Annotated in this window: 107 protein-coding genes and 7 pseudogenes (1 of these 114 cut by a window edge); 55 read left to right on the forward strand and 59 right to left on the reverse strand. The window is 71.2% G+C overall.

Annotated elements, in window-relative coordinates; genetic code table 11:
• Positions 1–18 precede the first annotated feature (18 nt).
• From QUE38_RS05895 to QUE38_RS05910, 4 genes are all read right to left on the reverse strand, one after another.
• A complete protein-coding gene (locus QUE38_RS05895) occupies positions 19–504 on the reverse strand; it encodes a SixA phosphatase family protein (protein WP_286310670.1) in 486 nt (161 codons plus the stop codon).
• 130 nt (positions 505–634) lie between these two features.
• Positions 635–1,651, reverse strand: a complete 1,017-nt coding sequence (locus QUE38_RS05900; protein ID WP_286310672.1) for an arginase family protein — start codon at positions 1,649–1,651, stop codon at positions 635–637.
• The gene (locus QUE38_RS05905; RefSeq protein WP_286310674.1) at positions 1,648–2,622 is read right to left on the reverse strand and encodes a Rossmann-fold NAD(P)-binding domain-containing protein; all 975 of its coding nucleotides are present in this window, start codon (positions 2,620–2,622) and stop codon (positions 1,648–1,650) included. Before QUE38_RS05905 ends, QUE38_RS05900 begins: the two co-directional genes overlap by 4 nt.
• Before the next feature lie 110 nt (positions 2,623–2,732).
• On the reverse strand, positions 2,733–3,209 hold the full coding sequence (locus QUE38_RS05910) for an NUDIX hydrolase (protein ID WP_286310676.1): 477 nt from the start codon (positions 3,207–3,209) through the stop codon (positions 2,733–2,735).
• Between the two features lie 114 nt (positions 3,210–3,323).
• Between QUE38_RS05910 and QUE38_RS05915 the strand changes: the two genes are divergently transcribed.
• Positions 3,324–5,504, forward strand: a complete 2,181-nt coding sequence (locus QUE38_RS05915; protein WP_433996947.1) for a heavy metal translocating P-type ATPase — start codon at positions 3,324–3,326, stop codon at positions 5,502–5,504.
• 131 nt (positions 5,505–5,635) lie between these two features.
• Here the strand turns inward: QUE38_RS05915 and QUE38_RS05920 are convergent, their stop codons facing one another.
• The 5 genes from QUE38_RS05920 to yczR form a co-directional block, all read right to left on the reverse strand.
• A complete protein-coding gene (locus QUE38_RS05920) occupies positions 5,636–6,085 on the reverse strand; it encodes a hypothetical protein (protein ID WP_286310678.1) in 450 nt (149 codons plus the stop codon).
• A 244-nt stretch (positions 6,086–6,329) separates the two neighbouring features.
• The gene (locus tag QUE38_RS05925; protein WP_286310680.1) at positions 6,330–9,647 is read right to left on the reverse strand and encodes an efflux RND transporter permease subunit; all 3,318 of its coding nucleotides are present in this window, start codon (positions 9,645–9,647) and stop codon (positions 6,330–6,332) included.
• Positions 9,648–9,795: 148 nt separating this feature from the next.
• Entirely contained in the window at positions 9,796–12,174 is a 2,379-nt protein-coding gene (locus QUE38_RS05930; protein ID WP_286310681.1) for an esterase-like activity of phytase family protein, read from the reverse strand.
• Positions 12,175–12,325: 151 nt separating this feature from the next.
• On the reverse strand, positions 12,326–12,847 hold the full coding sequence (locus QUE38_RS05935; RefSeq protein WP_286310683.1) for a glutathione peroxidase: 522 nt from the start codon (positions 12,845–12,847) through the stop codon (positions 12,326–12,328).
• Between the two features lie 68 nt (positions 12,848–12,915).
• The gene (gene yczR, locus QUE38_RS05940) at positions 12,916–14,367 is read right to left on the reverse strand and encodes a MocR-like transcription factor YczR (RefSeq protein ID WP_286310686.1); all 1,452 of its coding nucleotides are present in this window, start codon (positions 14,365–14,367) and stop codon (positions 12,916–12,918) included.
• 61 nt (positions 14,368–14,428) lie between these two features.
• On the opposite strand from yczR, the gene yczE reads away from it, so the two are divergent.
• The gene (gene yczE, locus QUE38_RS05945; RefSeq protein WP_286310688.1) at positions 14,429–15,076 is read left to right on the forward strand and encodes a membrane protein YczE; all 648 of its coding nucleotides are present in this window, start codon (positions 14,429–14,431) and stop codon (positions 15,074–15,076) included.
• A 203-nt stretch (positions 15,077–15,279) separates the two neighbouring features.
• Here yczE and QUE38_RS05950 read toward each other — a convergent pair whose 3' ends face one another.
• On the reverse strand, positions 15,280–16,038 hold the full coding sequence (locus QUE38_RS05950; protein ID WP_286310690.1) for a MerR family transcriptional regulator: 759 nt from the start codon (positions 16,036–16,038) through the stop codon (positions 15,280–15,282).
• Between the two features lie 215 nt (positions 16,039–16,253).
• Here QUE38_RS05950 and QUE38_RS05955 point away from each other — a divergent pair, with 215 nt between their 5' ends.
• From QUE38_RS05955 to crcB, 5 genes and pseudogenes are all read left to right on the forward strand, one after another.
• Positions 16,254–17,150: a DUF4097 family beta strand repeat-containing protein gene (locus QUE38_RS05955; protein ID WP_286310692.1), complete on the forward strand. Its 897-nt coding sequence runs from the start codon at positions 16,254–16,256 to the stop codon at positions 17,148–17,150.
• Positions 17,147–17,773 carry a PadR family transcriptional regulator gene (locus QUE38_RS05960; protein ID WP_286310695.1) on the forward strand — a complete coding sequence of 209 codons (627 nt, stop codon included), beginning with the start codon at positions 17,147–17,149 and terminating at the stop codon, positions 17,771–17,773. Before QUE38_RS05955 ends, QUE38_RS05960 begins: the two co-directional genes overlap by 4 nt.
• A gap of 53 nt (positions 17,774–17,826) precedes the next feature.
• On the forward strand, positions 17,827–18,336 hold the full coding sequence (locus QUE38_RS05965) for a universal stress protein (protein WP_286310697.1): 510 nt from the start codon (positions 17,827–17,829) through the stop codon (positions 18,334–18,336).
• A 59-nt stretch (positions 18,337–18,395) separates the two neighbouring features.
• Positions 18,396–18,656, forward strand: a pseudogene (locus tag QUE38_RS05970) (fluoride efflux transporter FluC); the annotation flags it as partial.
• 109 nt (positions 18,657–18,765) lie between these two features.
• Positions 18,766–19,143 carry a fluoride efflux transporter CrcB gene (gene crcB, locus QUE38_RS05975; protein WP_286310699.1) on the forward strand — a complete coding sequence of 126 codons (378 nt, stop codon included), beginning with the start codon at positions 18,766–18,768 and terminating at the stop codon, positions 19,141–19,143.
• Between the two features lie 18 nt (positions 19,144–19,161).
• On the opposite strand, the gene QUE38_RS05980 is transcribed toward crcB, so the two are convergent.
• Complete coding sequence (locus QUE38_RS05980) at positions 19,162–20,334, reverse strand: NAD(P)-binding domain-containing protein (protein ID WP_286310701.1); 1,173 nt, start codon at positions 20,332–20,334, stop codon at positions 19,162–19,164.
• A 174-nt stretch (positions 20,335–20,508) separates the two neighbouring features.
• Here QUE38_RS05980 and QUE38_RS05985 point away from each other — a divergent pair, with 174 nt between their 5' ends.
• Positions 20,509–20,703 carry a DUF3073 domain-containing protein gene (locus QUE38_RS05985; protein WP_281884248.1) on the forward strand — a complete coding sequence of 65 codons (195 nt, stop codon included), beginning with the start codon at positions 20,509–20,511 and terminating at the stop codon, positions 20,701–20,703.
• A gap of 73 nt (positions 20,704–20,776) precedes the next feature.
• On the opposite strand, the gene purM is transcribed toward QUE38_RS05985, so the two are convergent.
• Entirely contained in the window at positions 20,777–21,883 is a 1,107-nt protein-coding gene (purM, locus tag QUE38_RS05990; protein WP_286310706.1) for a phosphoribosylformylglycinamidine cyclo-ligase, read from the reverse strand.
• 77 nt (positions 21,884–21,960) lie between these two features.
• Between purM and QUE38_RS05995 the strand changes: the two genes are divergently transcribed.
• From QUE38_RS05995 to QUE38_RS06020, 6 genes and pseudogenes are all read left to right on the forward strand, one after another.
• Entirely contained in the window at positions 21,961–24,579 is a 2,619-nt protein-coding gene (locus QUE38_RS05995) for a DUF4062 domain-containing protein (protein ID WP_286310707.1), read from the forward strand.
• 84 nt (positions 24,580–24,663) lie between these two features.
• Positions 24,664–25,278, forward strand: a complete 615-nt coding sequence (locus tag QUE38_RS06000; protein ID WP_286310708.1) for a zinc-binding alcohol dehydrogenase — start codon at positions 24,664–24,666, stop codon at positions 25,276–25,278.
• Positions 25,279–25,332: 54 nt separating this feature from the next.
• Positions 25,333–25,773, forward strand: coding sequence for a hotdog fold thioesterase (locus tag QUE38_RS06005; protein ID WP_286310710.1), 441 nt, complete (start codon positions 25,333–25,335; stop codon positions 25,771–25,773).
• A gap of 34 nt (positions 25,774–25,807) precedes the next feature.
• Positions 25,808–26,539: a glutamine amidotransferase gene (locus QUE38_RS06010; protein WP_286310712.1), complete on the forward strand. Its 732-nt coding sequence runs from the start codon at positions 25,808–25,810 to the stop codon at positions 26,537–26,539.
• A 150-nt stretch (positions 26,540–26,689) separates the two neighbouring features.
• Positions 26,690–28,149, forward strand: a pseudogene (purF, locus tag QUE38_RS06015) (amidophosphoribosyltransferase).
• Positions 28,146–28,547: a hypothetical protein gene (locus QUE38_RS06020; RefSeq protein WP_286310714.1), complete on the forward strand. Its 402-nt coding sequence runs from the start codon at positions 28,146–28,148 to the stop codon at positions 28,545–28,547. Before purF ends, QUE38_RS06020 begins: the two are co-directional and overlap by 4 nt.
• On the opposite strand, the gene QUE38_RS06025 is transcribed toward QUE38_RS06020, so the two are convergent.
• Positions 28,481–28,912 (reverse strand): hypothetical protein, encoded by a 432-nt coding sequence (locus QUE38_RS06025; protein ID WP_286310715.1) that lies wholly within the window; start codon positions 28,910–28,912, stop codon positions 28,481–28,483. The two genes, QUE38_RS06020 and QUE38_RS06025, sit on opposite strands and share 67 nt — an antisense overlap.
• A gap of 79 nt (positions 28,913–28,991) precedes the next feature.
• Complete coding sequence (locus QUE38_RS06030) at positions 28,992–29,420, reverse strand: sterol carrier family protein (protein ID WP_286310718.1); 429 nt, start codon at positions 29,418–29,420, stop codon at positions 28,992–28,994.
• A 155-nt stretch (positions 29,421–29,575) separates the two neighbouring features.
• On the opposite strand from QUE38_RS06030, the gene purD reads away from it, so the two are divergent.
• From purD to QUE38_RS06045, 3 genes are all read left to right on the forward strand, one after another.
• On the forward strand, positions 29,576–30,889 hold the full coding sequence (purD, locus tag QUE38_RS06035) for a phosphoribosylamine--glycine ligase (protein WP_286310719.1): 1,314 nt from the start codon (positions 29,576–29,578) through the stop codon (positions 30,887–30,889).
• A gap of 155 nt (positions 30,890–31,044) precedes the next feature.
• Positions 31,045–31,989, forward strand: coding sequence for a phosphoribosylaminoimidazolesuccinocarboxamide synthase (locus tag QUE38_RS06040; protein ID WP_286310720.1), 945 nt, complete (start codon positions 31,045–31,047; stop codon positions 31,987–31,989).
• A 182-nt stretch (positions 31,990–32,171) separates the two neighbouring features.
• Positions 32,172–33,014 carry a VOC family protein gene (locus tag QUE38_RS06045; protein WP_286311674.1) on the forward strand — a complete coding sequence of 281 codons (843 nt, stop codon included), beginning with the start codon at positions 32,172–32,174 and terminating at the stop codon, positions 33,012–33,014.
• A gap of 18 nt (positions 33,015–33,032) precedes the next feature.
• Here QUE38_RS06045 and QUE38_RS06050 read toward each other — a convergent pair whose 3' ends face one another.
• Complete coding sequence (locus QUE38_RS06050) at positions 33,033–33,335, reverse strand: DUF1905 domain-containing protein (RefSeq protein ID WP_286310722.1); 303 nt, start codon at positions 33,333–33,335, stop codon at positions 33,033–33,035.
• A gap of 67 nt (positions 33,336–33,402) precedes the next feature.
• Between QUE38_RS06050 and kynA the strand changes: the two genes are divergently transcribed.
• The 11 genes and pseudogenes from kynA (at position 33,403) to QUE38_RS06105 (ending at position 41,224) form a co-directional block, all read left to right on the forward strand.
• Positions 33,403–34,278 (forward strand): tryptophan 2,3-dioxygenase, encoded by an 876-nt coding sequence (gene kynA / locus QUE38_RS06055; protein ID WP_286310723.1) that lies wholly within the window; start codon positions 33,403–33,405, stop codon positions 34,276–34,278.
• Between the two features lie 187 nt (positions 34,279–34,465).
• Complete coding sequence (locus QUE38_RS06060; protein ID WP_286310725.1) at positions 34,466–35,341, forward strand: amidohydrolase family protein; 876 nt, start codon at positions 34,466–34,468, stop codon at positions 35,339–35,341.
• 304 nt (positions 35,342–35,645) lie between these two features.
• On the forward strand, positions 35,646–36,914 hold the full coding sequence (locus QUE38_RS06065; RefSeq protein WP_433996948.1) for a kynureninase: 1,269 nt from the start codon (positions 35,646–35,648) through the stop codon (positions 36,912–36,914).
• Between the two features lie 265 nt (positions 36,915–37,179).
• Entirely contained in the window at positions 37,180–37,320 is a 141-nt protein-coding gene (locus tag QUE38_RS06070) for a hypothetical protein (RefSeq protein WP_286310728.1), read from the forward strand.
• Positions 37,321–37,376: 56 nt separating this feature from the next.
• Positions 37,377–37,610: pseudogene (purS, locus tag QUE38_RS17475) on the forward strand (phosphoribosylformylglycinamidine synthase subunit PurS); the annotation flags it as partial.
• Positions 37,611–37,773: 163 nt separating this feature from the next.
• Entirely contained in the window at positions 37,774–38,472 is a 699-nt protein-coding gene (gene purQ, locus QUE38_RS06080; protein ID WP_286310729.1) for a phosphoribosylformylglycinamidine synthase subunit PurQ, read from the forward strand.
• A gap of 200 nt (positions 38,473–38,672) precedes the next feature.
• Positions 38,673–39,287, forward strand: a pseudogene (locus QUE38_RS06085) (DUF2254 family protein); the annotation flags it as partial.
• A gap of 47 nt (positions 39,288–39,334) precedes the next feature.
• A complete protein-coding gene (locus QUE38_RS06090; RefSeq protein WP_286310731.1) occupies positions 39,335–39,514 on the forward strand; it encodes a DUF2254 family protein in 180 nt (59 codons plus the stop codon).
• Positions 39,511–39,918: a DUF2254 family protein gene (locus tag QUE38_RS06095; RefSeq protein ID WP_286310733.1), complete on the forward strand. Its 408-nt coding sequence runs from the start codon at positions 39,511–39,513 to the stop codon at positions 39,916–39,918. Before QUE38_RS06090 ends, QUE38_RS06095 begins: the two co-directional genes overlap by 4 nt.
• Positions 39,919–39,929: 11 nt before the next feature.
• A complete protein-coding gene (locus QUE38_RS06100; protein WP_286310735.1) occupies positions 39,930–40,469 on the forward strand; it encodes a YaeQ family protein in 540 nt (179 codons plus the stop codon).
• A gap of 80 nt (positions 40,470–40,549) precedes the next feature.
• The gene (locus QUE38_RS06105; protein ID WP_286310736.1) at positions 40,550–41,224 is read left to right on the forward strand and encodes an SDR family NAD(P)-dependent oxidoreductase; all 675 of its coding nucleotides are present in this window, start codon (positions 40,550–40,552) and stop codon (positions 41,222–41,224) included.
• A gap of 18 nt (positions 41,225–41,242) precedes the next feature.
• Here QUE38_RS06105 and QUE38_RS06110 read toward each other — a convergent pair whose 3' ends face one another.
• Positions 41,243–41,767, reverse strand: coding sequence for an adenine phosphoribosyltransferase (locus tag QUE38_RS06110; RefSeq protein ID WP_286310738.1), 525 nt, complete (start codon positions 41,765–41,767; stop codon positions 41,243–41,245).
• Between the two features lie 137 nt (positions 41,768–41,904).
• Between QUE38_RS06110 and QUE38_RS06115 the strand changes: the two genes are divergently transcribed.
• The 3 genes from QUE38_RS06115 to QUE38_RS06125 all read left to right on the forward strand — a co-directional run bounded on the left by QUE38_RS06115 (position 41,905) and on the right by QUE38_RS06125 (position 43,787).
• Entirely contained in the window at positions 41,905–42,858 is a 954-nt protein-coding gene (locus tag QUE38_RS06115; protein WP_286310739.1) for a DUF389 domain-containing protein, read from the forward strand.
• Between the two features lie 88 nt (positions 42,859–42,946).
• Positions 42,947–43,375, forward strand: a complete 429-nt coding sequence (locus tag QUE38_RS06120) for a DUF6325 family protein (RefSeq protein ID WP_286310740.1) — start codon at positions 42,947–42,949, stop codon at positions 43,373–43,375.
• Positions 43,376–43,412: 37 nt separating this feature from the next.
• On the forward strand, positions 43,413–43,787 hold the full coding sequence (locus tag QUE38_RS06125) for an SHOCT domain-containing protein (protein ID WP_286310741.1): 375 nt from the start codon (positions 43,413–43,415) through the stop codon (positions 43,785–43,787).
• A 21-nt stretch (positions 43,788–43,808) separates the two neighbouring features.
• Here QUE38_RS06125 and QUE38_RS06130 read toward each other — a convergent pair whose 3' ends face one another.
• The gene (locus QUE38_RS06130; RefSeq protein WP_286310742.1) at positions 43,809–45,125 is read right to left on the reverse strand and encodes a mechanosensitive ion channel family protein; all 1,317 of its coding nucleotides are present in this window, start codon (positions 45,123–45,125) and stop codon (positions 43,809–43,811) included.
• A gap of 118 nt (positions 45,126–45,243) precedes the next feature.
• Here QUE38_RS06130 and QUE38_RS06135 point away from each other — a divergent pair, with 118 nt between their 5' ends.
• Positions 45,244–45,705, forward strand: coding sequence for a DUF3817 domain-containing protein (locus QUE38_RS06135; RefSeq protein WP_286310743.1), 462 nt, complete (start codon positions 45,244–45,246; stop codon positions 45,703–45,705).
• A gap of 67 nt (positions 45,706–45,772) precedes the next feature.
• Here QUE38_RS06135 and QUE38_RS06140 read toward each other — a convergent pair whose 3' ends face one another.
• Positions 45,773–47,131 (reverse strand): mechanosensitive ion channel family protein, encoded by a 1,359-nt coding sequence (locus QUE38_RS06140; RefSeq protein ID WP_286310744.1) that lies wholly within the window; start codon positions 47,129–47,131, stop codon positions 45,773–45,775.
• A 305-nt stretch (positions 47,132–47,436) separates the two neighbouring features.
• On the opposite strand from QUE38_RS06140, the gene purL reads away from it, so the two are divergent.
• Positions 47,437–49,752, forward strand: coding sequence for a phosphoribosylformylglycinamidine synthase subunit PurL (gene purL, locus QUE38_RS06145; RefSeq protein WP_286310745.1), 2,316 nt, complete (start codon positions 47,437–47,439; stop codon positions 49,750–49,752).
• Between the two features lie 4 nt (positions 49,753–49,756).
• The gene (locus QUE38_RS06150; RefSeq protein WP_286310746.1) at positions 49,757–50,290 is read left to right on the forward strand and encodes an NUDIX domain-containing protein; all 534 of its coding nucleotides are present in this window, start codon (positions 49,757–49,759) and stop codon (positions 50,288–50,290) included.
• Between the two features lie 202 nt (positions 50,291–50,492).
• On the opposite strand, the gene QUE38_RS06155 is transcribed toward QUE38_RS06150, so the two are convergent.
• On the reverse strand, positions 50,493–51,584 hold the full coding sequence (locus tag QUE38_RS06155) for a fatty acid desaturase family protein (RefSeq protein ID WP_286310747.1): 1,092 nt from the start codon (positions 51,582–51,584) through the stop codon (positions 50,493–50,495).
• Positions 51,585–51,827: 243 nt separating this feature from the next.
• On the opposite strand from QUE38_RS06155, the gene QUE38_RS06160 reads away from it, so the two are divergent.
• Complete coding sequence (locus QUE38_RS06160) at positions 51,828–52,445, forward strand: GIY-YIG nuclease family protein (protein WP_433996949.1); 618 nt, start codon at positions 51,828–51,830, stop codon at positions 52,443–52,445.
• A gap of 12 nt (positions 52,446–52,457) precedes the next feature.
• On the opposite strand, the gene QUE38_RS06165 is transcribed toward QUE38_RS06160, so the two are convergent.
• From QUE38_RS06165 to QUE38_RS06195, 8 genes and pseudogenes are all read right to left on the reverse strand, one after another.
• The gene (locus tag QUE38_RS06165) at positions 52,458–52,985 is read right to left on the reverse strand and encodes a hypothetical protein (protein WP_286310748.1); all 528 of its coding nucleotides are present in this window, start codon (positions 52,983–52,985) and stop codon (positions 52,458–52,460) included.
• Positions 52,986–53,126: 141 nt separating this feature from the next.
• The gene (locus QUE38_RS06170) at positions 53,127–53,546 is read right to left on the reverse strand and encodes a pilus assembly protein CpaE (RefSeq protein WP_286310749.1); all 420 of its coding nucleotides are present in this window, start codon (positions 53,544–53,546) and stop codon (positions 53,127–53,129) included.
• Positions 53,543–53,794, reverse strand: a complete 252-nt coding sequence (locus tag QUE38_RS06175; RefSeq protein ID WP_286310750.1) for a hypothetical protein — start codon at positions 53,792–53,794, stop codon at positions 53,543–53,545. Before QUE38_RS06175 ends, QUE38_RS06170 begins: the two co-directional genes overlap by 4 nt.
• A 5-nt stretch (positions 53,795–53,799) precedes the next feature.
• Positions 53,800–54,726, reverse strand: coding sequence for an SDR family NAD(P)-dependent oxidoreductase (locus QUE38_RS06180; RefSeq protein WP_286310751.1), 927 nt, complete (start codon positions 54,724–54,726; stop codon positions 53,800–53,802).
• Positions 54,723–55,069, reverse strand: a pseudogene (locus QUE38_RS06185) (chorismate mutase). Before QUE38_RS06185 ends, QUE38_RS06180 begins: the two are co-directional and overlap by 4 nt.
• 44 nt (positions 55,070–55,113) lie before the next feature.
• The gene (locus QUE38_RS17480; protein ID WP_350227580.1) at positions 55,114–55,629 is read right to left on the reverse strand and encodes a DMT family transporter; all 516 of its coding nucleotides are present in this window, start codon (positions 55,627–55,629) and stop codon (positions 55,114–55,116) included.
• Positions 55,530–56,150 (reverse strand): DMT family transporter, encoded by a 621-nt coding sequence (locus QUE38_RS17485; RefSeq protein WP_350227582.1) that lies wholly within the window; start codon positions 56,148–56,150, stop codon positions 55,530–55,532. The genes QUE38_RS17480 and QUE38_RS17485 overlap by 100 nt, the downstream gene beginning before the upstream one ends.
• 133 nt (positions 56,151–56,283) lie before the next feature.
• Positions 56,284–56,631 carry a hypothetical protein gene (locus QUE38_RS06195; RefSeq protein WP_286310752.1) on the reverse strand — a complete coding sequence of 116 codons (348 nt, stop codon included), beginning with the start codon at positions 56,629–56,631 and terminating at the stop codon, positions 56,284–56,286.
• A 106-nt stretch (positions 56,632–56,737) separates the two neighbouring features.
• Here QUE38_RS06195 and QUE38_RS06200 point away from each other — a divergent pair.
• The 5 genes and pseudogenes from QUE38_RS06200 to QUE38_RS06220 all read left to right on the forward strand — a co-directional run bounded on the left by QUE38_RS06200 (position 56,738) and on the right by QUE38_RS06220 (position 60,300).
• Positions 56,738–57,848, forward strand: a pseudogene (locus QUE38_RS06200) (alcohol dehydrogenase catalytic domain-containing protein).
• 51 nt (positions 57,849–57,899) lie between these two features.
• A complete protein-coding gene (locus tag QUE38_RS06205; RefSeq protein ID WP_286310753.1) occupies positions 57,900–58,652 on the forward strand; it encodes an SDR family oxidoreductase in 753 nt (250 codons plus the stop codon).
• A complete protein-coding gene (locus QUE38_RS06210) occupies positions 58,649–59,125 on the forward strand; it encodes a MaoC family dehydratase (RefSeq protein WP_433996950.1) in 477 nt (158 codons plus the stop codon). Before QUE38_RS06205 ends, QUE38_RS06210 begins: the two co-directional genes overlap by 4 nt.
• Before the next feature lie 147 nt (positions 59,126–59,272).
• Positions 59,273–59,725, forward strand: a complete 453-nt coding sequence (locus QUE38_RS06215) for a prevent-host-death protein (protein ID WP_286310754.1) — start codon at positions 59,273–59,275, stop codon at positions 59,723–59,725.
• A 71-nt stretch (positions 59,726–59,796) separates the two neighbouring features.
• The gene (locus QUE38_RS06220) at positions 59,797–60,300 is read left to right on the forward strand and encodes an AAA family ATPase (protein ID WP_286310755.1); all 504 of its coding nucleotides are present in this window, start codon (positions 59,797–59,799) and stop codon (positions 60,298–60,300) included.
• Here QUE38_RS06220 and QUE38_RS06225 read toward each other — a convergent pair.
• From QUE38_RS06225 to QUE38_RS06240, 4 genes are all read right to left on the reverse strand, one after another.
• Positions 60,294–60,560, reverse strand: coding sequence for a Txe/YoeB family addiction module toxin (locus QUE38_RS06225; RefSeq protein WP_286310756.1), 267 nt, complete (start codon positions 60,558–60,560; stop codon positions 60,294–60,296). The genes QUE38_RS06220 and QUE38_RS06225 overlap by 7 nt on opposite strands.
• Complete coding sequence (locus tag QUE38_RS06230; protein ID WP_286310757.1) at positions 60,557–60,805, reverse strand: type II toxin-antitoxin system Phd/YefM family antitoxin; 249 nt, start codon at positions 60,803–60,805, stop codon at positions 60,557–60,559. Before QUE38_RS06230 ends, QUE38_RS06225 begins: the two co-directional genes overlap by 4 nt.
• 56 nt (positions 60,806–60,861) lie before the next feature.
• Positions 60,862–62,085 carry an acetyl-CoA C-acetyltransferase gene (locus tag QUE38_RS06235; protein WP_286310759.1) on the reverse strand — a complete coding sequence of 408 codons (1,224 nt, stop codon included), beginning with the start codon at positions 62,083–62,085 and terminating at the stop codon, positions 60,862–60,864.
• Positions 62,086–62,176: 91 nt separating this feature from the next.
• Positions 62,177–63,379, reverse strand: a complete 1,203-nt coding sequence (locus tag QUE38_RS06240) for an acyl-CoA dehydrogenase family protein (RefSeq protein WP_286310762.1) — start codon at positions 63,377–63,379, stop codon at positions 62,177–62,179.
• Between the two features lie 127 nt (positions 63,380–63,506).
• On the opposite strand from QUE38_RS06240, the gene QUE38_RS06245 reads away from it, so the two are divergent.
• The 5 genes from QUE38_RS06245 to QUE38_RS06265 all read left to right on the forward strand — a co-directional run bounded on the left by QUE38_RS06245 (position 63,507) and on the right by QUE38_RS06265 (position 68,807).
• Positions 63,507–64,187, forward strand: coding sequence for a QsdR family transcriptional regulator (locus tag QUE38_RS06245; protein ID WP_286310764.1), 681 nt, complete (start codon positions 63,507–63,509; stop codon positions 64,185–64,187).
• A complete protein-coding gene (locus tag QUE38_RS06250; RefSeq protein ID WP_286310766.1) occupies positions 64,184–64,666 on the forward strand; it encodes an acyl-CoA thioesterase in 483 nt (160 codons plus the stop codon). The genes QUE38_RS06245 and QUE38_RS06250 overlap by 4 nt, the downstream gene beginning before the upstream one ends.
• A 368-nt stretch (positions 64,667–65,034) precedes the next feature.
• Positions 65,035–65,958, forward strand: coding sequence for a phosphotransferase family protein (locus QUE38_RS06255; RefSeq protein WP_286311679.1), 924 nt, complete (start codon positions 65,035–65,037; stop codon positions 65,956–65,958).
• Entirely contained in the window at positions 65,958–67,175 is a 1,218-nt protein-coding gene (locus tag QUE38_RS06260) for an acyl-CoA dehydrogenase family protein (protein WP_286310768.1), read from the forward strand. The genes QUE38_RS06255 and QUE38_RS06260 overlap by 1 nt, the downstream gene beginning before the upstream one ends.
• Before the next feature lie 45 nt (positions 67,176–67,220).
• Positions 67,221–68,807 (forward strand): long-chain-fatty-acid--CoA ligase, encoded by a 1,587-nt coding sequence (locus QUE38_RS06265; protein WP_286310770.1) that lies wholly within the window; start codon positions 67,221–67,223, stop codon positions 68,805–68,807.
• A gap of 107 nt (positions 68,808–68,914) precedes the next feature.
• Here the strand turns inward: QUE38_RS06265 and QUE38_RS06270 are convergent, their stop codons facing one another.
• From QUE38_RS06270 to QUE38_RS06370, 23 genes are all read right to left on the reverse strand, one after another.
• Positions 68,915–71,698, reverse strand: coding sequence for an ATP-dependent helicase (locus QUE38_RS06270; RefSeq protein WP_286310772.1), 2,784 nt, complete (start codon positions 71,696–71,698; stop codon positions 68,915–68,917).
• A 58-nt stretch (positions 71,699–71,756) separates the two neighbouring features.
• The gene (locus tag QUE38_RS06275; protein WP_286310773.1) at positions 71,757–73,214 is read right to left on the reverse strand and encodes a reverse transcriptase domain-containing protein; all 1,458 of its coding nucleotides are present in this window, start codon (positions 73,212–73,214) and stop codon (positions 71,757–71,759) included.
• A gap of 269 nt (positions 73,215–73,483) precedes the next feature.
• Complete coding sequence (locus QUE38_RS06280; protein ID WP_286310774.1) at positions 73,484–74,266, reverse strand: FRG domain-containing protein; 783 nt, start codon at positions 74,264–74,266, stop codon at positions 73,484–73,486.
• Positions 74,267–74,397: 131 nt separating this feature from the next.
• Positions 74,398–76,956, reverse strand: a complete 2,559-nt coding sequence (locus QUE38_RS06285; protein WP_286310776.1) for a site-specific DNA-methyltransferase — start codon at positions 76,954–76,956, stop codon at positions 74,398–74,400.
• A 92-nt stretch (positions 76,957–77,048) separates the two neighbouring features.
• Entirely contained in the window at positions 77,049–80,171 is a 3,123-nt protein-coding gene (locus QUE38_RS06290) for a BPTD_3080 family restriction endonuclease (protein WP_286310778.1), read from the reverse strand.
• Between the two features lie 174 nt (positions 80,172–80,345).
• On the reverse strand, positions 80,346–81,533 hold the full coding sequence (locus tag QUE38_RS17490; RefSeq protein WP_350227584.1) for an RCC1 domain-containing protein: 1,188 nt from the start codon (positions 81,531–81,533) through the stop codon (positions 80,346–80,348).
• Complete coding sequence (locus QUE38_RS17495; protein ID WP_350227585.1) at positions 81,518–82,243, reverse strand: RCC1 domain-containing protein; 726 nt, start codon at positions 82,241–82,243, stop codon at positions 81,518–81,520. Before QUE38_RS17495 ends, QUE38_RS17490 begins: the two co-directional genes overlap by 16 nt.
• Positions 82,244–82,307: 64 nt before the next feature.
• On the reverse strand, positions 82,308–82,745 hold the full coding sequence (gene arfB, locus QUE38_RS06295; protein WP_286310780.1) for an alternative ribosome rescue aminoacyl-tRNA hydrolase ArfB: 438 nt from the start codon (positions 82,743–82,745) through the stop codon (positions 82,308–82,310).
• Positions 82,746–82,788: 43 nt separating this feature from the next.
• A complete protein-coding gene (locus tag QUE38_RS06300; protein WP_286310781.1) occupies positions 82,789–83,934 on the reverse strand; it encodes a class I SAM-dependent methyltransferase in 1,146 nt (381 codons plus the stop codon).
• Between the two features lie 162 nt (positions 83,935–84,096).
• Complete coding sequence (locus QUE38_RS06305) at positions 84,097–84,207, reverse strand: LuxR C-terminal-related transcriptional regulator (RefSeq protein ID WP_286311681.1); 111 nt, start codon at positions 84,205–84,207, stop codon at positions 84,097–84,099.
• A complete protein-coding gene (locus QUE38_RS06310) occupies positions 84,162–85,718 on the reverse strand; it encodes a LuxR family transcriptional regulator (RefSeq protein ID WP_286310783.1) in 1,557 nt (518 codons plus the stop codon). The genes QUE38_RS06305 and QUE38_RS06310 overlap by 46 nt, the downstream gene beginning before the upstream one ends.
• A gap of 207 nt (positions 85,719–85,925) precedes the next feature.
• Entirely contained in the window at positions 85,926–87,197 is a 1,272-nt protein-coding gene (locus tag QUE38_RS06315) for an ABC transporter substrate-binding protein (RefSeq protein ID WP_286310785.1), read from the reverse strand.
• Between the two features lie 49 nt (positions 87,198–87,246).
• Positions 87,247–88,374: a branched-chain amino acid ABC transporter permease gene (locus QUE38_RS06320; RefSeq protein ID WP_286310786.1), complete on the reverse strand. Its 1,128-nt coding sequence runs from the start codon at positions 88,372–88,374 to the stop codon at positions 87,247–87,249.
• Positions 88,371–89,252 (reverse strand): branched-chain amino acid ABC transporter permease, encoded by an 882-nt coding sequence (locus QUE38_RS06325; protein WP_286310788.1) that lies wholly within the window; start codon positions 89,250–89,252, stop codon positions 88,371–88,373. Before QUE38_RS06325 ends, QUE38_RS06320 begins: the two co-directional genes overlap by 4 nt.
• The gene (locus tag QUE38_RS06330) at positions 89,253–90,011 is read right to left on the reverse strand and encodes an ABC transporter ATP-binding protein (RefSeq protein WP_286310790.1); all 759 of its coding nucleotides are present in this window, start codon (positions 90,009–90,011) and stop codon (positions 89,253–89,255) included.
• On the reverse strand, positions 90,008–90,760 hold the full coding sequence (locus QUE38_RS06335) for an ABC transporter ATP-binding protein (RefSeq protein ID WP_286310792.1): 753 nt from the start codon (positions 90,758–90,760) through the stop codon (positions 90,008–90,010). The genes QUE38_RS06330 and QUE38_RS06335 overlap by 4 nt, the downstream gene beginning before the upstream one ends.
• A gap of 640 nt (positions 90,761–91,400) precedes the next feature.
• Positions 91,401–92,135 (reverse strand): glucose 1-dehydrogenase, encoded by a 735-nt coding sequence (locus QUE38_RS06340; RefSeq protein WP_286310794.1) that lies wholly within the window; start codon positions 92,133–92,135, stop codon positions 91,401–91,403.
• 16 nt (positions 92,136–92,151) lie between these two features.
• Entirely contained in the window at positions 92,152–93,231 is a 1,080-nt protein-coding gene (locus QUE38_RS06345; RefSeq protein WP_433996951.1) for an NADPH:quinone oxidoreductase family protein, read from the reverse strand.
• Entirely contained in the window at positions 93,135–93,722 is a 588-nt protein-coding gene (locus tag QUE38_RS06350) for a TetR/AcrR family transcriptional regulator (RefSeq protein WP_286310796.1), read from the reverse strand. The genes QUE38_RS06345 and QUE38_RS06350 overlap by 97 nt, the downstream gene beginning before the upstream one ends.
• Positions 93,723–93,730: 8 nt before the next feature.
• The gene (locus QUE38_RS06355; RefSeq protein WP_286310798.1) at positions 93,731–94,477 is read right to left on the reverse strand and encodes an SDR family oxidoreductase; all 747 of its coding nucleotides are present in this window, start codon (positions 94,475–94,477) and stop codon (positions 93,731–93,733) included.
• Positions 94,478–94,641: 164 nt separating this feature from the next.
• Positions 94,642–94,812, reverse strand: a complete 171-nt coding sequence (locus tag QUE38_RS06360) for a CsbD family protein (protein ID WP_286310800.1) — start codon at positions 94,810–94,812, stop codon at positions 94,642–94,644.
• An 87-nt stretch (positions 94,813–94,899) separates the two neighbouring features.
• Positions 94,900–95,577, reverse strand: a complete 678-nt coding sequence (locus tag QUE38_RS06365) for a GNAT family N-acetyltransferase (protein WP_286310802.1) — start codon at positions 95,575–95,577, stop codon at positions 94,900–94,902.
• Between the two features lie 52 nt (positions 95,578–95,629).
• On the reverse strand, positions 95,630–96,547 hold the full coding sequence (locus QUE38_RS06370; protein ID WP_286310803.1) for a helix-turn-helix transcriptional regulator: 918 nt from the start codon (positions 96,545–96,547) through the stop codon (positions 95,630–95,632).
• A 101-nt stretch (positions 96,548–96,648) separates the two neighbouring features.
• Between QUE38_RS06370 and QUE38_RS06375 the strand changes: the two genes are divergently transcribed.
• The 3 genes from QUE38_RS06375 to QUE38_RS06385 are packed head-to-tail and all read left to right on the forward strand — an operon-like array spanning position 96,649 to position 99,283.
• On the forward strand, positions 96,649–97,164 hold the full coding sequence (locus tag QUE38_RS06375) for a cyclophilin-like fold protein (protein WP_286310805.1): 516 nt from the start codon (positions 96,649–96,651) through the stop codon (positions 97,162–97,164).
• Positions 97,165–97,220: 56 nt separating this feature from the next.
• On the forward strand, positions 97,221–98,036 hold the full coding sequence (locus QUE38_RS06380; RefSeq protein WP_286310806.1) for an LLM class F420-dependent oxidoreductase: 816 nt from the start codon (positions 97,221–97,223) through the stop codon (positions 98,034–98,036).
• On the forward strand, positions 98,033–99,283 hold the full coding sequence (locus tag QUE38_RS06385) for a multidrug effflux MFS transporter (RefSeq protein ID WP_286310808.1): 1,251 nt from the start codon (positions 98,033–98,035) through the stop codon (positions 99,281–99,283). The genes QUE38_RS06380 and QUE38_RS06385 overlap by 4 nt, the downstream gene beginning before the upstream one ends.
• Positions 99,284–99,291: 8 nt before the next feature.
• Here QUE38_RS06385 and QUE38_RS06390 read toward each other — a convergent pair whose 3' ends face one another.
• Entirely contained in the window at positions 99,292–101,166 is a 1,875-nt protein-coding gene (locus QUE38_RS06390; protein ID WP_286310810.1) for an alkyl/aryl-sulfatase, read from the reverse strand.
• A 251-nt stretch (positions 101,167–101,417) separates the two neighbouring features.
• Between QUE38_RS06390 and srmL the strand changes: the two genes are divergently transcribed.
• Complete coding sequence (gene srmL, locus QUE38_RS06395) at positions 101,418–102,596, forward strand: PheS-related mystery ligase SrmL (protein WP_286310813.1); 1,179 nt, start codon at positions 101,418–101,420, stop codon at positions 102,594–102,596.
• A 237-nt stretch (positions 102,597–102,833) separates the two neighbouring features.
• Here the strand turns inward: srmL and QUE38_RS06400 are convergent, their stop codons facing one another.
• The 3 genes and pseudogenes from QUE38_RS06400 to QUE38_RS06410 form a co-directional block, all read right to left on the reverse strand.
• Positions 102,834–104,120: an adenylosuccinate synthase gene (locus QUE38_RS06400; protein ID WP_286311683.1), complete on the reverse strand. Its 1,287-nt coding sequence runs from the start codon at positions 104,118–104,120 to the stop codon at positions 102,834–102,836.
• Between the two features lie 657 nt (positions 104,121–104,777).
• A pseudogene (locus QUE38_RS06405) lies at positions 104,778–105,194 on the reverse strand (DUF3151 family protein); the annotation flags it as partial.
• Positions 105,195–105,305: 111 nt separating this feature from the next.
• Positions 105,306–105,674 (reverse strand): DUF4440 domain-containing protein, encoded by a 369-nt coding sequence (locus QUE38_RS06410; protein ID WP_286310814.1) that lies wholly within the window; start codon positions 105,672–105,674, stop codon positions 105,306–105,308.
• A gap of 147 nt (positions 105,675–105,821) precedes the next feature.
• Between QUE38_RS06410 and argG the strand changes: the two genes are divergently transcribed.
• Entirely contained in the window at positions 105,822–107,261 is a 1,440-nt protein-coding gene (argG, locus tag QUE38_RS06415) for an argininosuccinate synthase (protein WP_286310816.1), read from the forward strand.
• A gap of 265 nt (positions 107,262–107,526) precedes the next feature.
• On the opposite strand, the gene QUE38_RS06420 is transcribed toward argG, so the two are convergent.
• Positions 107,527–108,192: a TrmH family RNA methyltransferase gene (locus QUE38_RS06420; RefSeq protein ID WP_286310818.1), complete on the reverse strand. Its 666-nt coding sequence runs from the start codon at positions 108,190–108,192 to the stop codon at positions 107,527–107,529.
• 112 nt (positions 108,193–108,304) lie between these two features.
• Between QUE38_RS06420 and QUE38_RS06425 the strand changes: the two genes are divergently transcribed.
• The 5 genes from QUE38_RS06425 to QUE38_RS06445 form a co-directional block, all read left to right on the forward strand.
• Positions 108,305–109,258 (forward strand): metal ABC transporter substrate-binding protein, encoded by a 954-nt coding sequence (locus QUE38_RS06425; protein ID WP_286310819.1) that lies wholly within the window; start codon positions 108,305–108,307, stop codon positions 109,256–109,258.
• Positions 109,255–110,025: a metal ABC transporter ATP-binding protein gene (locus QUE38_RS06430; protein ID WP_286310822.1), complete on the forward strand. Its 771-nt coding sequence runs from the start codon at positions 109,255–109,257 to the stop codon at positions 110,023–110,025. Before QUE38_RS06425 ends, QUE38_RS06430 begins: the two co-directional genes overlap by 4 nt.
• A 94-nt stretch (positions 110,026–110,119) precedes the next feature.
• Entirely contained in the window at positions 110,120–111,010 is an 891-nt protein-coding gene (locus QUE38_RS06435; RefSeq protein ID WP_286310824.1) for a metal ABC transporter permease, read from the forward strand.
• Positions 111,011–111,033: 23 nt separating this feature from the next.
• The gene (locus tag QUE38_RS06440) at positions 111,034–111,756 is read left to right on the forward strand and encodes a metal-dependent transcriptional regulator (RefSeq protein WP_286310826.1); all 723 of its coding nucleotides are present in this window, start codon (positions 111,034–111,036) and stop codon (positions 111,754–111,756) included.
• Between the two features lie 216 nt (positions 111,757–111,972).
• Positions 111,973–113,260, forward strand: partial view of a M12 family metallopeptidase gene (locus tag QUE38_RS06445; protein WP_286310828.1) — the 5' portion only. The gene runs 80 nt beyond the window's last position; only the first 1,288 of its 1,368 coding nucleotides appear in the window; its start codon is at positions 111,973–111,975; the stop codon falls past the right edge of the window.

Below are 113,260 nucleotides of genomic sequence, written 5' to 3' on the forward strand. Positions count from 1 at the left end.
ACGCGCCCGGGCCTGGTGTCAGCCCTTCGGGGTGTCGAGGCGCACGTCGACCGGGATCGCCGCGACCGTCTCGGCCCAGTGCGTCACGTCGAAGTCGAACTCGGCGACCGCGCACGTCGGCATGCGGCCGATCGAGCCCGAGAGGGCGTATGCCAGATCCGACATGCCCGGGTCGTGGGCCACGATCATGCCCGTGCCGACCGACTCGTCGAACTCCTCGGCGACGAGGCGAAGGGTTGCGGCGGATGCCCCGTAGAGCCGCTCCTCGAGCACGAGCCGCTCCGCGCCGAGGCCGAGCGCCTCGGCGAGCGCCGCCGCCGTGGTGCGCGCCCGTACCGCGGTGCTCGACCGGATCGCGTCGGGCACGACCCCGCGTTCGGCGAGTCGCCGGCCCATCTCGGGGGCATCCCGCTGACCGCGCTCGTTCAGTGGACGCTCGTGGTCGTCGAGGCGTGCGTCGCCCCAGTCGGACTTCGCGTGCCGCACCAGGATGAGCGTCTTCACGGCCTGCTCCCCTCGCCGAGATCCGCGGCCCGGCGCCGCGGTGGTACGCAGATCCTTTCACGCGCACGGCACGGTCGCGACCGGCGCTGTCGCGACCGGCGCCGTCGCGACCGGCGCCGGCGCGCCGACCTCAGCGGAGCGCGACCCCGGCGAGCCACTCGAGCACGCACAGCGCGGCGAGGCGCACGGTGCGTCCGTCCGGGGCATCCGTCGTCGCGTCGATCTCGACGAGGTCGGCGGTGCGCACCCGGACGTCGGCGCCCGCCGCACGCACGAGCGCCCGCAGCTCCCACGCCTGGAGTCCGCCGGGCACCGACGCCGGGCACGCCGGCGCCACCGATCGGTCGCACGCGTCGACGTCGACATCGAGGTGCACGGGTCCGCCGCCGACCCCCGCGATCGCGACCGCCTCGGCCATGACGTCGGCCGGTCGACGCCCGTGCAGCTCGTCGCGGTGCATCACCGTGATGCCGAGGTCGGCCGCCCGCCGCGCGTACGCAGCCGAGTTCGCGAAGTCGGCGATGCCGATCTGCACGATGCGCGCCGGGTCGAGCCCGGCCTCCACGAGCCGCCTGACGGGTGACCCGTTCGAGACGCCGTCGCGCAGGTCGTAGTGCGCGTCGATCGTGACGAGTCCGGCCCGCCCGAGCTGATCACCCCACGCCCCGAGCGCGGTCGCGTACGTCACCGAGTTGTCGCCGCCGAGCGCCATCAGGGTCGACGATCGTCGCAGGGCCGCCGCGACCGCGGCGACCGTGGCCGCCTCCCCCGCCTCCCCGTCGGGCTCGTCGATGTCGCCGAGGTCGACGCAGCGCATCGCACCCAGGTCGAGCGGGGCGGATGCCTCGGGCCGACGCGCGCCCGCATGCCCGTGCACGTGCACCCCCGAGCGCGTCGCACGGTGCTCGACCTCGGCCGCCGACCCCTCGTGCCGCCGGTCGGGCACGAGCGCCGGGCTGTACCGGCGCAGCGCCTCCCGCACGGCCGCGGGCGTCGTGTCGGCGCGCGTCGGTGACAGCGAGGTGCGGAACGCGGGCACGCCGAGGAGCGCCAGGTCGAACCGGTCGTCGGGACCCGAGGCATCCGCCGCCGGCCAGTCGCCCGCGCGCGGCCAGAGCGGGTCGTGCGACAGCGCGGGCCCGGTCATGCGATGCGCCCCAGCAGCTCGCGCTCGCGCTCGGCGCTCATGCCGGCCCGTCTCTCGGCGTGCAGCCCGTCGGCCTGCTCCCACGCGAGCACGCTCTCGAGCAGTTCGCGAGGTGGCCGCAACCTGAGGCCCGCCGCCTCGGCCGCCGACACCGATCGTGAGAAGAATCCGGCGGTGCCGTCGCCGGGCAGCCAGAACGGCAACTCGAGCGGGCCGACCTCCTGCTCGACGAGCCACTCCGACGAGACCCGCACGACCTCGCCCATGTGCCCGCCGACCTCGCGCGAGTCCTCGACCCAGTGCGCGAACGGCACGATCGGGCTGACGGCGTTGAACGGTCCGGCGATGCCCTGCTCCGCCGCGTCGAGCAGCCACGCGACGAGGTCGCGCACGTCGATCACCTGGGTCGCGGCGGCGGGCGTGTCGGGTACGAGCAGCGGTGCCTCCGGGTCGCGCGCGGCGCGCCGCACCCAGTAGCCGGAACGCCCGGTGTGGTCGCCGGCCCCGCCGATGATGCCCGGGCGCGACAGGTGCAGCCGGTCGCCGACGACCTCGGCCGTCGCCTGCTCGCACGCCTCCTTCGCCGCGCCGTACACCTCGATGTCGGCCGTGTCGCCGTCGTGCGGCGCGAGCAGCTCGGCGCTCTCGCCCTCGCCCGCGAGGTCGTTGCGCGCGTACACGCTGCCCGACGACACGTACGTCCAGTGCCGTGCTCGCGGCCCGATCGCGCGCACCGCGTCCCGCACGAAGCCCGGCTGCCACGACACCTCGAACACCGCGTCCCAGTCGCGCCCGGCGACGGCGTCGTACGCGCCGGGTGCGCTGCGGTCGGATGCCACGAGCTCCGCGCCGTCCGCCACCGCGCCCGCCTCGCCGCGCGCCAGGCAGGTCACCGTGTGCCCGCGCTCCAGCGCCGTCGCCGCGATCGTCTGCCCGAGCCAGGCGGTGCCGCCCAGGATGAGGATCTCCATCCCCCCATCAGAGCAGGTGAGCGGATGCCGCGCCAGCACGGTCTCCGCCGGGCCGACCGACCGGCCGCCCAGGGGCATCCGCTCGACCCTGCCCGCGTCTCGGGCGGTGATCAGGCCTCGAATCGCGCTGCGACCTCGTCGGAGGTCGCAGCGCGCACGCGCGCCTTCTGGTCGTCGGGCATGTCGTCGAGCTCGTCGAGGCGTGCGAGCGGATGCCAGAACACCTCGGATGCCTCGCCGTCGGCCGGGTACGGGTCGCCCGAGACGTAGCGGCAGCGGAACGTGAGGTCGAGGTACGCGGTGCGGTCGCCGTTCGGGTACGTGATCTCGGGGGTCGTGTGCACCCAGGCGAGGCGCTCGACCTCGACCTGCACGTTCGCCTCCTCGAGCGCCTCGCGCACGGCGGTCGTGGCGGGCTCCTCACCGGGCTCGATGATGCCCGAGATCGGTGCGAGCCGGCCGTTGTCGCTGCGACGGCCGAGCAGCACCTCGTCGTCGCGGATGATGACGGCGGTCACGCCCGAGAGCCAGAGCGGAGCGGTGCCGATCGAGCGGCGCAGGTCGACGATGAAGTCGGGGATGGGCATGGTCCGAGCGTAGGGGAGACATCCGGAGCGGATCGCGGGAACATCGGGGGAGGCGTTCGCGTTGGCGTTGACTGATACCCCTAGGGGTATAGGTTGCGAAGCGAGGGAGCGATCATGGCACACGCACACGAGCCGCAGGCCGGCACGGAGCACGACACGCACGAGCACGACATGCACGAGCACGAGGCGCACCAGCACCACGAGCACGCGGCGCACGAAGGCCACGACACGCACTCCGGCCACGGCGGGCACGGTGGCCACGGCGATCACGTCGGCCAGTTCCGTCGCCTGTTCTGGATCATGCTCGTGCTCGCCGTGCCCACGGTCGCGCTGAGCCCGATGTTCGCGATGCTCCTCGGCTACGAGGTGCCGACGACCGGGCTGGTCGCCTGGATCGTGCCCGTGCTCGGCACCGTCATGTACTTCTGGGGCGGCTGGCCGTTCCTCACCGGCGCGGTCGGCGAGCTCCGCGCGAAGTCGCCCGGCATGATGCTCCTCATCGGGCTCGCGATCACGGTCGCCTACGTCGCGTCGCTCGGCGCGAGCCTCGGCCTGCTCGACCACCAACTCGAGTTCTGGTGGGAGCTCGCGCTGCTGATCGTGATCATGCTCCTCGGCCACTGGATCGAGATGCGCTCGATCATGCAGGCGTCGTCGGCCCTCGACGAGCTCGCCGCGCTGCTGCCCGACGAGGCCGAGCGCGTGACCGACGACGGTACCGAGACGGTCTCCACCGCCGACCTCGCGGTGGACGACGTGGTCGTCGTGCGCCCTGGCGGCCGGGTGCCGGCCGACGGCGAGGTCACCGAGGGAACCGCCGAGATGGACGAGTCGATGATCACGGGCGAATCCACCACGGTCTCGCGCGGCCCGGGCAGCACGGTCGTCGCGGGCACCGTCGCGACCGACACCGCGATCCGCGTGCGGGTCACGGCTGTCGGCGACGACACCGCGCTCGCCGGCATCCAGCGACTGGTCTCCGACGCGCAGGCGTCGAGTTCGCGCGCCCAGCGCCTCGCCGATCGCGCCGCGGGCTGGCTGTTCTGGTTCGCCCTCGGCGCCGCCGTCATCACGGCGATCGCCTGGACGCTCGTCGGCAGCCCCGACGACGCCGTGGTGCGCACCATCACCGTGCTCGTGATCGCCTGCCCCCACGCGCTCGGCCTCGCCATCCCGCTCGTCGTCTCGATCGCGACCGAGCGCGCGGCGAAGGGCGGCGTGCTCGTCACCGACCGCATGGCGCTCGAGCAGATGCGCACCATCGACACCGTGCTCTTCGACAAGACGGGCACGCTGACGAAGGGCGAGCCGACGGTGACGGATGCCGCCGCGGCGGACGGCCACGACACCGACCAGGTGCTGGCGATCGCGGCTGCGGCCGAGGCCGACTCGGAGCATCCGCTCGCCCGCGCCATCGTCGCGCACGCCGACGAGCACGGCGTCGACGTGCCGCGCGCGACGGACTTCTCCTCCGCGCCGGCGGTGGGCGTGCGCGCCACGGTCGACGGCCGCACGGTGCGGGTCGGCGGCCCGGCGATGCTCGAGGAGGAGGGCTTGGCGCCGCTCGAGGCATCCGCCGACTGGTCCGCTCGCGGCGCGACCGTGCTGCACGTCGTCGCCGACGGCGAGGTCGTCGGAGCGCTCGCGCTGGCCGATGAGGTGCGCGAGGAGTCGCGTCAGGCGATCGACGCGCTGCACGCGCTCGGCATCGGCGTGGTCATGATCACGGGCGACGCCGAGCCGGTCGCGCAGGCGGTCGCCGACGACCTCGGCATCGACCGGGTGTTCGCGCAGGTGCGTCCGGAGGACAAGGCCGACCGGGTCGCGACGCTGCAGCGCGAGGGCCGGAGCGTGGCGATGGTCGGCGACGGCGTGAACGACGCGCCCGCACTGGCGCAGGCCGACGTCGGGCTCGCGATCGGCGCCGGCACCGATGTGGCGATCGCGTCGGCGGGCGTCGTGCTCGCGTCGTCCGACCCGCGCTCGGTGATCTCGGTGATCGAGCTCTCTCGTGCGTCGTACCGAAAGATGCAGCAGAACCTCTGGTGGGCGGCCGGCTACAACCTGGTCTCCGTGCCGCTCGCGGCGGGCGTACTCGCGCCGATCGGGTTCGTGCTGCCGATGTCGGTCGGGGCGATCCTCATGTCGGCGTCGGCCGTGGTGGTCGCGGTCAACGCGCAGCTGCTGCGCCGCCTCGACCTGCGGCCCGAGGTCTCCACCCGCGCCGTGCTCGACCGCGAGGGCGGCCGGCCTGCGGCGACCCGCGAGGAGCGCGAGCCGGTGACTGCCCGGTAGGGGCGACCCGGCACGTGCCGGGCGACCCGGCCAGTCTGGCGCGAGCGGGCCAGCCTTCCACGGCTGGCCCGCTCGCCGACGACTGGCCCGGGAACCGGGCACGTGCCGCGGCGGGACAGCGGGCGGGAGCGTCAGCGCGCGTCGGGTGTGACCTCGCGCGCGCGACGGATCATCTCGTCGAACGCGTCGAGGTCGAACGCGTCGAGCCGGGTGATGCTCACCGCGGCCGAGCCGACCTTCACGCGCCCGAGCCGCGGCGCAAACGTCTTGACGAGGTACGCGCCGTCGTCGACCGCGTTGACGTAGACGCTGACGTGCTGCTGCTGCGCGGCGAGCCCCACGAGGAACCAGTCCACGTCGGCGCCGCGCGGGCGCGGCTGCGTGATCGCGCCGTACCCGATGATGCGCTGCTCGGTGCCGCCCCAGAACACGCCCTCCCACAGCACGCGCTCGAGCCCCGCGAACTCGCGCGCGATCCGTGCATCGAGCACGCGCATCGCCTCGCCGCGCTCCCCCTCGAGCGACGCCAGGAATGCGTCGACATCCGTCTCGGTGCGCTCCATGGCGACCCCCTTCACCATGATTCTCCCCCACTCCGACGCCGCCCGCTCGACATCCCGCCGCAGCGCGGGTGCGCAAACGGTGGCTACCAGTCCCGTTCACCACGATTTGCGCACCAGCAGCGGCCGTGAAGGATCGGCGTTGGTGCGCGAACTGTGGTCATCCGGGTGGGAGACCACGTTTTGCGCACCAGCGGCGAGGCGCAGGGGGCAGAGCCGAGCGGATGCCCCGGGTCGACGTCACTCGGCGACCCGGGGCGAAGCGCTACTCGGCCGGCGAGCCCGACGCGGCGGCTGCCGCCGCGGCCTCCTCGTCGGCCCGCTTCTGCGCCCGCTTCAGCTCGCGCTTCGCGCGCCGCTTCTCGCGCCCGCCCTCGACGAGGAAGTACAGCACGGGCAGCACGATGAGCGTCAGCACGGTCGACGACAGCAGGCCGCCGATCACGACGATCGCGAGTGGCTGCGAGATGAACCCGCCGGTGCCCGTGATGCCGCTGGCCATCGGGATGAGCGCGAAGATCGTCGCGAGCGCCGTCATGAGGATCGGGCGCAGACGCCGGGACGCACCGTGCAGCAGCGCGTCCTTCACGTCGTACCCGCGATCTCGATACTGGTTCACGAGGTCGATGAGCACGATCGCGTTCGTCACCACGATGCCGACGAGCATGAGCACGCCGATGAGCGACGAGACGCCGAAGGGGATGCCGACCGCGAGCTGCAGCAGGATGGCACCGGTCGCCGCGAACGGCACCGAGACGAGCAGCAGCAGCGGCTGCAGCAGCGAGCGGAACGTCGCCACCATGACGATGTACACGATGAGGATCGCCGCGAGCAGCGCGAGCCCGAGCTGCGTGAACGCCTCCTCCTGGTCGCTCGTGACGCCGCCCACGGTGGCGCTCGTGCCGGCCGGCAGGTCGGCCTCCTCGAGCGCGGCGGTCACGGCGAACGACGCCGCACCCACGTCGGCCTGGTCGGGCGACGCGGTGACGGTCGCGCTGCGCAGGCCCTGCACGGTCGTGATCGACGCGGGGCCGTCGGTCTCGTCGACCTCGGCGAGCTCGTCGAGCTCGACCACGCCGGCCGGGGTCGGCACGGGCAGCTCGCGGAGCTCCTCGACCGTCGCGGGCGGGTCGTCGCTCGCGACGTAGATGGTGAGGAGGTCCTCGTCGATCTGCACGCTGCCCGCGGCCTGCGGCTGCATGGCGGATGCCACGAGCGAGCTCAGCGCGAACTCCGAGTACCCGGCGTCCGCCGCGGCCTCGCGGTCGACGACCACGCCGATGAACGGGCGCGTCTCCGACAGGTTCGAGGTCACCTCGACGATCTCGGGCAGCCCGTCGAGCGCCTCGACCACGGCCTCCGACGCCTCGCGCAGGTCCGCGTCGTTGCCGGCGGTGACGTCGATGAGGATGTCGCTCGAGAACCCGCCCTGCTGCGCCGACAGCACGAGCTCGCCGACGTCGCCGAGCGCGTCGAGCTCGTCGCGCACCTCGGCCTGGAGGGCGTCCTGGTCGGCGTGCTCGTCGGTGGTGATCGAGTACGTGATGGTGCTGCCGGCACCGCCGCCGAGGCCGAGCTGGATGTCGGTGCCGCCGCCGATGGAGGTCAGCACGATCTCGACGCCCTCGGTGTCCCGCAGGGTCTCCTCGACCTCGGTCGAGGCCGCGTCCATCTCCTCGAGGGAGGTGCCCGCGGGCAGCTCCTGCGTGACCTGGAAGGTGTTCTGTCCGGTGGCGCCGATGAAGTTCGTCGGCATGAGCGGGTAGAGCGCGAACGTGCCCACGAGCACGAGCACCGCGGCGACGAGCGTGAGCCAGCCGTGGCGGAGCGTCCAGCCGATGATCGGCAGGTAGCCCTTCTGCAGGCGGCCGGGGTGCTCGAGCTCGTCCTCGCCGGTCTCCTCGGCGAGGGCCTCGGTCGAGGCCGAGCCGTCCTTGCGGGTGAGCTTGGCGGGCTTCAGGAACCAGTACGCGAGCACCGGCACGATCGTGAGCGACACGAAGAGGGATGCCGCGAGGGCGATCGCCACGGTTAGCGCGAAGGGTCGGAAGAGCTCGCCCGTCGGGCCGCCGACGAGCGCGACCGGCAGGAAGACCGCGATGGTCGTGACGGTCGACGCCGTGATCGCGCCGGCCACCTCGCGCACGGCCTTCACGATGGTCGGCACCTTCTCGACGCCCTCGACGAGATGTCGCTTGATGTTCTCGATGACGACGATGGAGTCGTCGACCACGCGTCCGACCGAGATGGTCAGCGCGCCGAGCGTCAGGATGTTCAGGCTGTAGTCGGTCGCCCAGAGCCCGATGAACGTGATGAGCACCGAGGTCGGGATCGAGATCGCCGTGACCAACGTCGCGCGCACCGACAGCAGGAACACGAGGATGACGAGCACCGCCATCACGAGGCCGAGCATGCCCTCGACGGCGAGGGTCTCGATCGACTCCTCGATGAACGGCGACTGGTCGAACACGACGGTGAACTCGGCGCCGGGGAACTGCGAGGCGATGTTCGCCTCGAGGTCGGCCATGGCGTCCTGCACGGCCGTGGACACGTCGACCGTGTTCGCGGCGGGCAGCTTGGTGATCGAGAGCGTGAGCGCGGGCTCGCCGTTCACGCGCGAGATCGAGGTCTCGGGGTTGTCGACGAGCTCGACGGATGCCACGTCGCCGATCGTCGGCGCGGGCGAGACGGGCACCGTGACGGTGCCCGTCGAGGTGCCGAGGCCCGTGCCGGCACCGGCATCCGCCCCCGCTCCGGCCTCGAGCCCGGTGCCCGCACCGGCATCCGCCCCCGGCACCTGACCTGCGCCGGCATCGGGAGTGGGCGCGGCGACCTGCTCGGTCGCGCCGAGCAGCGGGAGGTCGGCGACGTCGTCGACGGAGGTGAGGCGATCACCCGACTGCACGGCGTAGGAGATGCCGTCCTCGGTGATCTCGCCGGCGGGCAGGAGCACGCCGTTCTGCTGGAGCGCGCTCGTGATGGCCTGCGTGGTGAGGCCGAGCGCGGCGAGCTCCTCCTGGTCGGGCACGATCGTGACGCGCTGGCCGATCTCGCCGATGACGCTCGCCTCGCGCACGCCGTCGATCTCGTTGAGCTCGCCGACCGTGGTGCGGTTCAGCGCGTCGGAGAGCGCGGAGGTGTCGTCGGTGCCGCTGACCGCGATGGCGATGACCGGGAAGTCGTCGAAGCTGAACGCGACCACGGCGGGGTCGACGTCGTCGGGCAGCTGCGACGAGATGCGGTTGATCGCAGTCGTCATCTTCTGCTCGGCGGTGGCGAGGTCGGTCTCGTAGTCGAACGTCGCGGTGACGACCGAGATGTTCGTCGAGCTCGTCGAGCTGGTCGATTCGAGGCCCGCGATGCCGCGCAGCGACGTCTCGATCGGCGTGGAGACGTCGTTCTCGACGACCTCCGGCGCGGCGCCCGGGTACGTGGTGACGACCGAGAGCTGCGGGAACGCGATCGAGGGGATGAGCTCCTGCTTGAGCAGCGTCAGCGAGACTCCGCCGAAGATCGCGACCACGATCGTGACGAGCGCGATGAGAGCGCGGTTCTTCAGGCTGGCCTGCGCGAGGAGATGCATTCGTCGATTCTCGCATTGCAGCGAGTGCAAGAAGTAACGGGAACCTGTGAGCGCGGGGCACGGTGCGCACGATGCGCCCCGCGAACGACGAGCGCCGGCCGGGCGGCGTGGTGCGCCACCCGGCCGGCGCCGGTCATGTCCCGCGGGTTCAGCGGAACGCGGGGATCACCTTCTTGGCGTCGCCGAGCCGCAGGAACACGGTCTCGCCGGTGGCGTCGTCGACGCCGTCGTTGTCGGTGACCGCGTAGACCTGGCGGTCGATGCCGATGGTGAAGCCCTCGAGCTTCTCCTGGGTCCAGCCGTTCACGGCCTGGAGTGCGGGCAGCACGTCGATCGCGAGCAACTTCTCGAGGATGGGCAGCTCGCCCTCACCCGGCAGCTCGTCGGGGACCTCGACGGTGATGACGGTCTTCAGCGCGGCATCCGGGCCATTGAGCTTGTCGCGCTCGATGAGGGCCAGGGTGTCGTCGTCGATCGCGGTGATCTCCGACAGGCCGATCCAGTCGCCGGGGGCGTCCGTCTCCTCGAGTTCGATGCCGAAGAACGCCCACGTGCCGCCCGAGACGTCGTAGCGCCCGATGCGCGCCACGTTGCCCTCGTACAGCTCGAGGCTGCCGGCGCCGACCGACGGGTCGACCCACAGCGGGCGCTGGATCGCGACCCAGAGCGCCTCCTCGTCGGTGCCCTCGCCGGTGATCGTCACGCCCTCGAAGCCCCAGTTGCGCACGTGCGCCGCGACCTCGGCCGGCAGCGACACCGTCTCGACGACCTCGCCCGAGGCGTCGATGCGCACCAGCGCGTTCGCCGGCCCGGTCGCGCCCTCGACCGCGAGCCAGAAGCCGCCGCCCTCGAGCGCCTGCAGGCCCTCGACGTCGTACTCGGCCGGCTCGCCGCCGTCGGTCACGACGAGCGAGTCGACGATGACGGCCGGGCCCTGCTTGTCGGAGACGTCGACGGTGAACACCGTGCTCGGGGTGAGCGCGTTGTCGCTCGCCGCGTAGACGACCTTCTTGTCGTTCGGGTCGGCCGAGAGCGCACCGAGCGCCGACCAGCCGATGGGGAGGCCGTCGACGTCGGCCGAGACGATGCTCGGCTGCGACGGCCGACCCTTCTGCACCTCGTAGATGTTCACCGCGGCGCGCACGAGGGCGTCGGAGTCGTCCTCCTCGCTCGACACGATGAGCAGGTCACGGCTCGGCACCGGCAGGATGCCCTCGGGGCCGTTGGTCGCGAAGAGCAGCTGCTGGAACTCCGGCGCGGTCGGGTCGCTCACGTCGTAGACCGCGATGAAGTTCGACCGCTCGGAGGCGACGAACGCGGTCGGCACGCCGTCGAACTCGGCGATCGCGAGGCCCTCGGGCTCGGCGCCCTTGTTGTCGGCGCGGCCGTCGTTGTAGAGGCCGTGGGCGATCGCGAGGTGCTCGAACGTGTCGCCCGCGTCCCAGACGACCTCACCGGTGGCGGCGTCGAAGATCGACCAGCCGCGGCTGCCGCCCTTCCAGTCGCCCTCGTTGGCGGTCGCGACGTACCGGTCGCCGATCCAGCCGATGGCGTCGGGCTCGCGCGGCACCTCGATGGTGTCGGTGAGCTCGATCGCCCCGTCGTCGTCGGTGTCGACGTTCGGGATCACCGGCGAGCCGAGCTCGAACGCTCCCGTCACGGTGCGCGTCGCGAGGTCGATCGTGACGAGGCCGTTGTTCTCCTGGAGCGACACGGCGAGCTGATTGGCGTCGTTGATGTCGACGTACTCGGGCTCGGGGTCGCTCGGGGTGTCGATGCCGGCGGCGGTGAGGATGTCGCCCGCAGCGCCGTCCACCAGCGAGACCGGGTCGAGGCTCCACGTGCCCGGGTCGGCCGGCGTTCCGCCGAACGTGATGACCTGCACGAAGCCGGCGGGCGCCTGGGGCAGGTCGCCCTCCTCGCCGACGCCGCCGTCGGCCGGGAAGTCCTCGTTGCGCTGGTTCTCCATGGCGATGGCCGCGTAGGCGCCGTCGGGGCTGACGGCGATCGAGTCGGGCTGGCCGGCCAGGTCGAACGTGGCGACGACATCGTGGCTGACGGCGTCGACGACCACGAGCTCGCCCGAGCGCGGCTTCGAGGCGAGCGTGTCGGCGTCGTAGTCGGTCGTGTCCACGACCACGAGCACGTAGCCGCCCACGGCGGCGACCGAGGTCGGCGACGCCTCGGAGGCATCCGTGATCTCGTCGAGGGCCAGGGTGCCCGCGCCGACCGGGTTCGACGGGTCGGTCACGTCGACGAAGCCGATGCGCTCGCCCGCGGCATCCGTGTAGATGACGGTGTTGCCGTCGGGGCTGATCGCCGAGATCTCGGCGACCGTCTCGTCGGCCGGGTCGACGCCCTCGGGGGCGTTCAGGTACACGGGGTAGGTCGCCGTGCGGTGGAACGCCGTGGCGGGCGTTCCGTACCTGGGCCCGTTCGGCTGCGCGAGCGCCGGGGCGGCGGCTCCGCAGGCGAGCAGGGCGGTGGTGGCGAGGGCGAGTCCGGTCAATCGGCGCGCGCGCGTCATCGCGTCTCCTTCTCAGTGGGGGCGAGGCGGATGCCTCTGGTGCTCCCACCGTTCCGGCGCGGACGCAACTCGGCGTGATGCGCGCATGACGCGGTGGTGTCCGCTCGGTGAACGGACGGTGCGGCGACTCGCGGGCGCCGGCGGCCCCGGCTCAGCCCGGCAGCGCCTCCTCGATCGCGGCGATGACCTCGGGCGCGTCGGGCTTCGTCGTCGGCCGGAAGCGGAACACCTGGCCATCGGGCGTGACGAGGAACTTCTCGAAGTTCCAGACGACCTTGCCGGCCTTGCCCTCCGCGTCGGGCGCCTTCTTGAGCTCGGTGAAGAGCGGATGCTCCTTCTTGCCGTTCACCCTGATGCGATCGAAGATCGGGAAGGTGATGCCCCAGGTCGTGGAGCAGTACTCCGAGATGGCCTCGTTCGACCCGAGCTCCTGGAGGAACTGGTTGCTGGGGAAGCCGAGCACCGTGAACCCGCGGTCGGCGTAGTCCTTCTGCAGCTGCTCGAGCTGCTCGTACTGGGGCGAGAGCCCGCAGCGCGAGGCGACGTTCACGATGAGCTTCACCTTGCCGTCGTACTCGGCGAGGTTCGTCTCCGTTCCGTCGATCGTCGTGATCGGGATGTCGTCGAGGGTCGTGGTGTGCGCGTCGTCGGTGGCCATGCTCCAGTCAAACATGGTTGCAGTCACTGCAGGCATTTCGTCACCGAACTCCCAGCCGGAGTGCACGGATCGGGGAGCCCGGCTCACACCACCGCCGACAGCACGTCGGCGTCGACGACCGGCGCACCGCCCATGGTCGCCCATGCCGCCTGCAGCGCGTCGAGCGCCCGCTCGGTCTCCGCCGCCGTGAATCCGAGCGGGATGCGCAGGTTGCGCTCGAACGCCCCGTCGATGCCGAAGCGGGGCCCCGCGGTGATGAGCAGGTCGTGGGTGCGGGCGGCGAGCGCGAGCTGCGAGCTGACCGGCGCACCGAGGTGCACCCAGAGCGCGAGCCCGCCGTGCACGTGCGGCACGGTCCACTGCGGGAACCGCTCGGCGAGCGCCCGCTCGAGGTGGGCGCGCCGCTCGCCCAGCTGGGTGCGGCGCAGCTCGAGGATGTCGTCCATGCGCGGCAGCAGCTCGGTCACGAGCAGCTGCTCGAGGATGGGCGTGCCGAGGTCGTTCGGCGCGCGCTGGGCGAGCAGCCGGCGGATCAGCCCGCGGTCGGCGCGGATCCAGCCCAGGCGGATGCCGCCCCACACCGTCTTGCCGACCGAGCCGATCATCACGGCCGGCCCGTAGGCCGCGAGCGGCTTCGCCCGGAACGGCCGGTCGATGTCGAGCTCGGCCGTGGTCTCGTCGGCGATGAGCACGGTGCCCTGCGCCGAGGCCGCGTCGACGACCAGCTCGCGGTCGCGCTCGGTGAGCGAGCGCCCGGTCGGGTTGTGGAAGTCGGGCAGCAGGTACGCGACCGACGGGCTCGCGTGCCGGATCGCCTCGGCGATCGCCTCCCCGTCACCCGCCTGCGGGTCGCCGACGGGGTGCACGGATGCCCCGGGCTCGCCGCCGACCGGCACCGCGACGAGCCTGGCGCCGGCGCCGCGCAGCGCCTCGTAGGCGTGCGGGTAGGTGGGCGACTCGACGAGCGCGCGGTCGCCTCGGCCGATCAGCGTGCGGGCGAGCAGGGAGATCGCGTGCTGCGCGCCGATCGTGACGAGGATCTCGTCGGGGTCGGTCGGCAGGCCGCGCGCCGCGTAGCGTGCGGCGATCGCCTCGCGCAGCTCAGGCAGGCCGATGGGGTCGTAGCCGGGGTCGCCGAGGTAGGCGGGCAGGCGCTCGGCGGCCGCGCGCGCGGCCTCGCCGAGCCACGGCAGGGCGGGCAGCGCCGCCTTGGTGAAGTCGAGGCTGTCGGCCCCGGTCGGATGCAGCGGGGTGATGTGCGCCGCCGGCAGCCGCGTGACGCTGCCCGACCCGCGCAGCGACTCGAGGTGCTCCGACTCGCGCAGCCGTGCGTAGGCCGCGGCGATGGTCGTGCGGCTGAGGCCGAGCCGGGCGGCGAGCTCGCGCTCGGCGGGGAGGCGCGTGCCGACCGCGATGCGCCCGTCGATGACGAGCAGGCGGATGCGGGCGGCCAGGTCTTCGTACGCGGCTCCGCCGCTGCGCCAGTCCCCGAGCAGGCCGATCAGCGCTCGCGGACCGAGGGTGGCATCGCTCATGCGGCCACTGTACCGCGATTGGCATCTTGGCAACAGTCCAATTGAGCAATTGGATGGTCACATGCTTCGTCGTGTCACCCAACTGCTCGTCGGCCTGTTCCTCTACGGGTTCGCCATCGCGCTCATCGTGCGCGCCGGCTACGGCGTCGCCCCCTGGGACGTGCTCACGCAGGGGCTGAGCCGCGTCACCGGCCTCGGGTTCGGGCTGATCACGGTGCTCGTGAGCGGCGTCGTGCTGCTGCTGTGGATCCCCATCCGGCAGAAGCCGGGCATCGGCACCCTCGCGAACGCGCTGCTCGTCGGCCCGTTCGCCGACCTCGGGCTCTGGCTCGTGCCGGCCGGCCTCGACCCGCTCGTGCGGGCGGCGCTGCTGCCCGCGGGCATCCTGCTGCTCGGTATCGCGACCGGCCTGTACGTCGGCGCGCGCTTCGGACCGGGCCCGCGCGACGGCCTCATGACCGGGCTCCACGCCCGCACCGGCGCCCCGATCTGGGTCGTGCGCACCGGCATCGAGGTGACGGTGCTCGCCGTGGGCTGGCTGCTCGGCGGGCAGGTGGGCATCGGCACCCTCGCCTTCGCCCTGATGATCGGGCCGATCTGCGGCCGCACGATCCCGTTCTTCACGGTGCCCGACCCCGCGCGTCGCGCGGCGGTTCCGGCCACCGGGCCCGTCGCGATGCTTGCGACGCCCGCCCCGCCCCGCACCTGACCACCCGCGCACGAAGGAGGAGGAGACATGCTCGCGACCATGATCGCCCTCGCCGCCCTCGCGGCGACCGGCATCGCCTGGACCGTCTTCGACTGGTTCCGCGACGGCTACCGCCGCGTCCCCACCCGCGACACCTGACCCCGGCACGCTTGCCGGAGACACGGATGCCTCGGGGCCGCGTCGGCCCCGAGGCATCCGTCGTCTCAGAGGTTGCGCTCCGCGTAGACCGCGAGCGCGTCGCGCACGAACTCGGCGCCGTGCTGCCCGCCGTAGTTCTTCGCGAACCGCGGGTCGGCGACGTACATGTCGCCGAGCCCGAGCACGTACTGCTTCAGCGGTCGGCCCTGCTCGGAACCCGGCGTGCCGGGAATCGACCCCAGCCACGCCGCGTGACGGGCGGCCAGCGCCTGCGCCTCGTCGCCGTCGGGTGCGACGCCGCGCTCCGCGGCATCCGCCCAGTCACGACCCAGTGCAGCCGACTCGGCCTTCCAGGACTCCTGCTCCGCGGCGGTCTTGCCGCGCCACCAGGCGTCGGACTTCGCGTACGCGTCGGCGCCCCAGCGCTGCTCGACCTCGTCCTTGTACTGCGTGTGGTCGAAGCCGTCGAACATCTGCTCCGCCATGAGGTTCTCACCTCCCTCCAGTGCCTCGATGGTGCGCTCGACCGAGGCGGCCTGCCTCGCGAGCCGTTCCTGTTCCCGCCGCAGCCACTCGAGGTGGCCGTGCAGGGCGTGCGCCTCGCGCGGCTCGTTGCCGAGCGCCTCCGCGATCGCGGGCAGCCCGAGACCGAGCTCGCGCAGCAGCAGGATGCGCTGCAGGCGTACGAGCGCGTCGCGGTCGTAGTGCCGGTAGCCGTTCGGCGCGATGCGACTGGGCGGCAGCAACCCGATGTCGTCGTAGTGGCGCAGCGTGCGGCTCGTCGTGCCGGCGATGCGCGCGATCTCCTGGATCGACCAGTCCATCGGGTGCTCCTCTCCTCGTGTCGTGGCGCCGCCCGGTCGGGCGGGCATGACTCCACGGTAGAACTTGACGCTGCGTCAACGTCAAGTGCGAACGGGGCATCGAGGGTTGCGCACCGCGCACTCGCGATATATCGTGAGTTTCACCAAACGCGATATAACGCGATTCGACCCGCTCCGACCGTACGGCCGGACGCCGCGAAGGAGAAGCACTCATCATGGCCCTGGAGAAGTGGATCATCTCACCCGGTCAGAGCCGGGTGATCGACATCGAGCTGGCGCGCTCGCTCAAGGTGGGCCTCGTCGGCGGCGGCGTCACGGTCATCGCGCACGACGAGCCGGGCCTGCGCATCGAGGTGTCCGAGGTGAGCGGTCGCGACCTCCGCGTCGAGATCGACGGCGACAAGGTCGAGATCGACCACCCGCAGCTGCGCTGGGACAACTTCCTCGACGTCTTCAAGGGCTTCCGCGGCAACATGCGCGCCGTGGTCTCCGTCCTCGCCCCGCGCGAGACCGCACTGAAGCTCGGCGTCGTGTCGGCCGACGCCCTCATCGCCGGGTTCGTCGGCGACGCGAAGCTCAGCACCGTCAACGGCGACGTCGCGGTCGACCGGCACGTCGGCGACCTCGAGCTCAACAGCGTGACCGGCGAGATCTCGGTCGGCTCGCACGAGGGCCGCATCGGCGCGCACTCCGTGTCCGGCGACATCGCCGCGACCGGCACGGTCACCCGGTTCTTCAGCGACACCGTCTCGGGCGACGTCATCCTCGACCTCGAGGGCGTGCCGAGCCGCATCGACGCGAACACGATCTCGGGCGACCTCACGGTGCGCCTCGACGCGCACGCCAGCGCACGCTTCCGGGTCAACACCGTCAGCGGCACGATCTTCATCGACGACACCTCCATCCGCGGCACCCTCGGCAAGGGGTACGAGCGCGTGGTCGGCGACCTCGCCGGCACCTGGACCGACTTCGGCGCCAACTCGGTGTCGGGCAACGTGTCGGTCATGCGCCGCCAGCCGGGCGAGCAGTCGGATGCCTCGGGCGAGACCGATGCCGACGCCGGCGACCCGACCGGCGCGGCGCCCGACGCCGAGACGGCGGCCACCGCATGACCCCGCCCGTCTTCTCCCACGGCAGCCTGCGGCTGTACCTGCTGAGCCTGCTCGCCGAGCGGCCGCGCCACGGGTACGAGCTCATCCAGGCGCTCTCCGACCGGTTCGGCGGCACCTACAGCCCGAGCGCGGGCACCATCTACCCGCGCCTGGCCAAGCTCGAGGCGGAGGGGCTCGTCGCGAAGACGGCCGACGGCCGCAAGACGGTCTACGAGATCACCGACGCCGGCCGCGCGGAGCTCGCCGAGCGCGAGCACGAGCTGGAGTCGATCGAGGAGGAGGTCACCGACTCGGTCAGCCGGCTCGCCGACGAGGTGCGCACGAACGTCGAGGAGGCGCTGCGGAGCATGCGCGCCGACCTCGCGAGCGCGGCCCGCGAGGCCAAGCGCGCGGCGCGCGAGGCCACCTCCGACACGACCGCGACCCCGTCGGATTCGCCGGAGCCCGAGGGTCGCGCGGTGCACGAGGCAGACCTCGCGATCAACGCGTTCCGGCAGCAGCTGCGCACCGACCTGCGCACGCACGCGCGCCGGGGCAGGGTCTCCGCCGACACGGTCGACCTGCTGAGGTCGCGCCTCGCCGAGGTGCGCTCCGACGTGCTCGCCGAGCTGCGGGGGCGCTGACGCGGGCGCCTCCCCGGGCGTAGTGTGAAGTCGAGGCCCGCGAGGAGGCACCCATGCCCGACACCCCCGCTCGTGCGATCGTCGCCGGAATCGTGCCCGGCCAGCCCTCGGCGGTGGTCCGCTACGCCGCCCGCCTCGCCGCGACCTTCGGCGTGCCGCTCGAGTGCGCGTACGTCGACGTGTCGAGCTACGCGATCTCGACCAACATCGACGGGTCGATCCTCGCGGTGCCGATCGATCCCGACGGCGCGACGGATGCCGCCGAGGAGACCGCCGTCGCGATCGAGCAGTACCTCCGGCGCGAGCTCGCCGGCGCGGGCATCGACTGGCGCGTGCACCTGCTCGCCGGCAACGCGTCGCGCGAGCTCGAGCGCCTCGCCGACGAGGTCGACGCCGAGCTCATCGTCGTCGGCACCCGCGAGCGGGGCGTGCTCGCGGGGCTCGCCGAGTTCCTGAGCGGTTCGATCGCCGCGCAGCTCTCCCACCGCCAGTGCCGGCCGGTGGTCGTCGTTCCACTGCAGCCCGCCACAAACGGCGAGGCGCTGCCGTGGGACGAGCCGTGACCCACCGGCCGCTCCATCTCCGCCCGTCGTCCGTCGCGCTCGTCGCCGCGGGCGGCGCCGTGGGCACCGCCGCCCGCGAGGGCGCGACCCTCGCCTTCCCCGATCCCGACGACTTCCCGGGCATGCTCCTGCTGGTCAACGTGCTCGGCGCGTTCGCCCTCGGCGCGCTGCTCGAGGTGCTGCTGCGGCTCGGTCCCGACGCCGGCCCACGGCGCACGGTGCGGCTCGCGTTCGGCACCGGCCTCCTCGGCGGGTTCACGACCTACAGCGCCTTCGCGGTCGGCACGGTCGAACTGCTGCAGCACGGCCACCTCTGGCTCGGGCTGCTGAACGCGCTCGGCACGGTCCTGCTCGGCACGGCGGCCACGTTCGCCGGCATCATCGCCGCGGGCACGCTCGTGCGCCGCCGCAGCGAGGAGCGGCGGCGACGTGACCCCGCTGCTCTTCCTCGGCATCGCCGTCGCGGGCGGCCTCGGCGCCGCGTGCCGACTCGTGCTCGACGGCGTGCTGCGCGCGCGCATCGCCTCGCCGTTCCCGTGGGCGACGACCGTGGTGAACGTCACCGGGTCGTTCGCGCTCGGCGTCCTGGTCGGCCTCGCCGACACCGGGCTCGTGCCGCACGAGCTGCACCTCGTGCTCGGCACGGGCTTCCTCGGCGGCTACACGACCTTCAGCACGGCGAGCGCCGAGACGGTGCGCCTGCTGCTGGAGCGCCGCTGGACCGCCGGCCTCGCGAGCGGGCTCGGCATGCTCGTGCTGTCGGTGGCGGCGGCGGCCGTCGGACTGTGGCTGGGGCTGCTGGCCTGACTCGGTGCATCGCTGCACTCAGAGCAGCGCCATGATCTGACGGGCGATCATGCGCCCCGCGCGGTTGGCGCCGATCGTCGACGCCTGCGGCCCGTAGCCGGCGAGGAAGACGCGCGGGTCGGCCCACGATGCGCCCTGGCCGACGGAGACCCCGCCCGCCTTCTCGCGCAGCTTCAAGGGCGACAGGTGTCGCAGCTCGGGGCGGAACCCGGTCGCCCAGATGATCGTGTCGGCGAACGCGAAGTCGCCGTCGGCCCAGCGCACGCCCGCGCGCTCGATGCGCTCGAACATGGGCCTGGCCACGAGCAGGCCGCGGTCGATGCCGGCGGCGATGCGCCGGCTGCGCGGAACCCCGGTGCCGCTGACGATCGACGGGAGTGCGCGTCCGGCGCGTGCCGCCTCGTCCTGCATGGCGACGGCGGCGGATGCCCCCTCGAGGTCGAGGTCCTCGGAGTCGATCCAGTCGATGGGCCGGCGCGACACCCAGGTCAGCCCGGCGGCGACGGATTCCAGTTCGAGCATGAACCCGATCGCCGAGGTGCCGCCGCCGACCACGACGACCTGCTGGCCGCGGAACTCCTCGGCCGAACGGAAGTCGGAGGTGTGCACGTGGCGGCCGGCGAAGTCGCTCATGCCGGGGTAGTAGGGCACGAACGGCGCGCCCCAGGTGCCGGTCGCGTTGACGAGGAATCGCGTGACGATCTCGCCCGTCGGCGCCTCGCGCAGCACCTCCCGGTCGTCGGCCCGACGGCTCCATCGGCCGAACAGTCCGCGCTGCGGCCGCTCCTCCTGCTCGCGGGGGCGCAGGTCGTCGTAGCGCACCGCGAGTTCCACGCCGCGGTTGGCCACGCTGCGCACGTGCACGGGCCGGCGCACGTCGAGCTCGAAGTGCCGCTCGTAGCGGTCGTAGTAGTCGGTGACCACCTCTCGCGCGGGTCGCGACCGGTCGGCGGTGTCGAAGCTCACGCCGAGCTGCTCCATGCCCGGCAGGTCGTGCACGCGGTGCGCCGTACCGAGCTTCAGCGACTCCCAGCGGTGCGCCCAGGCGCCCCCGGGGCGGTCGGTGCGGTCGAGGATCACGAAGTCCTCGCCCGCGACCAGTTCGAAGCGGCGGAGGTAGTAGGCGACCGAGAGACCGGCCTGGCCGGCGCCGATCACCACGACCGTCACGGCCTCCGCAGCATGCTCCACGCCACCATCACAACATGCCGCGCCGGGCGCGCGCAGAACGGATGCCCCGCTGTGACTACGTGCGGCGGGGCGCCCGTATCACGGTGCTAAACTGACCCACGGATTCTGTTCATATCAGTGAGCGCCGGGCGAGGCTCATGTTCGCACCGGCCCGACGTCGTTAGGGGGTCACGCATGGGGCGCGGCCGTCAGAAAGCCAAGCACACGAAGGTTGCTCGGGAGCTGAAGTACTTCAGCCCGGAGACCGACTACGATGCGCTCGAGCGCGAGCTCACGAGCGGGCATGACGACCACTACGCCGAAGAGGCGTCGAAGTGGTCGGAGTACGCCGACGACGACTACGCGTCGGACGAGCAGAAGCGGGCCTGACCCGGGCCACCCACCTCGCAGCCGGCGCCACCCGATCGCCGGAGCGATTCGGCATGCCCGGACTCGGGTCGAGTCAGGCCGCGTAGCCGCCGACCAGTCGCACGGCACCGCCGTCGACGCCCTTCGCGCCCTGCTCGAAGCCGGCGAGGTCGCGTGCGGCCGTCGACACAGTGCCCGCCTGCCACGACGGCAGGCCGAGGCCCTCGAGCCGGGCGACGACGTCGGTCGCAGCATCCGCAGCCACCACCGCGAAGAACCCGATGCCGAGGTTCCAGGTGCCCTCGGCGGCCTCGAGCGGGTCGCCCGCGAGGTCGCTCAGCACGCGGAACACGGGCTGCGGCGACCAGGTCGACCGGTCGAGCTCGACCCACGCGCCGCGCGGCAGCACGCGCGCGAGGTTGGCGGCGATGCCGCCGCCGGTCACGTGCGAGAGGGCGTGCACGGCGCCGCCGACGCGCTCGTCGGCGAGGAGTTCGACGAGCGGGCCGGTGTAGAGGCGCGTCGGCTCGAGCAGCGCCTCGCCCCAGGTGGTGCCGAGGTCGGGGGCGGAGTCGGCGTAGCCGATGCCCCGCCGGTCGAGGATGTGCCGCACGAGCGAGAAGCCGTTGGAGTGGGCGCCGCTCGATGCGATCGCGATCACGGCGTCGCCGTCGCTGACCCGGTCGGCGCCGAGCAGGCGGTCGGCCTCGACCACGCCCACCGCTGCGCCGGCGACGTCGTAGTCTTCGGGGCCCATGAGGCCGGGGTGCTCGGCGGTCTCACCGCCGACGAGTGCCGTGCCGGTCGCGGCGCACGCGTTCGCGATGCCCGTGACGATCGTGGCGATGCGCTCGGGCACCACCCGGCCGCAGGCGATGTAGTCGGTCATGAACAGCGGGGTCGCGCCGACCACGACGATGTCGTCGACGACCATCGCAACGAGGTCCTGCCCGATGGTGTCGTGCCGGTCGAGCGCCTGCGCGATCGCGATCTTCGTGCCGACGCCGTCGGTCGAGGTCGCGAGCAGCGGGCGGTCGTAGTCCTTCGCGAACGACAGGTCGAACATGCCGGCGAAGCCGCCTACGCCGCCGAGGACGTTCGGCCCGTGCGTGCGTGCGACCGACTCCTTCATGAGCTCGACGGCCAGGTCGCCTGCCGCGGTGTCGACACCGGCGGCGGCGTAGGAGGAGTTCGTGGTCACCGCTCAATCGTACCGGCGGCCGATTACCCCCGTTCGAGGGGCATGCCGAGCGGGCCCGGGAGGGCCATGATGAGCACATGGCCACGACGCCGGTGATCCGCACGCCGGATCAGCGGATCCGCGTCTTCGTGAGCTCGACGCTGCGTGAACTGCAGCCCGAGCGTCGAGCCGTGCGCGCCGCGATCGAGCGCCTGCGACTCGCGCCCGTCATGTTCGAGCAGGGTGCCCGGCCGTACCCGCCGCGCGAGGTCTATCGCTCCTACCTGTCGCAGAGCGACGTGTTCGTCGGCATCTACGCCGACAGCTACGGCTGGGTCGCACCCGGCGAGGAGATCTCGGGTCTGGAGGACGAGTACCGCCTCGCGCCGGCCGACATGCCCAAGCTCATCTACATCCGCCGCAGCGGCGAGCGCGAGGAGCGCCTCGTCGAGTTGCTCGCACGCATCAAGCACGACGACACGGCCGCGTACCTGTCGTTCGACTCGGCCGACGAGCTCGAGGAGCAGGTGGCATCCGACCTCGCCGCGCTGCTGGCCGAGCGATTCGTGCAGTCGCGCCCGATCGAGGAGGAGCCGGCGGATGCCGCGATCCCGCCGGTGCCCGGCCTGCCGGTGCCGTACACGACGACCATCGGGCGCGAGCACGAGGTCGCCGAGCTACGCCGCATGCTCGCCGACGTCGACGGCCGCATCGTCAGCCTCATCGGGCCGGGCGGCGTGGGCAAGAGCCGCCTCTCGATCGAGGTCGCGCACGCGTGCGGCGACCTCTTCCCCGACGGCGTCACCTTCGTGCCGCTGGAGGGCGTGCTCGAGCCCGGGCTGCTCGTGCCGACCATCTCCTACGCGCTCGGCATCCGCGACAACGGCGAGGCGGCGCTCGAGGAGCGGGTCGTGCACGCGCTGCAGGGCCGGAGCGCCCTCGTCGTGCTCGACAACTTCGAGCAGATCGTCGACGCGGCGCCCGTGCTCGTGCGCCTGTCGAGCGCTGCGCCCTCCGTGGCGTTCCTCGTCACGAGCCGCATCGTGCTCCGCGTCCGCGGCGAGCGCGTCTTCGACGTGCCGGTGCTGCGCGCGCCGCCCGAGGGCGCGCCGGCGTCGCTCGACCGGGCCACGCGCTCCCCAGCGGTCGCGCTGTTCGTCGACCGGGCACGTGCCGCGAAGCCCGACTTCGAGGTGACCGCCGAGAACGCCGCCGACGTCGCGAGCATCTGCCGGGCGCTCGAGGGGCTGCCGCTCGCGATCGAGCTCGCCGCCGCGAAGGTGCGGCTGCTCGGGCCGCGCGGCATCGCGCAGCGCCTCGAGCAGGCGCTGCCGATGCTGTCGTCGTCGGTGCGCGACCTGCCGGAGCGCCACCGCACGATGCGCAGCGCGATCGACTGGAGCGTGAGCCTCCTCCCGCCCGAGCAGCGGGCGATGCTGTTCGACCTCGGGGTGTTCGCCACGCGCTTCACGCTCGAGGCGGTCGAGGCGATCGGCGTCGGGCGGGCCTGGGACGGCCGAGCGCTCGACGGCCTCGCGGCCCTCGTCGACGGCAGCCTCGTGAAGGAGATGGACATCGGCGGCCGGTCGGTCTACTCGCTGCTCGCGATCGTGCGCGAGTACGCGATCGACCGCCTGCGCGAGCAGGGCGAGACGCGCGCGGTGCGGGCGGCGCACGCCGACTACTACCGCGGTCTCGTCGCGCGCCTCGCCCCGGGCCTGCGCGGCGCCGGGCAGGGCGATGCGGTGGCGCTGCTCGGGCTGGAGCTGTCGAACCTGCGCGCCGCGGTGCGCCACCTCGTCTACACCGACCGCCTCGACGACGCAGGCGACTTCGCGTGGAGCCTGCTCATCTACTGGTGGATCGCCGGGTTCTTCGACGAGGTGCGGGTCTGGATGACCGAGCTGCTCGGCAAGGACCGGCCGATGACCGTGCACACGCGCGCCGTCGCGCAGTTCTTCGTGCTCTGGTGCGCGATGTGGCAGCAGCCGTCGGGCGAGGTCGTCGAGGGGCTCGGCGAGTGCGTCGAGCGCTTCGCCGAGTCGGGCGACGAGGATGCGGCCGCGATGTCGCTCGCGGCGCGGGCGACGGCGCGCCTGCAGTTGCCGCACCCCGACGTCGTCGCTGCCGACGACGAGCTGGCACGTGCCGCGACGCGCATGCACGAGCTCGGCAACGGCTGGGCGGAGGCGATCACCGAGGTCTCTCGCGGGCGGCTGGCGTGGGTGCGCGGCGACGTCGCATCGGCGGTGACGCACTTCGACCGGGCGACCGCGCTGGCCGAGGCCGGCGCCGACCTCTTCACGCTCTCGGTGAGCGGCAACCACCGCGGCCGCCTGCTGCTGGCGAAGGGCGATGCGGATGCCGCGGAGGACGCGTTCCTGCGCACCCTGCACGTGTCGGTGCGCCTCCACTTCGAGGAGGGCGTGGCATACGGGCTCGAGGGGCTGTGCGGGGTCGCCGCGCTCCGCGGCGAGGCCGAGCGCGCGGGCGTGCTCGCGGCGGCCGCGGCCGCCATCCGCTCCCGCATCGGCATCTTCGACGTGGAGGCGTTCACCGTGCACACGGTCTCGCTGCACGCGGTGCGCGAGGCGGAGCCGGCGGCCGTCGCGGCGGGCGAGCGACGCGGGCGCGACCTGACGGTGCCCGAGGCCGTCGCGTACGCGTTGCCCGACGACGACGTCGAGGAGGAGGCGGCCGTGCTCGCCCACTGGTGAGCACCGTCGCATCCGCTCGCCCACCGCCCTCCCCAGCCGCGGAATCCCGCGCCTCGCGGGCGGGGAGCGCTCTACACTTGGAGCATGCCGAGCGGGGGCACGCCGTCATGGGTGATTCGCGAGAACGCGTCTCGCTCGGTGCTGCTCGCCCTCTACCTGCGCGAGGTGCTCGGCATCGCCTCGCCCACCGAGTTGCCGCGCGTGCGCGACCTGGGCACCGTGACGCCGGTCGACCGGGCGGTCGACGCGCAGGACGAGCTGGAGCGCCAGTGGCGCGCCTGGTGGATGATGACCGTCGAGCCCGAGGCGCATCCGTCGGCGGTGCCGCTCGAGCTGGTGGAGGCGTACGGCACCGAGATCGCGTTGCCGACGAGCGGCGCGGAGGCGCTGGCCGAGGCGATCGTGCCGCACGCCGACGCGGCGCTCTCGTGGGCCGAGTGGGGGCACGAGGCGTACCGGTCGAGCTCGTCGACCCACCGCGGCGACGCCTACCGCGCGTACGCGGGCACGATCGCCGAGCACGAGCGGGAGGTCGGCCGCCGGGCGCACTCGTTCGAGCTGAACGTCGAGGTGCTGCCGCTCGCCGAGCGCGGCATCTGGTGGATCGGCTCGCTCACGGTCGCGGTCACCGACACGCTGCGCGCCGACCCGGCGGCGTTCGACGAGGCGCTGCATCCGATCATCGCCGAGCTGGCCTGAGCGCCCGCCCCGGGGTATCCGCTCGCCCCGTCGCGCCGTGACAGACTCGAGCGCATGAGCATCTGGTTCGCCGACGAACTGCCCTCGGCCGAATGGGTCGACTCCCGCTGCGACGACACCGCGATCCGCTCGCTCGGCATCGAGATCACCGGGTTCACCGACGACTCGATCCGGGGGCGGATGCCCGTGGATTCACGCACCCGGCAGCCCGGCGGCGTGCTGCACGGCGGGTCCTCCGTGCTCTTCGCCGAGACCCTCGCCAGCTGGGGCTCGTCGTTCACGGTCGACCGCGAGCGCTTCCACTGCGTCGGCATGGAGATCAACGCCAACCACACGCGGCCGGTCGCCTCGGGCTGGGTGCTCGGCGAGGCCCGACCCATCACGCGCGGCCGCACGACGCAGGTGTGGGACATCCGCATCACCGACGAGCAGGGCCGATCGGTCTGCGTGTCGCGCTGCACGATCGCGGTGCTCGCGGCACCATCGCAATACTGAGGACCGAGCCGGTCGTCCGGGTTATCGTGGCCCCGTGAAGCCGTTCGTCCTGCTCGCCACGCGTGGCGAGGACGCGCCCGCCGACGGGGAGTACGAGCTCATGCTGCGCGGCTCGGGTCTCGACGAGCGCGACCTCGTGCGGGTGCGCCTCGAGGCCGGCCCGATGCCGGCGATCGACCTCGACGCCGTCTCGGGCATCATCGTCGGCGGCGGGCCGTTCAACGCGTCCGACCCGCCCGAGCGGAAGTCGGCCGTGCAGCGCCGCGTCGAGGCCGAGTTCGACGCCCTGCTCGACGAGGTCGTCGCGCGCGACTTCCCGTTCCTCGGCGCCTGCTATGGCGTCGGCACCCTCGGCGCGCACCAGGGCGCCGTCATCGACGGCCAGTACGCCGAGAAGATCGGCGTCGTGCCCGTGAGCCTGACCGCCGCCGGGGCGACCGACCCCCTCTTCGCCGGCATGCCGCCCGCGTTCAACGCGTTCGTCGGCCACAAGGAGGCCGTGCGCGAACTGCCCGCATCGGCGACGCTGCTCGCCTCGTCGCCCGCGTGCCCGGTGCAGGCCTTCCGCGTCGGCGCGAACGTGTACGCGACCCAGTTCCACCCCGAGCTCGACCTCCCCGGCATCGAGGTGCGCATCGACGCCTACGCCGGCTACGGTTACTTCGAGGACCACGAGGTCGAGCTGACGCTCGCCTCGGTGCGCCGCGCGCCCGTCACCGAGCCGCAGCGCATGCTGCGCACGTTCGTGGAGCGGTTCGCGCGGTAAGCGCTCCGAGTCCGGGCGAGCCGCCGCCCCGGGGCATCCGCCCGCCGTTCACCCGACGCCCACCCAGCCTTCACCCAACGAGCGTGTGGGAGGATTGCCCTGCCCGATCCGGGCACTCGCACCTCCCTCACCCCAGGAGCCACGCCACGCATGTGCGGCATCGTCGGAATCGTCTCTACCGAACCGGTCAACCAGCAGATCTACGACAGCCTCCTCCTGCTGCAGCACCGCGGGCAGGACTCGACCGGCATCGCGACCGCCGACGGCCCGCAGTTCCACATCCACAAGGGGCGCGGCCAGGTGCGCGAGGCGTTCCGCACGCGTGACATGCGGGCCCTGCTCGGCACGATGGGCCTCGGGCACGTGCGCTACGCGACCAAGGGCGACGCCGCCAACGAGCGCGAGGCGCAGCCGTTCTACGTGAACGCGCCGTACGGCATCATCCTGATCCACAACGGCAACCTGACGAACACGCGCGAGCTCGCCGACGACCTGTTCCACAAGGACCGCCGGCACATGAACTCCGCCAGCGACACCGAGATGCTGCTCAACGTGCTCGCGACCGAGTTGGGGGCGAGGTGTCGGGCTCACTCGACCTCGACCCCGACCAGGTCTTCAACGCCGTGCGCAACGTGCACGAGCGCGTCGACGGGTCGTATGCCGCGATCGCCATGATCGCCGGGCACGGCCTGCTCGCGTTCCGCGACCCGTACGGCATCCGCCCGCTCGTGCTCGGCCGCCGCACCGCCGGACTCGTGGGCGACGAGTGGATCGTGGCATCCGAGTCGCTCGTGCTCGAGAACGGCGACTACGAGATCGTGCGCGAGATCGCACCCGGCGAGGCCGTGTTCATCACCATGCAGGGCGAGATGTACTCCCGCCAGTGCGCCGCGAACCCGCGACTCGTGCCGTGCTCGTTCGAGTACGTGTACCTCGCGCGCCCCGACTCGATCATGAACGGCATCTCGGTATACGAGGCCCGCCTGCGCATGGGCGACCGCCTCGCCGACACCGTCGCCCGCCACGCGCCGCTCGGCGACATCGACGTGGTCATGCCGATCCCCGACTCGTCGCGCCCCGCCGCCATGCAGGTCGCCCGCAAGCTCGGCGTCGAGTACCGCGAAGGCTTCTACAAGAACCGGTACGTCGGCCGCACGTTCATCATGCCCGGGCAGGCGCAGCGCAAGAAGAGCGTGCGCCAGAAGCTCAACGCCATGGGCTCGGAGTTCAAGGGCAAGAACATCCTCATCGTCGACGACTCGATCGTGCGCGGCACGACCTCGAAGGAGATCGTCGAGATGGCCCGCGCCGCCGGCGCCAACAAGGTCACCTTCACGTCCGCCGCCCCGCCCGTGCGCTTCCCGCACGTGTACGGCATCAACATGCCGACCCGCGCCGAGCTGATCGCGCACGGCCGGAAGATCCCCGAGATCGCCGCCGAGCTCGGCGCCGACCACATGATCTACCAGGAGGTCGCCGACCTGCAGGCCGCGATCACCGAGGGCACCTCGATCGAGCAGCTCGACCTGTCGTGCTTCACGGGCGACTACGTCACCGGCACGGTGACCGAGGAGTACCTCGACTGGGTCGAGCGCACGCAGCTGTCGTGACGACCGACGGCACCGACCCGGCCGGCGCGACCGGCCCCTCCGTCCCGACCGAGTACGTCGGCGTCTACCACGCCGACGGCGGCCCGGTGGGCGAGGTGCGCTACATCGTCGGCAAGTTCCTCGGCACCGCCCACTGCGCGCTCTGCGACATCACGCACACCTGGCGCAGGCGTCCCGAGTGGGACGAGATGGTCGCGCGCCTCGGCGTGCCGTTCCGCCTGCTGCACCTGAACGAACTCGACGACGAGCTGCGCGCGGCGGTCGCCGACGCCGGGTCACCGGTCGTGTTCGCGCGCGTCGGGGGAGTGCTGCGCGTCGCGCTCGACGCGGATCAGCTCGAGACGGCCGGAGGCTCGGTCGAGCGCTTCGCGTCGCTGCTCGGGGCCGCGTCGGCCTGAGTCGCATCCGCTCCGCCGATCTCCCCCTCGGCGACCGCACGCTCGATGGTGTCGGTCTGCGGGTGCACCTCCTCGTGCTCGGCGATGACCGTGCGGGCGTGCCCGGCCATGACCCGGTCGAGCACGAGGGCCAGCACCGCACCGAGCGCCACGCCCATGGCGCCCAGCACCAGCAGCAGGAACCCGAAGATCTGCCCCTTGTCGAAGTCCTCCACTTCGGGGAACGCGAAGGTGAGGATGAGCGCCATCAGCGCACCGACACCGAAACCCAGGGCGAGGAACCGCGGGTAGCGCGGCGAGCGGCGCACCGTCACCTCGTCGCGGGTGACCTCGGCGTGCTCGTTCGGGGCGGGAGTGTCGTTCACGCGCCCATTGTCGCAGGCGTTGCTGTGAGGTCGGGCCGCGGGGGCGGGGCTGCCGGCGGGCCCGGACGTGCCGGCGCGCTCAGACCAGCGGCAGCTGGTCGCGCAGGTCGGCCCGCGTGCCCGACGCCTGCACCGCGCCGGACGCGACGGCGGCGTCCCACGAGATCGTGCCGCTCGCGAGACCGAGCCAGGTCGCGGCATCCGTCTCGATGACGTTCGGCGGCGTGCCGCGCGTGTGACGCGGACCCTCGACGCACTGCACCACCGCGAACGGCGGCACCCGCACCTCGAGCGTGTTGCCGGGCGCCTTCTCGGCGAGCAGCTGCAACGTGAAGTGCACGGCGAGCGACAGGGTGGGGCGGTCGACGGATGCGACTGAGGCGGCGCCCGCGTCGGGGTTGACGACCGCCGCGTCGGGGTTTCCGGCATGGTCGGCCGCGTCCTCGGCGCCGATCGCCGCGCGCAGCGCGGCCCAGCCGTCCTCGTCGTTGATGCGCGCGCGTGCCATGCGCCCATCCTGCCACCGCTCCCGTGTTCCCCCGCGCTGATCGTCGAGTCGTCATGAACTGTCGCAATCGCCGGGGTCGAGGCGGCACTTCATGACGACTCGACGGAGGGGAGACGGCCGGCGGCGGCTCGGAGCCGGTCGGGTAGCCTGTGACGGTGAGAATCCTGGTCCTCGGCTCGGGCGCGCGGGAGCACGCCATCATCACCGCACTGCTGGCCGAACGGGCCGGCCACGAGATCGTCGCCGCTCCCGGCAACGCCGGCATCGCCGCATCCGCTGCCGACCCCGAGGCGGGCACGGTCACCACCATCGCGCTCGACGCCAACGACCCCGTCGTGGTCGCCGACTTCGCGTTCGATAACGACGTCGAGCTCGTCGTGATCGGCCCCGAGGCGCCGCTCGTCGCGGGCGTCGCCGACGCGCTGCGCACGCGTGGCATCGCCGTGTTCGGGCCCGGCAAGGCGGCCGCACAGCTCGAGGGCTCGAAGGCCTTCGCGAAGCGCGTGATGGACGCCGCGGGCGTGCCCACCGGCCGCGCCGAGCGACTGCAGACGACGGATGACGCGGAGCGCGTGCTCGACGAGTTCGGCGCGCCGTACGTGGTGAAGGCCGACGGCCTCGCCGCAGGCAAGGGCGTGCTCGTCACGAACGACCGCGACGCGGCGCTCGCGCACGCGACGTTCTGGCTGCAGCACGGCGGCGTGCTCGTCGAGGAGTTCCTCGACGGGCAGGAGGTGTCGCTGTTCCTCCTCTCCGACGGCATCAACGTGCTGCCGCTCTCGCCCGCGCAGGACTACAAGCGCCTCGGCGACGGCGACGAGGGCCCGAACACCGGCGGCATGGGCGCCTACTCCCCGCTGCCGTGGCTCGACGAGGGGTTCGGCAGCGAGGACGCGTTCGTCGACGAGGTGATCGAGACGATCGCGCTGCCCACCGTGCGGCAGCTCGACGCCGACGGCACCCCGTTCATCGGCCTGCTCTACTGCGGCCTCATCCTCACCGAGCGCGGCATCCGCGTCATCGAGTTCAACGCGCGCTTCGGCGACCCCGAGACGCAGGTCGTGCTGCCGCGCCTCGCGACGCCCTTGTCGGGCCTGCTCATGGCGGCCGCGACCGGCGGGCTGGGGTCGCTGTCACGCCCCGAGTTCCGAGCGGATGCGGCGGTCACCGTCGTGCTCGCGAGCGAGGGGTACCCGGAGCAGCCGCTCACCGGTCGCCTGCTGCACGGCCTCGCCGACGCTGCGGCCGTGCCCGGGGCGCACCTGGCACACGCCGCCACGGCGGTGCCCGTCGACGCCGACCCGACTGACGCCGATGCGCTCGTCGCGACCGGCGGCCGGGTGCTGAACGTCGTCGCGACCGGCGAGGACTTCTCGACCGCGCGCGCCCGCGCCTACGACGCGATGGGCCGCATCCACCTCGACGGCGGTCAGTTCCGCACCGACATCGCGGCCCGCGTCGCCGGCTGACGCGCTCCGCCTGCGGTGCGGAACGTAGGACGATCTCGCCGACACGCCGCCCCCGTGGCATCCGAGCGCTCGAATCTCCTACGTTCCGCCCAGACGCCCGCGAGCGCGGCGGGCGGGCATGGGCCCCGCAGCATCCGCCGACCTACACTGGACGCGTGAGCAACGACCTCGCCGATCTCGGCTGGACCCACGTCTACTCGGGCAAGGTGCGCGACCTCTACGTGCCGACCGCGTCGATGACCGACGACGACACGTGGACCGGCGACCCGATGGCGACCGCCCCGGTCGCGCTCGTCGTGGCGACCGACCGCGTGAGCGCGTTCGACCACGTGCTCGAGCCCGGCATCCCGGAGAAGGGCGCGCTGCTCACGACGCTGTCGAACTGGTGGTTCACCCAGCTCGCCGACGTGCCGAACCACCTCGCCTACCGCGAGGACGACCGGCTCGACGTGCCGCCGGTGCCCGCCGGCGTCGCCGCGCGGTCGATGCTCGTGCGGCCGCTGCGCATGTTCCCGGTCGAGTGCGTGGTGCGCGGCTACCTCACCGGCTCGGGCTGGAAGGAGTACCGGGCGGAGGGCACCGTCTGCGGCATCCGCCTGCCCGAGGGCCTGCAGAACGGCGACCGCCTGCCCGAGCCGATCTACACGCCCGCGTGGAAGGCGCCGATGGGGCAGCACGACGAGAACATCTCGTACGAGCGCACGGTGGAGCTCGTGGGCGACGTGGTCGCCGAGCAGCTGCGCGCGATCTCGCTGGACGTGTTCGCACGGGCATCCGCCATCGCCGAGGCGCGCGGGGTGATCGTCGCCGACACCAAGTTCGAGTTCGGCGCCGACCGCGACACGGGCATCGTGACGCTCGCCGACGAGGTGCTGACGAGCGACTCGAGCCGCTACTGGGACGCGGAGGCGTACGCGACCGGCGCGACCCCCGAGCTGCGCATGGCGAGCTTCGACAAGCAGATCGTGCGCGACTGGCTGGCCGCGAACTGGGACGCCGAGGCCGTGCCCGCGCCGCCGACGCTGCCGACCGAGATCGTCGAGCGCACCGCCGAGCGGTACCGGGCGCTGATCGAGCGCCTGACCGGTCAGCCCGCCTGACGCCGCCCGCCCCTCTCCGCGAGTCGTCATGAACTGTCGCTTCGCCGCCCTCCGAAGCGGCATTTCATGACGACGCGACAACCGGAACGCGGGGAATACACGCCCAAGCACCGAGGTTGGATTTACTTGTGAGTACAACTAATCGCCCCGGGGCATCCGATCTGCTGTCGCCCGACACCGGCATGGGCGCGGTGACCCTGCGCGTCGCCGACCTCGACGCGATGATCCGCTACTACCGCGACGGCGTCACGCTCGACCTGCTGAGCCACGACGGCCCGGTCGCCGTGCTCGGCCGCGGCGCAACCCCGGTCGTGATCCTCCAGCACGCGCCCGAGCTGAAGCACGCGAGCCCGCGCAGCGCAGGCCTGTTCCACACCGCCGTGCTCTTCGACGACCAGGCCGCGCTCGCCGCCGCCGTCTACTCGGTCGCGACCCGATACCCCGGCACGTTCACCGGCAGCGCCGACCACCTCGTCAGCCAGGCGTTCTACTTCGACGACCCCGAGGGCAACGGCGTCGAGCTCTACTGGGACCGCGACCGCACCGAGTGGTCGTGGACGCACGGCTCGGTCGAGATGGACACCCTGTTCCTCGACCCGAACGGCTTCCTGCAGGAGCACCTGACCGAGCAGGGCATGACGACGGATGCCTCGGGGCCGCGCCTGGGCGATGCCGTCGTGGGGCACGTGCACCTGTCCGTCGGCGACATCGCGAGCGCACGCGAGTTCTACGTCGACCACCTCGGCTTCGAGACCACGGCGACGTTCGGCCCGCAGGCGTTGTTCGTGTCGGCCGGCGGGTACCACCACCACATGGCGATGAACACGTGGAAGAGCGCGGGCGCCGGGCGCCGGCAGCTCGCACTCGGGCTCGGTCGCGTCGAGATCGTCGTGCCGGGCGCCGACGACGTGGGCGAGCTGGGGGAGCGCATGGCGCACTTCGGCGTGAGCGCGCGCGACGACGGCCGCGCGCTCGAGTTCGACGACCCGTGGGACAACGTGGTGCAGGTGCGCGCCGCGGGCTGAGCCTCCCGCCCCGCGACCCTACTCGACGGTCTCCAACTCGACCTCGACCTCGTCGCCGAGCTCGATGCCCTCGGCCTTCCGCACCGCCTTCTTGAGCGGCAGCACATAGGCGCCGGCCTTCGAGTCCGGGAAGATCGACGTCGACCACGTGGACCCGCCGACGCGCACGCGCACCTTCACCGACCCGAACCCGCGCGGCGGGCGCGGCCGGTCCGCGATCTCCTCCGACGGGCCCACCGGCAGGGTCACGAAGTACCAGCCCTCCTCGGTGCGCGCATCCCACTGCCAGACCTCGGCGCGGAACGTCAGCTGCTCCCCCATGCGCCCGAGCCTATGCCCACCCGCCGACGCACGCGCCGCGCTCACCGGCCTCGCTAGGCTGGCGAACGTGAGCGCGGACGAGGAGCACACCGGCGTCGAGCAGAACACGCGCACGATCGAAGACTCGGTCGTGACCGACTTCAGCGAGCGCATGAGCTACGGCGGCTACCTCGAGCTCGGGCAGGTGCTCTCGGCGCAGCATCCGGTCAGCCGGCCCGAGCACCACGACGAGCTGCTGTTCATCATCCAGCACCAGACCACCGAGCTCTGGCTGAAGCTCATGCTGCACGAGCTGCGCACCGCCCGCGACCTGCTTCTCCACGACGAGCTCGCCCCGGCGCTGAAGTGCATCGCGCGGGTCAAGCACATCCAGCGCACGCTCACCGAGCAGTGGTCGGTGCTCGCGACGCTCACGCCGACCGAGTACAGCCAGTTCCGCGACTTCCTCGGCAACGCGAGCGGCTTCCAGTCGTACCAGTACCGCGCGGTCGAGTTCGTGCTCGGCAACAAGAACGAGCGGATGCTCCAGGTCTTCGACAACGACCTCGCCGCGACCGCGCTGCTGCGCGAGGCACTCGAATCGCCGAGCCTGTACGACGAGTTCCTGCGGCTCCTGGCACGTGCCGGGTACCCCGTGCCGCAGGCCGTGCTCGACCGCGACGTCACGAAGGCGTGGACCTTCCAGCCCGACCTCGTGCCCATGTTCACGGCGATCTACGCCGACACCGAGCACCACTGGTCGGCCTACGAGACCTGCGAGGAGCTCGTCGACCTCGAGGACAACTTCCAGTTCTGGCGCTTCCGGCACCTCAAGACGGTCGAGCGCATCATCGGCATGAAGACCGGCACCGGCGGCTCGAGCGGCGCCCCGTTCCTGCAGAAGGCGCTGCAGCTGACGTTCTTCCCCGAGCTGTACGCCGTGCGCACCGAGATCGGGGCGTGACGGATGCCCGGCTGCGCGCAACCCCGCCCGGCCGGGGCTCGGGTGCCCTGCAGCATCCGCCCGGTCGCCCGCACCGAGGAGGCATCGTGACCGACGTCGACCCGCTGCTCGGACCGCTCGCACGGCACGTGCGACACGGCGTCACGGGTGAGGACGGCATCGCGCTCCCCCGCTGTGCGACCATCACGTGCACCTCGCGCTGGTCGACCTGCACGGCATCGTCGCGGGCGGCGTCGCCGCGGTGCTCGACCTCGGCGGCGAACCGGCAGCGCTCTCGCGCCTCGCCGACGAGCATCACTCGCCGCAGATCGCGTATGCGGGTGCGTTCCTCACTGCCCCGGGCGGCTATCCGACCGGCCGCGACTGGGCGCCGGCCGGCGCCGTGCGACCGGTTCCGACCGGGCGACTCGAGCACCACACCGCCGGGCGCACCCCCGCCGAGGCGGCGGTCGGGGAGCAGCGCTCGTTCGGGGCATCCGTCGTGAAGGTCACGTTGCACGCCGACGATGGGCCCGTGTTCGACCCGGACGGCCTCGCCGAGGTCGTCGCGGCCGCACGCGCGGCCGGGCTGCCCGTGGTCGCGCACGTGCAGGGCGCGGGCATGACCGCGCGCGCGCTCGACGCGGGCGTCGATGCGCTCGCGCACACCCCGTGGACCGAGCGGGTCGACGACACGCTCATCGCCCGTGCGGTCGCCGCCGGGCAACGCTGGATCTCGTCGCTCGACATCCACGACCGCGGCGGCCGAGGCGCCGACCACGCGGTCGCGCTCGACAACCTCGCGCGCTTCCACGCCGCCGGCGGCACGGTGCTCTCCGGCACCGACCTGGGCAACGGCGATCTTCCGCTCGGCGTGAATCCGCGCGAGGTGCAGGGCCTGCTCGACGCCGGGCTCGCCCCCGCCGACGTGCTCGCCGCGATGACCGCTTCGTGGCCGGTCGGCCCGCCGGACGGCGTCGCGACCTGGATCCCGGGGCCGCCCCCGGCGGCGTCCGACGAACTCGCCGCGTGGCTTACGCGCGCCCACGTCGTGCCCGCCGAGGCGTTCGAGCAGCACATCTGACGCTGCCCCGCCGCATCCGTCCGCTCCCGCTCCACCCGCCTCACCCTCCGGCACGTGCCCGTGGGTTCGGCACGCTCAGTTCACGCCGGCACGTCGAGTTCGGCGTGCCCGAATGACTTCGACTGGCCGAACGGCAGCACTCGGGTTCCGGCCCGCCTGGCGGGGTCGCTGGGCACATGCCCGGTACTTCGGCAGGCTCGACGCACGCTGGCACGTCGAGTTCGACGTGCCCGCATGACTTCTACGTGCCGACGCGAACGGCACGTGCCGAAGTGGCGGACCCAACCGGAGCGCGTCACCGAGAATGGAGCCCATGAGCCTCGACCGCCACCTCGCGTGGGCGCGCCGCCAGGACCGCGCCGACGGCCTCGCCCACCACCGCGCGCGCTTCCACGGCGCCGACACCCCGCTCGTCTACTTCGACGGCAACTCGCTGGGACGCCCGCCGGTGTCGGCGATCGAGCGGGTCGAGCGCTTCCTGCGCGAGGCGTGGGGCGAGCGCCTGATCCGCGGGTGGGACGAGCAGTGGATGGAGCTGCCGTTCCGCATCGGCGACGACATCGGCCGGCACGTCATCGGCGCCGCGCCCGGCCAGACGGTCATCGGCGACTCGACGACCGTGCTGCTCTACAAGCTCGCGCGCGCGGCCGTCGACGCGCAGCTCGCCCGCGACCCGGCGCGCGTCGAGATCGTGGTCGGCAGCGACGACTTCCCCACCGACCGGTACCTGCTCGAGGGCATCGCCCGCGAGCGCGGCGCACGCCTGCGCTGGATCGAGGTGACCCGCGACTCGGGCGTCACCGCCGAGCAGCTGCGCGCCGCGGTCGGCCCCGAGACGGCACTGGTCGTGCTGAGCCACGTCGCCTACCGGTCGGGCCATCTGGCGGATGCCCCGGAGCTCACGCGCATCGCACACGACGCCGGTGCGCTGGTGCTGTGGGACCTCTGCCACTCGGCCGGTTCGGTGCCGGTCGAGGCGGATGCCTGGGGGTTCGACCTCGCCGTGGGCTGCACGTACAAGTACCTGAACGGCGGCCCCGGCTCCCCCGCGTTCGCCTTCGTGCGCGACGACCTGCAGGCCGCGCTCGCGCAGCCGATCCAGGGCTGGATGGGCACCGCCGACGTGTTCGCGATGGGTCCGGAGTACGTGCCGGCCCGGGGCATCCGTCGCTTCATCAGCGGCACCCCGCCGATCGTCGGCATGCTCGCCATGCAGGACACGATCGAGATGATCGGCGACGCCGGCATGTCCGCGGTGCGCGCGAAGTCGGTCGCGCTGACGGAGTTCGCGATCGCCCTGAGCGACGAGTGGCTCGCGCCGCTCGGCGTCGAGGTGGCGTCGCCTCGGGCCGCGGCCGAGCGCGGCGGGCACGTCACGCTGTCGCACCCTGCGATGCGGGAAGTCGTCGCCGCGCTGTGGGAGGAGGACGTCATTCCCGACTACCGCGACCCGGGCGGGCTGCGCGTCGGCCTCTCGCCGCTGTCGACGAGCTTCGAGGAGACGTTCCACGGCATGGCCGCGGTGCGCGATGCGCTGCGTGCGATCCGCGCCCGCGAGGCCGGGCTGGCCTGAGCCGGCACTCGTCGGCCGAGCCGACGGCCGAGGTCTGGGCGAATCCATAGCCTCGTGCAGGGCCGCCCATAGCCCGGTCGCCGAGCATGGCTCACATGCAGAACGACGAACGCACCCCCGAGCAACCCGCCGACGACGCCGGCACGACACCCGAACCCCCACCCCCTGGTACCGCCGCCTCTGGTTCCTGATCACCGCCGGCGCCGTCGCCGCGCTCCTGCTCTTCGGCGCGGGCTTCGCAACCGGTGCCGCGACCACGGGCTTCTTGGGCGTCCGGGCGGTCGTCGGCGTCGACCGCCCGCTCGACCGCGAGTTCCCCGGCGGCCCCGGCGAGCGCGGCGAGCGCCCCGACCGCGGCGACTGGAACGGGCAGGAGGGCACCGGCAGCACCGGCACCGACTCCTGACCTGCGCGCCGGTAGACTCCAAGGGCATCCCATCACCCATCGGACGGAGAACCACGGTGCCCACCATCGTCGTCGACGTGATGCCCAAGGCCGAGCTGCTCGACCCGCAGGGGAAGGCCGTCGCCGGCGCCCTCTCCCGCACAGGTCACGAGGCCGTCTCCGGCGTGCGCATCGGCAAGCGATTCGAGCTCACCGTCGACGGTCCCGTCGATGACGCGGTGCGCGCCGACATCGAGCAGATCGCGGCCGACATCCTCTCGAACGGCGTGATCGAGGACGTGGTCGCGATCCACTGGGGCGATGACGACGTGACCGCGCCGCCGGCCGACGACACCGACAGCGAGACCGTCGACGTGTCGCTCACCGACGCGGAGCTCGCCGAGGCCAAGGCGGCCTCCCCGAGGCATCCGACGGCGTGGGCTACGACGCCCCCGCGGGCGAGACGCACTGACCATGCGCGTCGGCGTCATCACCTTCCCGGGCTCGCTCGACGACCGCGACGCCCAGCGCGCGGTGCGCCTCGCGGGCGCCGAGCCGGTCGCGCTCTGGCACGGCTCGCACGACCTCGAGGGCGTCGACGCGCTCGTGCTGCCCGGTGGGTTCAGCTACGGCGACTACCTACGCTGCGGGTCGATCGCGAGCCTGTCGCCGATCATGGCCGAGGTCATCGACGCGGCCCGGCACGGCATGCCCGTGCTCGGCATCTGCAACGGGTTCCAGATGCTCACCGAGGCGCGCCTGCTCGAGGGCGGGCTCATCCGCAACGACCACGGCAACTTCATCTGCCGCGACCAGGTGCTGTCGGTCGAGACGACCGCGACCGACTGGACCGGCGACTTCGAGCTCGGCCAGCAGATCACCATCCCGCTGAAGAACGGCGAGGGCGGGTTCATCGCCGACGACGACACGCTGAACCGCCTGGAAGACGAGGGCCGCGTGGTGTTCCGCTACGTCGGCGTGAACCCGAACGGGTCGCTGCGCGACATCGCGGGCATCACGAACGCGCGCGGCAACGTGGTCGGCCTCATGCCGCACCCCGAGCACGCGGTCGAGCCGGGCTTCGGCCCCGACACCCCCGAGGCGATGCGCTCGGGCGTCGACGGCCTCGACTTCTTCACGAGCGTCATCTCGCGCTCGCTCGCCCGCATCTGAGTCCCGGCCCGCGCGCCCCTCGCCGGGTACGATCGGCACCACCGACACGAGGAGGTGCCGTGGTGCAGGCGAGCCGAGCGGATGCCGGCAGGGGGCGGATGCTCCGCAGGTGGGCCGCGTTCGTGGACGCGTTCGGCACCAGGCTCTGGCCGGTGCCGACCGTCGCGGTCGTGGCCGCGGTGGTCGCGGGCCTCGCGATCCCGGCGATCGACCGGGCCGTCGACCCCGACCTCCCGGCGGCGGTGCAGGCCGTGCTGTTCGGCGGCGGCACCGATTCGGCACGCGCGGTGCTCTCGGCCATCGCCGGCTCGCTCATCACCGCGACGTCGCTCACGTTCTCGCTCACCGTGGTCGCGCTCCAGCTCGCGAGCAGCCAGGCGTCGCCGCGCGTGCTGCGCCTCTTCGCGCAGGACCGCATGGTGCACGGCACTCTTGCGCTCTTCCTCGCGACGTTCGCCTATGCCCTGACGGTGCTGCGCACGGTGGACGACGCCGACGGCGATCCGTTCATCCCGCGCATCGCGGTCACCCTCGCGAGCGTGCTCACGTTCGCCAGCGTGATCGTGCTGGTCTTCTTCCTCGCCCACCTCGCGCGCCAGTTGCGCGTCGAGACGATCATGCGCGACGTGCACCACGAGACGCAGCGCACGATCGACCTGCTCGCAGCGACCGAGCTCGACGGGGTCGCGACCGCTCCCGCACGCCCGGCCCACGTGACGACCGTGCTCGCCGAGCACTCCGGATTCCTCACCGGCGTCGACCGCCACGTGCTGATCGAGACGGCCGAGCGCTTCGACATCGTGATCGTCGAGCGCCGCGCGATCGGCTCGAGCGTCATCGAGGGCACGCCGCTGGCCGACTGGTGGCCGCGCACCGAGGGGGCGACAGGCGAGCGGATGCCCCTGAGCGCGACCCGTCCGAGATCGCCGACGCCGTCGTGGCCGCCCACGACACGGGCTACGAGCGCACCGCCGCGCAGGACATCGGGTTCGGGCTCCGCCAGCTCGTCGACATCGCGGCGCGGGCGCTCTCCCCGGCGTGAACGACCCGACCACGGCGGTGCACTCGCTCAGCCACATCTCGGCGCTGCTCTGCGCGATCGCACGACTCGACCCGGAGCCCGCCGCCCTGGTCGACGAGCACGGCGTGCCGCGACTCGTGCACCGCCCGCAGCAGTTCGACGAGCTGCTCGAGGTGTCGCTCGAGCAGCCGCGGCGGTACGGCGCGGGCGATCCCGTCGTCGCGGCGCGCATGTTCCAGCTGCTGCACGACGTCGCGCTGCACACCGGTTCGGGCGGCCGAGGCGACGCGGTGCGCGAGCAGGCGGCCCGCCTCGCGGCATCCGTCGCCGATGAGGACTACGACGACGTCGAGCGGGCTCGCTTCGCCGCAGCCGCCCGTGCGGTCGACGAGGCGCTGTCGGGCGCACCCGCGGCGAGCGCGTAGGCTCGCATCCCATGGCGACAGGCGCGACGGTCCACACGTTCACGGTGCACCTGGCCGATGTCGACCGCGGGGTCTACGAGGAGCTCGCGCTGCGCGTGGCACGCCACCCCTCGGAGACCGACGCGTTCATGCTCACCCGCGTGCTCGCCTACTGCCTCGAGTACGAGGAGGGCATCGCGTTCAGCGACGGCGTCTCGGCGACCGACCTGCCGGCCGTGCTCGTGCGCGACCTCACCGGGTCGATCACGGCGTGGATCGAGGTCGGCGCCCCCGACGCCGAGCGCCTGCACACCGGCAGCATGCAATCACAGCGCACCGCCGTCTACACGCACCGCGACCCGGCCAAGGTCGCCGCGCAGTGGTCGGGCAAGCGCATCCACCGCGTCGACGAGCTCGCCCTGTACTCGTTCGACCCCGGCTTCCTCGACGCCGCCACCGCGCACCTCGAGCGCCGCAACGAGCTCACCGTCTCGGTCACCGAGCGCCGCCTCTACCTCGAGCTGAACGGCGCCACGCTCGAGACCGACGTCCACCGGCATCCGCTCGACTGAGTACCCGCGGAGTCCGGCAGCCGCACTCGGGCAACGCGTCGCGGGTATCGTCGGGAGCACGCGTCAACGAGGAGGTTCGCATGCCCACCATCGCGATCGTCGGAGCAGGGCCCGGTCTCGGCGCGGCAGTCGCCCGCAGGTTCGCACGCGAGGGGTTCCAGGTCGCGCTGATCTCGCGCGACCAGGCGAAGCTCGACGCGCTGGCGGCCGAACTCGGCGAGGACGGCGTGACGGCGCGCGGCTACTCGGCCGACGTGCGCTACGCTGCGTCGCTCGAGGCCGCGCTCGCGCAGGCGGCGGCCGACCTCGGCCCGATCACGGCCCTGCAGTACAGCCCGCTGCCGTCGCGCAGCTACCTCGAACCGGTGCTCGACCTCACACCCGACCTCGCGCTCGAGGCCCTGCGGTTCTCCGCACTCGGGCTGATCGCGGCCGCCCGCACAGTGCTGCCGGCGATGCGTGAGGCCGGCGACGGCACGATCATCCTGATCAACGGTGGCACGTCGGTGCAGGCGCGTCCTGGCTTCTCGGGCACGTCCGTCGCGTTCCCCGCCGAGAGCGCGTACGGCGAGATGCTGCACGACGCGCTCGCCGACGAGGGCGTGCGGGTGGTGCAGCTCGTCATTCCGGGAGCCATCCCCAAGCTGCAGCTGCCGAACGGCATCGACGACGTCGCCGACCGCATCTGGGGGCTGCACGAGACGCCCGGCGAGTTCCGCACCATGCTCATCCCGCTCGAGGAGGGGCGCGAGTAGGCGCCGGCCTGCGGGCCGCTACGCCTGCAGCAGGCTGAACACCTCGCGCCCGCCGAGGGCCGAGCGGCCGCCGAGCGCCTCCAGCTCGAGCACGACCGCGACGCCCGCGACCTCCCAGCCGGCGCGCTCGACCAGCGAGCAGGTCGCCGCCGCGGTGCCGCCGGTCGCGAGCACGTCGTCGAGCACGAGGACGCGCGCGCCGGGGTCGAGTTCGTCGGTGTGCACCTCGAGGCGCGCCTCGCCGTACTCGAGCGCGTACGACTCGGCGAGCGTCGCCCGGGGCAGCTTGCCGGCCTTGCGCACGGCCAGCACACCGGCATCCGTGCGCATCGACGCGGCGCCCGCGAGCAGGAACCCGCGCGCCTCGATGCCCGCGAACGCGTCGTAGCGCCCCGCGAACGGCTCGACCATCGCGTCGACCATGCCGCGGAACAGGTCGGCGCGCGTGAAGACGGGCGTCAGGTCGCGGAACAGGATGCCCGGCTCGGGGAAGTCGGGCACGAGGGCGATGTGCGACTCGAGCGCGGCGCGGATGTCGTCCATGCGCACAGGGTAGCGGCGCGGGCGGGCACGCGGCGCGCTGGCCAGCGGCGCGTGCGGGGGCGTACGATCGGGGCCATTGGGGGCATCCGATGGCGTCTGGGGAGCGACAGCGGTCCGAGCTGAACGAGCTCGGGGAGATGCGCGACGCGGTCTTCTTCGCCGGGCCGGAGCGGCAGCGCAAGGTCAGCCGGTACTGGATCCTGCTCATCCTGTCGTCGGTCATCTCGGCCGCGGGCATCGTCGCCGACTCCACCGCGACCGTCATCGGCGCGATGATCGTCGCGCCGCTCATGCTCCCGATCCAGGGCGTGATGCTCGCGAGCGTGCTCGGCGACCGCCTCAACCTGCGGCGCGCGCTGGTGCTGCTCATCGGCGGCTCGTTCGTCGCGGTCGGCATCGGGTTCCTGCTCGGCCTCGTCATGATCTACGACATCGATGCGACGAACAACACGCAGGTCGCTGCGCGTTCGTCGCCCGGCCTCGTCGACCTGCTCGCGGCGCTCGCAACCGGTGCCGTCGGCTCGATCGCGCTCGTGCGGCGCGACATCTCCGACACGCTGCCGGGCGTCGCGATCGCGATCTCGCTCGTGCCGCCGCTGTCGGTCGTCGGCGTCACCCTCGAGTCGGGCGCCTGGAACGACGCCTTCGGCTCGTTCGTGCTGTTCCTCACCAACGTCTCCGCGATGATCGGCACGGGCATGTTCGTCATGTCGATCTACGGGCGCAGCCGCGTCGGCGCGAACGCGCGCGTCGATGCCGTGCGCTCCGGCAGCCGCCGCAGCACGATCATCGTGCTCTCCACGATGGGCGCGGCGATCCTCGTGATCCTCAGCCTGTCGGGCATCGTGAAGCTCCAGGACAACCTGCTCGCGAGCCAGGTGCAGCACGAGCTGCAGCAGTGGGCGCACCCCGCCGGCTGGGTCGTCACGTCGGTCACCTGGCACAACGACACGCTCGTCGCACAGGTTGAGGGCCCCTCGCCCGCACCCGACACCGACGACCTGCAGCAGGCGTTCGACGACGCCGGCATCGACACCACGCACGTCTCCGTACGGCTCGTCGAGGGCACCTCGGTCGACTTCGACGATTGAGCGGATGCCTCGCGGCGAACTCGCCCTTGCCCCGGCCATTCGCCGTCAATAGGCTCGGCAGCGGAGCATCGACAACGAGGGGAACGTCATGGCATCCGGACCGATCGAGATCGTCGTCTTCGAGTTCACGGGGAAGTTCACCGGGGCGATACTCCCGGAGCTCGAGCGGCTCGTCGCCGCGGGCACCGTCAGCATCGTCGACGGGCTCTTCGCGCGGAAGTCGGAGGACGGGGACGTCGAGCTCATCGAGATCGCCGAGGTCTCCGATGACGAGGAGGCCGCCGCGCTGGCGGGCGTGATGGACCGGGTCGACGGGCTCGTGTCCGACGAGGACGTCGAGGACCTCACCGCGGGCATCGCCCCCGGCACGGCCGCCGCGATCCTCGTGTTCGAGCACACCTGGGTGATCCCGCTGCGCGACGCGATCACCGCCGCGGGCGGCACGCTCGTCGAGAACATCCGCATTCCCGGGCCCGTGGTCGACGAGATCCTCGCGACCGTGCCCGACGAGGACTGAGCGCCCGCCGACGCGGGCCGGAAACAGGGGAGAGACCATGCGAGGCAGGATCGGACGTCCGGGACTCATCGGCACCATGGCGCGCACCGCCGTCGTGGCCGGCACGGCGAGCGCCGTCGCCGGCGGCGTGCAGCACCGCCAGGCGAACCGGTGGAACGCGCAGCAGCAGCAGGCCGCCGAGGAGCAGATGGCGGCGCAGCAACAGCAGCAGTCGCAGGCGCAGGTCGCCGAGATGCAGGCGCAGCTGAACGCGCTGCAGGCGCAGCAGGCGCCCGCGCCGGCTCCGGCGGCGGCACCCGCGGGCGGTGGCGGCGACCTCATGGCCGAACTCGAGAAGCTCGCGAACATGAAGGCCGCCGGCATCCTCAGCGACGCCGAGTTCGCCGCCGCGAAGGCCAAGCTGCTCGGCTGACCGCCGCGCGCGGCGAACGGCTCAGCGGGAGCCTTCGGACTCCCCGTCGGCGTCGCCGTCGCGATGCTCGGACCCCGTCGGGTCGCCGCCCTTGGGCGCGTCGGGGTCGATGATGCGCACCCGCTCGGGGTCGACGATCTCGATCTTCGAGGTGAACGCCTCGGCGCGCGCCTGCGCTTCGGGCGTGCCCGAGAACAGGCCGGTGCGGTCCTGCGCCACCCGCTGCGCACGCTCCGCGGGGGCCTCGCCGGGCTCAGGGGCATCCGTGTTGCCGACCAGCACGCGCTGCAGCGGCAGGGCGTCGCGGTCCTCGTCGCGCATCCACTCCGAGAGCTCCTCGCGGATGAGGCAGCGCAGGTCCCACATCTTGGCCGAGTCCTCGGCGCTGACGAGCACGCGCACGCGCATGTAGCCGCCCGTGGCATCCGTCACCTGGATGCCCGACGCCACGCCGTCCCACAGGTCGGTCTCGGCGAGCACCTTGTCGAGCTCCTTGCGCATGCCCGTCGTCGAGACGCGCCAGTCGAGGTCGAACTCGACCGTGCCGAGCAGCGCCTTGCCGGTCTTCGTCCAGTTCTCGAACGGTTGGCTCGTGAAGTACGTGCAGGGCAGCACGAGCGAGCGCTGGTCCCAGATGTCGACGACGACGTAGCTCAGCGTGATCTGGTTGATGCGGCCCCACTCGCCCTCGACGACCACGACGTCGCCCACGCGGATCGCGTCGCTGAAGGCGAGCTGCACACCCGCGAACACGTTGCCGAGCACCGTCTGCGCGGCCAGGCCGGCGACGATCGACGCGATGCCCGCGGAGGCGAGCACGCTCGCACCGACCGCGCGCACCGACGGGAAGGTCACGAGGATCGAGCCGACCGCGACGACGACGATCACGGCCACCACCAGGCGGCGCACGATCTGCAGCTGGGTGCGGATGCGTGCCGCCTGCACCGTGTCGGTCTCCTGGATGCGGTACCGCTTCACGCCCGTGTCGATGAGGAAGAGGAAGATCTGGCAGGCGAGCCAGGCGCCCGACGCGATGAGCGCGATGCCCAGCCAATGGATGATCTCGGAGACCCACTCGTCGATCGGGAAGAACACGAACGCGACGATCAGCGACATCAGCAGGATGGTCACCCGGAACGGCCACTCGGCCCGCTTGCGCAGCGCCTCGGGCCAGTCCTTCTTGCGGCGGATCAGCGCGAGGATCACCCGGGCGATCACGATCACGATCACGCCGAAGAGCAGCGAGATGCCCAGGGCGATGAGGAACGCCCACAGGTGCGTCCAGCCGTCGAGTTCGGCCAGGGTGGTGAACTCGTCCGTGTCGGTGAGGTCGTCCATGCGGTCCTTCCGTCGCGTGCGTCGGGTGCCGTCCCAGCCTAGGCACCACCGCCGCCCGGCCCGAATCCCCTGTGCAGGCGCGGGGTGCGAGGATGGAGGACCCGACCCCTGGAGCACCGTGACCCCGCGCATCCTCTTCCGCACGCTCGCGATCGCCGAGGCGATCACCTGGACCCTGCTGATCGCGGGCATGGTGATCGCGTACGGCTTCGACGGCACCCGCCTCGGCATCTCGATCGGCGGCGGGCTGCACGGCTTCGTGTTCCTCGCCTACGCGGTGTGCGTCGTGGTCGTCGCCGTGAACCAGCGCTGGCACTGGGGCGTCACGCTCGTCGGGCTCGTCTCGGCGATCGTGCCGTACGCGACGATTCCGTTCGATATCTGGGCCGACCGCACGGGCCGGCTCGACGGCGCGTGGCGACGCGAGGCCGGCGACGACCCGCGCGATCAGCGGTGGGTCGAGCGGATGCTGCGCCTCGCGCTCGCGCGCCCCGTGACGACGGTCGTGCTCGGCGTCGTCGGCGTCGCGGTCGTGTTCAGCGCCCTGCTCGTGATCGGCCCGCCCGGGGGCCGCTCGTAGCGAGTCGCGTCAGCGACCGAGCGCGGCGCGGCTCGCGTCAGCGTGGCATCCGCTCGCCGCAGTTCGCCTAGCGACCGCCCTCGCCGCCCGAACCGCCGTCGGCCGAGCCGTAGTCGGCACCTTCCCCACCGCGACCCGCGATCTTGTGGATCGCACCGGTCGACGCGACGAGCTCCCGCTCGCGGTCGATACCCGTGTAGCCGAACTCGTGCGCCAGCTCGCGCTCGACCGCCTCGACGTCGAGCGTCTGCGTGAACACGGCGGCCCGCTCCTCGGCCTCGGGGCTACCGGAGAACATGCCCTCGGCGGCATCCACCGCCTTGTCGACCACCGCGATCGGCTCGGTGAGCACGAGCGGTGCGGGGGCCTCGGGGTCGACGTACTCGAAGCGCTGCACCGGCAGAGCGGCGGCGTTCTCGGCCTGCACCCAGAGCACGAGCTTCTCGCGCACGAGGCAGCGCAGGTCGTAGAGCTTCGCGGCGTCCTCCGCGCTGATCACGCAGCGGATGCGCACGAGCCCGCCGACCGCGTCGAGCACCTGGAGGATCGACGTGCGGCCGTCCCACAGGTCGGAGTGCGCGGTGATCTGCTCGAGGCGCTCGCGCATGCGCGTGGTCGAGACGCGCCAGTCGAGGTCGAAGTCGACGGTGCCGAGGAGCTCGTTGCCCTCCTTGGTCCAGTTCTCGAACGGCTGGGTCGTGAAGTACGTGCAGGGCAGCACCAGGGTGCGCGAGTCCCACACCTCGACCACGACGTAGCTGAGGGTGATGCGCTTGATGCGACCCCACTCGTCCTCGACGACCACGATGTCGTCGACGTGGATCGCGCCGGTGATGGCGAGCTGCATGCCCGCGAACAGGTTCGCGAGCACCGACTGGAGCGCGAGGCCGGCGACGATCGACGCGAGGCCGGCCGACGCGAGCATCGAGGCGCCGATCGTCTGGACGTCGGGGAAGGTCAGCAGGATGGCGCCGACGGCGACCACGGCAATGATGACGATCGCGACGCGCTGGAAGACCTGGAGCTGCGTGTGCAGGCGGCGCACGTGCCGGTTGTCCATGTCGCGCGGGTAGCGCGCGGTCGACAGGTCGGCGACGAACATGACGAGCGAGCCGAGCAGCCAGGCGACGCTCGCGATGAGCGCGATCTTCAGGCCGTGCTCGGCGGCGGCACGCCACTCGCGCTCGGGCATCGTCACGGCGAGCGCGACGAAGCCGCCGACGAGGAAGACGGTCACGCGCAGCGGCAGGGTGAGCCGGCGGGCGAGCATCGCGGGCCAGTCGTCGCGATTGGCGACGAAGCGGATGCCACCCTGCACGAGCCAGCTGAACACCATGCTCGCGCCGATGGAGATGCCGACGGCGAGCAGGAGCCCGATCCACGACCTCCACTGGAAGTCGGCGAACACCGACTGCAACCACTCCATGCGACACCTCCGATCGATTCCGGCCCCGCGCGCTGCGGGCGCCACGCGCCCGCACCCTGCGGACACGACGAACGGCGGGGCCGTAGGGCCACCGCCGCCATGCTGATCCTCACCCTAACCAACCGCGCTGAACGCGCGCTGCACGCCGGTTGTGCGCGCGCCGTGAGCGGTCGCGCGGGCGAGTCGCGGGCACCCGGCGCCAGCCGCCCGACACCGGCGTTCGCGCGCGTCGGCGGTAGGATCGACGCGTCAGCGTCCGGCGCGGCATCCGCCCCCGGCATCCGCTCGTTCCGGGAGTCTCCCACGTGACCGATACCGTCTCCACCACGGCCACCCTCGACACCGTCGAGCACGCTGCCGCCACCCCCGACAAGGAGCAGCCGTACGCCGCGCTCGGGCTGAAGCCCGACGAGTACGACCAGATCCGCGAGATCCTCGGGCGGCGCCCCACGAGCGGTGAGCTGGCCATGTACTCGGTCATGTGGAGCGAGCACTGCTCGTACAAGTCGTCGAAGAAGTACCTGCGCCAGTTCGGCAAGAAGGTCACCGACGAGATGCGCCAGCACCTCATGGTCGGCATGGGCGAGAACGCCGGCGTGCTCGACATCGGCGAGGGCTGGGCGGTCACGTTCAAGATCGAGTCGCACAACCACCCGAGCTACATCGAGCCGTTCCAGGGCGCCGCGACCGGCGTCGGCGGCATCGTGCGCGACATCATCTCGATGGGCGCACGCCCCGTCGCCGTGATGGACGCGCTGCGCTTCGGCAAGATCGACGACCCCGACACGGCCCGCGTCGTGCACGGCGTGGTGAGCGGCATCTCGTTCTACGGCAACTGCCTCGGCCTGCCGAACATCGGCGGCGAGACCTGGTTCGACCCGGTGTACCAGGCGAACCCGCTCGTCAACGCGCTCGCGGTCGGCGTGCTCCGCCACGAGGACCTGCACCTCGCCAACGCGAAGGGCGCCGGCAACAAGGTGGTGCTCTTCGGCGCCCGCACGGGCGGCGACGGCATCGGCGGCGCGTCGATCCTCGCATCCGACACCTTCGCCGAAGGCGGCCCCACCAAGCGCCCCGCGGTGCAGGTGGGCGACCCGTTCGCCGAGAAGGTGCTCATCGAGTGCTGCCTCGAGCTGTTCGCCGGCGACCTGGTCGAGGGCATCCAGGACCTCGGCGCGGCCGGCATATCGTGCGCGACCTCGGAGCTCGCGTCGAACGGCGACGGCGGCATGTCGATCGTGCTCGACGAGGTGCTGCTGCGCGACCCCACGCTCACGGCCGAGGAGATCCTCATGTCGGAGAGCCAGGAGCGCATGATGGCGATCGTGCGGCCCGAGAAGCTCGAGGGCTTCCTCGAGGTCGTCGGCAAGTGGGACGTCGAGACGAGCGTGCTCGGCGAGGTCACCGACACCGGGCGCCTGTCGATCACCTGGCGCGGCGAGGAGATCGTGAACGTCGACCCCCGCACGGTCGCCGTCGACGGCCCGGTCTACGACCGACCGGTGCGCAAGCCCAAGTGGCTGAAGGCGCTGAACGCCGACTCGGCCACCGCGCTGCCCCGGCCCACCTCGCCCGACGAGCTGCGCGCGCAGTTCCTGCAGCTGGTCGGCTCGCCGAACCTCGCGGATGCCTCGTGGGTGACCAGCCAGTACGACCACTACGTGCTCGGCAACACCGCGCTCGCCTCCCCCGACGACGCCGGCATGATCCGCGTCGACGAGGAGTCGGGCCTCGGCGTCTCGGTCGCGACCGACGCGAACGGCCGCTACTGCCAGCTCGACCCGTACGCCGGCGCGCAGCTCGCCCTGGCCGAGGCGTACCGCAACGTCGCCGCGACCGGCGCCGTACCCATGGGCGTCTCCGACTGCCTGAACTTCGGTTCGCCTGAGAACCCCGAGGTCATGTGGCAGTTCAAGCAGGCCGTCGAGGGGCTGGCAGACGGATGCCTCGAGCTGGCGATTCCCGTCACCGGCGGCAACGTCTCGTTCTACAACCAGACCGGTGACGTGCCGATCCACCCGACGCCGGTCGTCGCCGTGCTCGGCGTGATCGACGACGTCGCCCGCCGCATCCCGTCGGGCTGGCAGGACGACGGCCACAACATCTACCTGCTCGGCATCACGCGCGAGGAGCTCGACGGCTCGGCCTGGGCCGGCGTCGTGCACGACCACCTGGGCGGCACCCCGCCCGTGGTCGACCTGCCTGGTGAGCAGCGCCTCGCCGAGCTGCTGCGCGCGGCGTCGCTCGAGGGTCTCATCGACTCGGCGCACGACCTCTCCGACGGCGGGCTCGCCGCCGCGCTGGCGGAGGGCGTGCTGCGCTTCGGCATCGGCGCCCGCGTGGTGCTCGGCGAGGTGCTCGACCGCGACGGCGTCGACGTGGCATCCGCCCTCTTCTCGGAGTCGCAGGGCCGCGTGATCGTGACCGTGCCGCGCGAGGACGACGTGAAGTTCCGCGGCCTGTGCGAGGGCCGCGACTACCCGGTCGCGCGCATCGGCGTGACGGATGCCGCGTCGGGCTCGCTCGAGGTGCAGGACGCGTTCACCGTGTCGATCGACGAGCTGCGCGGCACGCACCGCGCGCCGCTGGCCGACGCGTTCGGCCCGGTCGTCGGGTACTGAGGCGATGGCCGGCGCGGAACCCGACGAGGGACCGCGCGGGTACTCGGCCGAGTACGCGGCGGCGCACGGGCGGTTCGCGCTCGTGCCGGCGGCGTACGTGTTCCTGCTCGCCGGTTCCGGTTCCGGTTCCGGTTCCGGCGAGCGCGTGCTGCTGCAGCGGCGGGCGGGCACCGGGTTCTACGACGGCTGGTGGGGCGCGTCCGCGGCGGGGCACGTCGACCCGGGGGAGTCGGCGGTCGACGCGGCGGTGCGCGAGGCGGCCGAGGAGATCGGCGTCGGCCTCGAGGCATCCGACCTGGTGCCCCTGACCACGCTGCACCGCAGGGCGGGGTCGGATGCGGCCGCCGACCAGCGGGTCGACTTCGCGTTCTCGTGCCGGCGCTGGGCGGGGCATCCGTCGCTGCAGGAGCAGACCGCCGACGCGCTCGAGTGGTTCCCGCTCGCCGCGCTGCCCGATCGCGTGGTGCACCACGAGCGCGCCGTGCTGGAGGGGCTCCGCGACGGCACGCTCACCGCGATCACCCCGTTCGGGTTCTGAGCGCCCGGCCCGTGTGCCGAACGTAGGAGATCCTCGCCGACGCGCCGGGCTCGCGGTCGTCGGCCGGCGTGTCGTCCTTCATTTCGCACACGCCGGACCCGGCCGTGTGGGCCGAACGTAGGACTTTCCTGCCGACACACCGGGCTCGCGGCCGTCCGCCGATGTGTCGTCCTACATTTCGCACACGCCGGACGCGGCGCGCTCAGCCGATGGCCGAGCGCTGCGCGACGAGCGGGCACTCGAACGGGTCGCGCTCGCCCAGGCCGACGCGGTTGATGTAGCGCAGCACGATGCCGTAGCTCTGCCAGAGCCCGGTGCGCACGTACGGCACGCCCTTCTCACGGCAGTACTCGGCGATGATCGGCGCCGCCCGGCGCAGATGCGGGCGCGGCATCGATGGGAAGAGGTGGTGCTCGATCTGGTAGTTGAGCCCGCCCATCAGGAAGTCGATCGCGCGCGAGCCGCGGATGTTGCGGCTCATCATGACCTGGCGACGCAGGAAGTCGAGCTTCAGGTTCTTCGGCACGAGCGGCATGCCCTTGTGGTTCGGCGCGAACGACATGCCCATGTAGACGCCGAACAGGCCGAGCTCGACCGCGAGGAAGAGGGCCGCCTTGCCCGGCGAGAGCACGAGCAGCACCAACACGGGGAACCCCAGCAGCCGCACGGCGAGCAGGCCGGCCTCGGCGGCGCGACGTGCGAGGTGCTCGCGCACGAACACCCGGCGCACGCTCGACGCGTGCAGCGAGATGCCCTCGAGCAGCAGGATGGGGAAGAAGAACACGCCCTGGTGCGCGATGAGCCACTGCAGCGGAGCAGGGCGCGGGCGCCGCATCTGGTCGGGCGTGAAGGCGATCACGGGCAACTCGATGTCGGGGTCGGAGCCGATGCGGTTCGGGTTGGCGTGGTGGCGGGTGTGCTTGTGCTGCCACCAGCCGTAGCTCATGCCGATGAACAGCGACCCGAGGATGATGCTGATCCAGTCGTTCCACCGACCGGAGCGGAAGATCTGCCGGTGCGCGGCGTCATGCCCGAGGAACGCGACCTGGGTGAACAGGAACGCGAACAGCACTGCGGTGAACAGCTGCCACCAGGTGTCGCCGACCAGCACGAAGCCGGTGATCGCGGCGGCCATGACGACGGGCACGGCGATGAGCTTCGTCCAGTAGTAGCCGTAGCGGCGGCGGAGCAGTCCCTCGCCGCGCATGATCCGGGCCAGGTCGGTGAAGTCGCTGTTCGCGGGCGTCCGATCGGGTCGCGGCGCCTCGAGCGCCGAAGTCGGGTTGGCGTTCATCGACCCCACCTCCTCGCGGGTGCCGAATATCGAACCGGTTCCCGCATCGGGGTCGTGGAGGCCGCATCGTCACGGGTGCGCCGACTTCGGCGGTCCACTGGTTTCAGCGTACGTCGACGACGGTGGATGGCGACGGATGCACCCGCGATTCCCAGCCTCGGCGGGTGCCCGGCTCGGGAGTACGCCTTCGAGCCCGGGTGGCGCGACGCGCGTGGCGTCGGCGGGCCGTCGTAGGGTGCGCGCATGGGTGGCGAGGGCGAGCACGGCGTGGGTGGTGCCGGCGTGGGAGAGCGCAGCTCGGTCGGGTGCAGGGCGGCGGATGCCTCGGGCCGCGCGTGCGACCGCATGGCGGAGCCGGGTGCCCCGGTGCCGCTCTGCACGCGGCACCTGCTCCTCGCGTACGACTGGGTGTCGCGCGACGTGGGCGTGACCGACCTGCTGCCCGGGCCGTGCCGTGCGTGCGGCGGCCGGGTGGGCGTGCGGTACCCGTCGGGGTGGGTCTGCGCGACGTGCGAATGGCGGGCCGGCGACGTACCCGACGGCGACGCCGCCCCGCCGCGCGTGGAGGTCGTGTACTACCTACGGTTCGACGACCGAGTGAAGATCGGCACGACCGCGAACCCGCGCGGGCGGTTCCAGGCGTTGCCGTACGACGAGGTGCTCGCGTTCGAGCGCGGCGGGCGGGCGCTGGAACAGCGCAGGCACGGGGAGTTCGCCGCCCACCGCATCCCGGGTACCGAGTGGTTCGAGCAGCACGCCGAGCTCGACGCGCATGTGGCGGCGCTCCGCGCCGGGGTCGACGACCCGTGGGACGTCTACGCCCGCTGGGTCAGCGCCGCGCTCGCCCTCCGCGGCGCGTAACGACCCGACCGCTCAGGCGCCCTCGGGCGGGTCGAGGAGGAGCTCGAGGCGATCGGCGAGGTAGCGGTCGAACGGGATGACGGCGTCGTCGAACGACGGGTTCCAGCGCACGAGCAGCTCGCCGTCGCGGAGCAGGAGCGGGCCGTCGGACGCGGCGAGCGTCGAGGCGTCGAGCGCGAGCTCGCGGGTGTGGAAGTTGACGGTCTCGTCGCGCGCGAACGGGCCCTCGAACGCGGCGGCGCGGTAGACGCGGCGCACCTCGGCGGAGTTCGCCTGGAACGTGGCGCGGCCGGGCGGGGTCGCGCGCGTCACCTCACCGGTCGCGTGCAGCGTGCCGTCGGTGCCTATGAGCAGTACGCCGAGGCGCCAGACCCGCCCGATCGGGCGCATCTTCGGCTTCCGCGCGATGCCGAGCACACGGCGCGACGGCTCGAACACGGCGAGCGCCTCGTCTCGCGCGTCGGCAGCAACGAGTGCCTCACGTGCGGCCACGAGCGCGCCGCGCGCCCGTACGATCGCGGCGTCCGCGGCATCCGACATGGCCCGATCGTACGTCGCCGTCTCCGCCCGCCCGACGACCCTCGCCGAGTCGTCATGGGATGTCGCTTCGGTGACCCGGATAGCGACATTTCATGACGACTCGAGAGTCCGCCCTCGGGGACCGGGAGGTGCCGAGAACCCTCAGCGCGTGCGGCCGACCAGCTCGAGCAGCGCCATGCCGTAGGCCTCGGCGGGGTCGGGGTGCTCGAAGCGCAGCCGCTCGCCCGCCAGTTCGATCTCGACCTCGAACGCGTCGTCGAGCCGCCGCAGTGCACGGAAGGTCGCGCGCAGCAGGTCGCGCAGCTGCTCCTCGCGCGGCAGCCAGACGGCGTCGGCCAGGTCGACCGAGTCGAGCGCCCACTCGGTCGTGCCGTTGAACCCGAGGATGGTGCCGGTCGCGTAGTCGTGCGGCTCGATCGTCATCTCGCTCACGGTGAAGACGTCGGCCTCGACCTCGGGCTCGACGTCGCTCGTGAGGTCGAGCTGGAACCGGTCGCCAGACGACGGATGCCAGGTCAGCCCCGCCTCCCGCAACTCGAGCGCCAGCTCGCGGCTGATCACGACGCCTCGCTCCCCCGGCACCACCACCGACGCTTCGGCTCGGGGTCCGGCTCGCGCCCGCGCGTCACCCGGGCCCGCAGCCCTGCGCCGATCACGACGACCATGAGCCCGACCAGGATGAACCCGAACCGCGAGGTCACGAGCGCGAGCACGACCACGACCGCGCCCACCACGACGAACACCTCGGCGGCGCGTCGCTTCGTCGCCGACCAGAGCCGACCGCCCAGCGATCCCGGTTCCTCCCCCATGGGGCTCACCCGCCCACGGGCATCGTGACGCCGGCCCACTGCTCCGACAGCTGCCAGAGCCGCGCCGCCACCGCGGCATCCGTCGACGTGCGCGTCGGCACCTGGCGCACCGGCGCGCCCTTGGTCCAGCCGATCGGGCCCCAGTAGTCGCCGTTCAGCGCGTCGGGCGACGTCGCCGCGACGAGCACGGGCTCGGCACCGCGGTGCTTGCCCTGCGTGAACGGCGACTGCAGGTGGTCGGCGAAGCGCTCGCCGGTCGAGGGTGCGTTGACCCCGGGCACGCGCGGGGTGCGCCCACTGATCGAGTAGCCGGGGTGCGCGACGATGCTCGCGACCGGAGACCCCGCTGCCCCGAGTCGGCGCGCGAGCTCGAAGCCGGTCGACTGGGTCGCGATCTTCGAGTGCGCGTACGCCGTCCACGCGTCGTAGCGTCGCTCGAGCTGGAGGTCGTCGATGCCGAACCCGCTGAGCCGGGACGACAGCGAGCCGAGCCAGACGATGCGCGCGGCATCCGACCGCTCGAGCACCGGAAGCACCTGCGCGACGAACGCGAAGTGCCCGAGGTGGTTGGTGGCGAGCACGAGCTCGTTGCCATCGGCGGACTCCTCCCGCGCTCGGGGTGTGTGCACCATGCCCGCGTTCAGCACGAGTCCGTCGAGGCGGTCGAACGCCTGCACCTGCGACGCGGCGGCGCCGACCGAGGCGAGCGACGACGTGTCCATGACGAGGGTGTCGACGGATGCCTCCGGCAGCCGCTCCCGCAGCGCCGCCACGGCCGCGGCCAGCCGCTCCGGGTTCCGCCCGCTCAGCACGACGTGCGCCCCCTGGCCTGCGAGCCGGGCGCTCGTGAAGAACCCGAGGCCGGCGTTCGCGCCGGTGACGAGGAAGGTGCGCCGGTCGAGGCGGGGCAGCGCCACGGGGTACCAGCTCATGCGTCGGTGCCCGGCCGGCTCGAGGCATCCGTCGACTCGCCCGCGATCTGCTCGTGGTGCTGGATGACCTCGGCGACGACGAAGTTGAACCACTTCTCGGCGAACGCGGGGTCGAGGTGTGCGTCGACGGCGAGCGCGCGGAGGCGGGCGATCTGGCGCTTCTCGCGCTCCGGGTCCGACGGGGGAGGCCGTGCTCGGCCTTGAGGCGGCCGACCTTCTGCGTGAACTTGAACCGCTCGGCGAGCAGGTGGATCAGCGCCGCGTCGATGTTGTCGATGCTCGAGCGAATGCCCAAGAGCTCCGTCATCGCGGCAGCCTGGTCGTCGGGACGGATCTCAGCCATGCACACGACCCTAGCGAGTCGGGCTGGATGCCCCGCCTCGGGTGTCAACGGCCGGGTTGCGCTGCTGGCGAAGCGGGCCCTCCGGCGACCGCCCGCCGCGCGAGCAGCGCGTCGACCCGGCCCTGCGCGAGCAGGATGCCCGCGAGCACGAGCAGCGCACCGACCGGCTCGTGCCAGCCGAACCGCTCCTGCAGCAGCAGCACGCCGAGCACCACGCCGACGACGGGCGTGACGTAGGTGACGGTCGACATGCCGGTCGGCCCCCACGCGCGCAGCACGTTGACCTGCCAGATGTAGGCGAGCCCGGTGCCGAGCACGCCGAGGGCGAGCAGGCTGAGCACGATCGTCGTGTCGAGGTCGACCGGCTGCCACGCGACCACGGGCGTGAGCAGCGCCATGATGAGCCCCGCGATGCCGATGTTGAGGAACGCGAAGGTCGTCGGGGCGATGGGCCGCGAGCTCAGGAACTTCTTGGTGTAGCCGAGGCTGAACCCGTAGCAGACGACCGCGCCGAGGCACGCGAGCTGGCCGGCGAGCTCGCCGCCGAGGAGACCTGCCACGGGCCGATGATGACGATCACGCCGATCACGCCGACGCCGACACCGGCCCAGCGCAGGGCGCTCAGGCGCTCGACGCGGAACGCGAGCGTGGCCATGAGCGCGGTCGCGATGGGCGTGACCGCGTTGTAGATCGACGCGAGGCTCGACGTGACGTACTGCTCCGCCCAGGCGAACAGCGTGTGCGGAATGACGCAGAAGGTGATCGCGATCACCGTGAAGTGCACCCACACGATGGGCTCGCGCGGCAGCACCGGGCCGGCGCCGACGCGCGGTCGCATGACGGCGACGATGACGGCGAGGGTCAGCCCGCCCAGCACGAGCCGCGACCACGAGACCTGCGAGTAGCTCACGCCGTCGAGCGCGACCTTCATGAACAGGAAGCTCGCGCCCCAGATGAGCCCCATGCCGATGAACTGGAGCACGACCGAGAGTCGGCCGGGGCCAGGGGCGGGGGCGGATGCCGCTGCGGCGCGCAGTTCGGAGGGGGCCTGTGCGATCGCCCCGGTGTTGCCGTGTGTCACGGATCGGACGCTACTCGCGGTTCGGGCGACTCGCGTGGGCCGGGCGACGCGATGTCCGGATTCCGCCGATGGTCGGCAGGAACGGATGCCACTCGCAGCCGCTCGCCCCCGGCTCGGCTCGGCTCGGCGCGCGTCAGCCGATCGTGTGGTCGGTGCCCTCGTCGCCGCGCGCCCGACGGCCGCGGCGGCCGCGCGGTGCGGCCGGCAGGGCGGGGCGCTCCTCGTAGCCGTGGAGCCCTGCGTCGCGGATCACGGAGCGGCGCACGCGCGTGCGCTCCTCACGCCGGCGGGCGGAGTCGGATGCATCGGAGCCGCGCGCGTCGGAGGACGCATCGCGCCGCACGTCGGCCTCGCCCCGGTGCCGCGCCTGGCGCGGGTCGCCCGCGACGTGCCGTGCGACGTGCAGCCGCTCCTCGCGGGGGGCCATGCCCTCGCCCGCGCGCGCGTCGCGCCGCCGCGGAGCGTCGGGCTGTCGTTGCACACTATGCAGAATAGGCGAGGGGTCCGACGTGCGAACATTCCGACTGTTCGGTATGTTAGGAACCCGCGCCGGTCCGACGGAGGTCCGGCGCAGACCGGGAGGCGCGATGGAGATCACGGCAGCCGTGCTCGAGGCATGCGATCGTCCCCGGCCGTTCGCCGCCTCGCGCCCGCTCACGGTGCAGCAGGTCTCGCTCGACGGGCCCGGCCCGACCGAGGTGCTGGTGCGCATCGAGGCGGCGGGCATCTGCCACTCCGACCTGTCGGTCGTCGACGGGAATCGCGTGCGACCCACGCCGATGGTGCTGGGGCACGAGGCATCCGGCATCGTCGAGGTCGCCGGCGACGCGGTCGACGACCTCGCGCCGGGCGACCGGGTCGTGCTCACTTTCCTCCCGCGATGCGGCACGTGCCCGGGCTGCGCGACCGACGGCCGCCTGCCGTGCGAGCGGGGAGCGCCGCGAACGCCGCCGGCACGCTGCTCGGCGGCGAGCGACGGCTGCACCGCACCGGCCCTGCCGGCCGGCAGGACCTCCACCACCACCTCGGCGCCTCGGCCTTCGCGACGCACGCCGTGGTGGACCGCGCCTCCGTCGTGCCGGTCGACGCCGACGTGCCACCCGACGCGGCCGCGCTGCTCGGCTGCGCGGTGCTCACCGGCGGCGGGGGCGTGCTGAACGCCGCGCGGCCGGCGCCGGGCGAGCAGGTGATGGTGGTCGGGCTCGGCGGGGTCGGCATGGCAGCGCTGCTCGTCGCGGTCGCGCTCGGGCATCCGGTGATCGGCGTCGATGCGCTGCCCGACAAGCTGGCGGCAGCCCGCGACGCCGGTGCCGTTGAGGCGTACACGCCCGAGGAGCTGGCCGCCCGAGGCATCCGCTCGCCTGCCGTGATCGAGGCGGCGGGGCATCCGCGCGCCTTCGAGACAGCGTTCGCAGCCACCGCACCCGGCGGCACGACCGTGACCGTCGGCCTGCCGCGCCCCGACGCGACCTCGACGATCACGCCGCTCACCCTCACCGCCGAGGCGCGCACCGTCGTCGGCAGCTACCTCGGCTCGTCGGTGCCGTCGCGCGACATCCCCCGCTACGTCGACCTCTGGCGCGCCGGCCGGCTGCCGGTCGAGCAACTCGTCTCGGGGAGGTCGCGCTCGCCGACGTGAACGAGGCGATGGACGCCCTCGCCGGCGGGCACGTGCTCCGGCAGCTCATCCGGCCGTGACGCCCTGAGTCCCTGACCACCCGCACCACCACACCCACCGAGAGGAACCCCATGACCGAACGCATCGCGATCGTCACCGGCGCGGCCCGCGGCATCGGCGCCGCCGTCGCCCGCCGCCTGGCCGCCGACGGCAACGCCGTCGCCGTGATCGACCTGCTGGAGGATGCCACAGCCGAGACCGTCGACGCGATCACCGCCGCGGGCGGCCGCGCGATCGGCATCGGCGCCGACGTGTCCGACTCCGCCGCCGTGGCATCCGCCGTCGCCCGCGTCGCCGACGAGCTCGGGGCGCCGACGATCCTGGTCAACAACGCGGGCATCCTGCGCGACAACCTGCTCTTCAAGATGACCGACGACGACTGGGACCTGGTGATGCAGGTGCACCTGCGCGGCGCGTTCCTCATGAGCCGCGCGGTGCAGGCGCACCAGGTCGAGGCGAAGTGGGGGCGCATCGTGAACCTGTCGAGCACGTCGGCGCTCGGCAACCGCGGGCAGGCGAACTACGCGGCCGCGAAGGCCGGCATGCAGGGCTTCACGAAGACCCTCGCGATCGAGCTGGGCCGCTACGGCGTGACCGCGAACGCGATCGCGCCGGGCTTCATCCAGACCGACATGACCCGCGCGACCGCCGAGCGCATCGGCGTACCGTTCGACGAGTTCGTCGCCGCGACCGTGCAACAGATCCCGGTGCAGCGCGCGGGCGTGCCCGACGACATCGCGGCCGCGGCGTCGTACTTCTGCTCCGAGGAGGCCGGGTTCTGCTCGGGCCAGGTGCTGTACGTGGCGGGAGGGCCGACCTCGTGACCGCGACCTTCGACTCCCTCGCCGCGCTCGTCGAGGCGGTCGCCGCCGCACCCGTGCCGCTCGGCCCCGGCGAGTGGTTCACCGTCGACCAGGCCCGCATCGACGAGTTCGCCCGCGCGACCGAGGACCACCAGTGGATCCACGTCGACGTCGAGCGCGCGAAGGCCGGCCCGTTCGGCGCGCCCATCGCGCACGGCTTCCTCACCCTGTCGCTGCTGTCGGCGCTCGCCTCGCCGCTGCTCGACGTGCGCGGCGTCGCGATGGGCGTGAACTACGGCTTCGACCGGGTGCGCTTCCTCGCGCCGGTGACGGTCGGCTCGCGCGTGCGCGTGGTGGGGCAGGTGACGGATGCCACGCCAGGGCGATCCGGCGTCCGCGTGACGCAGGACCTCACCGTCGAGATCGAGGAGTCGGAGACGCCCGCGCTCGCGGCCCAGTGGCTGACGCTCGTGGTGCCGCGCCCCGCCCTCTGACTGCTCCGCCGTCCCTGATCCGCCGAGTCGTCATGAAGTGCCGGAATCCCGACATGAATAACGACACTTCATGACGACTCGGCGGATTGGCTGATACTGGGGGCGCCGCAGGTTGAGTTCAGAACGTGTTCTGAATAGGATCGCGGCATGCAGACCGCGCCCTCGCCCGAGACCTTCCAGTCGTCTGATCTGAGCCGCCACTCGAGCAGGGTGTTCGCGGCAGCCGTCGAGCACCCGATTCGGGTGACCCGGCGTGACGGGGAGTCCCTGGTGCTGATGTCGCAGCGGGAGTCCGACGCTCGCGAGTCGCTGCTGCAGCTCGCGGCGCAGATCATCGGCACCGCGATCGACGACGAGGGAACCCTCGCGGAGCGCATGGCCGACCGCCTGCCGTGGATGCTCGCACTCGACCCGGCCGATCAGGCGACCTGTGCGGACGACCTCGTACGGGCAGCACGCGCCTCGTTCGCGACGAACCAGGCCCATCTCGCGATCGCCGAGCTGACCGCTTGGCGCGAGACCGCACTCGCCGTGGCGGGCGGACTCGTGAGCGGCCCGGTCGACTGGGAAGCCACAGCAGAACCCGTCACCCGGCCGTAGCGGGTGCACACGCGCCACCCCAACGCCACCAAGTAGCGCAGTCCCGCCCCGGCGGCGCTAGTCTCCCCACTGTGCTGATCGTGCTGCGAGGCAATTCGGGGTCGGGGAAGAGCACCGTCGCGCGCCTGCTGCAGGCCGAGCTCGACGGACCGGCCGCCAACCTCGGGCAGGACCACTTCCGCCGCATCGTCTACCGCGAGCGTGAGCACGAGAGCATGGCGCACGCCGAACTGCTCGAGCTCGCGGCGGTCCACTGCCTCGGCCGCGGCGACCACGTCATTCTCGAGGGCATCTTCAGCACGCACCACTACAGCGACATGATCGAGCGCATCGCGGCGCACGCGACGGACGCCCGCTTCTTCGCGTTCGACCTCGACTTCGACGAGACCGCCCGCCGGCACGCGACGCGCCCCTGGCCTCGGAGTTCGGCGCCGACGAGATGCGCGACTGGTACCACGGCTGGCAACCGCTCGACTTCGTCGAGGAGCAGCGCATCGGCCCCGACGAGTCACCCGAGCACATCGTCGCGCGCATCCTCGGCCGCGCCTGACGCGGGCGGCCGTTCCCCTCAGTAGTGGTAGCGCGCCTGCAGCACGATCACGTACTGCTCGGTCACCGTGTAGACGAGGCGGTTCGCTTCGTCGATGCGCCGCGACCATGCTCCGGCCAGCGCGTGTTTGAGCGGCTCGGGCTTGCCGACGCCCTCGAACGGGTCATCCCGCAGTATGTCCTCGATGAGCAGGTTGATGCGTTTGAGGGTCTTGCGGTCCTGCGTCTGCCAGTAGAGGTAGTCGTCCCAGCCGTCGGCGGTCCAGGCGAGCTTCCGCGCCGTCACTGCTCCTGCAGTCCGTGCTCGGTGACCTCGCCATCGCGCGCCTGCTCCATCGCCCGGATGAGGCGTCGGGCGTTCTCCGGGGAGCGGAGCAGGTAGGTGGTCTCGAGCAGGGAGTCGTATTCCGCCTTGGACATGAGCACCGCGGAACCGCGCTTCGACGTGATCTCGACCTCGGTGTGATCGAGGTTCACGCGCTCGATCAGACCGAAGAGATCGCGGCGCGCCTCGCTCGTGGTGATGGCCATGACTCCTCCTCAGTGGTACGAGATATGGTACCACTCAGGAGGCGCCCGGCGCACCCTCAGCTCAGCCGCTCGACCACCATCGCCATGCCCTGGCCGCCGCCGACGCACATCGTCTCGAGGCCGAACTGCGCGTCGCGCGCCCGCAGGCCGTTGAGCAGCGTCGAGGTGATGCGCGCACCGGTCATGCCGAACGGATGCCCCACCGCGATCGCGCCGCCGTGCACGTTGAGCTTGTCCCACGAGACGCCCAATTCACGCGCCGACGGGATGACCTGCGCCGCGAACGCCTCGTTCAGCTCGACGAGGTCGATGTCGTCGATCGTCAGCCCGGCGCGCGACAGCGCCTGCCGACTCGCCTCCACCGGCCCGAGCCCCATGATCTCGGGCGACAGCCCGGTCACCCCGGTCGACACGATGCGCGCCAGCGGCGTCAGCCCCAGCTCAGCAGCCTTCGCATCGCTCATCACCACGAGCGCCGCAGCGCCGTCGTTCAGCGGGCACGCGTTGCCCGCGGTCACCGTGCCGTCGGGCCGGAACACCGGCTGCAGCCCGGCGAGCGCCTCGACCGTCACTCCCGGCCGCGGCCCGTCATCGGCAGACACGACCGACCCGTCGGGCAGCGTCAGCGGCGTGATATCCGTCGCGTAGAATCCATCGGCGATCGCCTGCTCGGCCCGGTTCTGGCTGAGCGCGGAGTACTCGTCCTGCTCCTCGCGCGAGACGCCCGTCAGCTGCGCCACGTTCTCGGCGGTCTGCCCCATCGCGATGTACACGTCGGGCAGCAGGTCGTCCTCGCGTGGGTCGTGCCACTCGAACCCGCCCTCGGCAGACCGCGCAGACCGCGCCACGGCCTCCCCGAACAGCGGGTTCTCCAGCTCGGCCCCCGGAATCCAGTCCGACGACCCGATGCCCATGCGACTCACGGCCTCGACGCCCGCCGAGATGAACACGTCGCCCTCACCCGCCTTGATCGCGTGGAACGCCATGCGCGTCGACTGCAGGCTCGACGAGCAGTACCGGTTCACGGTCGTGCCGGGCACGTGGTCCATGCCGAGCAGCACCGCGACCACGCGCCCGATGTTCATGCCCTGCTCGCCGCCGGGCTGCCCGCAGCCCATGATGAGGTCGTCGATCTCGCGCGGGTCGAGCTCGGGCACCTTCGCGAGGGCGGCGGCGACCATCTGCACGGCCATGTCGTCGCCGCGCATGCTCACGAGCGACCCCTTGCGGGCGCGCCCGATCGGCGAGCGGGCGGTCGAGACGATCACTGCTTCAGTCATGCGGATGCTCCTTCGGATCGGGGTTCCCGCAGGCCGGCGACCGCGCCTGCGGGGTCTGGGTCAAGGGTGACGGATGCCACTGAATGCACGCTCAGCGGAACGCCGCGATGCCCGTGATGGCGCGCCCGACGATGAGCTGGTTCATGTCGTACGTGCCCTCGAACGTGTAGACGGCCTCGGCGTCGGCGAAGAACCGCGCGAGCCCGTGGTCGAGCTGGATGCCGTTGCCGCCCGCGATCTCGCGGCAGAGCGCCACGGTCTCGCGCATCATCTTGGTCGTGAACGCCTTGGCCATCGCGGAGTGGTGGTCGTGCTGCTCGCCCTCGCTCTCCAGCTCGGCCAGCCGCACGCACATCGCGATCGACGCGGTGATGTTCGACAGGGCGGTGGCGAGCTTCTCCTGGGTGAGCTGGTACGACGCGATCGGCTTGCCGAACTGCACGCGCTCCTTCGAGTACGCGAGCGCGGCTTCGTAGGCGCCGACGGCGACGCCGATGGCCTGCCAGGCGACGCCGGCGCGGGTGAGCCGCAGCACGACGGCGAGGTCGCGGAACGAGTCGATGCGCTGCAGGCGGTCGCGCTCGGGCACGACGACGTCCTCGAGCACGATGTCGGCGTTCTGCACGCCGCGCAGCGACTGCTTGCGCTCGATCTTGGTCGCGCTGAACCCGATCGCGGGGGTGCGCACGATGAAGCCCTTGACCTGGTCGTCGGCGGTGTCGCGCGCCCAGATGATGACCATGTCGGCGAAGGTCGCGTTGCCGATCCAGCGCTTGGCGCCGTTCAGCACCCACTCGTCGCCGCGCCGCGTGGCGGTGGTCTCGAGCCCGCGCGCGGTGTCGGAGCCGTGCCCCGGCTCGGTGAGCCCGAACGCGCCGATGACCTCGCCGCGCGCCATCGGGCCCATCCACTCGGCCTTCTGCTCCTCCGAGCCCCCGACGGCGATCGAGGTCATGCCGAGCCCGTTGTGCACGCCCACGAGGGTGCAGCTCGACGGATCGACCCGCGCGATCTCGAGCGCGACCCACGCCCGGTACAGCTCGCTGTTCTCGAACTGGCGGGTCTCGGGCCAGGCGGCGCCGAAGACGCCGAGCTCGGCGAACCGGGGAATCAGGTGCACGGCACCCTCGGCGCGGTCCCAGTACTCGTCGGCGATGGGCTTCAGCTCCTCCTCGAGGAAGGCGCGGATGCGGCCGATCGACGCCTGCTCCTCAGGCGTGAGCGTCGACTGGAACCCGTAGAAGTCCGCCGCGAGCAGCGGGGTCTCGGTCAGCGTGGTCATCTGGTCGGTCATCGTCGGCGTCCTCTCGACAGCGTCGTCGGTGCATCCCCGGTCGGGGCGTGCAACATTCTACGGATTGTTGCACACTTGTCCAGCCGCCGGGTTACAGTGGGGCTGCGAACCGGTGAGAGGAGCGGCGATGACGACGACGGATGCCCCGGGCACACGGCCCGCGGAACCGGCCGCCGACGAGGCATCCGCCCCTCGTCTCGGGCTCGTGGCCGTGCGCGCCGTGCCGACCCGGCTCTCCGACCGGCTCGGCATGTCGGGCGAACCGCACGCCGACGCGCTGCGGGCGTTCCGCGCCGCCCGGCACGAGTTCATCGCCGGGTCGCGCATCGACATGGGCGCGCTCGCGGCCGAGCTCGGCGTCGACCGCACGTCGCTGTTCCGCTGGGTCGGCAACCGCGACGCGCTGCTCAGCGAGGTGCTCTGGTCGCTCGCGATCCCGACCCTCGACCGCGCCGACCACCCCGAGCTGCACGGCCCCGCGCGGCTCGTCGAGTTGCTGAGCGCGTTCGTCGACGCACTGATCGACGCCGACTACTTCCGCGCCTTCCTCACCCGCGAGCCCGCCCGCGCGCTGCGGCTGCTGACTACCGCCGACAGCGAGATCCAGCGCCGGCTGCGCGTCGTCATCGAGACCGCGATCGACGAGGAGGCCGTGCGCGGCACCTACACGCCGCCGCTGCCGACCGCCGACCTCGCGTACCTGCTCGCGCGCATCGCCGAGTCGTTCATCTACGCCGACCTCATCACGGGCGACGAGCCCGACGCCGCGAAGGCGCGCGACGCGTTCGCGCTGGTGCTCGGGCGATGAGCGCCGAACGCCCGGCACGTGCCGGCACGACGACAGGCGAGCGGATGCCTCGCCCAGCCGACTACGGCCACCTGGCGTCGTTCCCGACGAGGTGGAACGACAACGACGTGTACGGGCACGTGAACAACGTCGTCTACTACGCGGCGATGGACAGCGCGGTGAACGCGTGGATGATCGCGCGCGGGCTCGACATCGAGCAGGGCGACGCGATCGCGCTCGTCGTGAGCTCGTCGTGCGATTACCACGCGTCGGGCGCGTACCCCGACGTGCTCGAGGTCGGCGTGCGCATCGGACGCCTGGGCACGTCGAGCGTGACGTGGGAGACCGGCATCTTCCGGGCATCCGACGCGGAGTTGCTCGCGACCGGGAAGTTCGTGCACGTGTTCGTCGGCCGCGAGTCGCGGCGACCGACGCCGGTGCCGGCGGCGCTGCGGGCCGCGATGGAGCGCGAGCTCGTCGCGCCCGCCGAGTCGCCCTGAGCGAGTGGGGCGGCGCGGGGTCGCCACACGTCGCTCACAATAAAACCGACCGGGCGGTATGCTAGTCTCTCGACACCGGGATCCCGCGACGACGCGGCCCGGCCGGGAGGACGAGACGTGGACGAAGCACTGGCGCCCACCGCCGAGCGCGGCACCCGTACCGCGGCGGCGGTCGACGCGGCCGCACCCGCCGGGGTCGACCCGGTCGCGCTGCGCGCCTGGCTCGCCGACCACCGGCCGGACCTGCTCGGCGGTGACGCTCTCGACGGCGACTCCCCCGACGCGGCCCCCTCGCCACCGGCTCGCTCGACAGCGCGCCGCTCACCGCCACCCTCCTCGCGGGCGGCAAGTCCAACCTCACCTACCGCATCGACGGCGGCGCCCGCCCGATGGTGCTGCGTCGCCCGCCGCTCGGGCACGTGCTGCGCACCGCGCACGACATGGCCCGCGAGTTCCGCATCATCCAAGCGTTGGCCGGCACCGACGTGCCCGTGCCCGCCGCCTACGTGCTCGTCGACGACGCCGACGGCACCGCGGGCGTCGGCACCGACTTCTACCTGATGGAGCTCGTCGAGGGACGCATCCTGCGCGCCGCCTCCGACAACGCCGGCTACGACCCCGAGACGCTCCGCGGCCTGGGCTTCCGCCTCGTCGAGACGCTCGCCGCCCTGCACGCGATCGACCCGGCCGACGTGGGCCTTGCCGACTTCGGCCGCCCCGACGGGTACCTCGCCCGCCAGGTGCGCCGGTGGGGGCAGCAGTACGACGGCTCGCGCAGCCGCGACGTGCCCGAGCTCGACCGGCTGCTCGAGCGCATCGCGAACGACATCCCCGAGACGCGGTTCACGTCGCTGCTGCACGGCGACTTCCGGCTCGACAACGTGCTCGTCGCGCACGACGCAGGCGGCCGCGCGAGCGTCGCGGCGATCCTCGACTGGGAGATGGCGACCATCGGCGACTCGCTCGCCGACCTCGGGCTGCTCGGCCTCTACTGGAACCTCGCCGAGGTCGGCCTCGGTTCGCCCGACCTCGGCCTCACGGCGATCGACCCGGCGGTCGGGTATCCCGAGTTCGACGAGCTCTGTGCGAGGTACGCCGAGCTCAGGGGCATCCGCCTGCCGTCGCTGTCGTGGTACCTCGCGTTCGCGGCGCTGAAGCTCGCGATCATCCTCGAGGGCATCCACTACCGGCACGAGGCCGGCGAGACACTCGGGCCCGGGTTCGACGGCATCGGCAACCTCGTCGCGCCGCTCGCGCGGTACGGCCTGCGCGCGCTCGAGGAGGACGCCTGATGGACTTCGCACCCAGCGCCCGCGCCGCCGCTGTCGCCGACGAGACCCGCCGGTTCCTCGACGAGGAGGTGCTGCCGGCCGAGCCGGTGCTCGCGGCGCAACTCGCGGCGACCCCCGGCGAGTGGAACTTCCGCCCGGTCGTCGACGACCTGCGGCGGGCCGCCCGCGAGCGCGGCCTCTGGAACCTGTTCCTCCCCGGCACCCGCAACGACGGCAGCGCTGGGCTGTCGAACCTCGACTACGCGCCCGTCGCCGAGCTCAGCGGTCGCAGCCCGAAGCTCGCGCCGGTCGCGATGAACTGCGCGGCGCCCGACACGGGCAACATGGAGCTGCTCAACGACTTCGGCACCGCGGAGCAGCGCGACGAGTGGCTGGCGCCGCTGCTCGATGCGCGCATCCGCTCGGCCTTCTGCATGACCGAGCCCGAGGTCGCGTCGTCGGATGCGACGAACATCGCCACCCGCATTCGTCGCGACGGCGACGAGTTCGTGATCTCGGGGCGCAAGTGGTGGTCGACGGGGGCGATGAACCCCGACGCGACGCTGTTCATCGTGATGGGCAAGACCGACCCGGATGCTGCGCGCCATCGCCAGCAGTCGATGGTGCTCGTGCCCCGTGACGCCCCCGGCGTCGAGGTCGTGCGGCCGCTCACCGTGTTCGGCTACGACGACCGCGACCACGGCGGGCATGCGGAGGTCGCGTTCCACGACGTGCGCGTGCCGGTCGCGAACCTGCTCGGCGGGGAGGGCGAGGGGTTCGCGATGGCCCAGGCGCGGCTCGGGCCCGGCCGCATCCACCACTGCATGCGCCTCATCGGCATGGGCGAGCGCGCCATCGAGCTGATGCGCGAGCGCGCCGGGTCGCGGGTCGCGTTCGGGCGGCCGCTCGCCGAGCAGGGCGTGGTGCGCGAGTGGATCGCCCGCTCGCGCGTCGAGCTCGAGGCGATGCGCCTGCTCGTGCTGAAGACCGCGTGGCTCATGGACACCGTCGGCAACCGGCAGGCGATGACCGAGATCCAGTCGATCAAGATCGCCGTGCCCGGCACCGTGCAGGGCATCCTCGACCGCGCGATCCAGCTGCACGGGGGCGGTGGAGTCTCGAGCGACCACCCGCTCGCCGAGATGTACGCTGCCGCCCGTACCTTGCGCCTCGCCGACGGCCCCGACGAGGTGCACCTGAACTCCCTGGGGCGCGCGCAGCTGCGCGAACCCGCCTGACCTCCCCCGCACACGCACCGTCAACGACGACGAAAGGCACCGACCATGACCGACCGCATCATCGAGGGCTACGGACGCGCGACCATGTCGATCGCGGCGATCCTCGCCGAGACCGCGCACCGGCAGCCCGACAACGTGGCCCTCATCTGGAACGACGAGCAGGTCAGGTACGGCGAGCTCTGGGACCAGACCCGCGCCTACGCCGGCGCCCTGCGCGACCGCCGGGTCGGCCCGGGCGACCGGGTCGCGATGATCGTGCCGAACGTGCCCGACTTCGCGCGGGTGTACTACGCGGTGCTCTCGCTCGGCGCGGTCGTCGTGCCGGTGCACCTGCTCTTCAAGGCCGACGAGATCGAGTACGTGCTGCGCGACTCGGGCGCGGTGCTCGCGGTCGTCGCCGCACCGATGCTGCAGGAGGCCGGCGCCGCCGCCGCGCGTGCGGGCGTGCCGATGGTCTCGGTGCTGCTGCCCGACGCCATGAAGGAGCAGGTTCCGGTGCCGCGGCTGGAGGACGAGGCATCCGCTGCCCTGCCCATCGAGCGGTACGCGTCGGTCTCGCCGATGGAGGCCGCTACGGTGCTCTACACGAGCGGCACGACCGGCAAGCCGAAGGGCGCGGTCGGCATGCACCTCGGCATGATCGAGCAGGTCAACGCGAACCTCATCGACACGTTTCCGATGCGCAGCGACGACGTGGTGTTCGGCGGCCTGCCCCTGTTCCACACGTATGGGCAGATGGCGGTGCTGAACATCTCGTTCCGCAAGGGCGCGGCGATCATCCTGCTGCCGAAGTTCGACCCCGACGAGGCGCTCGCGCTCATGACCCGGCACGGGGCGACGCTGTTCACGGCGGTGCCGACGATGTACATCGCACTGCTGCACGCGGCGCGCACGCAGTCGGAGCACCCGCAGCTGCGGTTCGCCGTGTCGGGCGGGGCAGCGCTGCCGGTGAGCGTGCTCGAGGAGTTCGAGCGCACCTTCGGCGCCGAGGTGCACGAGGGCTACGGGCTGACCGAGACGTCGCCGACCGTGGCGTTCAACTCGGTCGGCGTGCCGACCCGCCCCGGCACCGTGGGCACTCCGCTCTGGGGTGTGGACGTGGAGATCGCCGACGCCGAGGTCGAGGATCGCATCGTGCTGCTGCCGCACGGCGAGGCCGGCGAGATCGTGGTGCGCGGGCACGCGCTGTTCGCGGGGTATCTGGCGATGCCGGATGCCACGGAGGCGGCGTTCACCAACGGCTGGTTCCGCACCGGCGACATCGGCACGAAAGACGACGACGACTACATCACGATCTGCGACCGCAAGAAGGACATGATCGTGCGCAACGGCTACAACGTCTACCCGAGCGAGGTCGAGGCCGTGCTCATCCAGCACCCCGCCATCGCCAACATCGCCGTCTTCGGCCTGTCAGACGAGACCCGCGGCCAGGAGGTCAACGCGGCGGCCGTGCTCGAGCCCGGCGCATCCGTCACCGAGGCCGAGCTCATCGCCTGGGCCCAGGAACGCATGGCCGCCTACAAGTACCCCCGCCACATCGACTTCGTCGCCGAGCTGCCGCTGGGCGCGAGCGGCAAGGTGCTCAAGCGGGAGCTCGTGGCGCGGTACTCGGCGGCGGTGGCGACGAACTGAGGTCACTAGCGGCCGCACGTGCCGTGTGGTCGTTGGTAGTCACCGGGTCAAGCCAGAGATGCTCTGCGAATTGCCTGGTGGGCCGGGGTAGCGGCCGCCGGGGGCACCTACGCGGGTGCCCCCGTGGTGAGCCACGCAAGATCGTTGTAGGCGGTGTCCTTCGAGTGATCGTGACCGCACTCAAACTGGTCGGCACGGATGTCCGCAGCCACCGCTTCGATCTTCGCACGGATCGTGTCAAGGAGCTCAGCGTCCACGCCCTCATTGAGGTGGTCGCCTTTCTCATCCAGGTTGAGCACCTGGATCCGGTCCGCTGACTCGCCAGTCAGTTCTTGGTACCCGAGCGCGTAGACACTGAGTTGATCGCGGGTCGTAGCGGTCTTCTGCGCGTCTTCCGTCGACTTGAAGTCGACGATCGATACTTCCCCCGTCTCGAGCCTCTTGATGAGATCCACGCGCCCGTCAACCGTGACGCCCGGCGCGACGACCACCTCGATCTGCTTCTCTGAGTGCACGGTCCGGGTGAGATCCTCCCCGTGGTCGTCGAAGTAGTTGTTCAGCGCCTTCAAGGCCGCCCGACGCAACTGATCGCGTAGCGCCGGGTATGCGTACGGCGTGTGGAGGTGGCGGTTGACGAGATCCTCAGCTTCAGCCTTGGTGGGCACGTCTCCGGCATGCGCGCGCTTGTGCATCTCGGCGAGCGCGTCGTGGAGACCCTTGCCGTAGCCGAGCGCCTCATGGATGGGCGGGTTGAACCCGTACATGAACCGCAACTTGAACTGGTAAGGGCACTCCAGCAGGTACTTCAGCTCGGAGAACGAGATGGCGATCGCCGGTGTCTCCGTCTTCGGCACCGACGTGAGACGTTCCACGATAGGCAATCCTGGGTCGGCCGTGAGCACCCAGTCGGAGCCGGACGCATCACGGAAGAAGTCGGACTGGCGTCGTGCTTGCTGGTTGGACGCGATGGGTGCCCAGGACATGTAAAGGTACTTCTGCGCGCGAGTGACTGCGACGTAGAACAGTCGAGTCTCCTCCGAGAGACCGCCCCGATATCGAGCGCCGTTCGGGACTGCTTCGATTGGTACTACGTGGAACACGTTCACGCCGCCGCTCGCGCGAATGGGGAAGCGGTTCTTCCTCAAGCACGGCACGAATACGGCCGGCCATTGCATCCCCTTCGCCCGATGGACTGTCGTGATCGTGACCGCGTCAGGCGTGGCGAATCCTGCATCGTCGTCTGCTTCCTCGTAGTACGCCGGTGCCTGTCGATCATCTGTGATGAATCGGACGAATCCCTCGTACTTGCGCTTCGGGTCGGACGCGAAGTTGATCGCCTCGAAGTCTGAGATCACTTGGGAGAACTTCCCGAGCTGGTACATCACCAACTCTGCCCGCGCAGGCGTGCCAGGGATCGTCGCCTCACGGACGTCCATCGCCTCGAGCACGTCGAGGTAGAGACGCTGGACGTTGTAGGTGCCCCACCGGTCGCCGCGACTGAAGTCAGAGCCTTCCTCGAGAATCCGTATGCCGCGTGCCAACAGTTCGGGTGAGCCAAGAATGTCGGCCTGATCGAACAGGCTCCTCAGGGCGGCTTCATCGATCTCACCGACCATGAACTGGAACATGCCAACGAGTGCCTCGATCTCCGGCGCATCGAACAACCGCGCGAGTCCCTTGATGATGTACGGGATGCCGCGGCGCCGGAACTCATCGACCACAGGTTCGGCGTCTTTGACAGTGCGATAGAGCACCGCGCAGTCCGACCATGACAGTCCTCGCGGTGCAGCATCAGGTGTGTCGGTGAAAGGCATCCCCCGCAGTGCTTCGATGCGATCGACGATCCATGCGGCTTCTTCATCTGGACCCGCAAACTCTAGTGCGAGCATGTCACCTCGCTCCCAGACCTGATGCGATGCGTACTCCATCGCCTTCGGAAGTCGCTCATCTGGTGGGAGCCACTCAGCAATGGTGCGGCCCAAGCGCACGACGCCCTTGGACGAACGGAAATTGTCGGCGAGCTCAATCGTGTGGACATCGTCGTGCCGGTTGGCAAAGGTGAGGATGTTCGAGACCTCGGAGCCACGCCACTGGTAGATCGTCTGATCGTCATCGCCGACGACACAGAGGTTAGCGCCCCACCGGATGAGGCCGGCGATCAGCTTCTCCTGAAGGGGGTTCACGTCCTGGTACTCGTCGACGACGACATACTTGATGTCCTCGCGAATATGCCGCAACAGCTCCAACTCTGGGGTGGTGAGGTCGGGATCATCAGGATCGGACTCAAGGAAGGCGACAGCGGTAGCAATCATTGCCGTGTAGTCGAAGTACTTCCGACGCGACAGAAGGTCCGCATACGAACGCAAGCTGTCGGCGACCCCGTCAGGCACGAGCTCGAAGTCGACCTCGTCCTCCTGAAGGATCGAGAGCACCTGCATGTACAGCTTCGAGTCTGCGTAGCGCCACAGCGTCGGCCGGCTCGGGGCGGTAGAGGGACATGTCGTGAGCCCTGACTTCGTCGATTCACGGTCAATCAGCAGACGCTGCGTTATGTCCGTGAGGACTCCGTACTTGAACGCTTCGGGCACGTAGGTCTGCAGCAGGTTGAGAGCGAACCCGTGCATCGTACCCACGTACATCTCGGCCAAGCCCGTCATCTCGCCATGTTCGTCGTGAACGATGCGGTGGATACGCTCCTTCAGCTCCGCCGCGGCTTTCTCAGTGAAGGTGAACGCGATCACGTTCCCGGGCCGCGCACCCGGGAGGTCTAGGATCCGCGAAATTCTTTGCGAAATCACCTGCGTCTTGCCGGAACCCGCGCAAGCGATCAGCTGGAGAGGCGAAGCGAGTTCGTCGATTGCAGCCTGTTGAGATGGAGTGTATTCGGGCATCACCGCGAGGCTACCGCCGAGGTCAGACACTTCGGGCGGGACTGTGTCTGGGACTCACTTAGTCCTCGTAGAGGTACAGCGGATGCGCGTCTGAGATTACGTCTAGACCGTGCGCTGCGATCGCTTTGCGCACGACAGCGCCAGCCCGCACAAAGCTCGGGAGGCGAAGGTCGAGCACCGTGTTGGGATGGATCTCCGGTCGGAATCCGAAGAGATCGGGACGCCCCAACCCGTGCGGTGGTGGACACGGTACGCCTTCCCCCGCAAGCAGGCGGCACCTCTTCTTCAGCGCAAGCCATACGGTCTTGCTGAGCCATCCATCGAGTCCGCGGAGTTGTTCGCCATCGTCAACGAGCGGGAAGTATGCCATAACGCCGCGGAGGCTGGTTTTGGGGACCGTACCCGACTGATACCGACGAATCGAGGTCTCGCTGAGAGTTCCGTAGAGATAGCGTCGGAGTTGATACACCAGGACCACGTAGTCACGATCTATGCCGCCTGCCAACCGTGACGGATCCTGTGAGCGGTTTACGGGCTCTCGGATCAGGTTGCTGTGAATCAACTCGAGAATGTGACGCTTGATGCGATGAACTGAACGTGATCGCATGCTCGTCGTGCGGATGCCTATCGCGTGGCCGAGGAATTCAACCTGAGTGGTGCTTCGCATCTCCGCCTCGCTGCTCTCGGGGAGCACGAGGAGTGAGACACCAGGGCTTTTGGCCGCGTTGATCTGAGGGCCGATCGCGTCGGAGGCTGTGTGTAGCGCCTCGACGGCTTGCGTGATCTTCTCGTAGTTCGGGCTCCAAATCATCGTGTCGTCGGCGTACCGCGCGAACCCCACGCCGAGCCTTTCGAGTGCCCGATCGAGATCTGCCGCTGCGAGGTTAGCAAGGAAGAGACTGATCGACGTCCCCTGCGGAACGCCGACCTCCCGAGGGGCTGCGTCGAGAGCACGATCACGAGCGTCGAGGAACGGTGCAGGCGTTCGTAGGAAGCCCTCGATCAGGCGAAGCTCGATGGGAGTAGCCATGACCCCGATGCGATCGATTGTCTGGACAAGGTGGTCGTGGCGGATGTGGTCGAAGAACTTCGAGAAGTCGTATTCGGCGATGAAGAGACGGTGTTCGCGCGAGAACTCAGCGCGCATGTAGGCGATCGCGTCGTGGGGCGTGAGGTCCGATCTGTAGGCGTACGCTCGCGAGCTGAGCCGCGCCGTGTTCTTCTTCCTCAAACTGACGAAGAGCCTGCTCGAAATGACTTCGTCAGCGATCGGAAACATGCTGACGATGCGCTCGCCACCACCCGGCTTCGGGACGGTGAATCCCGCCGGTCGTCCGGGCGTATAGGTCCCGGCTTTCAGCTTGGCAGTAATCGCTCGCGCGATCCTCGGAGCGCGAGCACGGACGAGATATGGGTTCAAGCCCGGGTCAATCTCCCAGATTGAAGGGCGGATGGCTTCTCGTAGAGGAGGGGTTCCTCGTGTGCGTCGGCGACGCCGCATGTTCTCGTCCGCCACCTCCTTCGCATAGGCCTCATGCTGAGCGATTAGTGTGTTGGCACGATCAGTGATCGCGTCCTCCAGTTTGTGCCACATCGAAACCCCCGCGCTTTCGAAACCGGGGCGGGTTGCCCCGCCCCGGTCGGCTTCGCACTCGTCAAATTGTGTTGTCACTTCCAGAGTGCTGACGCACCCGGGCGCGTACCGCGGACGGCGATCATCCGTGCTCGCGGTCAAACAGAGCGAGGCCTAACCCCGCTGGGGGCCTGAGGCGATCGTAACCGAAGTCACTCTTCGCCTGCGTCGACGATCTCCACAGCCGAGGACGGCTCTCCTGAACCGGCAGATGTACCAAACTCGCGGAAACCGGGGAAGTCAGGGAAGAGCTTGCGTGCCGAGCGGTCATAGCTGCCGTCCAGATAGCGAAGCAACTTCGACTTGAGGCTCGACTTGATTACGACGGCGACAAACGGGAGCCTTCGTGGCGCTCCCCGCCCACGTTCCCCGGCGAACGCCAGAGTTCCCGGCGGAAGCGACTCGAACGGAACACCAAAGCTTCGGAAGACACCGAAATCGCCGTCTGGGACCCGGCCTGCAACGAAGTAGCCCTCTTGCGCGGCCGCACGAACATTGGGCTCAACTGTTCGGACGAGGAATGGATCTCCCGTGAGTGCCTGCTCGAGAGTGTTGGCCCACGGAGAAGCCAAGTTGCCCATCATGAGCGGGGCGTCGCCGGAACTGTGCACTGGCCAACCGGTGACATTCAGCGCAAGCAGTAGGCCGCTCTTGCTTGCGCCGTCGATACTCGGGTCCTGGCAGGCAAACCAGAGCGCAGTCATTGGATTTGACGTGAAGTCCACAAGACGAGTGGGCACCCCATAGTGCTGCAAGTCGGCGAGAAGCTGCAGATCATCAATCAGCCCATACCGTCCGACGCCAAGACCCCAGTTTCGTGCACGTTGGAGCGTGTCTAGCTCACGCTCGCGAACAGCAGCCTCGTCGTTACTGAGGCTCTCCCTCGCCAGTGCGCGCTGAATCGAGGCCTCGACCGTGTAGTCGGCGCTGCTCATTCCACGCCAGGCGAAACGTTGTCCCGTGCTGTAGGCACCGATCGCCCCTAGGGTCGCCATCACCTCGGTCGCAGAAGTTGGCGTGACCGAGTACCCAGTCGCTTTCCAGACATCGCCGATCGAGCGTGGCACTACCCGACCTCAAGCACCTTCATGACCTCGTCGCCGTAGTCGTTGATAACCTTGACGGCGATCTTGCCGGTCGAGGGAGTATCGAACGGCACCGAGACGGGGCGGTATAGAGCCGCCCATGCCTCGGGATGGATCTCGGTCTTGAGCGCGGTCTTGAGCGCCTTGTAGGGATCATTGTCGCCGAGGAAGTAGGCGTGGCGCACGAAGAAGCTCTCGCCGTCATAGTTGGTGTCAATCATCCAGAGCGCGATTTCCTTGGTGGAGTTCGAGCGCACTTCGCCCGACGTCGGGTCGTAAACGTCGATGCCACGCACCTCCACCTCCCACTGGGAGTCGACTGAGCGAAGCCCGAGGTCTGGCTCGCCGAAGACCGTGAAGAGGTTGCCTGAGCCTGTCTTCTTGAGTTCCTCGCCCATGAGCAGATCAACGTTCATACGGACGACGAGAACCTTTACGCGGCCAAGGTCGCGCACGCCGGCGACGACGGCGAAGCCCTCGTCGTCGGTCTCAACGCCGAGCTGCGGATCGAAGGCGAATCCCAGCACAGCGACGATCGGGATGTCCGCATCGACCGCCTCCCGCGCTGCGTTCTTGATGAAGGATGCCGAGACGGTGCCGTACTGAGGCCCTAGGGCGATCGCAAGCTGCTCGGCCGACTCCTTCTGCGTGCCGATTGCCTGCATGTAGGCGCCGGGGTGTGATTCGATCGACTCGAAGACTAGGCGTTCCGTTTTGCGACCGTTCTGGATACCGGCGGCGCGCAGGTTCGTGAGGATGGACTGCTCGAACGAGGGCGTGTCTGCGTCGGTGGAGCCAGGGCGAAGGTCGTCGGCCTCGCTGAACGAGACACTCCGGTGCGGCGACAGCGACTCAACAGTGAACGGGCCGGAGACCCGCACGCGTGACTTGTCCTCCTCCGGCTTGTCATAGAGCAACTCGAAGTCGGCATGCAGCTTGATCGCCGCGTCGATCTCTTCGCGCGTCATGCCCTCGCGGATATCAGGGTTGTTCGCGATCGACTTCAGCGTGATGTGCTGGACCTTCTTGTACACGAACCCGTGCCGTAGATCGCCGCCTGTCAGCGCGGGCGGAAGCCCTTGGATCTTTCGGCCTTCGTCGGTGTCTGCCTTAACGTAGTACGGGAACTTCGCGCCGACGAGTCGCTGTCGCGCGAGCGCGAGAGCGACTCGAGAAGTATCGATAGTGATCCAGCGACGACCCCATTGTTCAGCCACGAACGCTGTTGTGCCGGATCCGCATGTCGGGTCGAGAACGAGGTCGCCTGGGTCAGTTGCCATTAGCATGCACCGCTCGATGACCCTGTTGGCAGTCTGAACGACGTAGACTTTATCGCCGCCGAACTGGCCCTGACCGAGCGTGTCGGTCCAGAGGTTCGAGATCGGCGCAGCTGGGAAATCATCTACGTATCGGATGTAGCCAAGATTCGCTCCCGATCCTGCATACACGCGCCCGGCGTCGACGAGGCGCTGCATGCCGACGCGATTGGTCTTCCAACCGCCCTTCTGAGGAGTAACAGTCTTGCCGTTCACCGTCACCGGAAAAACGGTGGTTTGGCCAACGCGCGTCGTCTGGGATGTGAGGTTGTCCACACCATAGGCTCGAGCACCCTCCGGGAGCGTCGCCCCGGCGCGCTCGTCTCTTGTGAGGGGACGGGTCGATCCGTCAGGCAACTCGACAGATGTGTAGAGCGATGATGCATCGCCACCAACAGACTTCGTACGGTAGAGCTGCCGATACTTTGCTGAACCGAGATCCTTCGAGTACGCGACGACGAAGTTCAAGACGTTCGCCAACACATCGGTTCCGCCGGCGAAGCTCCCCGCGCCACTTGTCGTCGCGAACGCGATCTGCGTCATGAAGTTCTCCATGCCGAAGATTTCGTCCATCAGACTCCGAACAAGATGCACATTCTCGTCGCCGATCTGAACGAAAACACTGCCGCTGTCCGTGAGCAGATCCCGCGCAACGACGAGACGATCACGGAGATAGGTCAAATAGGAGTGAATCCCCAGTTCCCAGGTATCCCGAAACGCCTTGATCTGCTCCGCCTCCCGCGCGGCATCATCGAGCTTGCCGTCCTTCACGTCGCGCCTCGACGCACGCGCCTGCCAGTTCGATCCGAACTTGATGCCGTAGGGCGGGTCGATGTAGATCATCTGCACCTTGCCGCGCAATGCCTCGCGCTCAGCGAGTGAGCCCATGACCTGCAAGCTGTCGCCTAGGATCATCCGGTTCTTCCACGACTCCTCGTGCTGGTAGAACTCGACCGCACTCAGTTCATCCAGTTCATCGAAGTAATCGAAGTCGAAGAGGCTCGGGACCTCGTCGGAAGGCGTGACCTTTGATTGATTCCTCAGGTTCTCGACGAGCGCCTGAGGAGCGATCTTCTCCTGGATGTAGATCGGCGGGGCATCGACGACGAGGTGTTCGCCGTCCTGAGCGTCCTTACCTCTCCAGACGAGCTGCGGGTCAAGCTCGGCGTTTCTCGGGTATCGCAAAGGCGGCAGTGCTTCTTTGGACTCGTCATAGAAGGTCACCGCAGCATCCGCTGTGGGAATGTTGGACCGCTTATCGTCATGGTCGTACGCGGTGACCTGGGTTGGGCCTTTGGGCTGGCGGGGGCGGGCCATCAGACTCCCTCGAAGATGAAGCGGGACAGTAGGTCGGGATCGCCCACGATCGGGCGATCAGCGATGTGGTCGGCGATCGCCCGCCGGAGCACGTGCTCCGCATCGTTGACGCCGGCCTTGCCGAGTTCTAGGTAGCCCCAGCGCCCGAATGCGCCGTGGTTGTTAACGGCGGTGCACCACATGTTGCGGGCGGTGTCGGCTTTCGCCTTGGTCGGCCCGGGGCTCTTCTGGCTGCCGGAAACCTCGACGATGAGGGTGCGCGTGAATTCCTCGCCGTCCACGGCTGCGAGGCGAAGCAGGAAGTCGGGCAGGTAACGGTGACTGCGGCCCTGGTGGACGTATGGGATCTCGAAGCCGAGGTGGTCGTTCTTCACATAGCTCGCCAGAACGCCGTCGCGGGCGAGTGTCTCGCAGACCTGGGCGACGCGCTGCTCCCACGTGTTGCCGTCTTTTCCGTCAAGAGTGACGTGCGAGACATGCGAGAGCGTGGTCTCGAAGGTCTTCTTGCGGGTGTCGAACCAGACCGCGGCAGTGCTGTGGGTGTGCCCGCCGAATGCGAGGATCGGCCTCATCAGGGGTCGGCGCTGAGCGTCGTCCAGGCGCGCGATCGCGTGCCCGATGGCCTGCGCGGCGAGCTCCTGCGGCTCGGCGAGCGTCAGGAATCCAATCGTGTACCCGGACTCGACGTGCACCTTGTGTCGGAGCCAGTCGCGGGCGAACTCGACGAGCTGCGGGAACAGCCACGGCCTGCGATCGACTGTGTCGGGGAACAGCCAACGAAGGGTGCGCTTGGCGATACCGAAGGCGACCTCCTGCTCGCGTGCTTCCTTGATCCCTTCGATCCGCTCGCTCTGGCCGACGATCCCAGCCGCTTCTACCCAGCTGGGGACGGTGTTCCCGTTGATCACCACGCCATCGGCTGCATCCAGGTCGAAGATCAGCGGAGCATCGGGCAGCTCAACCCGGTACCCGGAGAGCACCGGGAAGTCGATCTGTAGGTGGGCTCGGTCTTCCAGCGCCTGCACCCGGATGCTCGGTTCCGGAGGCTTCGGCGGGTCGACCGGCTTGTCGCTCGGGATGAACGAAAACGGGATGCCGTACACGTTGGCGTACTCCGGCGGGAACAACCCTGTCTCGGGGTCGGCCGCGTAGGACCGACGGCGGAGCCCACGGCCGACGACCTGCTCGCACAGGAGCTGAGATCCGAACGCGCGGACCCCGAGGATGTGGGTGACGGTGTTCGCATCCCAGCCCTCCGTGAGCATCGCCACCGAGACGACGCAGCGGACGTGCTCGCCAAGCTTTCCTTTCTTGCCGACGGTGTTCATCACTTCGCGAAGCAGGTCGGAGTCATCAAGCTTGTCGACATCCGCCCCGGGGTTCGACTTGCGGTATGCCTGCTTGAAAGCGTCGATTTCCTCGGCTGCGGCCTTCTTGAAGTCACCCTTCATCGCCTCACCGGACTCGAGCTGCTTCGAATCGACGACGATCGTGCGCGGAATGGCGACAGGCTGGTCGTCCTCGACGTTGCTGAACAGAGGGAGGTTGCCCTTAACGTGCCGGGTCTGCTCGCCGTCGGTCACCTCGTAGCCGGCGATCCAGTCGTAGACGAGCTTCGAGACAAGCGTGTTCGGCGTGACGACGATCATCACCGGTGGCGGTTCGTCCAACGGCTTGAGCCGTTCTTCCCAGTCCTCATATGCCGCTTCGTAGGACTTGTACAGAGAACGGATGCCGCCCTCTAGCACCGCAGGCATATTCCAGGTGCCGGGCGCCGGCAATGCCGAGAGCGCGACTCGCTTCGGCCAGGACGGGTCGTCCTTCACCTGGTCGTAGAGGTGGAGGTACGTGACGAGGTCTGCCTGTGCGTTGTCGTCGACTGGCAGTCGCGGGACCTTCACGATGCCGGACTCGATGGCATCCATCAGGCCGAAGTCGCTGACCACCCATGGGAAGATCGAGCCCTCGCCGTACCCGCTGCCCTTCAGGTAGAAGGGTGTGGCGGACAGGTCGTAGATCGTCTTGATCCCCTCCTTGCCCCTATTGCCGTAGCGGCGGATGTCGACGAGACCCTTGAACCAGACGCGAGCGTCTTCGTTCGCTTCCTTGGTGTCGGCGTCGAGCTTCTCGTCGAGATCCTTCGGCTGGTAGCAGTGGTGTGCCTCATCGTTGAACACGACGATCTCGCCCTTGTCGCGGCCGAGATTGTCGAGTACCCGCGTGACGACCATCTGCGGCGTCTCGGTGAATGCGCCCTGGTCCGGCTTGCCTGCCAGCAGCAACTTGCGCGTATTGGCGCTGATGCCCTTTCCGGCGCTCGTGGTCCGTGCCATGAACTGGTGGTAGTTGATGATGTGAACGTCAGCCTGATTGAGCTGGGCGCGCAGATCCTGGGGCACGACTCCGCGGAGATCAAAGTAGTTCACGTCCCGCGGCTCTGTGGGCTGAAGTACTCGCAGTCGATCCTTGATCGTGATTCCGGGAGCGACGATTAGGAACCGCTTCACGAACCGCGAGTCCTGGGGCGAGTTCACCTTGTTCAGCGTGTGCCAGGCGATGAGCATCGCCATCACGATCGTCTTGCCAGCACCTGTCGCCATCTTAAGCGCGACGCGCGGGAGGTTGGCGTTGTGCTCAGCGTTGGCGTTCGCGAGAGTGTCACGCCAGTCGATGCCTGCCAGGCTCGAACGGTCGTACTTCTCGCGTCCGACGACCTCAGCGAGGTAGATCGCGGTCTCCGCCGCTTCACGCTGAGCGAAGAGGATGCGGTCCTCGCGGCTCGGGTCGGACCAGTGCAGCAGCAGCTTGCGGCTGATGGCAGTCACGCCCGGATAGTTCTGGCGGCGCCAGTCGCGGAGCGCGTCGCGGAGCTGGTCGATCTTGTCGTTGCGCTCGACTCGCTCGTCCGTCAGATTCGAGAAGTCCAGGGTGGGCTGCGGTGCGGTCTTCGCCTTTCCCGCGCCGCGCTTCGGCTTCGGGATGGGGATGAAGAACTCGCTCGGGCGTCGCGTCTCGATGACGTCGCCCGTGGGTCCACTCGGACCCATCTCGAAGTGTCGTCCCGGCTCGTCGTACGCCGAATTGAGCACAGGATTGGACAGCGCTGCGCTGACGTCGGACACGGAACCCTCCCCGGATCGGCGCCACCCGCTAGGGGCCGCCCTCCACATATTGCCGCACTCATCGGCATCGATGTGGACAAGCGCGCTTTCTGGGGCAACCGTCGAGTGCCTCATCGGTCTACCGGCGCGCGGAAGCCGGTCCTTCACCGTTCCGACCCCGAACGCAGCCATCCACTACTGGTCAGCGTACGGGCCGCTCTCCAGGCCGCTTTGGCGCAAGCGGGCAACGAGCAAATCGAGTACAGGACGCACCGATCGAACGAACCAGCCCTCGTCGCCAAGAACTCGCACTAGTGCAGGGCTCACCTTGTAGTAGAGCTGGATGAACAGGCGACCAGCACGATGCCGCGCAAGCTGCCCGTCGCGGTACCGACGGAGTACGCGCACTTCCGGGCAGTCGTACGACCCATACACCGCGGTAGCAACAAAACAACCGCCCTGTGACGTTCTCGTTGGTTGGGCTGGCTGCGCAGTCTGGCGAGCGTTGGAGCGGAGAGCCGAAGCTCCCGGACGATCTGTGTGTGCCGCTGGGCTCGACCGCTCCCTTTCGGCCGATTCAAGCATGTCCTGCAGGACTCCTGGAAGTGGGTCGACACCGACGGAACGACGAGCAAGAGTAGCTTTCAGCGTCGCAAGCCGATCAGCGCTGGCGGTGCCGGCGAATAGCCGGATAAGCGAGCGATATGCCGGGACGACCAGAGGTGTGAGTTCCTCAGTGACCAACTCGCTGACACTCGTCTCGGTCCCGGCAGATACGCGTGACGCCCACATCAAGACAAGGTGCTTCGCCATGGGCGCAATTGGGTCGCCATTCGCAATGTCTCGTTCCAATTTGGAGGAAGCAGCGTCCCTGCCCGACGTGTCGTTCGCGAGGACCAAGATGTCCAGCAGGACTTCGCCGGCACCGGCCACGTAGCGGGGACTGCTCGTTTCAGCACCGATTGGCCGTGGCTGATGGCCGAGCCGGCTAATGACGAACCGCTCAAACTCTGCATCCAGCTGGAAGCCTGTACCTGCGGCCCTGCCGGGTTGCCGAGGCCCGTATTGGCGCTCGTATGGGTCAATCCGCGAGTTCAACGAGCGAAGGTAGTACCCGTCGCCCTCCCAACCAACGAACTCGACCGTGGAGCCGCTGGGGCCATGAAGTTGCTGGTAGGCATTCTTGCCCCATGCGACGACCGACCCGTCGTTTCGCAGTGCCAACGAGTGATCATTTCCAGCGGATATCACGCTGACGTCGTTCAGGCCGTGGGGGACTGTGTGACGTACAGGGCTAGCACCCCAACCCACCACAATCCCATCCTGTCGCCGAGCGAGGATGTGCATCTCGCCAGCAGCCACCTGCGTCACGTCGTGGAGCATCTCCAGTGGGGCAGCGAGACGCAACCCCCGACTTCGACCATGCCATCCTTCTTCGCGGCGACCCACGCAGGAGACGGTCCGCCAACGACGTCGATACAGACCACTTCCGTCAGGGTCGTCGGAACCTGGGGAGAACCAGACTGTGACGTGCCCCACGCTGCAACGCCGCCGCCTGAGCGGATTGCGAAGCAGCTCTCCCAACCGGATGCCACCGAAACGGCGTCAGCTAGGTCCGCGGGGGCGTCAACTGGGCCGCTTCCGAGCTGTCCCCAGACGACCACGGTGCCGTCCCGACGAACAGCAGCGGAGTGCCCGCCTCCAGCGGAGATGGCGACCACATCAGCCAGGCTCGGCGGCACCGATGTGGCTCCGCGGGTGTTGTTGCCCCAGGCGACCACGGTTCCATCCCGACGCAGCGCAAGGCTGTGCGCGTAGCCTGCAGCAATTGCCGCGACGTCGCGAAGATCAGGCGGAACATCGGCCTGTCCTCGCTCGTTGCTTCCGGACGCAAGGACACAGCCGCCTGCAGTCAGGACTAAGGTGTGCTGCCCGCCGGCCGCTACCGCGATGACACCCTCTGGGAGGCGCCAAACCGCGGCTCCGGCCAATGCGCGAGGATCGAGATCGATGGTTACCATGCCGTCTGAAATGACATCACCCCGTCGGAAGCGCTGGATGCGTGAAGGCTCTATTAGCCCTGCCGCAAGCATGGCAGACGCGGATCACGTAGAGGCTCGGTGAGCAGCAGCAGCGCCGAGCCGTCCCTGGTGGGGTTCAGTCGACGGGCGGGCGGCGCAGGCGCTTGACGTCGGTGCGGCGCTTCTTCGCGCTCAGGCGGCGTTCCTTCGAGCCGCGGCTCGGCTTCGTCGGTCGGCGCGACGGCGCCGGCGGGCGCAGGGCGTCGCCGACGACCGCGGCCAGCCTCGTCCGCGCGGCGTCGCGGTTGCGCAGCTGGGCGCGGTGCTCCGATGCGGCGATCGTCAGCACGCCATGCACCAGGCGACCGCTGAGGCGGTCGAGCAGACGCTCGCGCTGCTGCGCGGAGAGCACCGCCGAGCCCGCGACATCCCACACCAGTTCCACCCGGGAATCGGCGGTGTTCACGCCCTGCCCACCCGGGCCCGACGAGCGCGAGAAGCGCCAGGTCAGCTCCGACTCGGGGATCGTGAGCCCGGCGGTGACCCGCAGTCCGGGGCGATGGGCGGCTGGCATGGGCCCATCATGCCCCGGGACGGCGGGCTGTGCGAGGCATCCGTCAACTGAGCTCGTAGAAGCGCCAGAAGCCGAACTCGGGCACGATCACGCGCACGTCGCTCCAGCCGGCCTCGCGGGCGTAGGCGCGCAGCGTGTCGGGGCGCATGACGGTGCCGGTGGCGGCGCTCGACCCGTGCGAGCGGCCGTCGGGCAGGCAGACGAACAGGCTGAATCCGTACATCAGCCGGTCGAGGTCGCCGGCGTTGGGCGCGAACGCGTCGGCGACCGCCTCGTCCATGATCACGACCGTTCCGCCCGGGCGCACGGCGTCGCGCATCGCCCGCAGCACCTCGACCGGGTGCGGCAGGTCGTGGATGCACTCGAAGGCGAAGATCGCGTCGAACGGGCCGTGCTCGGCCAGCTCAGCGGCATCCGTCTCGTGGAACCGCACGCGATCGGCGACTCCCGCCTCGCGCGCGTTCTCGCCCGCGGCGACCACCGAGGCGGTGTCGACGTCGAAGCCCTCGACGCGCAGCTGCGGGTACGCCGACGCCAGCGCGATCGACGACCAGCCGAGGCCCATGCCAACGTCGGCGATGCGTGCATCCGGCTGCGACAGCGCCTCGTGCACGTGCGGCACGTCGGCCAGCACCGCGGGCATCGCGTCGAACCAGGGGCGGTTGCCCTCGGCCTGCGACTCGCGGGCGTCGGCGCCGAACTGCTGCCAGCTCACGCCGCCGCCCGTGCGATAGGCGTCGAGGATACCGGGCATCGCCTGGCTCGCGGCCGCGAACATGCGCGCGAGTGGCGCGATGTAGGCGAGGTTCCTCCGGTCGGTCAGCACCGGCTCGGCGTGCGCCGGCAGCGAGTACCGTCGCTCGTCGGCGGGCGCCGCGGGGTCGTCGACGGTGAGAATGCCGACGGATGCCTGTTGCTCCAGCCACTCCCGCGCGTAGCGCGCATCGGTGTCGGTGTGGGCGGCGAGCTCGGGGGCCGTGCGTGCGGCGCCGCCCGTGAGGGCGTCGTACCAGCCGAGGCGCCCGCCGACGTGCACCGCCATCGTCTCGACCGCGCCGAGGATCGACGCGAACATGCGCTCGCCGAAGGCGTCGACTGCGGCGTCGTCGACCGTGTCGGCCGTGCCGGTCTCCCGCTCGGGGTCGATGGGCTCGGGCGCGACCCGCGCCTCGTGCTCGGTGATGGTCATGATGTCCCCTCCATGTCGTGCCGACGCGTCGTCGGCACTTCCGAAGCTACGGAGCGGGAAGGGTGCGGCTCATCGGCCGAATCATGCATCCGTGGGGGGCGGTCTGCATAGCGTGATGCACGGGATGGGCGGTGGGCCTTGCGAGCCGGGGCGGCGAACCGCCTACGAACCGTCGGTCGAGTCCCGCCACCATGCTGCGGCGGCCGTGCGGGAGCCGACGCCGAGCTTCAGGTAGATGTTCGCCAGGTGGCGACCGACGGTCTTCTCGCTGATGAAGAGCCGGGTGGCGACGTCGCGGTTGGATGCCCCCTGCGCGACGAGCGCCAGGATCTCCCCTCGCGCTCGGTGAGCGGTCCGGTGCGGGGCGCCTCCGGGCGCTTCTGTACGGCGACCGGGATCGCGCCCAGGCGATCGAACGCCGCCGCAGCGTCGGCGCGCATCTGCGTTGCCGCCGCGGCGTCGCCCTGCGCGTCGAGGCCCGCGGCGATCCAGGACCGCATGCTGGCCTGCTCCCACCGCAGCCCGAGGCGGGTGAGGAGGCCCAGCGCGCGGTGGAACGCCTCCACTGCGCCGGCCGGGTCGCCGCCGGCGAGTGCGACCATGCCGCTGCCGTGCTCCGACCAGGCGCGGAAGCCGTCGGTGCCGAAGTCGTCTGCCGCGGTGACGAGCTCGTCGCGCAGCTCGCGGGCATCTGCGTCGCGGCCGGTCGCGAGCGCGACCTCGACTCCTGCGCGCAGCAGTCGCACCCGCGCCAGGCGGTCGCGACCGATCAGGGCGGAGGTGAGCAGCGCCCACGCCCGCTCGCCGTCGCCCTCGGCGAGCTGCAGGAGCGCCTCGCCGGGGGCCGGGTCGATGTCGAGCTCGCGGGCCTGGTCGTACGCTGCGCGGGCACCGGCGGCGTCGCCGCGCAGCCGCCGGATCTCGCCGACCTGGTACCAGCCCTCGCCCGCGACCCAGGGGTCGGCGGACTGCAGGTCGGCGCAGGCGCGCTCGAGCTCGGACTCGGTCTCGGTCCAGTCGCCGCCGGCGCTGCGCAGCTCGAGCCGGTGCACGCGGCACACGCCGACGTACACCGCGTCGGCGCCGTAGCCGGCGCACCACTGTTCGGTCGCGTGCGTCCACTCGGCCATGCGCCGGTAGTCGGCGAGCTCGTAGCAGGCGTGGATCGTCATGCAGAGGATGTCGCCGGCCCACTCGGGCGCGACGTCGCCCCCGACGACCGCGAGCATCGCCTCGTCGAGCTTGCCGAACCCGCCGGCCGCGTCGCCCGAGCGCATCGCGCGCATGCCCTCGACCACGGCGGCGATCGCGCCGACCGCCGGGTCGTCGAGGGTGGCGTCGAGCTCACGCAGTCGGGCGACCGAGCCTTCGGTCCAGAGGTCCTCGCTGCCCGCGGCGATGCCGCTGGCGCCCTCGAGGTAGGCGAGGTAGGCGTGCGACAGGCTGTCCGGGCGGTCGGCCAGCAGGCGCTGCGCCCGCCGCGCCCACGCGGTGCCGACGGTCAGCTCGCCACGCGTGAGGCGCAGCAACGAGATGAGCAGCGCGGTGTCGGCGCAGGCGACCTCGTCGTGCTCCGCGCGAGACGCGCGGTAGGCCGACTCGAGCGACACGAGGCATCCGTCGATGTCACTCAGCCACCACTGGCTCGCGGCGAGCGCGCGCAGGTCGCTCGGTGCGAGGCCGCCATCGGCGTTCGCCGCGAGGAAGCCCGCCCGGGCCTCGCGCCAATTCGCTTCGCGATGGGCCGTGCGCGCCGCGTCGATCAGGACGCTCGCGTCGGACATGCCGGGAGCCTACCCGGTAGCGCAGATGCATGGCGAGCATCGCCGGCATCGTGACGAGCACGCACCCGACCAGCGCTTCGGCCCGTCGAAATCACACTGGCACGTGCTGCAACACGGGCCGGTGTGAGTCAGACGGGCCCAAAGGCAGCGAGCGGATGCCCCTGAGCCACCACGCAGCTCAGGGGCATCCGCTCGACTCAGCCGGCGTCAGCCGACCGGGATGCCCTCGTTCTCGACCGGGGCCGAACCGCCGTCGTACTCCTCGACCGGGCCGTCGCCGGAGTCCGTGACGAACGGCGAGCCGTCGATCGGCACCTGTGCGCCGCTCACGACCTGCGTGATCTGCGCCCCGGAGTAGCCGGCGTGGCTGTCGGCGCCGAAGGCGAGCGGCACGACGCCGCTGCCGACGAGCTCGCCCGAGGCGACGACCTCGAGCAGCGACTCACGGGTCGGGTTGTCACCGGCCTTCGCGAGCGCCTCGGCGGTCAGGTAGCCGATCGCCATGCCGTAGACGGTGTTGCCGTTGAAGACGTCGGGGTCGCCGTACTCGTCGTTGATGTCGCGGAACAGCTGCACCCACTCGTCGCTCTCGTCACCGGCGGCGCCGAGGTAGTTCGACGAGAGGAAGCCCTCGAGCAGCAGCGGGGCCGACTCGCCCAGGTACTCGGCGAGCGTCGGGTAGTCCGCTCCGGGGTTCGCGGTGATGTACTGCGGGAACCAGCCGAGCTGCGCCGCGGTGCCGATCGTCAGCGCCGTGAAGCCCGGGATGGTCGCGAGGAACGCCACGTCGCATCCGGCCGACTGCATGGCGACGACCTGGGCCGAGACGTCCTGGTTCGACACCGTGTAGACCTGCGACTCGGCGAAGTCGGCGCCGAGGGTCTGCAGCACGCCCGCCGAGAAGTCCTCGCCGAAGTCGTCGTCCTGCCCGAGGAAGCAGTACGTGCCGTCGGCGAACTCCTCCGCCGCGTACGCACCTAGGATCTTGCCCTCGCGCGTGTAGTCGGTGTTCACGCCGAACGTCATCGGGTAGGCCTCGGGCTGGTCCCAGGCGAGGCTGCCGGATGCCACGAAGAGATCGGGCACCTCGTTGTCGTTCAGGAAGTCGAGCACCGCGCTGTGCGTGGGCGTGCCGAGGCCGCCGACGATCGCGAACACGTCCTCCTCGAGCACGAGCTCGCGCACGACGGTCTGCGTCTCGGCCGGGTTGTACTGGTCGTCCATGACGACGTAGTCGATCGTGCGGCCGTTGACGCCGCCGTTGTCGTTCACGTAGTCGAAGTACGCCTGGGTCGCGGCGGAGATCGACGCGTAGCCCGCGGCCGCCGGGCCGGTGAGCGGCTGGTGGGTGCCGATCACGATCGACTCCTCGGTGACGCCGGGCGCTGCGGCCCCGGGGGTGCTGCACGCGGCGAGCGCCGGTACGGCGAGGGCCGCGGCGCCGAGCGCGGCGATCCATCTGGTGGTGTGCTGTGTCATCGTCGACACCCTTTCTCTCGGTGTGGGCAACGCGGTGGTGGTGCGTGTTCTAGGTGGAGGTGGTGCGGGTGGTGCGAGAGCGGATGCGGCCCCGCAGGGCGACGAGCGCCCCCTGGATGCCGCGCGGTGCGGCGATCATGATCACGACGAGCAGGGCGCCGAAGATCAGGACCGCCAGGTTCCCGTCGAGCCGGCTCACGGCGTCGTCGGGAAGCGGGAGGGTATCGGTGACGGCCGCGATGGCCTCGGGCAGCAGCACGAGCAGCAGCGCGCCCCAGACGGCGCCGGGCAGGGTGCCCGTGCCGCCCACGACGACCGCGACGAGCAGGAACAGCGAGAACGCGAGGCCGTAGGCGCCGGGGCTCGCGGCCTGGGTCACGTACGCCAGCACCGCGCCGCCGAGGCCGGCCGCGCCCGCGCTGATCGCGAACGCCTGCACCTTCACCCGGAACGGGTCGATGCCCGAGAGCCGGGCCGCGGCCGTGTCGTCGCGCACGGCCTGCATGCGGATGCCGCTGGGCGAGCGCCCGAGCTGCGCGAGCAGCACGAGCACGATCGCGGCGGCCACGAGCGCGACCCACGCCTGCCACTGCTCGTTCGCGATCACCGTGCTGAGCGCCTCGGGGCGGCGCTCGGTCTGCACGTACAGGCCCTGGTCGCCGCCGAGCGCGCTCGAGAACGTGCTCGTCACGGCGGGCAGCGCGAGCACGATCGCGAGGGTGAGGCCCGCGAGGTAGGGCCCGTGCAGGCGGGCGCCGGCGGCGCCGACGAGTGTGCCGAACGCGGTCGCGGCGATGACGGCCACGAGGAACGGGGCGACGAGCAGCACCGGGCCCTCGATGCCCGACTCGGCGAGGCCGTTCGAGGTGAGCGCGAAGGCGTATGCCCCGGTCGCCATGAACGCCGCGTGCCCGAGCGAGAGCTGCCCGGTGCGGCCCACGAGCAGGGTGAGCCCGGCGGTCGCGCAGACGTACGCCGCGGTGAGCGAGAGCAGGTAGTTGCGGTACGGGTCGAGCAGGAAGGTCGCGCCGACGGCGAGCACCAGCCCGATCGCGGCGACGGCGTACCGCCCGCGCACGGTGCCGAGGTGGGCGGGGCGTCGGCCGGAGGCATCCGCTCGCTTGTGCATCGCGGGGGTCTCGCTCGTGTCGGCAGGTCGTTCGGTCGTGGTGGTCATGCGACCCTCGCCTCCCTCGCGGCGAACAGTCCCTGCGGTCGGGCCAGCAGCACCACCAGCAGGATGAGGACGATGGCGATCGGCGCGAACGTCGCGCCCGCGAACGCCGTGACGAAGGTGAGGATCACGCCGACCGCGAGGCCCGCGACCACCGCTCCGACCGGGGAGTCGAGGCCGCCGACGATCGCGACGGTGAATGCGTAGACGAACAGCTGGTCGCTCGCGTGCGGGTTGAGGCCGAGCTCGGTGGGGATCACGAGCAGCGCGGCGAGCCCGCCGACCGCTGCGGAGAGGGTCCAGCCGAGGGTGCGCATGCGGTCGACGCGCACGCCGTTCAGCCGCGAGACCTCGGGGGCGAACGCGGCGGCGCGCATCGCGAGGCCGACGCTCGTGCGGGTGAACAGCAGCGCGAGCGCCGCCATGAGCACGCCCACGACCACGAGCACGAACAGCGAGTACGGCGAGATGACCGCCACGTCGCCGATGCGGATGGGCTCGCGCGGGAACGGCGCCGGCATGGGCCGGTAGTCGGCCCCGAACGCGATCGCGAGCGTCGAGGTGAGCACCATGACGAGGCCGATCGCGACGATGACGGCAGCGAGCGGGTTCGACTTGTCGACAAAGCGCATCACGCCCCGCTCGACGACCCAGCCGAGCACCGCGCCCGAGAGGAGGGCCGCTGCGAGGCCGATCCAGTAGTTGCTGGTCAGCGCGCTCACGTGGAAGGCGACGTAGCAGGAGACGGTCGCCATCGCGCCCTGCGCGAAGTTCGCGATGCGGGCCGCGCGCCAGATGAGCACCAGCGCGAGCGCGAAGGCGGCGAAGATCGCGCCCCGGGCGAGGCCGGTGCCGGCGAGCAGCAGGATCGGGACGTCCATTCAGAACCCCAGGTAGGCGTGTCGGAGCTGCTCGTCGTCGAGCAGCGCGGCGGACGGTCGGGCGGCCACGACGGAGCCGAGGTTCAGCACGACTCCGGTGTCGGCGACGGAGAGGGCGCTGCGCACGTTCTGCTCGACGAGCAGGATCGCGAGGCCGCGCTCGGCGCGCAGGTGCGCGAGCGTGCCGAGGATCTCGGCGACGATGCGCGGCGCGAGGCCGAGCGACGGCTCGTCGAGCAGCAGCAGCCGCGGGTGGGCGACGAGGGCGCGGGCGATGGCGAGCATCTGGCGCTCGCCGCCCGAGAGCGAGTGGCCGTGGCTGGTGCGGCGCGCGGCGAGGGCGGGGAAGAGGTCGTAGGCGGCGTCGACATCGGCGCGCAGCTCGCGCCGGTCGCCGCGCCAGAGCCCGCCGAGGCGGAGGTTCTCGTCGACGGTGAGCTCGGCGACCGCGTGCCGCCCCTCGGGCACGTGCACGATGCCGCGGCGGATGCGGTCCTCGACTCTCGCGCTTGCGAGGTCGTCGCCGTCGAAGCGCACGGTGCCGGCCTGCGCCGGGACGAGTCCCGAGAGCACGCGCAGCAGCGTGGACTTGCCGGCGCCGTTCGCGCCGACGACGGCGACGACGGCGCCTGCCGGCACCGCGAGGTCGACGGCATGCAGCACCTCGCCCTGCCCGTAGCCCGCGACGAGGCCGGAGACCTCGAGCAGGGGTGCGGGCTGCGCGTCGGGGCGAGCGGTGGCGGTGAGCGTGTCGGTCACGCGGCGTCCTCCCCGTCGACGTCGACGCCGAGGTACGCGTCGATGACGGCCTGGTCGTCGCGAATCTCGTCTGGCGTGCCAGTCGCGAGCATCCGCCCCGAGTCGAGCACCGCGATGCGGTCGCAGAGCGACATCACGAGATCGACGTGGTGCTCGACCAGCAGCACCGAGCGGCCGTGCTCGCCGCCGGCGAAGTCGCGCACGAGGGCGGCGAGTTCGTCGATGTCGGCGGCGCCGAGTCCGCCGGCAGGCTCGTCGAGCAGCAGCAGGTGCGGCTCCGAGACGAAGGCGCGGGCCAGGGCGACGCGCTTGCGCTCGGGGTAGGGCAGGGCATCGGGCATCCGCTCGCCTGAACCCGCGAGGCCCACGCGTTCGAGGGCGGCCTCGGCGCGCTCGGCGGCCTCGCGAAGGAAGCGGGCGGATGCGGGTGCGCCGACGAGTCCCGCCGCCGCGCCAGGTGCTCCGTGGCTGAGGCCGGCCATGACGTTCTGGCGCACGGTGAGTCCGGGGAAGAGGCCGAGGCCCTGGAGGGTGCGGGCGACGCCGAGGCCGGTGAGGCGGTACGGGCGGGGGCGGTTTGTTCCCATCACGCGCACGGTGCCGGTGCGGGGGCGCACGATGCCGCAGGCGACGTTGAAGAGCGTCGTCTTGCCCGCGCCGTTCGGCCCGATGAGCCCGACGACCTCGCCCGCGCCGACGGTGAGCGACGCGTCGTCGATCGCGACGATGCCGCCGAAGCGCACGGTCACGCGGTCGAGCCGCAGGGGGTCGACCCGGGGGTCGCGCCCTCGGCGGGGGCGGGTGGAGCGTCGGCGGACATGGGCACCTCGTCGTGTCGCAGGTCGTTGGTGCGGCCACTGTAGCAGAGAAACCGACTGGGCGGTATGTTCCGCTGACAGGTGCTTCTGGAGGTGTGCGCGGGATGGAGGCAGGCTGCGGCACCGGCGTGGCCGGCCTGGTCGGGCGTGTCCTCTCGTGCGTGCGAAAGCGCGGACAAATCCGGGGACACGCCGGCCCCGAGGCATCCCATCGCCCCAGATCTCCGTGCTTTCGCACACTCGCCGTCATGGGGAGGGCACGCGCGCGTGCAGAACGACGGAGATTTCCGGCGACACGCCGAGCCGAGGCATCCGATCGGCCGGAATCTCCGCGCTTTCGCACGCACGCCCGGATGGACGGGCCCGCTGGGCGGGGAGTACGCCGGCCGGTACAACGTGGGCGCGCGCTCCAACGTGTGCGAAAGTACGGAGATTTCCCGCGATTCGTCGCTGCGCAGCATCCTGCGGCCTGAATCTCCGCGCTTTCGCACGCACGCCTGGGCGAAGGGGGTCTGAGAGCCGGGCTCGCGCCGAGGCGAGTCCGCGAGGGCGGATACGCGCGCGAGCGGGGTCAGTGGTGGGGCAGGGAGGCCGTCAGGCCGCCGTCGGCGACGAACTCGGCGCCGGTGGAGTAGCTCGAATCGTCGCTCGCGAGGAAGACGATGAGCTCGGCGACCTCCTCAGGCGCGGCGGGGCGGCCGAGGGGGATGCCGGCCTCGGCGGGATCCATGTCGGCAGTCATGGCGGTGTCGATGAAGCCCGGATGCACCGAGTTGACGCGGATGCCGTCGCGCGCGAGCTCGAGCGCGGCCGACTTGGTGAGCCCGCGCACCGCGAACTTGCTCGCGACGTAGCCGTGCAGCGCGATGCTGCCGCGCATGCCCTCGACCGACGAGATGTTGACGATCGAGCCGCCGTTGCCGGCCTCCCGCATCGCGGCCGAGACCACCTTCAGGCCGAGGAAGGTGCCGGTGACGTTGACGTCCATCATCCGCTGCCATCGCTCGAGCGTGTACGAGCGCAGGCTGCCGCGGTCGGCGATGCCGGCGTTGTTCACGAGCACGTCGAGGCGGCCGTGCTCGGCGACGGTGTCGGCGACGACCCGCTCCCACTGTGCCTGGTCGGTCACGTCGAGGTGCGCGAACGTGGCGCCCGGCAGCTCCGCGGCGAGCGCCGAGCCCGGCTCGTCGAGCACGTCGGCGACCACGACCCGCGCGCCCTCGCGGGTCAGGGCGCGCGCGTACGCCGCCCCGAGGCCGCGGGCGCCGCCCGTGACGAGGGCCACCCTGCCGTCGAGGCGCCCCATCAGTCGACCGCGCCCATCAGTCGACCAGCACGACGCTGCGGCCCACCGTGGCGCCGGCGGCGAGTCGGTCGAGGGCTTCGGGGGCATCCGCGAACCCGACCTGCTCGCCGATCACGGGTCGGAACAGCCCCTCGGCGGCCAGCCTCGTGAGCTCCTCGTGCGCCTCGCGCACGAGGTCGGGCCGGAACTGGTTGTAGAGCGCCCAGTGCAGGCCGAGCACGCTGTAGTTCTTCACCAGGGCGTGGTTCGGCTTGACCTCCTGCATGCGTCCGCCGGCGAAGCCGACGACGACGATGCGGCCCTCGAACGCGATGACCTTCGTCGACTGGTCGAACGCATCGCCGCCGACCGGGTCGAACACCACGTCGACGCCCCGACCGGCGAGCTCCTTCACTCGGCCGATGACGTCCTCGCTCGTGCGGTCGACGACCTCGTCGGCGCCGCACGCGCGGGCGACCTCCGCCTTCGCGGGCGAGCTGACCACGCCGATCACGCGCGCGCCCGCCGCCTTCGCGAGCTGCACGGCAGCGGTGCCGACACCGCCGGCCGCGGCGTGCACGAGCACGGTCTCGCCCGGCTGCAACTGCGCCCGGCGGTGGAGCGCAACGTACGCGGTCTGGTACGCGATGATTAGGCCCGACGCCTCCGCGTCGGAGAGCGCGTCGGGCGCGGGGAACGTCACGGCCGCGTCGAGCACCGCGTGCTCCGCAAGGGTGCCGATGCGCGAGCCCACGACGCGGTCGCCGATGGCGAAGGCGGCCGACTCAGGGGCATCCGACCCCACCGCGACCACCTCGCCGCACGCCTCGATACCGGGCGGGAACGGCAGCTCGGGGCGCACCTGGTACTCGCCGCGGCAGAGCAGCACGTCGGGGAAGTTCAGCGCGACGGCGCGGGTGCGCACGACCAGCTCCCCTGGCCCGGGTTCGGGAATCGACCGGTCGCCGAGCTCGAGGGCATCCGAGGGCGCACCATGCCGAACGACCTGCCAGACCCGACTCACGACCCCGCACCCTTCGTCAGGCTGTCGAGGAAGAGCTCGGTGAGCTGCTCGGCGACCTCGGTGCCCGACTCGGGCCCGGAGGGGTTGTACCACTGCGAAAGGTAGTGCAGGTCGGAGAAGAAGTGCGCCATGAGCACGGCGCGCGGGATGTCGGTGCGGTAGACGCCGTCCTGCTGGCCGCGCTCGATCAGGGCGACGAAGTCGTCGTTGTACCGGCGGCGGCGGCGCATGACCTCCTCGTGCCGCTCGGACGTGAGCATGTGCATCGACCGGAAGAACACGGTGCCCTCGGGCATGTACTCGATCGACGTCTCGATGACGTCGACGCAGGCGGCGCGGAGCGTCTCGGCCACGGGCATCCCGCGCCCGATGATCTCGTCGAGGTGCTCCTGCTGGAGGGTGAGCAGTCGCTCGTAGATGCCGAAGAGCAGGTCGTCCTTCGAGCGGTAGTAGTGGTACATCGCGCCCTTGGTGACGCCGGCCGCCTCGACGACCTCCTGCACCGACGTGTTGGCGTAGCCCTTGGTGGCGAACAGCTCGACGGCCGCCTGCTGCACCTGGTCGCGAACGCTGAAGTCCTTCATCATGCCTCCTACAGCACCGGCGAGAGCGAGCCGCCGCCGTCGATGACGATGGTCTGCCCCGTGATCCACGACGCGTCGGACGAGGCGAGGAAGGCGACCGCGGCGGCGACGTCCTCGGGCGCACCGAGCCTACCGAGCGGGTACCCCTCGACGACCTCCGACTCGCGGCCCTCGTACAGCGCGCGGGCGAAGCTCGTCTTGATGACCGCCGGGGCGATCGCGTTGACCCGCACCTCGGGGGCGAGCTCCCACGCGAGCTGGCGGGTGAGGCCGAGCAGCGCCGCCTTCGAGACGCCGTAGAACGCGATGCCGGGGCTCGCGGTGAGCGCCGAGATCGACCCCATGTTCACGATCGCGCCGTTGCGATCGGCCAGGCCCGCCGCCATCGCGTCGCGCGACCAGTCGAGCGCACTCACGACGTTCACGTCGAGGATCTTGCGCACCGCCGACGGCTCTGCCTCGAGCGCGGGCCCGTAGATCGGGTTGATGCCGGCGTTGTTCACGAGCACGTCGAGGCCGCCGTGGCGCTCGCGCACGTGGGCGAACACCTCGGCACGGTGGTCGGGGTCGTCGACTCGGCCGGCGACCCAGCTCGCGGCGGGCCCGAGGTCGGATGCCGCAGCCTCCAGCCCGTCCGGCTTCCTGGCCGTGATCACGACCTGCGCCCCTTCGTCGACCAGCCGCCGCGCCGTCGCGAGGCCGATGCCCCTGCTGCCCGCGGTGACCAGCGCCACCTTGCCGTCGAATCGCCCCATCGTGATTCCTCTCGCAAAAAACCGACCGCTCGGTATGTTAGCGCATCGGCTGCGGGGGTGGGCGCACGTCGGCACGGGGCATCCGCTCGCCCGCATATGGGAAACGCCCCGCCTCCGTACTCGGAGACGAGGCGCTTCGTCCGCAGTGTGCCGCGGCGCTCAGGTCACTTGAACGCGTCCTTCACGTTCTCGCCGGCCTGCTTGAGGTTCGCCTTGGACTGCTCGGCCTTGCCCTTGGCCTGCATCTCACGATCGTTCGTGGCCTCGCCGACCTTCTCCTTGGCCTTGCCGACCAGTTCCTCGGCCTTGTTCCGTGCCTTGTCGTCCGTACCCATGGAGACTCCTTCCTGATTCGGCGGGCGCCGCCGGCGCTCCTGGCCGGACGCGGCGCGCGTCTCGCCTTCGACGCTAGGTCGGGCCCCTCAGGAAGACGAGGGGGTGGACTTCCCCGGGCGGATGTGTTCCACTGCGAGCTCGACCGGCCGGTCGCCCCAGGCGGCGATGCGCTCCTCCAGCCCCGCGCGCACGCTCGGCCATTCGTCGGCCAGCACCGAGTACACGGCCGTGTCGCGCCAGGTGCCGTCGGGCTTCGGCATCACCCGTCGCAGCACGCCCTCGAACGTCGCCCCGAGGCGAAGAATGGCGGCGCGCGAGCGTTCGTTGACCGCATCCGCCTGCAGCTTCACCCGGCCGAACCCGTGGTCGAACGCGTTGCCCAGCAGCAGCAGCTTCGCCTCGGGGTTCACGACCGTGCCCCAGACGCGCGGGTCGTACGCGGTCCAGCCGAGGTGCGCGGCCTCGTTCACCGGCTCGAAGTCGCCGAGCGTCGAGGTGCCGACGATGCGGCCGGCACCCGCCCCGCCCTCGAGCCGGATGGCGTACGCGATGCCGCGCTCGCCCCAGTGGTAGTAGTCGCGCGCGAACTCGCGGAACGCCGCCGCGTCGCCGGGCAGCCCGGCCGGCCCGCCGCCGTACCCACTCGCGAACACCTGCGCCGACCCGATCGCGTCGTACAGCTCGTCGAGGTCGGCCTCGGTCAGCGGTGACAGGCGGACGAAGCGGCCGACGAGGTCGACGCGTGCGGGAACGGTGGCGGTCACGCGAACAGTCTGCACCGCGGGGGCGACGGATGCCCCGGCGAGCCCGCGCCGCTCAGGAACGCGAGCCGGCCGCCGACCCAGACGGGGACTCCGCGGCGTCCGCCGCATGCTCCGGCGTCGCCGCCCAGCTGCTCAACAGCCGCAGCGCCTCGGCATCCGCACTGCCGGGCTGCGCGGTGAGCACGGTGAGCTGGACGCCGGACTCGCCGACGACGTCGAGGCCGTTGAAGTGCAGCGTCAGGTCGCCGACCACGTGGTGGTGGTACCGCTTGGTGCCCGACTCGTGGTGCCAGACGTCGTGGCGGCCCCACAGCTCGCGGAACCGGTCGCTGCGCGTAGAGAGTTCGCCGACGAGGTCGTGCAGCGGCTTGCTGTGCGGGTCACGCCCCGCCTCGGTGCGCAGCTGCGCCACGTTCACGGCCGCCATCGCGTCCCAGTCGGGGTAGAACCTCCGGGCGACCGGCTCGAGGAACAGGAACCGCGCGAAGTTCGGCGTCGGCGTCGTCGACGAGGCGATCATCTCGTGCATGAGCGCGCCGCCGAGCGCGTTGTATGCCAGCAGGTCGGTGCGGCCGTTGCCGACCAGCGCCGCGGCGTCGTGCATCGAGTCGAGCACCCACTGCATGCTCGGCGCCGGCTGCCAGGCCCGCTCGCCCTTCCGGCGGCCGCGGGGCGAGGGGGCGGATGCCCGGCCCGAGCGGGACGCCAGCCGGTAGAGGTGCTCGCGCTCCGCGTCATCCATCAGCAGCGCCCTGGCCAGTCCGTCGAGCACGGCATCGGATGCCCCGGCGATGGCCCCGCGCTCGAGGCGCGCGTAGTACTCGACGCTCACGCCGGCGAGCGCGGCCGCCTCGCCGCGCCGCAGCCCCGGCACGCGCCGGTCGGTGCCACGCGGCAGTCCGACCTGCTCGGGCTCGACCCGAGCACGCCGTGACATGAGGAACTCGCGAACCTCGTCGTGCGTCTCCATGACGACAGGCTACGTCGGTGCCGGGCCGCACTGGGGTGCCCTGTCAGGGCGCGTCAGGGGCGGGACTCCCGCGCGCGAGAGGTGCGCGGTTGGCTGACGGCATGGATCAACGTCACTCCGGCATCGCGACCGCCACTCGCCCGGCCGCGGACGTCGCACGCACCGAGTCGGCCCGACCCGCCGTGGTCGGCCGGGTGCTGTCCCTCGTCGCCGCGTCCCTGCTGGCCGCCGTCGGCCTGCTCGCCCTCGCCGCCGGGAATCCGGCAACACCCGCCCAGCCGACCGTCGTGCAGGTCGAGTGGCACGAGACGACCGCCGCGCGCCACGTGTCGGCCGGCGCACTCGACGCGGTCGAGTTCCGGCCGCGCTTCGGCCAGGCGGTCGTCGCGCGGCTGCCGCAGCCGCTCGCCGTCGCGTCCGCGGCACCGATCGACGAGTACCGCGCCGGCGACGTCGCCTACCGCGTGCACGACCAGAGCCTGTACGTGTTCTCGGCCGACGGCACGAACGTGCCCGACGACGGGCTCGTGCTCGTCGCATCCGTCGCTTCGGGGCTCGACGAGCTCGCCGGTTGCGCCCCGACCTGCAGCATCCGCCTCGCGCCCGCGACGGGCTGACGCCCCGCGTGAGCCGCCACCCACCCGCATCCGCTCGACCTGAATTGGAGCTCCCCATGAACCCCACCACCCGCCCCGTCCGCATCGGCGTCCAGCTGCAGCCGCAGCACGCCCGCTACGAGACCATCCGCGACCACGCCGCCGAGCTCGAGGAGCTGGGCGTCGACATCCTCTTCAACTGGGACCACTTCTTCCCGCTCTACGGCGACCCCGACGGGCTGCACTTCGAGTCGTGGACCATGCTCGCCGCGCTCGCCGAGCAGACCCGCCGAGTCGAGCTCGGTGCGCTGGTGAACTGCAACAGCTACCGCAACGCGCACCTCCAGGCCGACATGGCGCGCACCATCGACCACATCAGCGCGCACGGCACCGGAACCGGCCGGTTCATCCTCGGCACGGGCTCGGGCTGGTTCGAGCGCGACTACGACGAGTACGGCTTCGAGTTCGGCACGGTCGGGTCGCGCCTCGATGCGCTCGCCGCCGACCTGCCGACGATCGAGGGCCGCTGGGCGAAGCTCAACCCGCCGCCGACCCGCAAGATCCCGGTGCTGATCGGCGGCGCCGGCGAGAAGAAGACCCTGCGCATCGTCGCGCGGCACGCCGACATCTGGCACAGCTACTCGGATGCCTCCGAGATGGAGCACAAGCTGTCGGTGCTCGCCGCCCACGCCGACGCGGTCGGGCGCGACGTCGCCGAGATCGAGGTGTCGGCCGGCGTCGTCGACACGATCGCGCACCGCACGTTCGCCGAGGCGGACGACCTCCATGCGCTCGGCGCGAGGATCTTCACGCTCGGGCTCGACGGCGACGGCTACGACGCGTCGCTCGTGTCGGAGTGGCTCGCCTGGCGCGACGAGGTGAATTCGCGATGACCCGCTCCGCCGGCGCGGCCGCACGCACGCCGCTGCATCGGCTGCGCGAGTCGCCGATCTGGATCGCGGTCATCCTCGCGACGCTCACCATCTTCGGGCCGCTCTCGATGGACCTCTACCTCCCGGTCCTCCCGAGCCTCGCAGCGGACCTGGCGACCACGACCTCGGCGGCGCAGCTCACGATGACGACGTGCCTGCTCGGCCTCGCCCTCGGGCAGGTGATCGCCGGCCCGCTCTCCGACCGCTACGGGCGCCGCGTCGTGCTGCTCGGCGGCCTCGTCGTCTACACCGTCGCCTCGCTGGCCTGCGCGTTCAGCGACTCGATCACCCTCCTCGTGGTGCTCCGGCTCGTGCAGGGCGCGGCGGGCGGGTTCGGCCTCGTGATCGCCCAGGCCTGCGGCCGCGACCTCTACGAGGGCCCGCGCCTCAACCGCTACAACGGCCGCATCGTCGTGCTCTCCGGGCTCGCGGCGATCGTCGCGCCCGTCATCGGGGGCGTGCTCGCGGCGTACGTGGCGTGGCAGGGCTTCTTCGTGCTCCTCGCCGCGTTCGGGCTCGTCATCACGCTCGCCGTCGCCGTCTCGTTCCGCGAGACCCTGCCGGTCGAGCGTCGCGTCACGGGCGGAGCCGGCCACACCCTCGCCCACCTCGCCGTGCTCGCCCGCGATCGCCGCTTCGTCGGCGCGACGCTCGCGAGCTCACTCACCTCGGCGACGTACTTCGCGTACCTCGCTGCCGCGCCGTTCGTGCTGCAGGACCTCTACGGACTCTCGCCCGCGCAGTACGCCCTGGTCATCGCGGTCAACGCCGCGGGCTTCGCCGCGTTCGGGTTCACCGCGGGCCGAGCGGCCGAGCGGTGGGGCGAGCGAACCGTGTTCGCGACGGGTATCGCCATCGTCATCGCGGGTGCGGCGGTGCTCGCTGCGACGGCGACGGCACCGCCACCGCTCGCCGTCATGGTGGGGGCGTTCCTGCTCATCGCCGCCGGCGCGGCCGCCGTCTCCCCACCGTCCACGACGATGGCGCTCACCGACTACCCCGCGTTTGCGGGCACGGCGTCGTCGGTGCTCGGCCTGAGCCGGTTCGTGGCCGGCGCAGCGGCGGCGCCGCTCGTCGGGCTGGCGGGACCGCTGTCGACGACGCCGCTCGCGGCCGTCGCGCTGGCCACCGGCCTCGCGTCCGCGGTCGTGTTCACGCTGCTGCTGGTACGCGGTCGCGCACCGCGACCGTCCTCGGGGGCACGCTAGCGAGCTCGTCACGGCACGACGATGTCGAACGCCGGGTCGCCCTGCACGAGCACGCCGAGCAGCTGCTCCAGCACCGCCCGGTCGCCCTCGAGTTCCAGGCCCGGGCCGTCGACGTCGCCCCCGGCGAGCGTCAGCAGCCGCGGCTTCGACAGCGTCAGGGTCACCCCGGCGGTCGACGGGTCGGCGGGCTTCACGAGGTGCACGAGCACGCCGTTGCGCAGCGTCACCCGGTGGTTGCGGCCGAGGTCGCTGAGCGTGACGTCGAGCGCGAGGTCGAGGTCCCATGCGGCGGGCCCGTCGACGCGGATCGCCACCGAATCGAGCAGCTGCTCGACGGTGAGCTGGGCGACGATCTCCGGCGCAGCGGTGGAGGTCGGCGTGCCGAAGTTCTCGCCGCGCAGCTCCGTCGCCCCCGAGAGGAAGAAGTTGCGCCACGGCCCGTTCTCCGCGCCGTAGGCCAGCTGCTCGAGCGTGTCGGCGTAGAGGGCACGGGCGGCCGGATGCTCCGCATCGGCGAACACCGCATGGTCGAGGAGCGTCGCCGCCCAGCGGAAGTCGCCCTCGTCGTACGCGGCCTGCGCGAGCTCGACCACGCGGTCGAGCCCGCCGATCGCGGCGACGTACCGCTCGGCGAGCGGCTTCGGCGGGTGCGGCCAGAGCCTGGCCGGGTTGCCGTCGAACCAGCCCATGTAGCGCTGGTAGATCGCCTTCACGTTGTGGCTGACCGACCCGTAGTAGCCGCGCGTGTTCCAGGCGCGCTCGAGCGCCGGGGGCAGCACGATCTCCTCGGCGATCTCGGCACCGGTCATGCCGAGGTTCAGCATGCGCAGCGTCTGGTCGTGCAGGTAGGCGTAGAGGTCGCGCTGCTGCCCGAGGAACTCGCGGATCTCGTCGGCGCCCCAGGTCGGCCAGTGGTGCGACGCGAACACCACGTCGGCGCGGTCGGCGAAGCGTTCGATGGCCTCGGTGAGGTAGCCGGCCCACACCCGCGGGTCGCGCACGAGCGCGCCGCGCAGCGTGAGCAGGTTGTGCAGCGTGTGGGTGGCGTTCTCCGCCATGCAGAGCGCGCGCCTGCCGGGCAGCAGGAAGTGCATCTCTGCGGGCGCCTCGGTGCCGGGCGCCATCTGGAACTCGAACTCGACGCCGTCGATCACGTGCGTCTCGCCCGTGCGGCGGATCTCGAGGGTCGGCAGCATGATGCCCGCGTGGCCGGTCGACGTGGTCTGCCCGAGTCCGGCACCCACCTGGCCCCTGGGGCCGCGCTCGAGCGCCGCGCCGTACATGTACCCGGCACGCCGCCCCATCGCGACCCCGGCGTACACGTTCTCGGCGACCGCCTCGCTCACGAGGTGCTCCGGGTAGACGACCTGCACGGCTCCGCGGGTCACGTCGTCCGGGTCGACCACGCCGAAGATGCCGCCGAAGTGGTCGATGTGACTGTGCGTCACGATCACCGCGGACACCGGCCGGTCGCCGCGGTGCGCACGGTAGAGGGCGAGCGCGGAGGTCGCGGTCTCCTTCGAGATGAGCGGGTCGACGACGATGACCCCCGCATCCCCCTCGATGAAGCTCACGTTCGACAGGTCGAGCCCGCGCACCTGATAGATGCCCTCGACCACCTCGAACAGGCCGACATTCGACACCAGCGACGACTGGCGCCAGAGGCTCGGGTTCACCGTGTCGGGGGCGTCCCCGTCGATGAAGTCGTAGCTGCCGGCGTCCCAGACCGTGTCGCCCGAGGCATCCGTCACCACCCCCGACTCGGGTGCGCCGAGGAAGCCGCGCTCGGCGGCCTCGAAGTCCCTCGTGTCGTCGAACGGCAGCTGCTCGACGAGGCGTGCGTGCGCGTCGCGAATCGCCTGGGTCGCGTCGTTGTGATCCATGTGTGTTCCCCCTGCTCAGACCCTACGTGCGCGTGCCCGCGGTCGCCAGCAGGCTCCGCAGGGGTGACGGATGCCTCCGCAGGCGGCTATCCTCATCCGCATGGCGCACGCGCGGCGATTTCGTCGCCCCCGGCCGGCTCTCGGCCCGGGGCGATCGTCGATGCGCGCACTCTCGTAGGGCCGCGACGTCCCGGTGACGGGCCGGACGGGGGAGCATCCTCCATCCGCTCTCACTCGCAAAGGACTCCGCCATGCCCACCCTCGCCGATCGCTCGCCCGCTCCCGTTCCCGCGCCCGCTCCCGCCGTGCGCCTGCTCACCGCCGACGCGGTGCGCGACGCCCTCGCCGTGCGCGACCTCGCCGACCCCGCCCAGGGCCCACACGCGATGCAGCTCGTGCTCGCCGACGTGCTCGATGCCGTCGGCGCGCTCTGGGGCACGCCCGTCGCCGTCACCCGCTCGACCCCGCTCGTCACCGTCGCCGACAACTACGACCAGCTCGGCTACGACCCCGCCGACGTCACGCGCGACGCGCGCTACACCCGGTACGTCGCCCCCGGCGTCATGCTGCGCAGCCACACCAGCTCGGGCGTGCCCGCGATCCTGCGCGGCCTCGCCGCCGATCCCCCGCGCGGCTACGACGTCGTGCACGCCCTGCCCGGCGTCACCCACCGCCGCGATGCGGTCGACCGCCTGCACGTCGGCACCCCGCACCAGCTCGACCTCTGGCGCGTCGCCGACCGCGGCTACCTGCCGGGCGAGACGCTCGACGAGCTCGCGGGAGCGGTCGTCGACGCCGTGCTGCCGGGCGCGCGGTGGCGACAGGTGCCGGCGAGGCATCCGTACACCCGCGACGGCCGGCAGGTCGATGTCAGGCACGACGGCGAGTGGGTCGAGCTCGCGGAGTGCGGCGCGATCGATCGCGGAGTGATCCGTCGCGCCGGGCTCGACCCGCACCTCTGGACCGGGGTCGCGCTCGGCATGGGTCTCGATCGGGCGCTCATGCTGCGCAAGGGCATTCCCGACATCCGGATGCTGCGCTCGGCGCACCCGCTCGTCGCCGCCCAGATGCGCGACCTCGAGCCGTGGCGGCCCATGTCGTCGCAGCCCGCCGTGCGGCGCGACCTGTCGCTCGTGGTCGCGGGCGACGTCGACGACGAGTTGCTCGGCGACCGGGCGCGCGATGCGCTCGGCGCGGAGGCCGACGTGCTCGAGTCGCTCGAGGTGCTGGCGGTGACGGATGCCTCGGAGCTGCCCGCCGCGGCCCGCGAACGCCTGCGCACCCGGCCGGGCGACCGCAACGCGCTGGTGCGTCTCGTGCTGCGCCCGCTCGACCGCACGCTCACCGACGCCGACGCGAACGTGCTGCGCGACCGCGTCTACCTCGCGCTGCACGAGGGCGAGGTGCGCGAACTCATCGCCGGCCCGTGAACTGCGGCACTTTTCAGGAGCGCCGGATCAGCGGCATCCGTCACTTTTCAGGATGCCGGGCGGGCGCCGGTGCAGATTCATGCATCGGGCCGGTGCCCGCCGCCGATCTCGTGCGCGAGAGCCCGAACCTGCGGCGATCTGCGCCACCGGCGCGCGGCGGCTCCTGAAAAGTGCCGCCCCACGTCGGCGGGTGCGCGGCCGGATCCGGGTCGACTTCCTGAAAAGCGCCCCGAAACGTCAGTCGAGCAGGTCGTGGCGCACGACGATCGCGTCGCGGCCGGGGCCGACGCCGATCGCCGAGATGCGCGCGCCGCTCATCGCCTCGATCGCCAGCACGTAGTCCTGCGCGGCCTTCGGCAGTTCGTCGAAGGTGCGGGCGCCCGTGATGTCCTCGGTCCAGCCCGGGAACTCCTCGTAGATCGGCGTCGCGTGGTGGAAGTCCGACTGGTTGACGGGCAGCTCGTCGAACCGCTCGCCGTCGACGTCGTAGGCGACGCAGACGGGAATGGTCTCGAGCCCGGTGAGCACGTCGAGCTTGGTCAGCACGAAGTCGGTCACGCCGTTGATGCGGGCGGTGAAGCGCGCGATCGGCGCGTCGTACCAGCCGCAGCGGCGCGGGCGCCCGGTGGTCGTGCCGAACTCGAAGCCCTTCGCGCGCAGGAACTCGCCCGACTCGTCGAACAGCTCGGTCGGGAACGGGCCGGCGCCGACGCGGGTCGTGTACGCCTTCACGACGGCGATCACGCGGTCGATGCGGTTCGGCGCGATGCCCGAGCCGGTGATCGCGCCGCCCGAGGTGGCGTTCGACGACGTCACGAACGGGTACGTGCCGTGGTCGACGTCGAGCATGGTCGCCTGGCCGCCCTCGAACAGCACGGTGTCGCCCGCGTCGAGCGCCTGGTGCAGCATCAGCGCGGTGTCGGTGACCATCGGGCGCAGCCGGTCGGCGTACGAGAGCAGGTCGTCGACGATCTCGTCGACGCCGATCGCGCGGCGGTTGTAGATCTTCAGCAGCAGGTGGTTCTTCTGGTCGAGCGCGCCCTCGACCTTCTGCCGCAGGATGTTCTCGTCGAAGAGGTCCTGCATGCGGATGCCGACACGGTTGATCTTGTCGGCATACGCGGGCCCGATGCCGCGACCGGTCGTACCGATCTGCCGCTTGCCGAGGAACCGCTCGGTCACCTTGTCGAGCGTGCGGTGGTACTGCGTGATCACGTGCGCGTTGGCGCTGATGCGCAGCTTCGACACGTCGACGCCCCGCGACGAGAGCGCGGTGAGCTCATCGAACAGCACCTCGATGTCGACGACCACGCCGTTGGCGATGATCGGCGTGACGCCGGGTGTCAGGATGCCCGACGGCAGCAGGTGCAGCGCGTACTTCTCGTCGCCCACGACGACGGTGTGCCCGGCGTTGTTGCCGCCGTTGAACTTGACGACGTAGTCGACGCGCGGACCGAGCAGGTCGGTCGCCTTGCCCTTGCCTTCGTCACCCCACTGCGCACCGATCAGGATGATCGCCGGCACGTCAGCGCCCCCGTCGTCGTCGACGGAGACCGTCTCGACGTCCTCGGCGGTGACGGATGCCTCGGGCTCGGCGTCGTCATCAGGCGACTCGGATGCCCCGGGCTCGACGCCGTTCGACGACCCGTCGACGTCGTCGGGGATCTCGGCGGTGTCGTGCCGCGGCTCGTCGTCGGCGGATTCGGCAGCGTCGGCAGCGTCGGCGGCGGGCTCCGCGCTCGTGTACGACGGCGTCGGCGCTCCGTCGAACGCCCAGCTCGCGGGAACGGGCGCCGGCACGGCCGGCTGCGCCTCCGGCGCGACGGTCGGCGGCACGTCGGCCCCGGCCGCGTACGCGGCCGAGACGGGCGCGGCGGGCGCCTCCTCGCCCGGTGCTTCGTCGACCGGCGCCTCCTCGACCGGCGCGTCCGGGGCGTCGGCGGGCTCCTCGGTAGACAGGGCGTCGGCGGACGGGGCGTCGGCGGTGTACCCGGCGGCGTCCGCTGCGGCGATCGCAGCCTCGGCCTCGGCGGTCTGCGCCGCAACGCGCTCGGCGAGCATGGCCTGCACCTCGTCGAGCGAGATGACCTGGGTCGGCGTGAACTCCGAGGCGATGCGCATCTGGGCGTCGGGGTCGGCGGCCGCGAGCTCGTCGGCGGCGGACCCCGCCTCGGCGGCGAGGCCGAGCGAGTTCGCGGCGCGGCGCTTCGCGTCGAGCGCGCGCAGGTAGGCGCGGTTGGGCTCGTGCGACCAGAGCACCGCGTCGCCCGGCTGCCAGCCGGACTCGCGCAGCACCTCGCGCGCGCGGTCGACGGCGACGGTCGCACTCGCGTACGTGTCGGTCACCCGCCCCTCGGAATCGGCGATGTCGGCGAGTTCTGCCCAGGCCAACGGTGACTGCGGATTCGCCCCCACGATGCCGGCGACGTCAGCCCGCCGGCCCCCTGGAGCGCCTCGCGTACGGCGGTCTCGTCGGGCAGGTACCGTTCGGTACGCCCGTTCGTCTCGTCTGCGCTCACACTTCACTCTATCGCGAGGGCCCGTTTCGCCCCGGCTGCGGCGCCGTCCCGCGTCATCCCCCTTCCCGCGAGTCGTCATGAGATGTCGCTATCCGCACGTGGATTCCGACACTTCATGACGACTCGCCGAGGGGGCGGGGCCGAGGGGCGGCGCCGAGGGGGCGGGGCCGGGGCGCGGGCGGGCGGTGCGTCAGACCGGGGTCTGCTGGTGCGCGGCGACGTGCCATGCGCCGCCCTCGTAGAGGTACGTGGTTGACATGCGCAGCTGCACCTCGTCGTCCCCGCGCCGCGCGACCGCCCGGTACGCGAGCACGCCCGCCCGCTCGCCGAGCCGCACGACCGCCGGCTCGTGGATCTCGTAGTGCTCCCACGGCGCGTTGCCGGCGAACGCCTGCATCATCTCGTCGCGGCCGAGCACGGCGCCCTCCACGATCATGAGTCCGTCGCGCGTCATCGCGCGGGTGTAGTGCTCGCCGCCGTGGCCGTCGAGGATGGCGCGCCACCCGGAGTGCTCCTCGTGCAGCAGGCGGGCGGGAAGATCGTCGGTGATCTCGGTCATGAGGCCACGCTAGACCCAGAGGCATCCGCTGCACAGTGCCCGGTGACGGATGCCTCTGAGCCGCGCGCCCGCTCAGAGGCATCCGTCGCCCTCGCCCGCCCCGTCACGATTCAGGTCGCGCACGCGCGCGCAAGTAGGCTGGTGTGCATGTCCAAGGTCCTCACTTCCCTTCCCGTCGGCGAGCGCGTCGGCATCGCCTTCTCCGGCGGACTGGACACCTCGGTGGCCGTCGCCTGGATGCGCGAGAAGGGCGCCGTGCCCTGCACGTACACGGGCGACCTCGGCCAGCCCGACGAGCCCGACGTCGAGGCGGTGCCCGGCCGCGCGATCGAGTACGGCGCCGAGATCTCGCGCCTGGTCGACTGCAAGACCGCGCTCGTCGAGGAGGGGCTCGTCGCGCTGCAGTGCGGTGCGTTCCACATCCGCTCCGGCGGCAAGACGTACTTCAACACCACGCCGCTCGGCCGCGCGGTCACGGGCACGCTGCTCGTGCGCGCCATGATGGACGACGGTGTCGACATCTGGGGCGACGGCTCCACCTACAAGGGCAACGACATCGAGCGGTTCTACCGCTACGGCCTGATGGCCAACCCGCGGCTGCGCATCTACAAGCCGTGGCTCGACGCCGACTTCGTCACCGAGCTCGGCGGCCGCACCGAGATGAGCGAATGGCTGCAGGCGCGCGACCTGCCCTACCGGGCATCCGTCGAGAAGGCGTACTCGACCGACGCGAACATCTGGGGCGCGACGCACGAGGCGAAGAAGCTCGAGGACCTCGACGCGGGCGTCACGATCGTCGACCCGATCATGGGCGTGCCGTTCTGGCGCGACGACGTCGAGATCGCCGCGGAGGACGTGACCGTGCGGTTCGAGCAGGGTCGCCCGGTGGCGCTGAACGGCGTCGAGTACGCGAACCCGGTCGACCTGGTGCTCGAGGCGAACGCCATCGGCGGCCGCCACGGACTCGGCATGAGCGACCAGATCGAGAACCGCATCATCGAGGCGAAGTCGCGCGGCATCTACGAGGCGCCGGGCATGGCGCTGCTGCACATCACCTACGAGCGGCTGCTCAACGCGATCCACAACGAGGACACGGTCGCGAACTACCACAACGAGGGCCGGCGCCTCGGCCGCCTCATGTACGAGGGCCGCTGGCTCGACCCGCAGTCGCTCATGCTGCGCGAGTCGATCGTGCGCTGGGTCGGCTCGGCCGTCACCGGCGAGGTCACGCTGCGCCTGCGTCGCGGCGACGACTACACGATCCTCGACACGTCGGGCCCGGCGCTGTCGTACCACCCCGACAAGCTCTCGATGGAGCGCGTCGGCGACCAGGCCTTCGGCCCCTTGGACCGCATCGGCCAGCTGACCATGCGCAACCTCGACATCGCCGACTCGCGCGCCCGCCTCGAGCAGTACGCGCACCTCGGCATCGTCGGCGGCGCGACCGCGTCGCTCGTGGGCGACCTCACCGAGGGCGAGGCGCTCGCGATCGTCGGCGAGTCGGAGGGCGAGGAGCACGACCGCGACCTCGAGGCGGCGACCGACGCCGCGAACGAGGCGGCGGCGTTCGACCTCGGCACCGACTGACGCGTCTCCGACGGCGGCTCCGCCCCCGCCATCGCCGCCAGCTCCGCACCGGCCCGCCCAAATCACACCGGCACGCGCTGGAACACGGGCCGGTGTGATTTCGACGGGCCGGTGGTTTGGGCCGTGTCGAACTCGGTTCGGCGGGCCGAGTTCGGTTCGGCAGGCCGAGTTCGGTTCGGCAGGTCGAGTTCGACGTGCCCGAACGCGTTGAGCGTGCCGGACGGCGCGCGGCGGTCAGCGAGCGCGGCCAGAGCGCGGCGCCGCGTCAGCCGGGCAGGTCGGCGTGGGCGAGCACCCAGGAGTGCATCGCGATCGCGGCAGCCGCGGAGGCGTTGATCGAGCGGGTCGAGCCGAACTGGGTGATCTCGACGACGGCGTCGGCGGCGTCGGTCGCCTCGGAGGAGAGGCCCGGTCCCTCCTGCCCGAACAGGAGCACGCAGCGGTCGGGCCAGGCGAACGTCTCGATCGGCACGGCGCCGGGCACGTTGTCGACCGCGATGATCGGCACGCCCGCCGCGCGGGCCCAGGCCTCGAAGGACGCGACGTCGTCGTGGTGGTCGACATGCTGGTAGCGGTCGGTCACCATCGCGCCGCGCTTGTTCCAGCGGCGACGCCCGATGATGTGCACGGTGTCGGCCGCGAACGCGTTCGCGCTGCGCACGATCGACCCGATGTTCATGTCGTGCTGCCAGTTCTCGATGGCCACGTGGAACGGATGCCGCCGCTCGTCGAGATCGGCCACGATCGCGTCCATGCGCCAGTAGCGGTACCGGTCGATCACGTTGCGCGTGTCGCCCGCCGCGAGCAGCTCGGGGTCGAAGCGCGGGTCGTCGGGCCACGCGTCCGGCCCGCCGGGCCACGGACCGACGCCGTGCGTCGAGCGCTCGGGGCTCGGCTCGGGCGCGCGCTCCGGCTCGGGTGAGGTCTGCACGCCCCAAGGCTACGGCGGATGCCCGGGGCGCACCGACAACGCGGTCGGGCGCCGGCACGCGGCATCCGCTCGGCTGCTTTTCGGTGACCCGAAACCTGTGTACGATTTCGGTATGCCGAAAAGGTCGACGGATGCCCCGGGCCGACGCCGCAGCGCACGCGCCGTCGCCGCGCTCGCAGGTGCCGTCGCGACCGCCCTCGCGCTGGCCGGCTGCGCCGTCGCCGCGAACGGCGAGGACGACGACCGCCCGGTCGTGCTCACCACGTTCACGGTGCTGCAGGACATCGCGCAGGAGGTCGCCGGCGAGCACCTGCGGGTCGAGTCGATCACGAAGGTCGGCGCGGAGATCCACGGGTACGAGCCGACGCCCGGCGACCTGCGGCGCGCGGCGGAGGCCGACCTGATCCTCGACAACGGGCTGAACCTCGAGGCGTGGTTCGCGCAGTTCGTCGAGGGGCTCGACGTGCCGCACGTCGTGGTGAGCGAGGGCGTCGAGGTCATGTCGATCGCGGAGGACGCGTACGCGGGGCTGCCGAACCCGCACGCCTGGATGTCGCCGCTCAACGTGCAGGTGTACGCCGCGAACATGGCCGACGCGTTCGCCGAGCTCGACCCCGCCAACGCCGACGCGTACACCGCGAACGCCGCCGCATACTCCGACGAGCTGCAGGCCGTGCACGACGAGCTGGTCGCCGAGCTCGCCGCGCTGCCCGAGGCCGAGCGCGCACTCGTCACCTGCGAGGGCGCCTTCTCGTACCTGGCCCGCGACGCGGGGCTCACCGAGCGCTACATCTGGGCCGTCAACGCCGAGCAGCAGGCCACCCCGCAGCAGATCGCGGGCACGATCGAGTTCGTGCGCGACAACGAGGTGCCGGCCGTGTTCTGCGAGTCGACCGTGAGCGACAAGCCGATGCAGCAGGTGGTCGACGCGACGGATGCCGCCTTCGGCGGAACGCTCTACGTCGACTCGCTCTCCGAGGCCGACGGCCCCGTGCCGACGTACCTCGAGCTGCTGCGCCACGACGCCGACACGATCGTCGCGGCTCTCACGGGGAGCGCGGGATGACGGGCGCGGTCAGCCCAGGGGCATCCGCCCCCGCCATCGCGGTCGAGCACCTCACCGTGCGCTACGGCGACGTGCTCGCCGTCGACGACGCGTCGCTCGAGATCGGCGCCGGCCGCGTGTGCGGGCTCGTCGGCATGAACGGGTCGGGCAAGTCGACCCTGTTCAAGGCGATCATGGGCATGGTGCGCCCCGACGAAGGGCGCATCGCGATCGACGGCGGGCCCGCGAAGGCCGCCCGCAAGGCGGGCGCGATCGGCTACGTGCCGCAGAGCGAGGACGTCGACTGGTCGTTCCCGCTCAGCGTGCGCGACGTGGTGATGATGGGGCGATACGGGTTCCAGGGGCCGACCCGCCGTGCGCGCCGCGCGGACCACGAGGCCGTCGACCACGCGCTCGAGCGGGTCGAGCTGGCCGACCTCGCCGGCCGCCAGATCGGCGCGCTGTCGGGCGGGCAGCGCAAGCGCGCCTTCGTCGCGCGCGGCCTCGCGCAGGGCGCGCGCATCCTGCTGCTCGACGAGCCGTTCGCGGGCGTCGACAAGCGCACCGAGGCGACGGTCACCGAGCTGCTGCGCGAGCTCGCCGACGGCGGCGCGACCGTGCTCGTCTCGACCCACGACCTGCACGCGCTGGCCGACCTCGCCGACGAGGCGATCCTGTTCCTGCGGCGCGTGCTCGTGCATGGCGCGCCCAAGGTCGTGCTGCAACCCGAGCACCTCGTGCGGGCGTTCGGCCTCGACGTGCTGCGCCGGCCCGAGGAGGCGGCATGAGCGCCGGGCTCAGGGGCATCCGCTCGCTTCGATCGCGTGGCGCCGCACCCAGGGGCATCCGCTCGCCTCTCCCTCCCCGACCGAGGGGGCGCCGATGATCGACTTCCTCCTCGAGCCGCTGACCTACGACTTCATGCAGCGCGCGCTCGCGGTCACCGTCACGGCGGCGGTCGTCTGCGGCGTGCTGAGCTGCTGGCTCGTGCTCATCGGCTGGTCGCTGCTCGGCGACGCCGTGTCGCACGCCGTGCTGCCGGGCGTGGTGATCGCGTACCTGCTCGGCACGCCGTTCGCGGTCGGCGCGCTGGTGTTCGGGTTCGCTGCGGTCGCGCTCATCTTCCTCGTGCGCTCGACGAGCCGTGTGAAGGAGGACGCCGCGATCGGCGTGGTCTTCACGACCCTGTTCGCGCTCGGCCTGGTGCTCATCTCGGTGTTCCCGAGCCAGACCGACCTCGGGCACATCCTGTTCGGCAACCTGCTCGGCGTGAACACCGCCGACCTCGTGCAGGTGCTCGGCCTCGGCGCGATCACGCTCGCGATCCTGGTGTTCAAGCGCCGCGACCTCACCCTCTACGCGTTCGACCCGACGCACGCGAACGCGATCGGCCTCAACCCGCGCGCGCTCGCCGCCCTGCTGCTCGGCCTGCTCGCGCTCACGGTCGTCGTCGCGCTGCAGGCGGTCGGCGTGGTGCTCGTGGTCGCGATGGTGATCATCCCGGGCGCGACCGCATACCTGCTCACCGACCGGTTCGGGCGGATGCTGCTGATCTCACCCGCGATCGCCGCCGCGAGCGCCCTCGCCGGCATCTACGCCAGCTACTACCTCGACACGTCGTCGGGCGGCATGGTCGTGCTGGCGATGGGCGTCGCGTTCGCGATCGCGTACCTGTTCGCCCCGCGGCAGGGCGTGGTGGTGCGGATGCTGCGGCGAGCGCCCGTTCGGCGCACGGGGGCGCCCACCGACGACGTGGCGGCCAGCGTCTCCTGATCGCCGCCGCTATCCTGACCCCGATGCCCGCCTCCACGAGCCCCGCAGTCGAGGACTACCTCAAGACCATCTACGGCCACACCGAGTGGCAGAGCGAACCGATCACGCCCTCGGTGCTCGCCGGCAAGCTCGGCGTCGCGCCGTCGTCGGTCACCGAGATGGTGAAGAAGATGGCCGCGGCCGGGCTCGTGTCGCACGTGCCGTACGGCGCAGTGCGCCTCACGCCGGGCGGCACGACGCGCGCGCTCGCGGTCGTGCGGCGGCACCGGCTCATCGAGACCTGGCTCGTGCGCGAGATGGGCTACGCGTGGGACGAGGTGCACGACGAGGCCGAGGTGCTCGAGCACGCGCTGAGCGACCGGCTGCTCGAGGCGATCGACGCCCGGCTCGGCCGGCCCGACCGCGACCCGCACGGCGACCCCATCCCCCACGCCGACGGCACGCGCGTGCAGGCCGAGGCGGTGCTGCTCTCCGAGGCATCCGTCGCCCATGTCGGCCGCGTGGTGCGCATCTCGGACCGCGACCCGGCGGTGCTGCGCGACCTGGTCGAGGTGGGCGTGGGGCTCGACACGGTGCTCACCCTCACGGAGGCCACGCCCGACGCCGTCACGGTCGAGCTCGACCCTGCCTCGCTCGCATCGGCCGCTGCTGCAGGGCGAGCGGATGCCCCCGGGCCGGCGCCCGTCGCCTCGGCACCGCTGCACCTGCCGCGGTCGCACGCCGACGCCATCTGGGTGACCGCCTGACCCGACCCGGCAGTTCACTCGCCGGCCGGCTCGCCGAGTCGATGAGCAGTGAGCGGGCGTCGACACGGCTCCCCCCGAACGAGGGTCAGTGTGTTCCCCGATGCCGCATCGGCGACCCCGGAGCACCATGGCGACTGGCGGGCGCTCGGGGCTCGTCCCATCACACCGAAGTCACACCGGAGCCGACGGCTCCATCGGGGGAAAGGGACGATCATCATGGCTCAGCAGAGCAGCGGATCGGGCGCGAAGCGCTCGTCCACGAAGTCCGGCTCGACGTCCAGGTCGAGCGCATCATCGAAGTCGAAGGCGTCATACAGCTACTCGGAGTCGGGCGAGTTCGCCGCGGGTGACGCCTGCGGCACCGCGCTCATCGATGGGTTCGGGTTCACCTCCAAGCCCGTGGTCTGGGCCGACATCGACGGCATGGCCGTCGTCGAGGGCGACATCGTCATCGGCACGGTCGAGGAGGCGCTCGAGCGCGACGTGTCGAAGCTCACGAGCGATCCCGAGGGGCTGCAGTTCTCGGTCGGCATCAGCGGGGCGCAGTTCCGCTGGCCGAACGGGCGGGTCCCGTTCGAGATCGACCCGGGGCTCACGAACCAGTCGCGCGTGACCAACGCGATCGCCCACTGGGAGTCGAACACGCCGCTCGAATTCGTGCAGCGCACGACCGAGACCGACTTCGTCCGCTTCGTGGGCGGCAGCGGCTGCTCATCGCACGTCGGTCGCCGCGGCGGCATGCAGCAGATCACGCTCGGCACGGGATGCTCGCTCGGCAGCACGATCCACGAGATCGGGCACGCCGTCGGGCTCTGGCACGAGCAGTCGCGCGAGGACCGCGACACGTTCGTGGAGATCAGGTTCGCGAACATCACCGCGGGCAAGGAGCACAACTTCAACCAGCACATCTCCGACGGCGACGACCTCGGCGCGTACGACTTCGGGTCGATCATGCATTACTCCGCCACCGCGTTCAGCAAGAACGGACAGCCGACGATCGTGCCGCGCGTGCCGCTCCCGGCGGGCGTCACGATGGGCCAGCGCAACGGGCTGAGCGCCGGTGACATCAACGGCGTGAAGCTCATGTACCCGAACCTGAACTGGCCGAAGGCGCCGATCCTCGACATCACGAAGCGCCCCGACATCGAGGTCTTCAAGAACCCCGCGATCGACGGCCCGAAGCGCGTCAAGGAGATCGTGAAGGAGCCGGTGAAGGAGATCCAGAAGGAGGTCGTGAAGGATCCGGCGAGCGACCCGATCAAGCGGCCGCCGAGCGACCCGGTCACCCTCATCGAGGGCCTCGGCACGCTCGTCGAGAACGTGCGCGTGAACCCGCGCGAGCTCGTCACCAACCCGTTCGCCGGACGCGGCGCACTGCCGTTCGTGCTGGGGCGGCAGAGCGACTTCGTGAGCCACTACCAGGAGGCGCTGGCCGGCGGCCAGGGGCTCGGGGGCGGGGCGGATGCCGCGGAGATCGCGCAGGCTCGGGCGATCGCGCTCGCAG

Source organism: Agromyces mangrovi, assembly GCF_030296695.1.
GTDB classification, from domain to species: domain Bacteria; phylum Actinomycetota; class Actinomycetes; order Actinomycetales; family Microbacteriaceae; genus Agromyces; species Agromyces mangrovi.

Excerpts from the sequence above, each read along its gene's own strand:
- QUE38_RS05900 (WP_286310672.1), bottom strand. The coding sequence starts at position 1,651 with ATGACCGGGCCCGCGCTGTCGCACGACCCGCTCTGGCCGCGCGCGGGC.
- QUE38_RS05905 (WP_286310674.1), bottom strand. The coding sequence starts at position 2,622 with ATGGAGATCCTCATCCTGGGCGGCACCGCCTGGCTCGGGCAGACGATC.
- QUE38_RS05910 (WP_286310676.1), bottom strand. The coding sequence starts at position 3,209 with ATGCCCATCCCCGACTTCATCGTCGACCTGCGCCGCTCGATCGGCACC.
- QUE38_RS05915 (WP_433996947.1), top strand. The coding sequence starts at position 3,324 with ATGGCACACGCACACGAGCCGCAGGCCGGCACGGAGCACGACACGCAC.
- QUE38_RS05920 (WP_286310678.1), bottom strand. The coding sequence starts at position 6,085 with ATGGTGAAGGGGGTCGCCATGGAGCGCACCGAGACGGATGTCGACGCA.
- QUE38_RS05925 (WP_286310680.1), bottom strand. The coding sequence starts at position 9,647 with ATGCATCTCCTCGCGCAGGCCAGCCTGAAGAACCGCGCTCTCATCGCG.
- QUE38_RS05930 (WP_286310681.1), bottom strand. The coding sequence starts at position 12,174 with ATGACGCGCGCGCGCCGATTGACCGGACTCGCCCTCGCCACCACCGCC.
- QUE38_RS05935 (WP_286310683.1), bottom strand. The coding sequence starts at position 12,847 with ATGTTTGACTGGAGCATGGCCACCGACGACGCGCACACCACGACCCTC.
- yczR (WP_286310686.1), bottom strand. The coding sequence starts at position 14,367 with ATGAGCGATGCCACCCTCGGTCCGCGAGCGCTGATCGGCCTGCTCGGG.
- yczE (WP_286310688.1), top strand. The coding sequence starts at position 14,429 with ATGCTTCGTCGTGTCACCCAACTGCTCGTCGGCCTGTTCCTCTACGGG.
- QUE38_RS05950 (WP_286310690.1), bottom strand. The coding sequence starts at position 16,038 with ATGGACTGGTCGATCCAGGAGATCGCGCGCATCGCCGGCACGACGAGC.
- QUE38_RS05955 (WP_286310692.1), top strand. The coding sequence starts at position 16,254 with ATGGCCCTGGAGAAGTGGATCATCTCACCCGGTCAGAGCCGGGTGATC.
- QUE38_RS05960 (WP_286310695.1), top strand. The coding sequence starts at position 17,147 with ATGACCCCGCCCGTCTTCTCCCACGGCAGCCTGCGGCTGTACCTGCTG.
- QUE38_RS05965 (WP_286310697.1), top strand. The coding sequence starts at position 17,827 with ATGCCCGACACCCCCGCTCGTGCGATCGTCGCCGGAATCGTGCCCGGC.
- QUE38_RS05985 (WP_281884248.1), top strand. The coding sequence starts at position 20,509 with ATGGGGCGCGGCCGTCAGAAAGCCAAGCACACGAAGGTTGCTCGGGAG.
- QUE38_RS05995 (WP_286310707.1), top strand. The coding sequence starts at position 21,961 with ATGGCCACGACGCCGGTGATCCGCACGCCGGATCAGCGGATCCGCGTC.
- QUE38_RS06000 (WP_286310708.1), top strand. The coding sequence starts at position 24,664 with ATGCCGAGCGGGGGCACGCCGTCATGGGTGATTCGCGAGAACGCGTCT.
- QUE38_RS06005 (WP_286310710.1), top strand. The coding sequence starts at position 25,333 with ATGAGCATCTGGTTCGCCGACGAACTGCCCTCGGCCGAATGGGTCGAC.
- QUE38_RS06030 (WP_286310718.1), bottom strand. The coding sequence starts at position 29,420 with ATGGCACGCGCGCGCATCAACGACGAGGACGGCTGGGCCGCGCTGCGC.
- QUE38_RS06045 (WP_286311674.1), top strand. The coding sequence starts at position 32,172 with ATGGGCGCGGTGACCCTGCGCGTCGCCGACCTCGACGCGATGATCCGC.
- QUE38_RS06050 (WP_286310722.1), bottom strand. The coding sequence starts at position 33,335 with ATGGGGGAGCAGCTGACGTTCCGCGCCGAGGTCTGGCAGTGGGATGCG.
- QUE38_RS06065 (WP_433996948.1), top strand. The coding sequence starts at position 35,646 with ATGGAGCCCATGAGCCTCGACCGCCACCTCGCGTGGGCGCGCCGCCAG.
- purQ (WP_286310729.1), top strand. The coding sequence starts at position 37,774 with ATGCGCGTCGGCGTCATCACCTTCCCGGGCTCGCTCGACGACCGCGAC.
- QUE38_RS06100 (WP_286310735.1), top strand. The coding sequence starts at position 39,930 with ATGGCGACAGGCGCGACGGTCCACACGTTCACGGTGCACCTGGCCGAT.
- QUE38_RS06105 (WP_286310736.1), top strand. The coding sequence starts at position 40,550 with ATGCCCACCATCGCGATCGTCGGAGCAGGGCCCGGTCTCGGCGCGGCA.
- QUE38_RS06110 (WP_286310738.1), bottom strand. The coding sequence starts at position 41,767 with ATGGACGACATCCGCGCCGCGCTCGAGTCGCACATCGCCCTCGTGCCC.
- QUE38_RS06115 (WP_286310739.1), top strand. The coding sequence starts at position 41,905 with ATGCGCGACGCGGTCTTCTTCGCCGGGCCGGAGCGGCAGCGCAAGGTC.
- QUE38_RS06120 (WP_286310740.1), top strand. The coding sequence starts at position 42,947 with ATGGCATCCGGACCGATCGAGATCGTCGTCTTCGAGTTCACGGGGAAG.
- QUE38_RS06125 (WP_286310741.1), top strand. The coding sequence starts at position 43,413 with ATGCGAGGCAGGATCGGACGTCCGGGACTCATCGGCACCATGGCGCGC.
- QUE38_RS06130 (WP_286310742.1), bottom strand. The coding sequence starts at position 45,125 with ATGGACGACCTCACCGACACGGACGAGTTCACCACCCTGGCCGAACTC.
- QUE38_RS06140 (WP_286310744.1), bottom strand. The coding sequence starts at position 47,131 with ATGGAGTGGTTGCAGTCGGTGTTCGCCGACTTCCAGTGGAGGTCGTGG.
- QUE38_RS06150 (WP_286310746.1), top strand. The coding sequence starts at position 49,757 with ATGGCCGGCGCGGAACCCGACGAGGGACCGCGCGGGTACTCGGCCGAG.
- QUE38_RS06155 (WP_286310747.1), bottom strand. The coding sequence starts at position 51,584 with ATGAACGCCAACCCGACTTCGGCGCTCGAGGCGCCGCGACCCGATCGG.
- QUE38_RS06160 (WP_433996949.1), top strand. The coding sequence starts at position 51,828 with ATGGGTGGCGAGGGCGAGCACGGCGTGGGTGGTGCCGGCGTGGGAGAG.
- QUE38_RS06165 (WP_286310748.1), bottom strand. The coding sequence starts at position 52,985 with ATGTCGGATGCCGCGGACGCCGCGATCGTACGGGCGCGCGGCGCGCTC.
- QUE38_RS06175 (WP_286310750.1), bottom strand. The coding sequence starts at position 53,794 with ATGGGGGAGGAACCGGGATCGCTGGGCGGTCGGCTCTGGTCGGCGACG.
- QUE38_RS06180 (WP_286310751.1), bottom strand. The coding sequence starts at position 54,726 with ATGAGCTGGTACCCCGTGGCGCTGCCCCGCCTCGACCGGCGCACCTTC.
- QUE38_RS06205 (WP_286310753.1), top strand. The coding sequence starts at position 57,900 with ATGACCGAACGCATCGCGATCGTCACCGGCGCGGCCCGCGGCATCGGC.
- QUE38_RS06215 (WP_286310754.1), top strand. The coding sequence starts at position 59,273 with ATGCAGACCGCGCCCTCGCCCGAGACCTTCCAGTCGTCTGATCTGAGC.
- QUE38_RS06230 (WP_286310757.1), bottom strand. The coding sequence starts at position 60,805 with ATGGCCATCACCACGAGCGAGGCGCGCCGCGATCTCTTCGGTCTGATC.
- QUE38_RS06235 (WP_286310759.1), bottom strand. The coding sequence starts at position 62,085 with ATGACTGAAGCAGTGATCGTCTCGACCGCCCGCTCGCCGATCGGGCGC.
- QUE38_RS06240 (WP_286310762.1), bottom strand. The coding sequence starts at position 63,379 with ATGACCGACCAGATGACCACGCTGACCGAGACCCCGCTGCTCGCGGCG.
- QUE38_RS06245 (WP_286310764.1), top strand. The coding sequence starts at position 63,507 with ATGACGACGACGGATGCCCCGGGCACACGGCCCGCGGAACCGGCCGCC.
- QUE38_RS06250 (WP_286310766.1), top strand. The coding sequence starts at position 64,184 with ATGAGCGCCGAACGCCCGGCACGTGCCGGCACGACGACAGGCGAGCGG.
- QUE38_RS06260 (WP_286310768.1), top strand. The coding sequence starts at position 65,958 with ATGGACTTCGCACCCAGCGCCCGCGCCGCCGCTGTCGCCGACGAGACC.
- QUE38_RS06265 (WP_286310770.1), top strand. The coding sequence starts at position 67,221 with ATGACCGACCGCATCATCGAGGGCTACGGACGCGCGACCATGTCGATC.
- QUE38_RS06270 (WP_286310772.1), bottom strand. The coding sequence starts at position 71,698 with ATGCCCGAATACACTCCATCTCAACAGGCTGCAATCGACGAACTCGCT.
- QUE38_RS06280 (WP_286310774.1), bottom strand. The coding sequence starts at position 74,266 with ATGAGCAGCGCCGACTACACGGTCGAGGCCTCGATTCAGCGCGCACTG.
- QUE38_RS17490 (WP_350227584.1), bottom strand. The coding sequence starts at position 81,533 with ATGCTCCACGACGTGACGCAGGTGGCTGCTGGCGAGATGCACATCCTC.
- QUE38_RS17495 (WP_350227585.1), bottom strand. The coding sequence starts at position 82,243 with ATGCTTGCGGCAGGGCTAATAGAGCCTTCACGCATCCAGCGCTTCCGA.
- arfB (WP_286310780.1), bottom strand. The coding sequence starts at position 82,745 with ATGCCAGCCGCCCATCGCCCCGGACTGCGGGTCACCGCCGGGCTCACG.
- QUE38_RS06300 (WP_286310781.1), bottom strand. The coding sequence starts at position 83,934 with ATGACCATCACCGAGCACGAGGCGCGGGTCGCGCCCGAGCCCATCGAC.
- QUE38_RS06310 (WP_286310783.1), bottom strand. The coding sequence starts at position 85,718 with ATGTCCGACGCGAGCGTCCTGATCGACGCGGCGCGCACGGCCCATCGC.
- QUE38_RS06315 (WP_286310785.1), bottom strand. The coding sequence starts at position 87,197 with ATGACACAGCACACCACCAGATGGATCGCCGCGCTCGGCGCCGCGGCC.
- QUE38_RS06320 (WP_286310786.1), bottom strand. The coding sequence starts at position 88,374 with ATGACCACCACGACCGAACGACCTGCCGACACGAGCGAGACCCCCGCG.
- QUE38_RS06325 (WP_286310788.1), bottom strand. The coding sequence starts at position 89,252 with ATGGACGTCCCGATCCTGCTGCTCGCCGGCACCGGCCTCGCCCGGGGC.
- QUE38_RS06340 (WP_286310794.1), bottom strand. The coding sequence starts at position 92,135 with ATGGGGCGCCTCGACGGCAGGGTGGCCCTCGTCACGGGCGGCGCCCGC.
- QUE38_RS06350 (WP_286310796.1), bottom strand. The coding sequence starts at position 93,722 with ATGAAGGACTTCAGCGTTCGCGACCAGGTGCAGCAGGCGGCCGTCGAG.
- QUE38_RS06355 (WP_286310798.1), bottom strand. The coding sequence starts at position 94,477 with ATGGGGCGATTCGACGGCAAGGTGGCGCTGGTCACCGCGGGCAGCAGG.
- QUE38_RS06360 (WP_286310800.1), bottom strand. The coding sequence starts at position 94,812 with ATGGGTACGGACGACAAGGCACGGAACAAGGCCGAGGAACTGGTCGGC.
- QUE38_RS06370 (WP_286310803.1), bottom strand. The coding sequence starts at position 96,547 with ATGGAGACGCACGACGAGGTTCGCGAGTTCCTCATGTCACGGCGTGCT.
- QUE38_RS06375 (WP_286310805.1), top strand. The coding sequence starts at position 96,649 with ATGGATCAACGTCACTCCGGCATCGCGACCGCCACTCGCCCGGCCGCG.
- QUE38_RS06380 (WP_286310806.1), top strand. The coding sequence starts at position 97,221 with ATGAACCCCACCACCCGCCCCGTCCGCATCGGCGTCCAGCTGCAGCCG.
- QUE38_RS06385 (WP_286310808.1), top strand. The coding sequence starts at position 98,033 with ATGACCCGCTCCGCCGGCGCGGCCGCACGCACGCCGCTGCATCGGCTG.
- QUE38_RS06390 (WP_286310810.1), bottom strand. The coding sequence starts at position 101,166 with ATGGATCACAACGACGCGACCCAGGCGATTCGCGACGCGCACGCACGC.
- srmL (WP_286310813.1), top strand. The coding sequence starts at position 101,418 with ATGCCCACCCTCGCCGATCGCTCGCCCGCTCCCGTTCCCGCGCCCGCT.
- QUE38_RS06410 (WP_286310814.1), bottom strand. The coding sequence starts at position 105,674 with ATGACCGAGATCACCGACGATCTTCCCGCCCGCCTGCTGCACGAGGAG.
- argG (WP_286310816.1), top strand. The coding sequence starts at position 105,822 with ATGTCCAAGGTCCTCACTTCCCTTCCCGTCGGCGAGCGCGTCGGCATC.
- QUE38_RS06425 (WP_286310819.1), top strand. The coding sequence starts at position 108,305 with ATGCCGAAAAGGTCGACGGATGCCCCGGGCCGACGCCGCAGCGCACGC.
- QUE38_RS06430 (WP_286310822.1), top strand. The coding sequence starts at position 109,255 with ATGACGGGCGCGGTCAGCCCAGGGGCATCCGCCCCCGCCATCGCGGTC.
- QUE38_RS06435 (WP_286310824.1), top strand. The coding sequence starts at position 110,120 with ATGATCGACTTCCTCCTCGAGCCGCTGACCTACGACTTCATGCAGCGC.
- QUE38_RS06440 (WP_286310826.1), top strand. The coding sequence starts at position 111,034 with ATGCCCGCCTCCACGAGCCCCGCAGTCGAGGACTACCTCAAGACCATC.